Source organism: Ramlibacter tataouinensis (genome assembly GCF_027941915.1).
Taxonomy (GTDB): domain Bacteria; phylum Pseudomonadota; class Gammaproteobacteria; order Burkholderiales; family Burkholderiaceae_C; genus Ramlibacter; species Ramlibacter tataouinensis_C.
Map to the genome: position 1 here is coordinate 4,018,743 of NZ_CP116009.1, position 113,317 is coordinate 4,132,059.

The 113,317-nt window shown below is 70.2% G+C and carries 95 protein-coding genes, 7 tRNA genes and 1 pseudogene (2 of these 103 only partly in view); 65 read left to right on the plus strand and 38 right to left on the minus strand.

The features are described from left to right. The 6 genes from PE066_RS19325 to PE066_RS19350 form a co-directional block, all read right to left on the minus strand. Positions 1–663: the 5' portion of a zinc-dependent peptidase gene (locus PE066_RS19325; RefSeq protein WP_271234152.1), read on the minus strand. The gene continues 141 nt to the left of window position 1, outside the view; 663 of the gene's 804 nt are visible here — the first part of the coding sequence; the start codon lies at positions 661–663; its stop codon lies beyond the left edge, outside the window. Next, positions 663–1,430, minus strand: coding sequence for a UDP-2,3-diacylglucosamine diphosphatase (locus tag PE066_RS19330; RefSeq protein WP_271234153.1), 768 nt, complete (start codon positions 1,428–1,430; stop codon positions 663–665). Before PE066_RS19330 ends, PE066_RS19325 begins: the two co-directional genes overlap by 1 nt. 10 nt (positions 1,431–1,440) lie before the next feature. Next, positions 1,441–1,947: a peptidylprolyl isomerase gene (locus tag PE066_RS19335; RefSeq protein WP_271234154.1), complete on the minus strand. Its 507-nt coding sequence runs from the start codon at positions 1,945–1,947 to the stop codon at positions 1,441–1,443. Positions 1,948–1,960: 13 nt separating this feature from the next. Beyond that, complete coding sequence (locus tag PE066_RS19340; protein WP_440480549.1) at positions 1,961–2,539, minus strand: peptidylprolyl isomerase; 579 nt, start codon at positions 2,537–2,539, stop codon at positions 1,961–1,963. Beyond that, entirely contained in the window at positions 2,536–3,825 is a 1,290-nt protein-coding gene (locus PE066_RS19345) for a L,D-transpeptidase family protein (protein ID WP_271234155.1), read from the minus strand. The genes PE066_RS19340 and PE066_RS19345 overlap by 4 nt, the downstream gene beginning before the upstream one ends. A gap of 66 nt (positions 3,826–3,891) precedes the next feature. Continuing rightward, positions 3,892–4,935: a nuclear transport factor 2 family protein gene (locus PE066_RS19350; RefSeq protein ID WP_271234156.1), complete on the minus strand. Its 1,044-nt coding sequence runs from the start codon at positions 4,933–4,935 to the stop codon at positions 3,892–3,894. Positions 4,936–5,089: 154 nt separating this feature from the next. On the opposite strand from PE066_RS19350, the gene cysS reads away from it, so the two are divergent. The 6 genes from cysS (at position 5,090) to PE066_RS19380 (ending at position 10,785) form a co-directional block, all read left to right on the plus strand. Beyond that, the gene (gene cysS / locus PE066_RS19355) at positions 5,090–6,466 is read left to right on the plus strand and encodes a cysteine--tRNA ligase (RefSeq protein WP_271234157.1); all 1,377 of its coding nucleotides are present in this window, start codon (positions 5,090–5,092) and stop codon (positions 6,464–6,466) included. Beyond that, positions 6,463–7,113, plus strand: coding sequence for a DNA-3-methyladenine glycosylase family protein (locus PE066_RS19360; protein ID WP_271234158.1), 651 nt, complete (start codon positions 6,463–6,465; stop codon positions 7,111–7,113). Before cysS ends, PE066_RS19360 begins: the two co-directional genes overlap by 4 nt. Before the next feature lie 176 nt (positions 7,114–7,289). Next, positions 7,290–8,267 (plus strand): acetyl-CoA carboxylase carboxyltransferase subunit alpha, encoded by a 978-nt coding sequence (locus PE066_RS19365; RefSeq protein ID WP_271234159.1) that lies wholly within the window; start codon positions 7,290–7,292, stop codon positions 8,265–8,267. Further along, entirely contained in the window at positions 8,230–9,228 is a 999-nt protein-coding gene (tilS, locus tag PE066_RS19370) for a tRNA lysidine(34) synthetase TilS (RefSeq protein ID WP_271234160.1), read from the plus strand. The genes PE066_RS19365 and tilS overlap by 38 nt, the downstream gene beginning before the upstream one ends. A gap of 109 nt (positions 9,229–9,337) precedes the next feature. Next, positions 9,338–10,606, plus strand: a complete 1,269-nt coding sequence (locus PE066_RS19375) for an aspartate kinase (protein ID WP_271234161.1) — start codon at positions 9,338–9,340, stop codon at positions 10,604–10,606. Positions 10,607–10,692: 86 nt separating this feature from the next. Further along, positions 10,693–10,785 (plus strand) — tRNA-Ser (locus tag PE066_RS19380). A 534-nt stretch (positions 10,786–11,319) separates the two neighbouring features. Here PE066_RS19380 and PE066_RS19385 read toward each other — a convergent pair. The 3 genes and pseudogenes from PE066_RS19385 to PE066_RS21440 all read right to left on the minus strand — a co-directional run. Next, positions 11,320–11,826: a methyltransferase domain-containing protein gene (locus tag PE066_RS19385; RefSeq protein WP_271234162.1), complete on the minus strand. Its 507-nt coding sequence runs from the start codon at positions 11,824–11,826 to the stop codon at positions 11,320–11,322. Positions 11,827–11,984: 158 nt separating this feature from the next. Continuing rightward, entirely contained in the window at positions 11,985–12,653 is a 669-nt protein-coding gene (locus PE066_RS19390) for a phage integrase central domain-containing protein (protein WP_271234163.1), read from the minus strand. Between the two features lie 3 nt (positions 12,654–12,656). Continuing rightward, a pseudogene (locus PE066_RS21440) lies at positions 12,657–12,761 on the minus strand (hypothetical protein); the annotation flags it as partial. Positions 12,762–12,835: 74 nt separating this feature from the next. Here PE066_RS21440 and PE066_RS19395 point away from each other — a divergent pair. The 4 genes from PE066_RS19395 (at position 12,836) to PE066_RS19410 (ending at position 18,491) form a co-directional block, all read left to right on the plus strand. Beyond that, positions 12,836–14,170 (plus strand): aspartate aminotransferase family protein, encoded by a 1,335-nt coding sequence (locus PE066_RS19395; RefSeq protein WP_271234164.1) that lies wholly within the window; start codon positions 12,836–12,838, stop codon positions 14,168–14,170. A gap of 25 nt (positions 14,171–14,195) precedes the next feature. Further along, a complete protein-coding gene (locus tag PE066_RS19400) occupies positions 14,196–15,176 on the plus strand; it encodes a TAXI family TRAP transporter solute-binding subunit (RefSeq protein WP_271234165.1) in 981 nt (326 codons plus the stop codon). Positions 15,177–15,276: 100 nt separating this feature from the next. Then, on the plus strand, positions 15,277–17,853 hold the full coding sequence (locus PE066_RS19405; RefSeq protein ID WP_271234166.1) for a TRAP transporter permease: 2,577 nt from the start codon (positions 15,277–15,279) through the stop codon (positions 17,851–17,853). Then, entirely contained in the window at positions 17,850–18,491 is a 642-nt protein-coding gene (locus PE066_RS19410) for an aspartate/glutamate racemase family protein (RefSeq protein ID WP_271234167.1), read from the plus strand. The genes PE066_RS19405 and PE066_RS19410 overlap by 4 nt, the downstream gene beginning before the upstream one ends. A gap of 123 nt (positions 18,492–18,614) precedes the next feature. Here the strand turns inward: PE066_RS19410 and PE066_RS19415 are convergent, their stop codons facing one another. The 3 genes from PE066_RS19415 to PE066_RS19425 are packed head-to-tail and all read right to left on the minus strand — an operon-like array spanning position 18,615 to position 21,110. After that, positions 18,615–19,034: an RNA-binding S4 domain-containing protein gene (locus PE066_RS19415; protein WP_271234168.1), complete on the minus strand. Its 420-nt coding sequence runs from the start codon at positions 19,032–19,034 to the stop codon at positions 18,615–18,617. Further along, positions 19,015–20,439 carry a sensor histidine kinase gene (locus PE066_RS19420; RefSeq protein WP_271234169.1) on the minus strand — a complete coding sequence of 475 codons (1,425 nt, stop codon included), beginning with the start codon at positions 20,437–20,439 and terminating at the stop codon, positions 19,015–19,017. Before PE066_RS19420 ends, PE066_RS19415 begins: the two co-directional genes overlap by 20 nt. Continuing rightward, positions 20,436–21,110 (minus strand): response regulator transcription factor, encoded by a 675-nt coding sequence (locus PE066_RS19425; protein ID WP_271234170.1) that lies wholly within the window; start codon positions 21,108–21,110, stop codon positions 20,436–20,438. The genes PE066_RS19420 and PE066_RS19425 overlap by 4 nt, the downstream gene beginning before the upstream one ends. A 125-nt stretch (positions 21,111–21,235) precedes the next feature. Between PE066_RS19425 and PE066_RS19430 the strand changes: the two genes are divergently transcribed. From PE066_RS19430 to PE066_RS19475, 10 genes are all read left to right on the plus strand, one after another. Then, complete coding sequence (locus tag PE066_RS19430; protein WP_271234171.1) at positions 21,236–22,195, plus strand: tripartite tricarboxylate transporter substrate binding protein; 960 nt, start codon at positions 21,236–21,238, stop codon at positions 22,193–22,195. Between the two features lie 86 nt (positions 22,196–22,281). Beyond that, a complete protein-coding gene (locus tag PE066_RS19435; RefSeq protein WP_271234172.1) occupies positions 22,282–22,791 on the plus strand; it encodes a tripartite tricarboxylate transporter TctB family protein in 510 nt (169 codons plus the stop codon). After that, positions 22,791–24,287, plus strand: coding sequence for a tripartite tricarboxylate transporter permease (locus PE066_RS19440; protein ID WP_271236620.1), 1,497 nt, complete (start codon positions 22,791–22,793; stop codon positions 24,285–24,287). Before PE066_RS19435 ends, PE066_RS19440 begins: the two co-directional genes overlap by 1 nt. 38 nt (positions 24,288–24,325) lie before the next feature. Continuing rightward, positions 24,326–25,801 carry a sigma-54 interaction domain-containing protein gene (locus PE066_RS19445; RefSeq protein WP_271234173.1) on the plus strand — a complete coding sequence of 492 codons (1,476 nt, stop codon included), beginning with the start codon at positions 24,326–24,328 and terminating at the stop codon, positions 25,799–25,801. 150 nt (positions 25,802–25,951) lie between these two features. Then, positions 25,952–27,151 (plus strand): substrate-binding domain-containing protein, encoded by a 1,200-nt coding sequence (locus tag PE066_RS19450; protein ID WP_271234174.1) that lies wholly within the window; start codon positions 25,952–25,954, stop codon positions 27,149–27,151. A gap of 123 nt (positions 27,152–27,274) precedes the next feature. Next, positions 27,275–28,045: an ABC transporter ATP-binding protein gene (locus PE066_RS19455; protein WP_271234175.1), complete on the plus strand. Its 771-nt coding sequence runs from the start codon at positions 27,275–27,277 to the stop codon at positions 28,043–28,045. Beyond that, positions 28,042–28,767: an ABC transporter ATP-binding protein gene (locus tag PE066_RS19460; RefSeq protein ID WP_271234176.1), complete on the plus strand. Its 726-nt coding sequence runs from the start codon at positions 28,042–28,044 to the stop codon at positions 28,765–28,767. Before PE066_RS19455 ends, PE066_RS19460 begins: the two co-directional genes overlap by 4 nt. After that, positions 28,764–29,744: a branched-chain amino acid ABC transporter permease gene (locus PE066_RS19465; protein ID WP_271234177.1), complete on the plus strand. Its 981-nt coding sequence runs from the start codon at positions 28,764–28,766 to the stop codon at positions 29,742–29,744. The genes PE066_RS19460 and PE066_RS19465 overlap by 4 nt, the downstream gene beginning before the upstream one ends. Positions 29,745–29,760: 16 nt before the next feature. Further along, on the plus strand, positions 29,761–30,879 hold the full coding sequence (locus tag PE066_RS19470) for a branched-chain amino acid ABC transporter permease (protein WP_271234178.1): 1,119 nt from the start codon (positions 29,761–29,763) through the stop codon (positions 30,877–30,879). 27 nt (positions 30,880–30,906) lie between these two features. Then, positions 30,907–31,803 (plus strand): alpha/beta fold hydrolase, encoded by an 897-nt coding sequence (locus PE066_RS19475; protein ID WP_271234179.1) that lies wholly within the window; start codon positions 30,907–30,909, stop codon positions 31,801–31,803. Positions 31,804–31,920: 117 nt separating this feature from the next. Here the strand turns inward: PE066_RS19475 and hemH are convergent, their stop codons facing one another. Further along, positions 31,921–32,967, minus strand: a complete 1,047-nt coding sequence (gene hemH, locus PE066_RS19480) for a ferrochelatase (RefSeq protein ID WP_271234180.1) — start codon at positions 32,965–32,967, stop codon at positions 31,921–31,923. A gap of 18 nt (positions 32,968–32,985) precedes the next feature. On the opposite strand from hemH, the gene PE066_RS19485 reads away from it, so the two are divergent. Next, on the plus strand, positions 32,986–33,678 hold the full coding sequence (locus PE066_RS19485; RefSeq protein ID WP_271234181.1) for an HAD family hydrolase: 693 nt from the start codon (positions 32,986–32,988) through the stop codon (positions 33,676–33,678). Positions 33,679–33,739: 61 nt separating this feature from the next. Here the strand turns inward: PE066_RS19485 and hpnE are convergent, their stop codons facing one another. The 3 genes from hpnE to hpnC are packed head-to-tail and all read right to left on the minus strand — an operon-like array spanning position 33,740 to position 36,721. After that, positions 33,740–35,011 (minus strand): hydroxysqualene dehydroxylase HpnE, encoded by a 1,272-nt coding sequence (hpnE, locus tag PE066_RS19490; RefSeq protein WP_271236621.1) that lies wholly within the window; start codon positions 35,009–35,011, stop codon positions 33,740–33,742. Between the two features lie 11 nt (positions 35,012–35,022). Next, a complete protein-coding gene (hpnD, locus tag PE066_RS19495) occupies positions 35,023–35,862 on the minus strand; it encodes a presqualene diphosphate synthase HpnD (RefSeq protein WP_271234182.1) in 840 nt (279 codons plus the stop codon). Positions 35,863–35,872: 10 nt separating this feature from the next. Then, positions 35,873–36,721: a squalene synthase HpnC gene (gene hpnC, locus PE066_RS19500; RefSeq protein WP_271234183.1), complete on the minus strand. Its 849-nt coding sequence runs from the start codon at positions 36,719–36,721 to the stop codon at positions 35,873–35,875. Positions 36,722–36,813: 92 nt separating this feature from the next. Here hpnC and PE066_RS19505 point away from each other — a divergent pair, with 92 nt between their 5' ends. The 12 genes from PE066_RS19505 (at position 36,814) to PE066_RS19560 (ending at position 49,876) form a co-directional block, all read left to right on the plus strand. Then, the gene (locus PE066_RS19505; protein WP_271234184.1) at positions 36,814–37,983 is read left to right on the plus strand and encodes an efflux RND transporter periplasmic adaptor subunit; all 1,170 of its coding nucleotides are present in this window, start codon (positions 36,814–36,816) and stop codon (positions 37,981–37,983) included. 8 nt (positions 37,984–37,991) lie between these two features. Further along, positions 37,992–41,165: an efflux RND transporter permease subunit gene (locus PE066_RS19510; RefSeq protein WP_271234185.1), complete on the plus strand. Its 3,174-nt coding sequence runs from the start codon at positions 37,992–37,994 to the stop codon at positions 41,163–41,165. 77 nt (positions 41,166–41,242) lie between these two features. Beyond that, positions 41,243–41,329: transfer RNA gene (locus PE066_RS19515), tRNA-Leu, on the plus strand. 28 nt (positions 41,330–41,357) lie between these two features. Then, complete coding sequence (gene tig / locus PE066_RS19520; protein ID WP_271234186.1) at positions 41,358–42,668, plus strand: trigger factor; 1,311 nt, start codon at positions 41,358–41,360, stop codon at positions 42,666–42,668. Positions 42,669–42,788: 120 nt separating this feature from the next. After that, complete coding sequence (gene clpP / locus PE066_RS19525; RefSeq protein ID WP_271234187.1) at positions 42,789–43,397, plus strand: ATP-dependent Clp endopeptidase proteolytic subunit ClpP; 609 nt, start codon at positions 42,789–42,791, stop codon at positions 43,395–43,397. 132 nt (positions 43,398–43,529) lie between these two features. Beyond that, positions 43,530–44,795, plus strand: a complete 1,266-nt coding sequence (gene clpX / locus PE066_RS19530) for an ATP-dependent Clp protease ATP-binding subunit ClpX (protein ID WP_271234188.1) — start codon at positions 43,530–43,532, stop codon at positions 44,793–44,795. A gap of 209 nt (positions 44,796–45,004) precedes the next feature. Next, positions 45,005–47,440 carry an endopeptidase La gene (lon, locus tag PE066_RS19535; RefSeq protein ID WP_271234189.1) on the plus strand — a complete coding sequence of 812 codons (2,436 nt, stop codon included), beginning with the start codon at positions 45,005–45,007 and terminating at the stop codon, positions 47,438–47,440. 62 nt (positions 47,441–47,502) lie between these two features. Beyond that, positions 47,503–47,578: transfer RNA gene (locus PE066_RS19540), tRNA-Gly, on the plus strand. Between the two features lie 58 nt (positions 47,579–47,636). Beyond that, positions 47,637–47,710 (plus strand) — tRNA-Cys (locus PE066_RS19545). 67 nt (positions 47,711–47,777) lie between these two features. Next, positions 47,778–47,869: transfer RNA gene (locus tag PE066_RS19550), tRNA-Leu, on the plus strand. 54 nt (positions 47,870–47,923) lie between these two features. Continuing rightward, positions 47,924–48,547 carry a DUF6806 family protein gene (locus tag PE066_RS19555; protein WP_271234190.1) on the plus strand — a complete coding sequence of 208 codons (624 nt, stop codon included), beginning with the start codon at positions 47,924–47,926 and terminating at the stop codon, positions 48,545–48,547. Beyond that, on the plus strand, positions 48,548–49,876 hold the full coding sequence (locus PE066_RS19560; RefSeq protein ID WP_271234191.1) for an MFS transporter: 1,329 nt from the start codon (positions 48,548–48,550) through the stop codon (positions 49,874–49,876). A 50-nt stretch (positions 49,877–49,926) separates the two neighbouring features. Here the strand turns inward: PE066_RS19560 and PE066_RS19565 are convergent, their stop codons facing one another. The 4 genes from PE066_RS19565 to PE066_RS19580 all read right to left on the minus strand — a co-directional run bounded on the left by PE066_RS19565 (position 49,927) and on the right by PE066_RS19580 (position 55,544). Next, a complete protein-coding gene (locus PE066_RS19565) occupies positions 49,927–50,916 on the minus strand; it encodes a DUF2279 domain-containing protein (protein WP_271234192.1) in 990 nt (329 codons plus the stop codon). Between the two features lie 237 nt (positions 50,917–51,153). Continuing rightward, on the minus strand, positions 51,154–52,707 hold the full coding sequence (locus tag PE066_RS19570) for a fumarate hydratase (protein ID WP_271234193.1): 1,554 nt from the start codon (positions 52,705–52,707) through the stop codon (positions 51,154–51,156). 140 nt (positions 52,708–52,847) lie between these two features. Next, positions 52,848–53,663: a hypothetical protein gene (locus tag PE066_RS19575; RefSeq protein ID WP_271234194.1), complete on the minus strand. Its 816-nt coding sequence runs from the start codon at positions 53,661–53,663 to the stop codon at positions 52,848–52,850. Positions 53,664–53,936: 273 nt separating this feature from the next. Then, the gene (locus tag PE066_RS19580) at positions 53,937–55,544 is read right to left on the minus strand and encodes a methyl-accepting chemotaxis protein (protein WP_271234195.1); all 1,608 of its coding nucleotides are present in this window, start codon (positions 55,542–55,544) and stop codon (positions 53,937–53,939) included. Between the two features lie 210 nt (positions 55,545–55,754). Between PE066_RS19580 and fumC the strand changes: the two genes are divergently transcribed. Beyond that, complete coding sequence (gene fumC, locus PE066_RS19585; RefSeq protein ID WP_271234196.1) at positions 55,755–57,143, plus strand: class II fumarate hydratase; 1,389 nt, start codon at positions 55,755–55,757, stop codon at positions 57,141–57,143. 66 nt (positions 57,144–57,209) lie between these two features. Here the strand turns inward: fumC and rpoD are convergent, their stop codons facing one another. Next, positions 57,210–59,585, minus strand: coding sequence for an RNA polymerase sigma factor RpoD (rpoD, locus tag PE066_RS19590; RefSeq protein WP_271234197.1), 2,376 nt, complete (start codon positions 59,583–59,585; stop codon positions 57,210–57,212). A 254-nt stretch (positions 59,586–59,839) separates the two neighbouring features. Continuing rightward, a complete protein-coding gene (gene dnaG, locus PE066_RS19595) occupies positions 59,840–61,690 on the minus strand; it encodes a DNA primase (RefSeq protein ID WP_271234198.1) in 1,851 nt (616 codons plus the stop codon). 89 nt (positions 61,691–61,779) lie between these two features. On the opposite strand from dnaG, the gene PE066_RS19600 reads away from it, so the two are divergent. Further along, positions 61,780–63,426 carry an acyl-CoA synthetase gene (locus PE066_RS19600; RefSeq protein ID WP_271234199.1) on the plus strand — a complete coding sequence of 549 codons (1,647 nt, stop codon included), beginning with the start codon at positions 61,780–61,782 and terminating at the stop codon, positions 63,424–63,426. Between the two features lie 18 nt (positions 63,427–63,444). Here the strand turns inward: PE066_RS19600 and PE066_RS19605 are convergent, their stop codons facing one another. The 4 genes from PE066_RS19605 to PE066_RS19620 all read right to left on the minus strand — a co-directional run bounded on the left by PE066_RS19605 (position 63,445) and on the right by PE066_RS19620 (position 68,274). Next, on the minus strand, positions 63,445–65,241 hold the full coding sequence (locus tag PE066_RS19605) for a gamma-glutamyltransferase family protein (RefSeq protein WP_271234200.1): 1,797 nt from the start codon (positions 65,239–65,241) through the stop codon (positions 63,445–63,447). A 43-nt stretch (positions 65,242–65,284) separates the two neighbouring features. Beyond that, positions 65,285–66,043, minus strand: coding sequence for a 3-hydroxyacyl-CoA dehydrogenase (locus PE066_RS19610; protein ID WP_271234201.1), 759 nt, complete (start codon positions 66,041–66,043; stop codon positions 65,285–65,287). A gap of 202 nt (positions 66,044–66,245) precedes the next feature. Then, positions 66,246–67,292, minus strand: a complete 1,047-nt coding sequence (locus PE066_RS19615) for an extracellular solute-binding protein (protein ID WP_271234202.1) — start codon at positions 67,290–67,292, stop codon at positions 66,246–66,248. Positions 67,293–67,728: 436 nt separating this feature from the next. Beyond that, the gene (locus tag PE066_RS19620; protein ID WP_271234203.1) at positions 67,729–68,274 is read right to left on the minus strand and encodes a phasin family protein; all 546 of its coding nucleotides are present in this window, start codon (positions 68,272–68,274) and stop codon (positions 67,729–67,731) included. A 218-nt stretch (positions 68,275–68,492) separates the two neighbouring features. Here PE066_RS19620 and PE066_RS19625 point away from each other — a divergent pair, with 218 nt between their 5' ends. The 7 genes from PE066_RS19625 (at position 68,493) to PE066_RS19655 (ending at position 75,589) form a co-directional block, all read left to right on the plus strand. Next, positions 68,493–69,419 carry a histone deacetylase family protein gene (locus tag PE066_RS19625; protein ID WP_271234204.1) on the plus strand — a complete coding sequence of 309 codons (927 nt, stop codon included), beginning with the start codon at positions 68,493–68,495 and terminating at the stop codon, positions 69,417–69,419. Next, entirely contained in the window at positions 69,416–69,856 is a 441-nt protein-coding gene (locus tag PE066_RS19630) for an acyl-CoA thioesterase (protein WP_271234205.1), read from the plus strand. The genes PE066_RS19625 and PE066_RS19630 overlap by 4 nt, the downstream gene beginning before the upstream one ends. A gap of 59 nt (positions 69,857–69,915) precedes the next feature. Continuing rightward, positions 69,916–70,572 (plus strand): nitroreductase, encoded by a 657-nt coding sequence (locus PE066_RS19635; protein WP_271236622.1) that lies wholly within the window; start codon positions 69,916–69,918, stop codon positions 70,570–70,572. Positions 70,573–70,670: 98 nt separating this feature from the next. Further along, positions 70,671–72,080, plus strand: a complete 1,410-nt coding sequence (locus PE066_RS19640; RefSeq protein ID WP_271234206.1) for a sodium:proton antiporter — start codon at positions 70,671–70,673, stop codon at positions 72,078–72,080. Positions 72,081–72,084: 4 nt separating this feature from the next. Then, positions 72,085–73,065, plus strand: coding sequence for a 2-hydroxyacid dehydrogenase (locus PE066_RS19645; protein ID WP_271234207.1), 981 nt, complete (start codon positions 72,085–72,087; stop codon positions 73,063–73,065). 29 nt (positions 73,066–73,094) lie between these two features. Next, positions 73,095–74,423 carry a DNA recombination protein RmuC gene (gene rmuC, locus PE066_RS19650; RefSeq protein WP_440480550.1) on the plus strand — a complete coding sequence of 443 codons (1,329 nt, stop codon included), beginning with the start codon at positions 73,095–73,097 and terminating at the stop codon, positions 74,421–74,423. Between the two features lie 62 nt (positions 74,424–74,485). Next, complete coding sequence (locus PE066_RS19655) at positions 74,486–75,589, plus strand: MFS transporter (protein WP_271236624.1); 1,104 nt, start codon at positions 74,486–74,488, stop codon at positions 75,587–75,589. Here the strand turns inward: PE066_RS19655 and PE066_RS19660 are convergent. Further along, positions 75,577–76,440, minus strand: coding sequence for a TIGR00730 family Rossman fold protein (locus PE066_RS19660; RefSeq protein WP_271234208.1), 864 nt, complete (start codon positions 76,438–76,440; stop codon positions 75,577–75,579). The genes PE066_RS19655 and PE066_RS19660 overlap by 13 nt on opposite strands. A gap of 65 nt (positions 76,441–76,505) precedes the next feature. On the opposite strand from PE066_RS19660, the gene PE066_RS19665 reads away from it, so the two are divergent. Continuing rightward, on the plus strand, positions 76,506–77,162 hold the full coding sequence (locus tag PE066_RS19665; RefSeq protein WP_271234209.1) for a hypothetical protein: 657 nt from the start codon (positions 76,506–76,508) through the stop codon (positions 77,160–77,162). Here PE066_RS19665 and PE066_RS19670 read toward each other — a convergent pair. From PE066_RS19670 to efp, 3 genes are all read right to left on the minus strand, one after another. After that, a complete protein-coding gene (locus PE066_RS19670; protein WP_271234210.1) occupies positions 77,156–78,043 on the minus strand; it encodes an AEC family transporter in 888 nt (295 codons plus the stop codon). The genes PE066_RS19665 and PE066_RS19670 overlap by 7 nt on opposite strands. Continuing rightward, positions 78,044–78,844 (minus strand): heme-dependent oxidative N-demethylase subunit alpha family protein, encoded by an 801-nt coding sequence (locus PE066_RS19675; RefSeq protein ID WP_271234211.1) that lies wholly within the window; start codon positions 78,842–78,844, stop codon positions 78,044–78,046. A gap of 93 nt (positions 78,845–78,937) precedes the next feature. Further along, positions 78,938–79,492 (minus strand): elongation factor P, encoded by a 555-nt coding sequence (gene efp, locus PE066_RS19680; protein WP_271234212.1) that lies wholly within the window; start codon positions 79,490–79,492, stop codon positions 78,938–78,940. 188 nt (positions 79,493–79,680) lie between these two features. Here efp and PE066_RS19685 point away from each other — a divergent pair, with 188 nt between their 5' ends. Continuing rightward, positions 79,681–81,327, plus strand: coding sequence for a phosphoethanolamine transferase (locus PE066_RS19685; RefSeq protein ID WP_271234213.1), 1,647 nt, complete (start codon positions 79,681–79,683; stop codon positions 81,325–81,327). On the opposite strand, the gene PE066_RS19690 is transcribed toward PE066_RS19685, so the two are convergent. From PE066_RS19690 to earP, 4 genes are read right to left on the minus strand one after another with little or no spacing between them, the layout of a single operon-like run. Beyond that, positions 81,302–82,639, minus strand: a complete 1,338-nt coding sequence (locus tag PE066_RS19690; RefSeq protein ID WP_271234214.1) for a sensor histidine kinase — start codon at positions 82,637–82,639, stop codon at positions 81,302–81,304. The genes PE066_RS19685 and PE066_RS19690 overlap by 26 nt on opposite strands. Next, the gene (locus tag PE066_RS19695) at positions 82,636–83,295 is read right to left on the minus strand and encodes a response regulator (protein ID WP_271234215.1); all 660 of its coding nucleotides are present in this window, start codon (positions 83,293–83,295) and stop codon (positions 82,636–82,638) included. Before PE066_RS19695 ends, PE066_RS19690 begins: the two co-directional genes overlap by 4 nt. Continuing rightward, on the minus strand, positions 83,276–83,968 hold the full coding sequence (locus PE066_RS19700) for a phosphatase PAP2 family protein (protein WP_271234216.1): 693 nt from the start codon (positions 83,966–83,968) through the stop codon (positions 83,276–83,278). Before PE066_RS19700 ends, PE066_RS19695 begins: the two co-directional genes overlap by 20 nt. A gap of 21 nt (positions 83,969–83,989) precedes the next feature. Continuing rightward, positions 83,990–85,036 (minus strand): elongation factor P maturation arginine rhamnosyltransferase EarP, encoded by a 1,047-nt coding sequence (gene earP, locus PE066_RS19705; protein WP_271234217.1) that lies wholly within the window; start codon positions 85,034–85,036, stop codon positions 83,990–83,992. Between the two features lie 22 nt (positions 85,037–85,058). Here earP and uvrC point away from each other — a divergent pair, with 22 nt between their 5' ends. The 13 genes from uvrC (at position 85,059) to PE066_RS19770 (ending at position 102,131) form a co-directional block, all read left to right on the plus strand. Continuing rightward, complete coding sequence (uvrC, locus tag PE066_RS19710) at positions 85,059–87,113, plus strand: excinuclease ABC subunit UvrC (RefSeq protein ID WP_271234218.1); 2,055 nt, start codon at positions 85,059–85,061, stop codon at positions 87,111–87,113. Beyond that, positions 87,100–87,588 (plus strand): energy transducer TonB, encoded by a 489-nt coding sequence (locus PE066_RS19715; RefSeq protein ID WP_271234219.1) that lies wholly within the window; start codon positions 87,100–87,102, stop codon positions 87,586–87,588. The genes uvrC and PE066_RS19715 overlap by 14 nt, the downstream gene beginning before the upstream one ends. Positions 87,589–87,629: 41 nt before the next feature. Continuing rightward, entirely contained in the window at positions 87,630–88,199 is a 570-nt protein-coding gene (pgsA, locus tag PE066_RS19720) for a CDP-diacylglycerol--glycerol-3-phosphate 3-phosphatidyltransferase (RefSeq protein WP_271234220.1), read from the plus strand. Positions 88,200–88,204: 5 nt separating this feature from the next. After that, positions 88,205–89,128 (plus strand): DMT family transporter, encoded by a 924-nt coding sequence (locus tag PE066_RS19725; RefSeq protein ID WP_271234221.1) that lies wholly within the window; start codon positions 88,205–88,207, stop codon positions 89,126–89,128. A 23-nt stretch (positions 89,129–89,151) separates the two neighbouring features. Then, entirely contained in the window at positions 89,152–90,237 is a 1,086-nt protein-coding gene (locus PE066_RS19730) for a tartrate dehydrogenase (RefSeq protein WP_271234222.1), read from the plus strand. A 294-nt stretch (positions 90,238–90,531) separates the two neighbouring features. Continuing rightward, entirely contained in the window at positions 90,532–90,804 is a 273-nt protein-coding gene (locus PE066_RS19735; protein ID WP_271234223.1) for an HU family DNA-binding protein, read from the plus strand. An 18-nt stretch (positions 90,805–90,822) separates the two neighbouring features. Continuing rightward, positions 90,823–90,898: transfer RNA gene (locus tag PE066_RS19740), tRNA-Val, on the plus strand. Positions 90,899–90,969: 71 nt separating this feature from the next. Then, entirely contained in the window at positions 90,970–92,877 is a 1,908-nt protein-coding gene (locus PE066_RS19745) for a SurA N-terminal domain-containing protein (RefSeq protein ID WP_271234224.1), read from the plus strand. Positions 92,878–92,922: 45 nt separating this feature from the next. Next, positions 92,923–92,998: transfer RNA gene (locus tag PE066_RS19750), tRNA-His, on the plus strand. Between the two features lie 505 nt (positions 92,999–93,503). Next, the gene (mgtA, locus tag PE066_RS19755; protein WP_271234225.1) at positions 93,504–95,669 is read left to right on the plus strand and encodes a magnesium-translocating P-type ATPase; all 2,166 of its coding nucleotides are present in this window, start codon (positions 93,504–93,506) and stop codon (positions 95,667–95,669) included. A 9-nt stretch (positions 95,670–95,678) separates the two neighbouring features. Then, the gene (mprF, locus tag PE066_RS19760; protein WP_271234226.1) at positions 95,679–98,297 is read left to right on the plus strand and encodes a bifunctional lysylphosphatidylglycerol flippase/synthetase MprF; all 2,619 of its coding nucleotides are present in this window, start codon (positions 95,679–95,681) and stop codon (positions 98,295–98,297) included. Then, positions 98,285–99,466, plus strand: a complete 1,182-nt coding sequence (locus PE066_RS19765) for a metallophosphoesterase (RefSeq protein ID WP_271234227.1) — start codon at positions 98,285–98,287, stop codon at positions 99,464–99,466. Before mprF ends, PE066_RS19765 begins: the two co-directional genes overlap by 13 nt. Before the next feature lie 79 nt (positions 99,467–99,545). After that, positions 99,546–102,131: a cation-translocating P-type ATPase gene (locus tag PE066_RS19770; protein ID WP_271234228.1), complete on the plus strand. Its 2,586-nt coding sequence runs from the start codon at positions 99,546–99,548 to the stop codon at positions 102,129–102,131. Positions 102,132–102,168: 37 nt separating this feature from the next. Here PE066_RS19770 and PE066_RS19775 read toward each other — a convergent pair whose 3' ends face one another. Both PE066_RS19775 and PE066_RS19780 read right to left on the minus strand, forming a co-directional pair. Next, positions 102,169–102,576 carry a cytochrome c gene (locus PE066_RS19775; protein ID WP_271234229.1) on the minus strand — a complete coding sequence of 136 codons (408 nt, stop codon included), beginning with the start codon at positions 102,574–102,576 and terminating at the stop codon, positions 102,169–102,171. Positions 102,577–102,672: 96 nt separating this feature from the next. Then, complete coding sequence (locus PE066_RS19780) at positions 102,673–103,671, minus strand: zinc-dependent alcohol dehydrogenase family protein (protein ID WP_440480611.1); 999 nt, start codon at positions 103,669–103,671, stop codon at positions 102,673–102,675. A 179-nt stretch (positions 103,672–103,850) separates the two neighbouring features. Here PE066_RS19780 and PE066_RS19785 point away from each other — a divergent pair, with 179 nt between their 5' ends. Both PE066_RS19785 and PE066_RS19790 read left to right on the plus strand, forming a co-directional pair. Beyond that, positions 103,851–104,999 carry an acyl-CoA dehydrogenase family protein gene (locus tag PE066_RS19785; protein ID WP_271234230.1) on the plus strand — a complete coding sequence of 383 codons (1,149 nt, stop codon included), beginning with the start codon at positions 103,851–103,853 and terminating at the stop codon, positions 104,997–104,999. Between the two features lie 75 nt (positions 105,000–105,074). After that, complete coding sequence (locus tag PE066_RS19790; RefSeq protein WP_271234231.1) at positions 105,075–106,253, plus strand: acetyl-CoA C-acetyltransferase; 1,179 nt, start codon at positions 105,075–105,077, stop codon at positions 106,251–106,253. A gap of 34 nt (positions 106,254–106,287) precedes the next feature. Here PE066_RS19790 and PE066_RS19795 read toward each other — a convergent pair whose 3' ends face one another. After that, entirely contained in the window at positions 106,288–107,265 is a 978-nt protein-coding gene (locus tag PE066_RS19795) for an NADPH:quinone oxidoreductase family protein (protein ID WP_271234232.1), read from the minus strand. A 99-nt stretch (positions 107,266–107,364) separates the two neighbouring features. Here PE066_RS19795 and surE point away from each other — a divergent pair, with 99 nt between their 5' ends. From surE to rlmD, 6 genes are all read left to right on the plus strand, one after another. Then, the gene (surE, locus tag PE066_RS19800; RefSeq protein ID WP_271234233.1) at positions 107,365–108,129 is read left to right on the plus strand and encodes a 5'/3'-nucleotidase SurE; all 765 of its coding nucleotides are present in this window, start codon (positions 107,365–107,367) and stop codon (positions 108,127–108,129) included. Further along, positions 108,126–108,902 carry a protein-L-isoaspartate(D-aspartate) O-methyltransferase gene (locus tag PE066_RS19805; protein WP_271234234.1) on the plus strand — a complete coding sequence of 259 codons (777 nt, stop codon included), beginning with the start codon at positions 108,126–108,128 and terminating at the stop codon, positions 108,900–108,902. The genes surE and PE066_RS19805 overlap by 4 nt, the downstream gene beginning before the upstream one ends. A gap of 14 nt (positions 108,903–108,916) precedes the next feature. Beyond that, entirely contained in the window at positions 108,917–109,804 is an 888-nt protein-coding gene (locus PE066_RS19810) for a peptidoglycan DD-metalloendopeptidase family protein (protein ID WP_271234235.1), read from the plus strand. Positions 109,805–109,807: 3 nt separating this feature from the next. Then, complete coding sequence (rpoS, locus tag PE066_RS19815) at positions 109,808–110,791, plus strand: RNA polymerase sigma factor RpoS (protein WP_271234236.1); 984 nt, start codon at positions 109,808–109,810, stop codon at positions 110,789–110,791. An 81-nt stretch (positions 110,792–110,872) separates the two neighbouring features. Then, a complete protein-coding gene (locus PE066_RS19820) occupies positions 110,873–111,658 on the plus strand; it encodes a 3'-5' exonuclease (RefSeq protein ID WP_271234237.1) in 786 nt (261 codons plus the stop codon). Positions 111,659–111,696: 38 nt separating this feature from the next. Next, positions 111,697–113,088 carry a 23S rRNA (uracil(1939)-C(5))-methyltransferase RlmD gene (gene rlmD / locus PE066_RS19825; RefSeq protein WP_271234238.1) on the plus strand — a complete coding sequence of 464 codons (1,392 nt, stop codon included), beginning with the start codon at positions 111,697–111,699 and terminating at the stop codon, positions 113,086–113,088. A 115-nt stretch (positions 113,089–113,203) separates the two neighbouring features. On the opposite strand, the gene PE066_RS19830 is transcribed toward rlmD, so the two are convergent. Beyond that, a protein-coding gene (locus PE066_RS19830) for a Bax inhibitor-1/YccA family protein (protein ID WP_271234239.1) crosses the window boundary here: on the minus strand, positions 113,204–113,317 show its end. It continues 579 nt past the right edge of the window; the window shows 114 of its 693 coding nt (coding positions 580–693); its start codon lies beyond the right edge, outside the window; it ends in the stop codon at positions 113,204–113,206.

Here is a 113,317-nt window from a genome sequence, read left to right on the forward strand (position 1 = left end):
GGCGACGGCGAAGAACTCGCCCGGGTTCTCGGCCCCGTAGGGATCCAGCCAGGTCGGTTCGCCGGCGAAGCGCTCGGCGATCACGACCTGCTCGCGAAAGCGTTGGTAGGCGGCGCCCAGCACGTCCTGCCACTCGCGCCGCCGGCCGGCGGGCAGCGGCGGGCAGCCGTCCGGTTCGCCGTCGCGCATGTCGATCTTGTGGATGAACTCGTGGACGACGACGTTGTAGCCCTGCTCGGCCGAGGCGCCGGCATCCTGCACGTCGCGCCAGCTCAGCATCACCGGGCCGCGCTCCATGGCTTCGCCGGCCAGCACCTCTTCCCACTCGTGCACCACGCCGGCGTCGTCCTGCGCCGTGCGGCGGGCGACCACCTGGTCGGGGTGGACCACGATGCCGACGAAGTCGTCGTACCAGCGCAGGCCAAGGTGCAGCACCGGCAGCACGGCCTGCGCCGCCACCGCCAGCGCCAGTTCGTCGGTGATGGCCAGGCCCTGGGCGCCGTGGAACTCCTTGGCCTGCAGGAACTGCGCCGCCAGCGCGCGCAGGCGCTCGCGCTCGTCGTGCGGGCGCGCGGCCAGGAACGGGTAGGCGGCCAGCGCCTGCCGCCACAGTGGCTCGGGAATGGAGGGCGCCGCGCGGCGCCGCCGCCACCAGCCGAACATCAGGCAAGCGGCAGGCGTTGCCAGCCGCCGTCCGCCGACAGGCGCAGGGCCTGGGCGCGCGCGGGTGACGCGGCCAGGTCCCAGTCGGTCAGCACGATGCGCTGCAGGCCGTCGCCCAGGTCGTGCCGCGCGGGCTTGTGCGTATGGCCATGCACCAGCGTGTCGGCGCTGGCGGCGCGCAGCCAGGCGCGGGCTTCACCGGGATCGACGTCGGCGTAGGGCAGGCCCGAGCGCTTGCGCGCTTCGCTCTGTGCGCGCAGCTGGCTCGCGACCGCTTGCCGCTCGGCCAGCGGTCGCGCGAGAAAGTCGCGCTGCCAGTCCGGCGCGCGCACCTGGGCGCGAAAGCGCAGGTATTCGGTATCGCCGAGGCACAGCAGGTCGCCGTGGCTCAGCAGCCAGCGCCGGGGGCCGAACGACAACACCGTGGGATCGGCCAGCAGCCGCATCCCGGTGCTGTCGGCGAGCGCCTCGCCGACCAGGAAATCGCGGTTGCCGTGCAGGAAGAAGACGGGGCGGCGAGCCGCGGCATCGCGCAGGACCGCGGCGCAATCGGCGGCAAAGCCCGGCTGCCGGGCGACGTCGTCCCCCGGCCAGGCTTCGAACAGGTCGCCAAGGATGAACACCGCGTCGGCCGGCGTGGACGCCATGAAGCGCCGCCAGGCCGCGAAGGTGGCGGGTTCGCCCTCGTGCAGGTGCAGGTCGGAGATGAGGTCGGCACGGCGCCAGCCGGCGCCGGCCGCGAGTTCAGCGAAGGCGGGCAGCGCCAACGCAGCGCCGTCAGGCGACGACGGCCTTCTCGAGCACGACGTCCTGCTGCGGCACGTCGTCGTGGAAGCCCTTGCGGCCGGTCTTCACGGCCTTGATGCGATCGACCACGTCGGTGCCGGCCACCACCTTGCCGAACACCGCGTAGCCCCAGCCCTGCGGATTGGGGGCGCGGTGGTTGAGGAAGTCGTTGTCGGCCACGTTGATGAAGAACTGGGCGCTGGCCGAGTGCGGGTCGTTGGTGCGCGCCATGGCCACCGTGTAGCAGTCGTTCTTCAGGCCGTTGTTGGCCTCGTTCTGCACCGGTGCGTCGGTGGGTTTCTGGCTCATGCCGGGGGCGAAGCCGCCGCCCTGGACCATGAAGCCGTCGATCACGCGGTGGAAGATGGTGCCGTCGTAGTGGCCCTTCTTCACGTACGAGAGGAAGTTCTCGACCGTCTTCGGGGCCTTGGCCTCGTCGAGTTCGAGGGTGACGACGCCGTAGCCGGCAATGTGGAGGTCGACCTTGGGGTTGCTCATGTTTCGGATCCTTTTACTTGGCGATGGCCGCGGACTTGATGACCACGGGCGTGGCGGGTACGTTCTGGTGGCCGTTGCGGTTGCCGGTGGCGACGCCCTTGATCTTGTCGACCACGTCCATGCCGGAGACGACCTTGCCGAACACGGCATAGCCGTAGCCGTCGGGCATGGGCGCGTTCAGCCCCTTGTTGTCGACCACGTTGATGAAGAACTGCGCCGTGGCGGAGTTCGGGTTGCCGGTGCGTGCCATCGCCAGCATGCCCCGGTCGTTCTTCAGCTCGGGCCGGGTCTCCAGCGGGATGGCCGCGCGGGTGGGCTTTTGCTGCATGTCCGGCGTGAAGCCGCCGCCCTGGATCATGAAGCCGTCCATCACGCGGTGGAAGATGGTGCCGTCGTAGTGGCCGTCGCGCACGTACTGCAGGAAGTTGTCGGCCGTCTTCGGCACCTTGTCGGGATACACCTCGACGACGAAGTCGCCGGCGCTGGTGCTGAATTTCACGCGCGGGGCCTGCTGCGCCCACGAGGCGGCGGGCAGCAGCGTGGACAGGACGACGAGGCCGGCGGCGGCGCGGCGGGTCAGGGCTGGGATCAACCAATCACTCCTTCGTAGAAGATCTTCCAGTGCGGGCCCATGCGCATCCAGTACTGGCGCTTGACGGGGCCGCTGCGGGCACCCTCGGGCACCTCGCCGAAGGTTACCACCATGGTTTCCGCCGAGTCGGTCCAGCGCAGGTACGACAGGTCCTTGAGCTGCAGGCTGCGCCCGCCGACGCGGCCGAGCTCGGCGCGAAGCTGCGGCAGCCACTCGGCCAGGCCCTTGCCCTCGGACGTGAAGTCGGCCGTGTAGAACGATAGCAGGCGGTCGGTGTCGCCGCTGGACTTGGCGGCGCGCCAGGCGCTCAAGGCCTCGGTGAACGGCTTGGCCTGGGCGGGCAGGCCGGCTGGCGCCACCCACTGCAGCGACGGGGCGATCACCACCGGGGTGGTGCGGACCTCCACCGTTCGCAATAGGCGCTCGATGTCAGGGTTGGCCAGCACCACGCAGCCGTCGCTGGCCTTGGGCGCGCGCGCGAACTGGCCGGGCGGCGTGCCGTGCAGCCAGATGCCGCTGCCGGTCTTGCCGCGCCGCGTGTCGTAGGGGTTGGGGTAGTTGATCGGCAGCGCCCCGGCACCGTAGAAGTCCTTCAGCGTCTTCGGGTCCAGGTTGCTGGTGATGTAGTACACGCCCAGCGGCGTGCGCAGGTCGCCCTCGACCGCTTTCTCGATGCCCTGCTTGCCGACCGAGACGTAGTAGTCGCCCAGCAGCTTCAGGCCGGCGGCCGTGTTCTCGAAGAAGTACAGGCGCGCGCGCGAGGTGTCGATGGCGATGGCGTGCCGGCTGCGCGGCGACAGTTGCAGGAACTGCGAGGGCACCATGCCCGCCGGCGGCCGCTCCAGCAGCGCGCGCACGCGCAGCCGCGACTCCTCGCGCAGGTCCGCCAGCGGCTGGGCGGCCAGCGCACCCGCGCCTTCAGGCACGTCGCCCAGCATGCGTACCGGCCGCGCGCGCGCCGCCAGCAGGTCGCCATAGACCAGTTGCGCCAGCTGGAAGTTGGGGTGCTCGCGCACCAGCGCCTCGGCCCGGGCCAGTGCCAGCCGCGACTGCCCCTGGCCCGCCAGTCGATAAACCTCGATCAGGCGCGCCTCGGCCTGGCCGTCGCGGATCGCCGTCCTGGTGCCGGCGGGGTGCACCTTCTTGGCCTTGGATTTTGGCTTGGTGTTGGCCTTGGACTTGGGTGGCGGCGAGGCCATCGCCGGCCCGGCCAGCGCCAGGGCCAGCGCGCACAGCGCGGCGGCTCGCGCGCTGAACAGGGCCCAGTGGGGAGAGCGGAGGTTCAAGACTGCAAGTCCTGCGCCCGGCAGCGGCAGCGGCGGCGGCAGTGGCGCGGCGGCCGGCGGCCTTCCTCAGCCCACGCTCTCGCGCACGATCAGCCAGCGGTCGCCGACCTTGTGCAGCTCCAGCGTCTTCCTGCCGTTGATGTTCAGGCCGTCCGCGCTGTAGGCCTGGCGGAACTTCGCGACGGCCTTGCTGCCGTCGACATCCACGTCCAGGTCGGACACGCGCACCGCGATGCGCGAGCGCGGCACGATGCGGCTGCGGCGCTCGTCTTCCCAAGCCTTTCGCGTCTGCTTGCCGGGCGGAGCGAATTCCTTGCCGTAGGCAGCGAGGTAGGCGCCCATGTCCTTGGCCGACCAGGCCTTGGCCCAGGCCAGCACGGCGGCTTCGACGTCGCGGGCCGCCGCATCGCTGGCAGGGGCCGCGGGCGCCGGCGCCGGGCTGGCCGCCGGTGCCTTGGCAGCGGGCGCCGGCGTGGGCGCAGCGGCTGGCGCCGGGGGCGCGGCGGCCGGTGCCGGCGCCGCGGCCACCGCGGCAGGGGCAGGCGAGGGCGCCGGGGCGGCCGCCGCCGGCTTCGCACCGCGCGCAGCTGGCGCGAACAGCTCGCGGATCAGCCCCAGCTTGGGCTGCACCGCCGTGTTGCCGGCATCGAGCTGCAGAGCCTTGCTGTAGGCCTGGCTGGCCAGCTTGGCGTACACGTCGCCCAGGTTCTCGTGCGCCGTGGCATAGCTGGGATTGGTGCGGATCGCCATTTCCAGCGCGGCGCGCGCCTTGTCGAACTGGCTTTGGCCGGCATAGAGCACCGCCAGGTTGTTGTACGGCTCGGGCAGCTCCGGATAGTCCTCGGTCAGCTTGACGAAGGTGGCGATCGCATCCTGCGTCTTGCCCGACTCGGTGAGGATCACGCCCCGCAGGAAGCGCATCTGCGGATCGCGCGGCTTGGCGGCCAGGTACTGATCGGCCTTGGCCAGCGCGTCGGCCTGGCGGCCGTTGCGCAGCAACTGGTTCACGTCGGCGTAGTCGTCGGCCAGCGCCAGCACGGGCGCGGCGATCGCGGCTGCCAGGGCCAGCAGGCGCAGCGAGCGCGGGACGGAAAGGCGGGCGTGCGACATGGGAGCGTTCGGTGAGGCGCGGACCGAATCCCGCGCAGGGCCTATATACTGCGGGCCGATTGTACCGGGCACCTCGACGGCAAGAGCCGCAGGACCGGGCAGCGACCCGACCTCGCGCAGCCCCCCGCCGCGGCGCAGGTCTCCCGAACATCCCATGAGCCTGCGCATCTACAACACGCTGACGCGTGCCCTGGAGGACTTTGCTCCCCTGGAGGCCGGCCACGTGCGGATGTACGTGTGCGGCATCACCGTCTACGACCTGTGCCACGTCGGCCATGCGCGAGCCAACGTGGCCTTCGACGTGGTGCAGCGCTGGCTCCGGGCCTCGGGCCTGCGCGTGACCTTCGTGCGCAACATCACCGACATCGACGACAAGATCATCCGCCGCGCGCTGGACAACGGCGAGCCGGTGCGCAGCCTGACCGCGCGCATGATCGACGAGATGTACCGCGACTTCGATGCGCTGGGCATCGAGCGGCCGACGCACGATCCGCGCGCCACCGACTACGTGCCGCAGATGCTGGACATCGTGCGCACGCTCGAAGGCAAGGGCCTGGCCTACCGCAGCGGCGGCGACGTCAACTACGCCGTGCGGCGCTTCCCCGGCTACGGCAAGCTCTCGGGCAAGACGCTCGACGAACTGCATGCCGGCGAGCGGGTGGCGGTGGCCGACGGTAAGGACGATCCGCTGGACTTCGTGCTCTGGAAGGCCGCCAAGCCGGCCGAGCCGCAGGATGCGCAGTGGGACAGCGACTACGGCCGCGGCCGCCCGGGCTGGCACATCGAGTGCTCGGCCATGGCCTGCGCGCTGCTGGGCGAGACCTTCGACATCCACGGCGGCGGCGCCGACCTCACCTTTCCGCACCACGAGAACGAGATCGCCCAGAGCGAGGGCGCCAACGGCAAGCCGCTGGCCCGCTTCTGGATGCACAACGGCTTCGTCAACATCGACAACGAGAAGATGTCCAAGTCGCTGGGCAACTTCTTCACCATTCGCGACGTGCTGCGCAAGTTCGACGCGGAGACGGTGCGCTTCTTCATCGTGCGCGCGCACTACCGCAGCCCGCTGAACTACAGCGACGTGCACCTGGATGACGCCCGCGGCGCGCTGCGCCGCCTGTACACGGCGTTGGCCACGGTGGCGCCGGCGCCCGCGGCGGCCATCGACTGGTCGCAGCCCCATGCGGCACGCTTCAAGGCCGCCATGGACAACGACTTCGGCACGCCCGAGGCGATCGCCGTGCTGTTCGACCTGGCGGCCGAGGTCAATCGCGGCAAGTCGGCGGCGTCGGCCGGGCTGCTGAAGGCGCTGGGCGGCATCCTCGGTTTGCTGCAGGGCGACCCGCAGGCGTTCCTGCGCAGCGGCGCGGCGCTGGACGAAGCGACGATCGGGCAGCGCATCGCCGAGCGGGCCGCGGCCAAGCAGGCAAAGAATTTCGCCGAGGCCGACCGCATCCGTGCCGAACTGCTGGCCCAGGGCATCGTGCTGAAGGATTCGCCCACGGGCACCACCTGGGAGGCCGCTTCGTGACGGACGCGGTCGGCTCCCCCGTCGAATTGGCGCGCCCGGACTACTGGGCCGAGGCCTGCCGCCACCTGTCGCGCAAGGACCGGGTGCTCAAGCGCCTGATCCCGCAGTTCGGCGACGCCTGCCTGCAGTCGCGCGGAGACGCCTTCACCACGCTGGCGCGCAGCATCGTCGGCCAGCAGATCTCGGTGAAGGCGGCGCAGACCGTCTGGGACCGCTTCGCCCGGCTGCCGCGCCGCATGACGGCCGGCAACGTGCTCAAGCTCAAGGTCGACGACATGCAGGCCGCCGGCCTGTCGGCGCGCAAGATCGAGTACCTGGTCGACCTGGCGCTGCACTTCGACTCCGGCGCCATCCACGTCGATGCCTGGAACGCGATGGACGACGAGGCCATCATCGCCGAGCTGGTGGGCATCCGCGGCATCGGGCGCTGGACCGCCGAGATGTTCCTGATCTTCCACCTGATGCGGCCCAACGTGCTGCCGCTGGACGACGTCGGCCTGATCAACGGCATCAGCCGCAACTATTTTTCGGGCGACCCGGTCAGCCGCAGCGACGCGCGCGAAGTGGCGCAGGCCTGGCAGCCCTGGTGCAGCGTGGCCACTTGGTATATTTGGCGCTCGCTCGACCCGCTGCCCGTCGAATATTGAAGTGCAAGTCCACCCCGAAGCACCTTCGGCGCCTCCCCTCGAGGGGCGCCGCCAGCGGCCCGGCGAAGCCGGTTCCGCGGTGGCCCGCGAAAGGACCTGCAACCTCCGTTCGAGACGGTTGACACTCAGCGGCAACGCCGGGTGCTGACGCACCCAGATTCACAGGAGCCAACCCCTTGGCCAAAAGAACCTTCCTGGACTTCGAGCAACCCATCGCCGAACTGGAAAGCAAGATCGACGAGCTGCGCTACGTGCAGACCGAATCGGCCGTCGACATCTCCGAGGAGATCGACCAGCTCTCGCGCAAGAGCCAGCAGCTCACCAAGGACATCTACGGCCAGCTCACGCCCTGGCAGATCACCAAGATCGCGCGCCACCCCGAGCGGCCCTACACGCTCGACTACGTCGGCGAGATCTTCACCGGCTTCATCGAGCTGCACGGCGACCGCCACTTCGGCGACGACCTGTCCATCGTCGGCGGCCTGGCCCGCTTCAACGGCAACGCCTGCATGGTGATCGGCCAGCAGAAGGGGCGCGACACCAAGGAGCGCGCGGCCCGCAACTTCGGCATGAGCCGCCCGGAGGGCTACCGCAAGGCGCTGCGCCTGATGAAGACGGCCGAGAAGTTCAAGCTGCCGGTGTTCACCTTCGTCGATACGCCTGGCGCCTTCCCCGGCATCGATGCCGAGGAGCGCGGCCAGTCCGAAGCCATCGGCCGCAACATCTACGAGATGGCCCAGCTCGAGGTGCCGATCATCACCACCGTCATCGGCGAGGGCGGCTCGGGCGGCGCTTTGGCAATCTCGGTGGCCGACCAGGTGCTGATGCTGCAGTACTCGATCTATTCGGTGATCAGCCCCGAGGGCTGCGCCTCCATCCTCTGGAAGACCTCCGAGAAGGCGCAGGAGGCGGCCGACGCCATGGGCATCACGGCGCACCGGCTCAAGGCCCTGGGCCTGGTCGACAAGATCGTCAGCGAGCCGGTCGGCGGCGCGCACCGCGACCACAAGCAGATGGCCGCGTTCCTCAAGCGCGCCCTCAACGATGCCTGGCGCCAGGTGGCCGACCTCAAGGGCCGCGAGCTGCTGGACCGGCGCTACGAGCGGCTGCAAGGCTATGGCCGCTTCACGGACACCAAGGCCGACGCGCGCTGAGTCCGCGCCCGACCTCCTGCTGGCGCCGCTGCGGGCGCTGAGTCCTCCACTGCCCCTGGCGGTCGCCTACAGCGGCGGCGCCGACTCCTCGGCCCTGCTGCGCGCAGCCGTGCGCTGCTGGCCGGGCCAGGTGCAGGCGATCCACGTCCACCACGGGCTGCAGGCGGCGGCCGACACCTTCACCGCCCATTGCCGCCGCACCTGCGAAGAACTCCAGGTCGCGCTTGAGGTCCGCCACGTCGATGCCCGACACGCGCCGGGCGACAGCCCGGAGGACGCCGCTCGCCGGGCCCGCTACGCCGCGCTGGCCGATGCCGCGCGCGAGGCGAACCTGGGCTGCGTGCTGCTGGCCCAGCATGCCGACGACCAGGCCGAGACCCTGCTGCTGGCCCTGTCGCGCGGGGCCGGCCTGCCCGGGCTGGCGGCGATGCCGGCGCGCTTCGAGCGGCACGGGGTGGCGTTCCTGCGGCCCTGGCTGCAGGTGCCCGGCGCGGTGCTGCGCCAGTGGCTGGCCGGGCAGGGCGCCGGCTTCGTCGAGGACCCGAGCAACAGCGACACCGGCTACACGCGCAACCGCATCCGCCACCAGGTGCTGCCGGCACTGGAGCAGGCTTTCCCGCAGTTCCGCGAGACCTTCGCGCGCTCGGCCCGCCATGCCGCGCAGGCGCAGTCCCTGCTCGACGAGGTCGCCGCAGCCGACCTCGCCGCGATGGGCGGCGAGCCGGTGATCGCCCGCCTGCAGCCGCTCTCGCGCGGGCGGCAGGCCAACCTGCTGCGGCACTGGCTGCGCAGCGCGCACGGCGCGCTGGCCAGTGCGGCCCAGATGGACGAACTGCTGGACCAGGTGGCCGATTGCACGACGCGCGGACACCGGCTGCGGCTCAAGGTGGCCACGGGGTTCGTCGCGCGCGACGGCGCCGTGCTGCGCTTCTCGGACGAGCCCGACTTGCGAACGCGGTGAGCGCCGGCCCGGCTGAGCCAGGGCCCGGGCCCCGCTAGAATCCCGGGTTTTCCCCGAGGCTGGACCGCAGGGCTTTTCCCGGCGCCCCGGCCCTTTCGTCGCACCTTCCATGGCATTGTTCGTTCACAAGTACGGCGGCACGTCGATGGGCTCGACCGAGCGCATCCGCAACGTCGCCAAGCGGGTCGCCAAGTGGGCGCGCGCCGGCCACCAGATGGTGGTGGTGCCCAGCGCCATGAGCGGCGAGACCAACCGGCTCCTGGGCCTGGCCAAGGAGCTGGCGCCGGCCAACCCCAGCCCGGCCTACCTGCGCGAGCTGGACATGCTGGGCTCCACCGGCGAGCAGGTCTCGGTCGGGCTGCTGTCGATCGCGCTGCAGGCCGAAGGCGTGCAGGCGGTGAGCTACGCCGGCTGGCAGGTGCCGATCCGCACCAACAACGCCTACACCAAGGCACGCATCGATTCGATCGATGACCGGAAGGTGCGCGCCGACCTCGACGCCGGCAAGGTGGTGATCATCACCGGCTTCCAGGGCGTGGACGAGGGCGGCAACATCACCACCCTGGGCCGCGGCGGCAGCGACACCTCGGCGGTGGCGGTGGCGGCGGCGCTGAAGGCGGCCGAGTGCCTGATCTACACCGACGTGGACGGGGTCTACACCACCGACCCGCGCGTGGTGCCCGAGGCGCGCCGGCTGCGCAGCGTGAGCTTCGAGGAGATGCTGGAGATGGCGTCGCTCGGCTCCAAGGTGCTGCAGATCCGCTCGGTGGAATTCGCCGGCAAGTACAAGGTGCCGATGCGCGTGCTGTCGAGCTTCACGCCCTGGGACATCCCGATCGGAGAGGAAGCCAGCTCCGGCACCCTGATCACTTTCGAGGAAGACGAACAAATGGAAAAAGCCGTCGTTTCCGGCATTGCCTTCAACCGCGACGAGGCCAAGGTGTCGATCCTGGGCGTGCCCGACAAGCCCGGCATCGCCTACAACATCCTGGGCGCGGTGGCCGGCGCCAACATCGAGGTCGACGTCATCATCCAGAACATCTCCAAGGATGGCCGGACCGACTTCAGCTTCACCGTGCACCGCAACGACTACGCGCGCACGATGGACCTGCTCAAATCGCAGGTGCTGCCCAGCCTGGGCACCGACCAGCTGGAAGGCGACACCCGCATCTGCAAGGTGAGCATCGTGGGCATCGGGATGCGCAGCCACGTCGGCGTGGCCAGCAAGATGTTCCGCTCGCTGGCCGAGGAGGGCATCAACATCCAGATGATCTCCACCAGCGAGATCAAGACCTCGGTGGTGATCGACGAGAAGTACATGGAACTGGCGGTGCGCGCGCTGCACCGCGCGTTCGACCTCGACGCGCCGCCGGCTTGACGGGACGCATTCGCGGCGGCTCGCGTCCGAAAGTGCCATTGCCGAGCCGGAACAGGTGCATGCTTGGGGCATAATTGCCGCTTGCTGGAGACGTGACCGAGAGGCCGAAGGTGCTCCCCTGCTAAGGGAGTATGCGGTGTAGAGCCGCATCGAGGGTTCGAATCCCTCCGTCTCCGCCAGCAAGCAAGCATTTACGGGCCTTTCAGGCCCGTTCTGCTTTTCTACCCACCAATTCACCCACCACCGCGCGCTTGCGCCTATCCGGCTGAGCTACACGCGACTCGCGGAATGCTTCGAGGCGTATGCGCGCCTCTTCGCATTCGCGTCAAGCTTCATGAGCGGCTCCGCGGGCCTTGCGGCTGGCATCGATGACGCGCGGCAGGGATCGAAACGACCAAGCGGGGGGCGGCATACCTTGGCAGCGGCAAGCGGCGTGTCGTGTTTCAAGCGCGCTATATCGCGCGGCGGCCACCCCACCTCCACCCTACCCCCGATTTGGCTGGATGGGACCCGCCGCCCAGGCGAACACTGATCTGTTCCACGCGGGCCGGCTTGAGCAGGTGGTGGTCGAAGCCGGCCTCGCGGGCGCGGGCGATGTCGGAAGCCGACGTTTCCATCGATGACCAGCCACGCGGCAGGTACCGGGGGCCGCGCGGCATGCCTGCGTCCATCAGGCTGCCTCATATGAAAGCCGGCCGATGGGCACCGCGGCACTACATGTACTTGGCTTTGCGCAGCACGAAATAGAGGTTGGATGCAATGCCCCGCACCCCTGGCACCCGCTCCAGCGGTCGGTTTAGCCGAGCGCCGAGTCCTGCGATCAGCATGGCGGCGCGCTGGGAGCGTACATTCTTCCCCAAGGTGGGGAATATCTGGTGATAGCCTGCAGTCTCGAGGACGAAGCCCCTGCGCAGGAAACTCTCCTTAGCTCGCGCAAGACTGTAAAGGCGATTGTGGCCGCCGAAGTGGCCCAGCAGGCGGTGAAGATTCTCGGAGATCGAACCTCGGTTGGGAAGGAATGTGATGACGAACAGTCCGTCGCCCTTGAGGGTGCGCCACACCTCCATCATGCTCTCGCGTTCGAAGGCTACATGCTCGAGCACACCTCCGCTGATTACCATGTCGAAGCGTTCGTCTTCATACGGAAGCTGGAACTCGTGGGCAAGCAACGCGAAGTCAAGCTTGGCGTAGCGATGGAACAGCGAAAAATCGTCATCCATGGTGTCGGCTCCGTCGATCCTTAGATCGGGGAACATCGTGCGGAGCATGCACGAATCTGGAGCGTGGCGGCAACCCCAGTCAAGGATGCTCATCCCATTCGACACGTATGGGCCATAAAGCTCTATCGCTCTTGCTTGACGATCAAGGACAGCACTGTTTACGACGGCTGCCCCGATGTAATCGATGTATGGACTGTCCGGATGCTCTCGTACGAAATCCGCGCATAACAAACGGTAGGCGTTCCTTGCTTTTTCAATCGCTGCATTCGGTATGGGATGGACACCAACAGGTTTATGCATTGGTATATTCCTTGACTGATCGACCACTGCCAGGCGAATGAAGGGATATTCCAAGCTACGCCGGTGCGCAGAACGGTGCCGTAGGAGGGCGCCGACAAACCTCCGTGGCCAAGGCGGATGTCAAGCGCAGCAAGGCCTCGGCCCCACGGATGAGGCACGCGGCGGCGCTGGACCGGCCGCCGAACAAATTGCCATTGGAGTCGGAGTCGGCCTGACGCCATCCCGCGCCGACTGCTTGCGCTCGCAACGCCTGAAGAGATCGGCTCCAGTGCGCGGTACACCAAATCCGTGGTGATCCTGTCCACCGGCAGATCGCCTAGCGTGGGGCTCGCGTACTGCGCCAGCGTGTTCCGCCACTGCTGCCCGTGCTTCACGTTCCGCCACTCGGCCTCCTTCGCCGCGATGCACTGCGCTGCCGCTTCATCGAAGGTGATCGTGCGAGCGCCGGCCAGGGCGGCGGCGTGGCGGTCCTGATCCCGCTTTTCCTTGGGGTCGACGCCGTCCAGCAGGGCGCGCCTGTAGTCCACCGCTACGATCCGCGCGTCGGCCAACCTGCGCACGCGCGTGGACCCCAGCCCGATCGCCCTGCGCTTCTTCGTGACGGGGCTGGTGTAGCGGAAGGCCGACTCCGCCACACAAGAAGCCCGCCGCAAGGCGGGCTTCGCTTTGTGCGGCGTCTAAACTCGGCCGGACTATCGGAACCCACCTCATGGCTGCCACCCACGTCCTGCATCGCCACCTGCACCATTTGCCGCCCGTGGCCGTCTCGGCCGAAGGGGTCTGGATCACCGACCGCGAAGGCCGCCGCTACCTCGACGCCTCCGGCGGCGCCGCGGTGTCCTGCCTCGGGCATGGCCACCCCGACGTGCTGGCGGCGATGCACGCGCAGACCGACCGCATCGCCTATGCGCACACCAGCTTCTTCACCACCGACGTGGCCGAGGAGCTGGCCCGGGAACTGGTGCGCACCGGCCCGGCGGGCACCAGCCATGCGTACTTCGTCAGCGGCGGTTCGGAGGCGGTCGAGGCCGCGCTGAAGTTGGCGCGCCAGTACTTCCTCGAGATCGGCCAGCCGCAGCGCAGCCACTTCATAGCACGCCGGCAGAGTTATCACGGCAACACCCTGGGCGCGCTGGCGGTGGGCGGCAACGCCTGGCGGCGCGAGCCGTTCGCGCCGATCCTGATGCCGGCCACCCATGTCTCGCCCTGCTATCCCTACCGGGAGCTGCAGCCGGGCGAGACGCCCGAACAGTACGGCCGGCGCCTGGCGCGCGAGCTGGAGGAAGCGATCCTGCGCGTCGGCGCCGACCAGGTGATCGCCTTCATCGCCGAGACGGTCGGCGGCGCCACCGCCGGCGTGCTGACGCCGGTGCCGGGCTACTTCAAGGCCGTGCGCGAGGTCTGCGACCGCCATGGCGTGCTGCTGATCCTGGACGAGGTGATGTGCGGCATGGGCCGCACCGGCACGCTGCACGCCTGCGAGCAGGAAGGCGTGGTGCCCGACCTGATCACCATCGCCAAGGGCCTGGGTGGGGGCTACCAGCCGATCGGCGCCGTACTGGCGCAGCAGCGCATCGTCGAGGCCATGTCGCGGGGCTCGGGTTTCTTCCAGCACGGCCACACCTACCTGGGCCATCCGGTCGCTTGCGCGGCCGCGCTGGCGGTGCAACGGGTGATCGAGCGCGACGGGCTGCTGGCGCAGGTGCGCCGGCGCGGCGACTTCCTGCACGGCCTGCTGCAGGAAACCTTCGGAGCGCATCCGCACGTGGGCGACATCCGCGGCCGCGGCCTGTTCTGGGGCATCGAGCTGGTGCGCGATCGCGCCAGCAAGGCCCCGTTCGATCCCGCGCTGAAGGTGCACGCGCGGCTCAAGAAGCAGGCGATGGCGCTCGGCTTGATGGTTTACCCGATGGGCGGCACGGTGGACGGCCACTATGGTGATCACCTTTTGCTCGCGCCGCCTTTCGTCGCCAGCGAATCGGAACTGGGCTTGGTGGCGCAGCGGCTGCACGCCGCGCTCGAGGCCGTGATTTCATCCCTCTGAAAAGCAACCACAAGGAGCAATGCAAATGCGTTTGAAGACCCTGGTGCCGGCACTGGCCGGCTGCGTGGCCGTATCCGCGGCGCTGTTCAGCGCCCCTGCCGCTGCGCAGCAGAAGTTCATGACCATCGGCACGGGCGGCGTCACGGGCGTGTACTACGCCGCCGGAGGCGCCATCTGCCGCCTGGTCAACAAGGATCGCGCCAAGCACGGCATCCGCTGCTCGGTCGAATCCACCGGCGGCTCGGTGTTCAACGTCAACACCATCAAGGCCGGCGAACTCGACCTCGGCTTCGCCCAGAGCGACGTGCAGTTCAACGCCTACAAGGGCCAGGCGCAGTTCAAGGACGGCGGCGCCTACGGTGACCTGCGGGCGGTGTTCTCGGTGCACCCGGAGCCGTTCACCGTGGTGGCGCGCAAGGAAGCGAATGCCAAGACGCTCAACGACCTCAAGGGCAAGCGCTTCAACGTCGGCAATCCCGGCTCGGGCACGCGCGCCTCGATGGAGGAACTGATGGCCGCCATGGGCTGGAAGATGGGCGACTTCTCGCTGGCTTCCGAGCTCAAGGCCGACGAGCACGGCCCGGCCCTGTGCGACGGCAAGATCGACGGCTTCTTCTACGGCGTCGGCCACCCCAGCGCCAACATCCAGGACCCCACCACCACCTGCGGCGCCAAGCTGGTCTCGATCACCGGCCCGGCCGTCGACAAGCTGATCGCCGACAAGCCCTACTACGCCAAGGCGACCATCCCGGGCGGCCTGTACCCGAACAACCCCGACGGGGCGCAGACCTACGGCGTGCTGGCCACCGTGGTGTCGTCCACCAAGTCGTCGCCGGAAACGGTCTACCAGGTGGTCAAGGCCGTGTTCGACAACTTCGAGGAATTCAAGAAGCTGCACCCGGCGCTGGCGCACCTGAAGCCCGAGAACATGGCCAAGGACGGCCTGTCGGCGCCGCTGCACGAGGGTGCGGCACGCTACTACCGCGAGAAGGGCTGGATCAAGTAAGGTCCGCGACCCGCGCGAACAAGGGCGAAGCGGGCTTCGCCCTTTTTTAATGGTGCGCCGGCAGCGCGCACCCGCTTCGATCACGAGGAGAACGACAGGAATGGCCACCGACATCGAGAAAGCGCCGCAGGCCCTGCAGGAATTGGTGGCGGAGTCCGACACCGGCGCGCGCAAGCCGGGCGGCATCACCGCCATGGTCATTACCGGCACGGCGCTGGCCTGGGCGGTGTTCCAGTACTGGTACGCCTCACCGCTGCCCTTCGCGATCGGCTGGGGCGTGCTGAACGACACCGAGGCGCGCGCCATCCACCTGGCCTTCGCGATGTTCCTGGCCTTCCTGGCCTGGCCCGCCGGCCGCCGTTCGCCGCGCAACCGGGTGCCGCTGCTCGACTGGCTGCTGGCGCTGGCCGGCGCCTTCGCTGGCGCCTACCTGCTGCTGTTCTACGCCCAGCTCGCCACCCGGCCGGGGCAGCCCAACCTGATGGACGTGGTCACGGCCACCGTCGGCCTGGTGCTGCTGCTGGAGGCCACGCGCCGCGCGGTCGGCTGGCCCATGGCGGTGCTGGCCGCGCTGTTCATCGGCTACGCCATGGCCGGCCCTTGGATGCCCGAGGTGCTGCAGCACAAGGGCGCCTCGCTCAACCGGCTGGTCTCGCACATGTGGCTGACCACCGAGGGCGTGTACGGCATCGCCCTGGGCGTGTCCACCAGCGCGATCTTCGTCTACGTGCTGTTCGGCGCGCTGCTCGACCGCGCCGGCGGCGGCAACTACATGATGCAGGTCAGCTTCGCGGCGCTGGGCCACATGCGCGGCGGCCCGGCCAAGGTCGCCGTGGTGTCCTCGGCGCTCAACGGGATGATCTCCGGCTCCTCGGTGTCCAACGTGGTGTCGGGCGGCATCTTCACCATCCCGCTGATGAAGAAGTCCGGCTACGGCGGCGTCAAGGCCGGCGCCATCGAGACCATGAGCTCGGTCAACGGCCAGATCATGCCGCCGGTGATGGGGGCGGCGGCCTTCCTGATGGTCGAGTACGTGGGCATTCCCTACTCGGAGATCGTCAAGCACGCGGCCCTGCCGGCCGTGCTGTCCTACATCGGCCTGTTCTACATCGTCCACCTCGAGGCGCTGAAGATGGGCATGAACCCGCTGGTGCGGCGCGCGCCGCGCCCGGTGCGCGACAAGCTGCTGCGCACCGGCATCGGTCTGTCGGGCAGCATCATCGTGGTGGCTGCGATCTACTACGCCATGGTCGCCATCCAGTCGCTGCTGGGCGCCGCCGCGACCTGGGGCGTGGCGCTGCTAATGGCGGCGCTGTACCTGTATGCCATCCGCGAGGCGGCGCGCTGCCCCGACCTGCCGGAGGACATCGACGTCGACAACCCGACGCCGCTGGACACCTGGCCGACGGTGCGTGCCGGCCTGCACTACCTGATCCCGATCGGCACCCTGATCTGGTGCCTGATGGTCGAGGAGATGTCGCCCTCGCTGTCGGCGTTCTGGGCCATCACCGTGCTGATCGCACTGATGGTGACGCAGCGGCCGCTGGTCCGGCTGCTGCGCCGCCAGTCCGCCGCCGGCACCTGGCTGACCGGCTGGCACGACGTGACGGGCGGCTTCCACGACGGCGCCCGCAACATGATCGGCATCGGCATCGCCACCGCCACCGCCGGCATCATCGTCGGCGGCATCACGCTCACCGGCCTGGGCCTGCGCATGACCGAGTTCGTGGACTTCGTCTCGCAGGGCAACGTGTTCGTGATGCTGCTGTTCATCGCCTTCGTCTGCCTGGTGCTGGGGCTGGGGGTGCCGACCACGGCCAACTACGTGCTGGTCGCCACGCTGATGGCGCCGGTGGTGGTGGAGCTGGGCGCGCAGAGCGGCCTGGTGATCCCGCTGATCGCGGTGCACCTGTTCGTCTTCTATTACGGGATCATGGGCGACATCACGCCGCCGGTGGGGCTGGCCACCTTCGCCGCGGCGGCCATCTCGGGTGAGGACGCCATCGAGACCGGCATCCAGGGGGCGCTGTACGCACTGCGCACGGTGATCCTGCCCTTCATCTGGATCTTCAACCCGCAACTGCTGCTGATCGACGTCAATGGCTGGTGGGAACTGCTCGTCGTGGTGGTCGCCTGCACCGTGGCCATGCTGGTGTTCGCGGCCATCACCATGAACTGGTTCCGGGTGCGCAGCCGCTGGTGGGAGAACCTGCTGCTGGTGCTGGCGGTGGTGCTGCTGTTCCGGCCCGATTTCTTCATGGACCGGATCACGCCCGAGTTCCGCGATGTGCCCGCCGGCCAGGTGTTCGACGTGGCGCGTGGCCTGCCCGAAGGCGGCCGGCTCGTGATGGAGATCAAGGGCACCACGCTGGAAGGCGACGACGTCACCAAGACGGTCGCGCTGCGGCTGGGCGCAGCCGGCGCCGACGGGCGCAAGCGGCTGGCCGATGCCGGCGTGCAGATGGCGCCGCTCGGGCAAGAGGTGCAGATCGGCGCGGTGCGCTTCGGTTCGGCGGCGCGCAAGGCCGGGGTCGAACAGGGTTGGGACGTGTCGGCGGTGAAGGTCCCGGTGGATCGGCCGACGCCGCACTGGTTCTACCTGCCGGGCTTCCTGCTGATCGCCCTCGTGTGGTTCGTCCAGGGCGTGCGCCAGCCCGCGCGCGTGCAGCCGGCATGACGAGGATTGCACTGATCCACGCGCTGGCGCACTCGGTGGCGCCGATCAACGACGCCATGGCGCAGCACTGGCCGCAGGCGCTGCGCATGAACCTGCTGGACGACAGCCTGTCGGCCGACCTGGCGCGGGCGGGGTCGCTCGACGCCGCGATGCACGATCGCTTCCAGCGCCTGGCCGCCTATGCGCTGGACTGCGGCAGCGACGCCATCCTGTTCACCTGCTCGGCCTTCGGCCCCTGCATCGAGGCCGTGGCGCGCGCGCACCCGCGGGTGCCGGTGCTCAAGCCGAACGAGGCCATGGTGGCCGAGGCGGCGGCCCTGGGCGGCCGCCTCGGGCTGGTGGCCAGCTTCGCGCCCACGCTGGCTTCGATGCCGCCCGAGTTCCCGCCGCAACTGGACTTGCGCATCCGGCTGGCTGAGGGCGCACTGGCCGCGCTGGATGCGGGCGAGGGCACCCGCCACGACCAGCTCGTGGCCGCGGCCGCGCGCCAGCTGGTCGATGAGGGCTGCACGGCGATCGCGCTGGCGCAGTTCAGCCTGGCCCGGGCGCGGGAGACCGTTGCTGCCGCCTGCGGCGTGCCGGTGCTGACCACCGTGCACAGCGCGGTGGCGGAGCTGCGGCGGCGCCTGGAGGAGTAGGGCAGGCCATTGGGTGTCATCCCGGCGAACGCCGGGATCCACCTCCAGATGCCGGCATCCGCGAGCGCGGTGTTCCGGCGCCTGGTGATGGATGGCGGATCAAGTCCGCAATGACAAGGCTCGTCACTCCTCGTCGTCGATCGAGGCGCTCCAGCGGTCGCCCCAGCCCCGGCGCGCCTCCTCCAAGTCGCGCCGGCCGCGCTTGGTGGGCCGCCCCTGCTCGATCGACAGCGCCGGCTCGCGCGCGAAGCGCCGCTGCTGCGCGGCTTCCTCGCGAGCCTTCAGGCTCTCCGCCGTTTCCTCATAGAGCTGCTGCGCCACCGGCGCCGGCCCGCGCAGGCCCGACAGCCCCCGGACCACCACCGTGCGCGTGATGCCTTCGCGCCGCAGCGCCACCGTGTCGCCCACCTTCACCTCGCGCGACGGCTTGGCTTCCTGCCCGTTGACCGCGATGCGCCCCTTGCCGATCTCCTCGGCGGCCAGCGAGCGCGTCTTGTAGAAGCGCGCGCACCACAGCCACTTGTCAATCCTCAGCCTGTCCATCGGTTTCCATTGTGGCAAGCGGCAGCCGGACCGTGGCATCCAGTCCTTCCACGTGCCGGTGCCGCTCGCGGTTGTCCAGCACGAGGTTTCCGCCCAGCGCATGCGCGATCTCCTGGCAGATCAGCAGGCCCAGGCCCGAGCCGCTGCGGCCGTCGCCGGCGGCGAACGGCTGGAACAGGCGCTCGCGCAGCTCGGCGGCGATGCCCGGGCCGCTGTCGCTGATGGTCAGGGCCAGCCAGCCGCCGTCGACGACCAGGCGCACCGCCAGCCGCCCGCCGCGCGGCCCGTGGCGGATCGCGTTGTGCAGCAGGTTGCGGGTGAGTTCGCGCAGCATCCATTCGTGCGCCCGCATCGGCGCCGGCCGCGTGTCGATCTCGAAATCCAGGTCCTGCTCGGCCATCAGGGGCGAGAGCTCCAGCGCCACGGCGCGGGCCACCTCGGCCAGGTCGGTGACCTGTGCGTCCGCCTGCTGGCGCAACTGCTCCACCTTGGCCAGCGACAGCATCTGGTTGGCCAGTTGCGTGGCGCGGTCCACCGTGGCGCCGATTTCCTGCAGCGCGGGACGCGGTTCCACGTCGCCGCGCAGGGCCGACTGCACCTGGGTCTTGAGCACCGCCAGCGGCGTGCGCAGCTGGTGGGCGGTGTCGCGCACGAAGCGCTTCTGGTTGTCCAGCAGGCGGGCCAGCCGCGCCATCACCTGGTTGGTCGCGTCGACCAGCGGCAGCAGCTCGCGCGGCGCGTCCGGCGCCTGGATCGGGGTCAGGTCGTTCTCCGGCCGCGCCTGCAGCTCGCTGGACAGGCGCCGCACCGGCCGGGTGCCGCGCTGCACCACCACGATCACCACCCCGGCGATCACCGCCACCAGCAGCGCCTGCCGCCACAGCGTGTCCAGCAGCACCTGCCGCGCCAGCGACCGCCGCAGCTCCAGCGTCTCGGCCACCTGCACCACGGCCATGCCGCGGCCGTCGTCGCTGGCGACCGGCTGCAGCAGCACGGCCACCCGCACGTCCTCGTCGCGAAAGCGCGCATCGTAGAAATCGACCAGGGCCGCGTAGGGCGGCTGCTGCGGCAGCCGGCCGCGCCAGAACGGCAGCTCCTCGAAGCCCGAGACCAGCTCGCCGCGCAGGTCCGACACGCGATAGAACAGCCGGCTGCGGGTGTCGGCCTCGAACGCCTCCAGCGCCGAGTAGGGCACCGTGGCGCGCAGTCGGGCCTGCTCGTCGTAGCCGTCCACGTCGAGCTGCTCGCCGATCACCTTGGCCGACGCCAGCAGGGTCCGGTCATAGGCGGTGTTGGCGGCGCGCAGGGCCTGGCGGTACAGGCTGACGCCGTTGAGCGCGATCAGCGCCAGCACCGGCAGCAGGATGCCCAGCAGCAGGTAGCGGCGCAGCGACAGCGGCCTCATCCGGCCTTCACCAGGTAGCCCAGGCCGCGCAGCGTCATCAGCCGCGCGCCGGTGCCGGCCAGCTTCTTGCGCAGCCGGTAGGCGACCACTTCGATCGCCTCGTACTGGACGTCGGGCTCGCCCGGAAAGACCAGCTCGAACAGCCGCTCCTTGGCCACCGCGTGGCCAGGCCGGGCGAACAGGGCCTGCAGCAGGGCGGATTCGCGCGGGGTCAGCTCCAGCACCGAACCGTCGAGGTAGAAGGCGCCCTCGCCACGGTCGAGCCGCAGCCGCCCGAGCTGCACGTCGGCGGCGCCGTCCGCGGATGCCGGCGAACGGCGGCGCGCCAGGGCACGCAGCCGCGCCTCCAGCTCATCCAGGTCGAAGGGCTTGGGCAGGTAGTCGTCGGCGCCGGCGTTCAGCCCCAGCACGCGGTCGCCCACCGTGCCGCGCGCGGTCAGCAGCAGCACCGGGGTGGCGATCCCCTCGCGGCGCGCCTGCTCCAGCACCTGCAGGCCGTCGCGTCCCGGCAACGTCAGGTCCAGCACCACCACGTCGGGGCCGAACGCCCTCCAGGCGGCCAATGCCGCGTTGCCGTCGGCACAGCCCTGCACCTGCAGGCCACGGCGGCCGAGCGAGCGCTCCAGCGCCGTGCGCATGGAGACATCGTCCTCGACCAGCAGCAGCTTCATGGGAGGCGCAGCGTAGCAGCGGCCGGGCTCGGTAGTTCCCCCAATGCCGCGGACAGCCGTTTGACAGGCAGGCGGCGGATCATCCGCGGGTTCCCCTCCCGAACGTCGACACAAGGAGACCTGACATGCGTCGCGACACCTTCCTCAAGTCCCTGGCCGCGCTGGCCGCCGCCGGCGCCCTGCCGCTGTCGGCCCGCGCCGCGGCCAACGTCAAGATGATGATCCCGGCCAACCCCGGCGGCGGCTGGGACAGCACCGGCCGCGCGCTCGGCAAGGCGCTGCTGGACGCCAAGGTGGCCGACAACGTCAGCTTCGAGAACAAGGGCGGCGCCGCCGGCGCGCTGGGCCTGGCCCAGTTCGTCAATTCCAGCAAGGGCGACCCGAACGCGCTGATGGTGATGGGCGCCGTGATGCTGGGCGGCATCATCACCGGCAAGCCGCCGGTGAGCCTGTCGCAGGCCACGCCGATCGCCCGCCTGACCAGCGAGTACAACGTGTTCGTGCTGCCGGCCAACTCGCCCTTCAAGACCATGGCCGACGTGGTGGCCCAGCTCAAGAAGGACCCGGGCAGCGTCAAGTGGGGCGGCGGCTCGCGCGGCTCCACCGAGCACATCGCGGCGGCCATGCTGGCGCGCGCCGTCGGCGTCGATCCCTCCAAGATCAACTACGTGGCCTTCCGCGGGGGCGGCGAGGCCACCGCCGCCATCCTGGGCGGCAACGTCACGGTGGGCGGCAGCGGCTACAGCGAGTTCGCCGAGTACATCCAGGCCGGCAAGATGAAGCCGATCGCCGTCACGTCCGGGACGCGCCTGAAGGGCATCAACGTGCCCACGCTCAAGGAGCAGGGCATCGACGTCGAGATCGGCAACTGGCGTGGCGTCTATGGCGCGCCGGGGCTGACCCCGGCGCAGCGCAAGGCCACCACCGACATGGTGCTGGCGGCGCTCAAGACCAAGTCCTGGGCCGAGGCGCTGGAGAAGAACAACTGGACGCCGGCGGTGCTCAGCGGCGCGGCGTTCGAGAAGTTCGTCGACGACGAGTTCGCCAGCCTGCGCGCCACGATGGTGAAGTCGGGCATGGTCTGAAGCGGCGGTCGCCCGCAAGGAAGACGCCCGGCCGCGAGCCGGGCGTTTTTGCGCGGCGTGCCGCGGCGAAGCCGGGGAACAGACAGATGGAAGCAAACACGGGCAAGGGCTGGCAGGTGGCGGTCGGCGCCGGCGTGCTGCTGCTGGGCATCGCGCTCGGCGTGGGCGCGCTGCAGGTGCCCTCGGCCGCCGGCTATGGCGGGGTGGGGCCGAACTTCCTGCCCTGGCTGGTGGCGGTCGGGCTGGCGATCTGCGGCGCGATGATCCTGCGCGAGGCGCTCACCGGGGGCTTTCGCGACCGGGACGAGCCGGACGGCTCGGCGGATGCCTGGTGGCCGGGCCTGGCCTGGATCTCGGCCGGCCTGCTGGCCAACGCCGCGCTGATCACCCGCATCGGCTTCATCGGCGGCTGCACGCTGTGCTACCTGCTGGCGGTGCAGGGCCTGCGCCGGGCGGCCGGCCAGGCCGCCGCCCGCCCGGCCTCGCTGCTGGCCGACCTGGCGACCGGCCTGCTGATCGCCGCGCCCGTCTATTGGCTGTTCACGCAGTTCCTGGGCATCAGCCTGCCCGGACTCACCGATACGGGCTGGCTGTGATCGACATCTTCAACGCCCTGCTGCAGGGCTTTGCCACCGCCATCTCGCCGGCCAACCTGCTGTGGGCGCTGGTTGGCTGCGCGCTCGGCACGGCGGTCGGCGTGCTGCCGGGCATCGGCCCCGCGGTGGCGGTGGCGATGCTGCTGCCGATCACCGGCAAGGTGGAGATCACCGCCTCGATGATCTTCTTCGCCGGCATCTACTACGGCGCGATGTACGGCGGCTCGACCACCTCGATCCTGCTCAACACGCCGGGCGAGACCGCCACGCTGGTGACGGCGATGGAGGGCAACCGCATGGCCAAGAGCGGCCGCGCCGGCGCGGCGCTCGCCACCGCGGCGATCGGCTCGTTCGTCGCCGGCACCATCGCCACGGTGGTGGTGACGCTGTTCGCGCCGGCGGTCGCCGAGTTCGCCGTCAAGCTGGGGCCGCCGGAGTACTTCATGCTGATGGTGCTGGCCTTCACCACCGTCAGCGCCGTGCTGGGCAAGAGCACGCTGCGCGGCATGACGGCGCTGCTGCTGGGCCTGGCGATCGGCTGCATCGGGCTGGACCAGATCTCCGGCCAGCCGCGCTACACGCTGGGCGTGGCGGAGCTGCTGGATGGCATCGAGATCGTGCTGGTGGCGGTGGGCCTGTTCGCCGTGGCCGAGGTGATGTACGCCGCCATGTACGAGGGCCGCTCGCCCCAGCAGCGCAACACCATGAGCCGGGTGCACATGACGGGGCGCGACTGGAAGCGCTCGATCCCGGCCTGGCTGCGCGGCACGGCCATCGGCACGCCGTTCGGCTGCATCCCGGCGGGCGGCACCGAGATCCCGACCTTCCTGAGCTATGCCACCGAGAAGAAGCTGGCCAAGGGCGAGAACCTGGCCGAGTTCGGCGGCAAGGGCGCGATCGAGGGCGTGGCCGGCCCGGAAGCGGCCAACAACGCCACCGTGACGGCCGCCCTGATTCCGCTGCTGACGCTGGGCATCCCGACGTCCAACACCACCGCCATCCTGCTGGGCGCGTTCCAGAACTACGGCATCCAGCCCGGGCCGCAGCTGTTCACCAGTTCGGCGGCACTGGTGTGGGCGCTGATCGCCTCGCTCTACATCGGCAACCTGATGCTGCTGGTGCTGAACCTGCCGATGGTGGGCCTGTGGGTGAAGCTGCTGAAGATCCCCAAGCCGCAGCTGTATGCCGGCATCCTGATCTTCGCCACGGTCGGGGCCTACGGCATGCGCCAGAGCGCGTTCGACCTGGTGCTGCTGTACGGCATCGGCCTGCTGGGCGTGGTCATGCGGCGCTTCGACTTCCCGACCGCGCCGGTGGTGGTCGGCATGATCCTGGGGCCGCTGGCCGAGGCCCAGTTGCGCAACGCGGTGTCGATCGGCGAGGGCAGCTTCGCGGTGTTCGTGCAGCGGCCGATGTCGCTGGCGCTGGTGATCGTCGTGGTTGCCGTGCTGGTGCTGCCGCGCCTGTTGCGCCGCACGGGCGTCAGGGGCGGTTGAGCGCCGCCGGCGTTGCCGCCGGCGCTACCATCGACCGCATGCACGACGACAGCCTGCCCCTCGACGGCCAGCGCATCCTGGAGCTGGCGGCGCGGTCGATGTTCGACCTGTTCGCCAATGCCAGCGAAGGCATGCTGCTGGTGGACCGCGACGAGCGCGTGGTCTGGATCAACGAGCAGTACAAGCGCTTCCTGCCGGCGCTGGGCTACGAGCGGGTGGAGGACTTCCTCGGCCACCCGGTGTCGGAGGTGGTGCACAACACCCTGATGGACCGGGTGATCCGCACCGGCAAGCCGATCCTGATCGACCTGCTGTCCAACCGTGCCGGCACCTTCGTGGTCAGCCGCATCCCGCTGCGCGACGAGGCCGGGCAGGTGATCGGCGCACTGGGCATCGTGCTGTTCGACCACCCCGAGACGACGCTGCAGCCGCTGATCCAGAAGTTCGCCCACCTGCAGCGCGACCTGGACGACGTCCGGCGCGAACTGGCGACCCAGCGGCGCACCAAGTACACGCTGGCCAGCTTCCTCGGCTCCAGCCCGGCCGCGGTGGAGGTCAAGCGGCAGGCGCGCCGTGCCGCCGGTTCCTCCAGCCCGGTGCTGCTGCTGGGCGAGACCGGCACCGGCAAGGAGCTGCTGGCCCATGCCATCCACGCGGGTTCCGGCCGTGCCAAGGGCCCCTTCGTCAGCGTCAACATCGCCGCCGTGCCCGATACCCTGCTGGAGGCGGAGTTCTTCGGCGTCGCGCCGGGCGCCTACACCGGCGCCGACCGCAAGGGCCGCGACGGCAAGTTCAAGCTGGCCGATGGCGGCACGCTGTTCCTGGACGAGATCGGCGACATGCCGCCCAGCCTGCAGCCCAAGCTGTTGCGCGCGCTGCAGGAGGGCGAGATCGAGCCGCTGGGCTCCAACAAGGTGGTGCCCTTCGATGCCCGCGTGATCGCGGCCACCTCGCGCGACCTGGGCGCGCTGGTGCGCGAAGGCCGGTTCCGCGAGGACCTGTACTACCGGCTCAACGTGTTGCCGATCCGGGTGCCGCCGCTGCGCGAGCGGCGCAGCGACGTGCCGGCGCTGGTCGAGGCGCTGGGCGAGGACATGGCGCTGCGCAACGGCACGCCGCCGCCGGAGCTCAGCGCCGAGGCGGTGGCGCTGCTGGCCGCGCAGTCCTGGCCCGGCAACATCCGCGAACTGCGCAACGTGCTGGAGCAGGCCGCCATGCGCAGCGAGTCGCAGCGCATCGAGGCGGCGCACCTGGAGCAGGTGCTGCGCGATGCCGGCGTGGAGAGCATCGCCCTGCCGCCGGTCACGCCCGTGCCTGGGCTGCCGGTGTCGCACGATGGCGGCCGCCTGCGGCCCCTGGCCGATCAGGTGGCGGAGGTCGAGCGCGCCGCCATTGCGGCGGCCCTGGCGTCAACCGGCGGCAACAAGCTGGCGGCGGCCCGGCTGTTGGGCATCTCGCGCGCCAAGCTGTATGAGCGCCTGGGGGTGGTGTCTGATAACAAGGCAGTTGCCTGATTTGAAGACAATGATTTGTCTGACTATCAGCCAAGTTGGCGCATCATGATCCCGAAAGAAGGGCTGAAGCACTTCGTTTCGCTGGCACGGGATGTGCAAGCAGCGCTGTCGGGTTCCCATTCCACTTCTTCCCCCGCAGGAGACAAACGCATGCAACGTCGCACCCTGGTCGCGCTCGCCGCGCTGGCCGCCACCACCCTGTCCGCGCCCATCGCCCTGGCCCAGGCCGGCGGCGACATCAAGATCGCCCACGTGTACAGCCGCACCGGCCCGCTGGAGGCCTACGGCAAGCAGACCCAGGCCGGCCTGCTGATGGGCCTGGAGTACGCCACCCAGGGCAGCATGGCCGTCAACGGCCGCAAGATCACCGTGCTCGAGAAGGACGACCAGGGCAAGCCCGACCTGGGCAAGTCGCTGCTGGCCACCGCCTACTCCGACGACAAGGTCGACCTGGCCGTCGGCCCGACCTCGTCGGGCGTCGCCCTGGCCATGCTGCCGGTGGCCGAGGAGTACAAGAAGATCCTGCTGGTCGAGCCGGCCGTGGCCGACGCCATCACCGGCGAGAAGTGGAACAAGTACATCTTCCGCACCGGCCGCAACAGCTCGCAGGACGCGATCTCCAACGCCGTGGCGGTCGACCAGGACAACGTGTCCATCGCCATGCTGGCGCAGGACTACGCCTTCGGCCGCGACGGCGTGAAGGCCTTCAAGGACGCGCTGAAGAAGGCCAAGATCGTCCATGAGGAGTACCTGCCCCCGACCACGACCGACTTCACCGCCGGCATCCAGCGCCTGGTGGACGGCCTCAAGGACAAGCCGGGCCGCAAGATCATCGCCGTGGTCTGGGCCGGCGGCACGCCGCCGTTCAACGCCCTGGCCGACGCCGACCTGAAGAAGCGCTTCAACATCGAGGTCGGCACCGGCGGCAACATCCTGCCCGCGATGGCCGCCTACAAGCGCTTCCCCGGCATGGAAGGCGCCACCTACTACTACTACGGCATCCCCAAGAACGCTGCCAACGACTGGATGGTGGCCGAGCACCAGAAGCGCTTCAACAGCCCGCCCGACTTCTTCACCGCCGGCGGCTTCTCCGCCGCGATGGCGATCGTGACCGCGCTGAAGAAGACCGGCGGCGACACGGCGACCAACAAGCTGATCACCGCGATGGAAGGCATGAGCTTCGACACGCCCAAGGGCCCGATGACCTTCCGCAAGGAAGACCACCAGGCCATGCAGTCGATGTACCACTTCAAGATCAAGGTCGATCCGGCCGTGGCCTGGGGCATCCCGGAGCTGGTGCGCGAGATCAAGCCGGCAGACATGCAGGTCCCGATCCGCAACAAGCCCTGACGCCGCCGCGGCTCGGCCGGGCTGGCCCCGCCGAGCCGCCTGTCCCAGGCCGAGCGGGCCTCTTCACGCGATGGATGCCCGCCGCCGGCGGGCGGGCCGCGCACACTCTGCACCAGCCACACCATGAGCCTTCTCGCGACCCGCGACCTGACCGTGCGCTTCGGCGGCCACGTGGCGGTCAACAGCGTCACCTGCTCGTTCGAGCCCGGCACCCTGACCGCCATCGTCGGCCCCAATGGCGCCGGCAAGACGACCTACTTCAACCTGATCTCGGGCCAGCTCCGGCCGACCCAGGGGACGGTCACGCTGGGCGGGCGCGACCTCACCGGCGCCAGCGCGTCGCAGCGCACCCGCGCCGGCCTCGGCCGTGCCTTCCAGCTCACCAACCTGTTCCCGCGCCTTTCGGTGCTGGAGAACGTGCGGCTGGCGGTGCAGGCCACGCGCGAGGGCCGGCACCGCCGCGGGCTGAACCTGTGGAGCGTGTGGAGCGACCACGCGGCGCTGACGCAGCGCGCCGACGCGATCCTGGAATCGATCGCGCTCAAGGACAAGGAGCACGAGCTGGTGGCCAACCTGCCGCACGGCGACCAGCGCAAGCTGGAGGTGGCGCTGCTGATGGCGCTGGAGCCGCAGGTGTTCATGTTCGACGAGCCCACGGCCGGCATGAACGCGGCCGAGGCGCCGGTGATCCTGGACCTGATCCGCCGCCTGAAGGCCGACAAGACAAAGACCATCCTGCTGGTGGAGCACAAGATGGACGTGGTGCGCGAACTGGCCGACCGGATCATCGTGCTGCACAACGGCTCGCTGGTGGCCGACGGCGAACCGGCCGAAGTCATCGCCTCGCCGGTCGTGCAGGAAGCGTACCTGGGTGTCAGCAAGGAGGCGGCATGAGCGACAACCTGCTCACGCTGGAAGGCGTCCACACCCACATCGGCGCGTACCACATCCTGCACGGCGTCGACCTGGCCGTGCCGCGCGGCCAGCTCACCATGCTGCTGGGGCGCAACGGCGCCGGCAAGACCACCACGCTGCGCACGATCATGGGCTTGTGGAAGGCCTCGGCCGGCCGGATCACGCTGGGCGGCCGCGACATCACCGCGCTGCCGACGCCGCAGATCGCCGGCCTGGGCGTCGCCTACGTGCCCGAGAACATGGGCATCTTCGCCGACCTGACGGTGCGCGAGAACATGCTGCTGGCCGCGCGCGGCGCCAAGACCGCCGCCCAGATCGATGAGGCCCGCCTGCAGTGGATCTTCACCCTGTTCCCGGCGGTCGAGAAGTTCTGGAACCACCCGGCCGGCAAGCTCTCGGGCGGGCAGAAGCAGATGCTCGCCGTGTCGCGCGCCATCGTCGAGCCGCGCGAGCTGCTGGTGATCGACGAGCCCAGCAAGGGGCTGGCGCCGGCCATCATCAACAACATGATCGACGCCTTCGGCCAGCTCAAGGCCAGCGGCGTCACCATCCTGCTGGTCGAGCAGAACTTCAACTTCGCCCGGCGGCTGGGCGACACGGTCGCGGTGATGGACAACGGACGCGTCGTCCATGCGGGCCGCATGCAGGCCCTGGCCGACGACGAGGAACTGCAGCATTCCCTGCTGGGGCTGGCGCTATGAACAAGCTCGATTTCGACTGGAAGCCGCTGGTGCTGGTGCCGCTGCTGGCGCTGCTGGTGCTGCCCTTCATCGGCTCGTCGTCCACCTGGGTCACGCTCACGGTGGCCGGGCTGGCGATGGGCATGATCATCTTCATCATCGCCTCCGGCCTGACGCTGGTGTTCGGCCTGATGGACGTGCTGAACTTCGGCCACGGCGTGTTCATCGCGCTGGGCGCCTTCGTCGCCACCAGCGTGCTGGGCGCGATGGCCGACTACACGGCTTCCGGCAGCCTGTGGACCAACCTGCTGGCGATCCTGCCGGCCATGGTGGTCGCCATGCTGGTGGCCGCGGCGGTGGGGCTGGCCTTCGAGCGCTTCATCGTGCGGCCGGTGTACGGCAACCACCTCAAGCAGATCCTGATCACCATGGGCGGGATGATCATCGGCGAGGAGCTGATCAAGGTGATCTGGGGCCCGCTGCAGATCCCGCTGCCGCTGCCCGAGGCGCTGCGAGGCTCCTATTACCTGGGCGACGCGGCCGTCCAGAAGTACCGCCTGCTGGCCGTGGTCGTCGGCCTGCTGGTGTTCGCGATGCTGCTGTGGACGCTGACCCGCACCAAGATCGGCCTGCTGATCCGCGCCGGCGTGCAGGACCGCGAGATGGTCGAGTCGCTCGGCTACCGCATCAGCGTCCTGTTCGTGGGCGTGTTCGTGGTCGGCAGCGCGCTGGCCGGCCTGGGCGGCGTGATGTGGGGCCTGTACCAGCAGAACGTGATCCCGCAGATGGGCGCCCAGGTCAACGTGCTGATCTTCATCGTGCTGATCATCGGCGGGCTGGGCTCGACCACCGGTGCGCTGATCGGCGCGCTGCTGGTCGGCCTGATGGCCAACTACACCGGCTTCCTGGTGCCCAAGGCGGCGCTGTTCTCCAACATCGTCCTGATGATGGCCATCCTGCTGTGGCGGCCCCAGGGCGTCTACGCGCTGAGCCGGTGAAGGCGGGAGCCCCGACATGCTGAACCGACTGCTCTCCCACGACCTGCCGCGCAGCCGCGTGCTGGCGGTGCTGCTGGTCGCCATCGTGCTGGCGCTGGCGCTCACGCCTTTCCTGGTGCCCGGCGTCAAGGCGCTGAACGTGGCCGCCAAGGTGCTGGTGTTCATCGTGCTGGTGGCCAGCTTCGACCTGCTGCTGGGCTACACCGGCATCGTCAGCTTCGCCCACACCATGTTCTTCGGCATCGGCGCCTACGGGGTGGCGATCGCGCTGACCCGCATGGGACCCAGCTGGACGGCGCTGGCGGTCGGCATTGCCTGCGCGCTGGCCATGTCGTTCGTCCTGGCGCTCGCGATCGGGTTGTTCTCGCTGCGGGTGCGCGCGATCTTCTTCTCCATGATCACGCTGGCCTTTGCCGCCGCTTTCCAGACGCTGGCCTCGCAGCTGTCGGAGTTCACCGGCGGCGAGGACGGGCTGACCTTCAAGGTGCCGCCGCAACTGCAGCCCAGCTTCGAGCTGTCGTCCACGCCGCTGTTCGGGGTCGACCTCGACGGCCGCCTGCTGGCCTATTACCTGCTGTTCGTCGTCGCCGTGGTGCTGGTGCTGGCCATGCTGCGCATCGTCAACTCGCCGTTCGGCCGCGTCACGCAGGCGATCCGCGAGAACGAGTTCCGCGCCGAGGCCATCGGCTACCGGGTCGTGGTGTACCGCACCACCTCCGCCATCCTGTCGGCGCTGTTCGCCACCCTGGCCGGCGCCATGCTGGCGATCTGGCTGCGCTACAACGGACCGGACACCTCGCTGTCCTTCGAGATCATGCTGGACGTGCTGCTGATCGTGGTGATCGGCGGCATGGGCACGATCTATGGCGCCGTGATCGGCTCGGCCCTGTTCGTGGTGGCCCAGAGCTACCTGCAGGACCTGCTGCGGCTGGCCAGCGAGGCGACGTCGGGGCTGCCGTGGCTGTCGGCGCTGCTGTCGCCGGACCGCTGGCTGCTCTGGCTGGGCCTGCTGTTCGTGTTGTCGGTCTACTACTTCCCGACCGGCATCGTGGGCAAGCTGCGCTCGATCAAGCCCCGGCCGCCCCAGCCGCGGCCGCCGGCCGGGCAGGTGCGCCAGAGCGCCGCGCTCAAGTAACCCCGTCTGCACGAAAGGCGTCGCGCCATGGGCCCGAGCTCGAACTACGTCACCTGCGCCGGCCGCGAGATCCACTTCATGGAGTGGGGCCCGCAACACCGCAGCACCGTCATCGCCTGGCACGGCCTGGCGCGCACCGGCCGCGACATGGACGAACTGGCGGAGCACCTGGCGGCGCGCTATCGCGTGATCTGCCCCGACACGCTGGGCCGCGGCTACTCGCAATGGAGCCCGCAGCCGCAATCCGAGTACACGCTGGCGTTCTATGCGCAACTGGCGGCCGACCTGTTCGACCGGCTGGGCATCGCCGCCGCCCACTGGGTCGGCACCTCGATGGGCGGCGCCATCGGCACGGTCTGCGCCGGCGGGCTGCTGCAGCCGCAGCTCAAGGGCCGCATCCGCAGCCTGGTGCTGAACGACAACGCGCCGCGGCTGGCGCCGGCGGCGCTGGAGCGCATCAAGGCCTACGCCGGCAGCCCGCCGGCCTTCGACACCATGGCCGAGCTGGAGGCGTTCTTCCGGCAGGTCTACAAGCCCTACGGCTGGCTGAGCGACGCCCAGTGGCGCCGCCTGACCGAGACCTCCACCCGGCGCCTGCCCGACGGGCGGGTGACGCCGCACTACGACCCGTCCATGGTGCGGCAGTTCATCGACCACCCGAACGACTACGAGACCTGGGCGCACTACGACGCCATCGAGGCGCCGGTGCTGTGCCTGCGCGGCGCCGCATCCGACCTGGTGCTGCCCGATGCGGTCGAGGAAATGCAGCGCCGGGGCCCGGGTGCGCGCGGCCGCCTGCGCGTGGTGGAAATCGCCGGCTGCGGCCACGCGCCCGCGCTGAACGTGCCCGAGCAGCTCGACCTGGTGGCCGGGTTCATCGACGAAGCCGAGCGGGCGGCATCGGCGCAGCTGACGGCGGCGTAGCGGTCGCGCGCGCCGCCATCCTGCGCGCAGGCGGAGGATCCAGCGCAACGCGCCTGCGGCGCTCAGGCGCCGCGCTGCGAGGATTCCCGCCTTCGCGGGAACGACAAAAGAATCGGGCTAAGCCGCCTGCGTCGGCCAGCCGGCCAGGTTCCGCGCCGCGATCTCCCCCAGCGCGCGGGTCCACGCCGGTTCGGCATTGACGCAGGGGATGTAGTGGAAGGCCTTGCCGCCCGCGCCGAGGAAGGCGTGGCGGCCTTCCTGCGCGATCTCCTCCAGCGTCTCCAGGCAGTCGGCGACGAAGCCGGGGCAGGCCACGTCGACCCGCTCCACGCCCTGGCGGCCGAGGGCGCGCAGGGTCGGTTCGGTGTAGGGCTCCAGCCACTTGGCGCGGCCGAAGCGGGACTGGAAGCTCAGGGTCCAGGCGGCCGGGGCCAGCCCGAGGCGGCCGGCCAGCAGCCGGGCCGTCGCCTCGCATTCGGCCCGGTAGGGGTCGCCCAGGCGGACCGTGCGCTCGGGCACGCCATGGAAGCTCATGACGAAGTGGCCGGGCCGGCCGTGCTCGCGCCAGTAGGCCTCGACGCGCGCGGCCAGCGCGTCGATGTAGCCGCGGTCATCGAAGAACCGGGTGACGAACCGGATTTCGGGCACGTGGCGGGTGCGCGCGGACCAGGCGCCGACCGCATCCAGCACGCTGGCGGTGGTGGTGCCCGAGTACTGCGGGTAGGCGCACAGCACCAGGATGCGGCCGGCCCCTTCGGCCTTGAGCGCGTCCAGTTGCGCTGCGATCGACGGGCGCCCGTAGCGCATCGCATGCCGCACCTTGACCCGGTGCCCGGCTTCGCCCAGCCAGCCTTGCAGCAGCTTGGCCTGGCGCTCGGTCCACACCTGCAGCGGCGAGCCCTCGTTGCTCCAGATGCTGGCGTACTTGGCCGCCGACTTGGCCGGCCGCAGCGGCAGCACCACCCCGTACAGCAGGGGCAGCCAGGCCGCGCGCGGAATCTCGACGACGCGCGGGTCGGACAGGAACTCGCGCAGGTAGCTTCGCACCGCCGCCGCCGTGGGCTGCTCCGGCGTGCCCAGGTTGCAGAGCAGCACCCCGGTGCCGGTGGCGTGTCCGCCCGCGAGGACCGGCGGCTCGCTGCGAAATCGCGATGAAAAGGCCATGCGGTTATTCTCGCCTGCATGCTGGACTCCCCAAGGGTCAAGGCGATCAGCCTGGACCTCGATGACACCCTTTGGCCGATCTGGCCCACGATCGAGCGCGCCGAGCGGGTGCTGCACCAGTGGCTGGTGAACCACGCCCCGATGGCCGCGGCGCTGTTCTCCAACCCGGGCGCGCTGGCCGAGATCCGCCAGCACCTGGCGGAGCAGCGGCCGGAGCTGCGCCACGACCTCAGCACGCTGCGGCGAGAGTCGATCCGGCTGGCGCTGTACCGCGCCGGCGAGGATCCGCTGCTGGCCGACGCCGCCTTCAACGCCTTCTTCGAGGCGCGCCAGCAGGTGGAACTGTTCGAGGACGTGATGCCGGCGCTGCAGGCGCTGTCGCAGCGCTATCCGCTGGTGAGCCTGTCCAACGGCAACGCCGACCTGCAGCGCATCGGGCTGGCCGGCTACTTCCGGGCCACGGTGACGGCGCGCGAGTTCGGCGTCGGCAAGCCCGACCCGCGCATCTTCCACGCGGCCGCCGGCGCCGTGGACGTGTTGCCGCACGACGTGCTGCACGTGGGCGACGACGCCACGCTGGACGTGGTGGGCGCGCTCAATGCCGGCATGCAGGCGGTCTGGGTCAACCGGGTGGACAACCTGTGGCCGCACGAGCAGCAGCCCCACGCCACGGTCCGGACGCTGGCGCAGTTGTGCGAATTGCTGGATTAAGAGCCGGCTACCGGGCCCGCTTTGCGCCGCCCAACGGCCATCGTGGCGGATCGGGAGGCGATCAGCGGCCTGCCTCCGGCGTGAGCTGCGCCACCGCCTCCAGCGCCGAGCGCACCGCGCCTTCCAGCGTGGCCGGGTAGGGCCCCTGCACGTAGTCGCCGCAGGCCAGCAGGCCGGGCGCGATGGCGATGGGCGGGCGCCGCAGCGCCGGCACGCAGGCGAAGGTGGCGCGCTTTTCCACCACGGTCCGTAGCGGCTGCACGCGCCAGCCCAGGGCCAGCGCCTGCTTCAACACCGCTTGCTCGACCGTGCGCGCATCGCCCTGGCTGGCGCTCGCCACGAAGGCCAGCACGCCCGCAGGCCCGCCCAGCAGCGAGCGGTCGAACACGAACTGCGCCGGCCCGTCGGACAAAGCCAGCATCGGCAGCGGCAGGCGCGGCCCGCCGCCGGCGTACACCGTGGCGATCGGCTCGTGCGCGAGGGCGCCGGCCGCCGTCAGCCAGTCGGCCGGCGCGCCGCAGCCGGCGACCAGGCGAGCGGCCTCCCACGCCGGGCAGGCCAGCAGCACGGCATCGAATGCCTCGCCATCGACCTGCCAGGCGCCGGCTTGCGGCTGCAGGGACTGCACGCGCGCGCCCAGGCGCAGGTCGGCGCCCTGCGCCGCCAGCCAGCGGGCCGCGGCGTCCGGAAACACCTGGCCCAGGTCGCCGCGCGGAATCAGCAGGCTGGAAGCGCCCCAGCCCTCCTGGCGGGGGCCGAACAGGCCGTCGCGCAGCACGCGCAGGAACACGGCGGCGCTGGCGCGGGCGGCGGTCAGGTTGAGTGCCGCCACGCACAGCGGCTCGACCAGGTCGCGCAGCACGTTGGGGCTCAGGCCCAGGCACAGGCGCTCGACGGTCCAGTGGTCCGGGCACTCGAAGCCGCGCAGGCGCCAGCGGGCCGCGTGCGCGAGCAGCGAGAGCTTGTCGGCGACCGACCAGCCGCGCGCGCGCAGGATGCCCCACAAGGCGTCGAACGGTGCGGGCCAGTCCGGCAGCTTCAAACCGTTGCCGTCCGGCCGCAGGAGCGTCAGCGGCAGGCTTTGCAGCACCTGCGCCGGCTGCACGCCCACCTGCCGCATCAGCGCCAGGCAGTCGCGGTAGGCACCGATCAGGATGTGCTGGCCGTTGTCCAGCGTCGCGCTGCCGCCGCCCGGCAGCTCCACCGGCAGGCTGCGGGCGCGCCCGCCCCATTGGCGGGTGGCCTCGAGCAGCGTGACGGCATGGCCGGCGCGGGTGGCGGCCACGGCGGCGGCCAGGCCCGCCCATCCGCCGCCGACGATGGCCAGCCGGATCGAGGGGGCGCTCACATCCGGCCCAGCGCCTGCACCTTCCAGGCCAGCCAGAGCTTGCGGATCGGCGTCAGGCTGGTGCGCTGGTGCAGGACGCGGAAGCCGTCGGCCTCGATCTCGCGCAGCAGGGTGCGGTAGATGCTGGCCATCATCAGGCCCGGCTTCTGGCTGCGGCGGTCCGCCGCGGGCAACAGCGCCAGCGCCTCGTCGTACAGCCGGTTCGCGCGCTCGGCCTGGAAGCGCATCAGCGCGGTGAAGCGGTCCGAGTACTGGCGCTTGCTGATCTCGTGCGCCTTGACCTCGAACTGCTGCAGCTCGTTCACCGGCAGGTAGATCCGGCCGCGCAGCGCGTCCTCGCCGACGTCGCGGATGATGTTGGTGAGCTGGAAGGCCAGTCCCAGCCGGTGGGCGTAGGCAGTGGTGGCGGGGTCCTGCTGGCCGAAGATGCGCGCCGCCACCTCGCCGACGACGCCGGCCACCAGGTGGCAGTAGCGCTCCAGCGCCGGGAAGTCCAGGTAGCGGGTCTGCTGCAGGTCCATGCGGCAGCCTTCGATCACGGCCTGCAGGTGGTGCTGCTCGATGCCGAACTCCGCGGCCAGCGGCATCAGCGCGCGCAGTGCCGGGTGTTGCGGATTGCCGGCGAAGGCGCGCGCCACTTCGTCCTGCCACCAGGCCAGCTTGGCCTGGGCCACGCTGGGGTCGTGCACGTCGTCGACGACGTCGTCCACTTCGCGGCAGAAGGCATAGAAGGCGGTGATCGCCGCGCGGCGCGGCCGGGGCAGGAACAGGAAGGCGTAGTAGAAGCTGCTGCCCGATGCTGCCGCCTTCTCCTGGACGTATTGATCGGGGGTCATGCGCCGATTGTCACATCCGCACCATGCGCGCCGCGATCAGCGGCAGGTCGAGCGGGCGCAGCTTGGGGCGGTGGAGGAAGGTGTCGAAGCCCAGGGCTTCGATCCGGTCGAGGATCCGCAGGCCGCCCTGCACGACGCCGCGCAGCTCCCAGCCGGCGCGGCCGGGCACCCGGTGCACCAGCGGCGCGCCCTCCAGCATCAGGCCGCGGGCCCACGCGCATTCGTCGCGCACCAGGGCCTGCCTGTGCCCCGGGTCCGAGTCGGCCGGCGCCAGCGGATCGACGCCGTGCGCCCGGCAGTCGTCTTCGGGGAGGTAGCGGCGGCCGCGTGCGAGGTCCTGGCCGATGTCCTGCCAGAAGTTGATCAGCTGCAGCGCCGTGCAGATCGCATCGGACCGGGCCAGCGAAGCCGCGTCCTCGACCTGGTACAGGTGCAACATCAGGCGGCCGACCGGGTTGGCGGAGCGGCGGCAGTAGTCCAGCAATTCGGCCCGATCGCGATAGCCGGCGCCGTCGCGGGTCCGGGCCACGTCCTGCTCGAAGGCGCTGAGCAGATCCTGGAGCAAGGGCAGGGGAAGCCGCCAGTCGCGGAGGGCACCGGCCAGGGGGCCGAAGACCTGCGGCCAGCGCGCGGAGGGACCGCCGGCAGTCGCCGCCGCCGCCAGGTCGGCCCGGTACTCGGCCAGGGCGGCCAGCCGCTGGGCTGGGCTGGCGCTGCCCTCGTCCGCCAGGTCGTCTGCGGTGCGGGCGAACCAGTAGATCGCGGCCACCACCGGCCGCAGCCGCGGCGGGCACAGCCAGGAGGCGACGGGGAAGTTCTCGTAGTGGTCGACGGACCTTGCGGATGGGTTGGCGGTCACGGGCCGAGATTCTCGCCTTGACAGCGCCCGGGGCTCGCCATTAGATTACTAACCGGTCAGTCAGTAACCTTTCCCGTTCCTTCTTTCCCCCCATGAATCAGCCTTCCGCATTCCCCTGGCGGCTCGCTTCGCTGGTCCTGGCCACCGCGCTGGCGGCCTGCTCCAAGCCGCAACCCGCGCCCGAACCGGTGCGATCGGTCAAGGTCCTGACGGTGGGCACCAGCGCCCTCGCGTCGTCGCACGAGTACGCCGGCGAGGTGCGGCCGCGAGTGGAGTCGCGCCTGGGCTTCCGCGTGGCCGGCAAGATCGTCCAGCGCCACGCGGAACTGGGCCAGCGCGTGCGGTCCGGCCAGGTGCTGGCGCAGCTGGACGCCCAGGATTACCGGCTGGCCGCCGATGCGGCGCGCGCCCAGGTGGCCGCGGCCGCCACCCAGCGCGACCTGGCCGCCGCCGACTTCAAGCGCTTCGCCGCGCTGAAGGACCAGAACTTCATCAGCGGCGCCGAGCTGCAGCGGCGCGAGGCGTCGCTCAAGGCGGCCCAGGCGCAACTGGACCAGGCCCAGGCGCAACTCGCCGGGCAGGCCAACCAGGCGGGCTACACCCGCCTGTCGGCCGACGCCGACGGCGTCATCACCGGCATCGAGGCCGAACCGGGCCAGGTGGTCAATGCCGGCTCGCCGGTGGTGCGCATCGCCCGCGACGGCCCGCGCGACGTGGTGTTCTCGGTGCCCGAGGACAAGGTGGCCCGCACCCGGCCCGGCTCGCCGGTGGCGGTGCGGCTGTGGGCCGGCGGCGAGGTGGTGCAGGGCGAGGTGCGCGAAGTGGCGGCCAGCGCCGACCCGGTCACGCGCACCTACTCCGTCAAGGTGTCGCTGCCCGCCGGGGCCCAGCCGCCGCTTGGATCGACCGCCTACGTGTCGCCGCAGGCGCCGGGCACGGCCGGCACCCCCGTGATCAAGCTGCCCACCAGCGCGCTGCGCCAGGAGGGGCAGGGCAGCGCCGTCTGGGTGCTGGACCGCGCCAGCATGACGGTGCGCTCGCAGCCGGTGCAGATCGCCACGGCGGACGGCAACGAGGCCGTGATCGCGGGCGGCCTGCAGCCCGGCATGCTGGTCGTTTCGGCCGGCGTGCACGTGCTGGCGCCGGGGCAGAAGGTGCGCATCTACGAGGAGCGCACCGCCACGGCGGGAGCGGCCCGGCCGGCGCCGGCGCAACCGGCGGTCGCGGCGACCGCCGCCGTGCAGCCGGTGGCTGCGCGATGAGGGCGCCCATGGACGGCGAAGGCGGCGAGCGGCCGCGCTTCAACCTGTCGAAGTGGGCGCTGGAGCATCCGGCGCTGACGCGCTACCTGATGGTGGCCCTGCTGGTGCTGGGCTTCGCCGCCTACTTCCAGCTCGGGCAGGACGAGGACCCGCCCTTCACCTTCCGCGCCATGGTGGTGCGCACCTACTGGCCGGGCGCCACCGCGCAGCAGGTGGCCGAGCAGGTCACCGACAAGATCGAGCGCACGCTGCAGGAGGTGCCGTATGCCGACATCATCCGCAGCTACTCCAAGCCGGGCGAGTCGCAGATCATCTTCCAGATCAAGGACTCGTCCCGCCCGTCCGAGGTCGCCCAGGTCTGGTACACGGTGCGCAAGAAGGTCGGCGACATGCGCTTGACCCTGCCGCAGGGCGTCCAGGGGCCGTTCTTCAACGACGAGTTCGGCGACGTCTATGGCGTGATCTATGCGCTGCAGGCCGAACCGGGCTTCAGCTACGCCGAGCTCAAGACCTTCGCCGACGAGGTGCGCCAGCAGCTGCTGCGGGTGCCCGACGTCGCCAAGGTGGAACTGTTCGGCGTGCAGGACGAGAAGCTCTACGTCGAGGTCTCGCAGAAGCGCCTGGCCCAGCTCGGGCTGGACCTGAACCAGGTGCTGCAGCAGCTGGGCCAGCAAAACGCGGTGGAATCGGCCGGCGCGGTGCAGACGCCGCTGGACGTGGTGCAGGTGCGCGTGGGCGGCCAGTTCCAGGCGGTGGAGCAGCTGGCGGCCATGCCGATCCGCGGCAGCTCGGGCAATCAGCTGCGGCTGGGCGACATCGCCGAGATCCGGCGCGCCTACGTCGATCCGCCGGTGATCAAGGTGCGCCACGACGGCCACGAGGTGATCGCCCTGGGCGTGTCGATGGCCAAGGGCGGCGACATCATCCGGCTGGGCGACGCGCTGCGCGCGGCCTTCCACCGCATCGAGGATGGCCTGCCGGCCGGCATCCGGCTGGTGCAGGTACAGGACCAGCCGAGGGCGGTGGCGAGCTCGGTCAACGAGTTCGTCAAGGTGCTGGTCGAGGCGGTGGTGATCGTGCTGGCCGTCAGCTTCGTCAGCCTGGGCCTGCACAAGCGGCCGGACGCGCCGGCGCTGCCGATGTGGAAGCGCTGGTACGTGGACATGCGCCCCGGCCTGGTGGTGGGCATCACCATCCCGCTGGTGCTGGCGGTGACCTTCCTGGCGATGCAGTACTGGGGCATCGGCCTGCACAAGATCTCGCTGGGCTCGCTGATCATCGCGCTCGGCTTGCTGGTGGACGACGCCATCATTGCGGTCGAGATGATGGTGCGCAAGATGGAGGAGGGCTACGACAAGGTCCGCGCCGCCACCTTCGCCTACGAGGTCACGGCCATGCCGATGCTGACCGGCACGCTGATCACAGCCGCCGGCTTCCTGCCGATCGGTCTGGCCAGATCGACCGTCGGCGAATACACGTTCGCGATCTTCGCGGTGACCGCCATTGCCCTGGTGCTGAGCTGGCTGGTGTCGGTGTACTTCGTGCCCTACCTGGGCACGCTGCTGCTCAAGGCCAAGCCGGTGTCGGCCGAGCACCACGAGCACTTCGACACGCCGTTCTACCGGACTTTCCGGCGCACGGTGGACTGGTGCGTGGAGCACCGCTGGACCACCATCGTCGCGACGCTGGCGGTGTTCGCGCTCGGCATCGCCGGCATGGGCAAGGTGCAGCAGCAGTTCTTTCCCGACTCCAGCCGGCCGGAGGTGCTGGTGGCGCTGTGGTCGCCCGAGGGCACCTCGTTCACGGCCAACGAGGACGTGGCCCGGCGGGTCGAGGCGCGCCTGCTGCGCGAGCCGGGCGTCACCGGCGTCAGCGCCTGGATCGGCTCGGGCGTGCCGCGCTTCTACCTGCCGCTGGACCAGGTGTTCCCGCAGACCAACGTGTCGCAGCTGATCGTGATGCCGCAGGACCTGCGCACGCGCGAGGCCCTGCGGGTGCGGCTGCCGGCGCTGCTGGCCGAGGAGTTCCCCGAGGTGCGCGGCCGCGTGACCCTGTTGCCCAACGGACCGCCGGTGCCCTACCCGGTGATGTTCCGGGTGGTCGGGCCCGACCCGGCGCAGCTGCGCGCGCATGCCGACGAAGTCAAGGTCCTGATGCGGGCCAGCCCCAACATGCGCGGCGTCAACGACAACTGGAACGAGCCGGTCAAGGTGCTGCGGCTGGAGGTGGACCAGGCCAAGGCGCGCGCGCTGGGCGTGACCAGCCAGTCGATCGCCCAGGCCGCGCGCACCATCCTGGCCGGCACCCCGGTCGGCCAGTACCGCGAGGGCGACAAGCTGATCGACATCGTGCTGCGCCAGCCGCTGGACGAGCGCGACGCCATCACCGACCTGGGCAACGCCTACCTGCCGACGGCATCCGGCAAGGCCATCCCGCTGGTGCAGATCGCCCGGCCGGTGTTCACCTGGGAGCCCGGGGTGATGTGGCGCGAGAACCGCAGCTACGCCATCACGGTGCAGGGCGACGTGGTGGAAGGCCTGCAGGGCGCGACCGTCACCGATGAACTGCTGCCCAAGCTGCGCGAGCTCGAGGCGAAATGGACGCCCGGCTACCACATCCAGGTGGCCGGTGCGGTGGAGGAGAGCGCCAAGGGCTCCTCCTCGATCGCGGTCGGCGTGCCGGTGATGCTGTTCATCACCTTCACCCTGCTGATGCTGCAGCTGCAAAGCTTCAGCCGCGCGCTGCTGGTGTTCCTGACCGGGCCGCTGGGCATCGCCGGGGTGGCCGCGGCCCTGCTGCTGCTGGACCGGCCGTTCGGTTTCGTCGCGCTGCTGGGCGTGATCGCGCTGATGGGGATGATCCAGCGCAACTCGGTGATCCTGGTCGACCAGATCGAGCAGGACTGCGCCCGCGGCGTGCCTACCTGGAATGCCATCGTCGAGTCCGCCGTGCGGCGGCTGCGGCCGATCGTGCTGACGGCGGCGGCGGCCGTACTGGCCATGATCCCGCTCTCGCGCTCGGTGTTCTGGGGACCGATGGCGGTGGCGATCATGGGCGGGCTGATCGTCGCCACCGTGCTGACGCTGCTGGCGCTGCCGGCGATGTACGCCGCCTGGTTCCGCGTGCGCCGGCCCGATGCCGCCACGGCTGAGCAGGCGCCGGCCAAGCCCTTGCCGGCGTAAGCATTAAAATCGCAAGTTGACCGAATTCGGGCGGGCGGCCGGTGTTCCAATCCGGCCGCCCGCCCTGCTTTTGGACTGCGCGGGTGGCGAAATTGGTAGACGCACCAGGTTTAGGTCCTGACGCCTTCACGGGCGTGTCGGTTCGAGTCCGACCCCGCGCACCACACCCGACCCATCGAAGAGAGAACCACCATGGCCGTGAACGTTGAAACCCTGGACAAGCTCGAGCGCAAGATCACGCTGACGCTGCCTGCCGATGCGATCAAGTCGGAAGTCGATTCGCGCCTCAAGCGCCTGGCACGCACCGTCAAGATGGACGGCTTCCGGCCCGGCAAGGTGCCGATCAACGTGGTGGCCCAGCGGTACGGCTACTCGGTGCACTTCGAGGTGATGAACGACAAGGTCGGCGAGGCGTTCGCCCAGGCCGCCAACGAGGCCAAGCTGCGCGTGGCCGGGCAGCCCAAGATCACCGAGAAGGAAGAAGCGCCCGAAGGGCAGCTGGCCTTCGACGCCGTGTTCGAGGTGTTCCCCGAGGTCAAGATCGGCGACCTGGCGACGGCCGAGGTCGAGAAGCTGTCGGCCGAGGTCAGCGACGAAGCGATCGACAAGACCCTGGACATCCTGCGCAAGCAGCGCCGCACCTTCGCCCAGCGCGCCCAGGATGCCGGCGCCCAGGACGGCGACCGCGTGACGGTGGACTTCGAGGGCAAGATCGACGGCGAGCCGTTCCAGGGCGGCAAGGCCGCCGACTTCCAGTTCCTGGTGGGCGAAGGCCAGATGCTCAAGGAATTCGAGGACGCCGTGCGCGGCATGAAGTCGGGCGAGAGCAAGACCTTCCCGCTGGCCTTCCCCGAGGACTACCACGGCAAGGACGTGGCCGGCAAGACCGCCGACTTCATGGTGACGGTCAAGAAGATCGAGGCCGCGAAGCTGCCGGAAGTCAACGAGGAACTGGCCAAGTCGCTGGGCATTGCCGAAGGCACGGTCGAGGCCCTGCGCGCCGACATCAAGAAGAACCTGGAGCGCGAAGTCAAGTTCCGCCTGCTGTCGCGCAACAAGCAGGCCGTGATGGACGCGCTGGTGGCCAAGGCCGAGCTGGACCTGCCCAAGAGCAGCGTGCAAGCCGAGGTGGACCGCATGGTCGAGGGCGCCCGCGCCGACCTGAAGCAGCGCGGCGTGAAGGACGCCGACAAGGCCCCGATCCCCGACGAGCTGTTCCGCCCGCAGGCCGAGCGCCGCGTGCGCCTGGGCCTGGTGGTGGCCGAGCTGGTGCGCGCCAACGAGCTGCAGGCCAAGCCGGAGCAGATCCGCGCGCACGTCGAGGAACTGGCCGCCAGCTACGAGAAGCCGGCCGAGGTGGTGCGCTGGTACTACGGCGACAACCGCCGCCTGGCCGAGGTCGAGGCCGTGGTGATCGAGAACAACGTCACGCAGTACGTGCTCGGCAAGGCCCAGGTCAAGGACAAGCAGGTCTCGTTCGACGAGCTGATGGGGCAGGGCTGACCGCCCGCCGGTGCGCCGGACGATGGGGCCCCGCCGGACTTGCAGTCCGGGGCGCGGGCCCCATCTGCGTTTTTGGCTACAGTAAGAGCCGCACTTCGAAAGCGAAAGCCCCTATTTCCCATGAGCGCACTTGATACCCAGGCCCTCGGCATGATTCCGATGGTCATCGAGCAGTCCGGCCGCGGCGAACGCTCCTACGACATCTACTCGCGACTGCTCAAGGAGCGCGTGGTGTTCCTCGTGGGCCCGGTGAACGACCAGACCGCGAACCTGGTGGTCGCGCAGCTGCTGTTCCTGGAGAGCGAGAACCCGGACAAGGACATCTCGTTCTACATCAACTCCCCGGGCGGCAGCGTGAGCGCCGGCATGGCGATCTACGACACCATGAACTTCATCAAGCCCGACGTCTCGACGCTGTGCACCGGCATGGCGGCCAGCATGGGCGCCTTCCTGCTGTCGGCAGGCGCCAAGGGCAAGCGGTTCTCGCTGCCGCACTCCAAGGTCATGATCCACCAGCCGCTGGGCGGCATGCAGGGCCAGGCCAGCGACATCGAGATCCATGCGCGCGACATCCTCAAGACCCGCGCGCTGCTCAACAAGATCCTGGCGGAGAACACCGGTCAGCCGCTGGAGCGCATCGAGCGCGACACCGAGCGCGACTATTTCCTGTCGGCCGACGAGGCCAAGGACTACGGCCTGGTCGACCAGGTCATCGCCAAGCGGCCCTGAGGGCGCCCGGCGGCCGGGGAGCGGGAGGCATTTCGCACTTGGCAACCGGGTGTCGGCGCTCTCCAGTCCCCGAGCTCGAGGCTCAGCCCCTTCCCCTTATCATTGAACTTCCAGCCGCCGACGAACCCAGCCATGGCCGACAAAAAAGGCTCATCCAGCGAAAAGACCCTCTACTGCTCGTTCTGCGGCAAGAGCCAGCACGAGGTCAAGAAGCTCATCGCCGGGCCCTCGGTGTTCATCTGCGACGAGTGCATCGACCTGTGCAACGAGATCATCCGCGACGAACTGCCCGCGGGTGAAGAGCAGCGCGAGGCGCGCGGCGACCTGCCGACGCCGGCCGAGATCAAGTCCAACCTCGACAACTACGTCATCGGCCAGGAGGCCGCCAAGCGGTCGCTGTCGGTCGCGGTCTACAACCACTACAAGCGGCTGCGCCACAAGGACAAGGCCAAGAAGGACGATGTCGAGCTCACCAAGAGCAACATCCTGCTGATCGGCCCCACCGGCAGCGGCAAGACGCTGCTGGCGCAGACGCTGGCACGCATGCTGGACGTGCCGTTCGTGATGGCCGACGCCACCACGCTGACCGAGGCCGGCTACGTGGGCGAGGACGTCGAGAACATCATCCAGAAGCTGCTGCAGAGCTGCAACTACGAGGTCGAGCGGGCCCAGCGCGGCATCGTGTACATCGACGAGATCGACAAGATCTCGCGCAAGTCGGACAACCCCAGCATCACGCGGGACGTCTCGGGCGAGGGCGTGCAGCAGGCCCTGCTCAAGCTGATCGAGGGCACCATGGCCAGCGTGCCGCCGCAGGGCGGACGCAAGCATCCCAACCAGGACTTCCTGCAGATCGACACCACCAACATCCTGTTCATCTGCGGCGGCGCCTTCGCCGGCCTGGAGAAGGTGATCGAACAGCGCACCGAAGGCTCGGGCATCGGCTTCGGCGCCGCGGTCAAGAGCAAGCGCGAGCGCAGCCTGACCGACATGTTCCGCGAGGTCGAGCCGGAAGACCTGATCAAGTTCGGACTGATCCCCGAGCTGGTCGGCCGCATGCCGGTGGTGGCCACGCTGGCCGAGCTCTCGGAAGACGCGCTGATCCAGATCCTGACCGAGCCGAAGAACGCGCTGGTCAAGCAGTACGCCAAGCTGCTGGGCATGGAAGGTGTGGACCTCGAGATCCGCCCCAGCGCGCTGCGCGCGATCGCCCGCAAGGCGCTAGCGCGCAAGACCGGTGCCCGCGGCCTGCGCTCGATCCTGGAGCAGTCGCTGATCGACACCATGTTCGACCTGCCCAACACGGCCAACGTCGACAAGGTGGTGGTGGACGAGTCCACCATCGAAGAGAACAAGCCGCCGCTGCTGGTGTACCGCGAGGCGGCGCGCAAGGCCTGAAGCCGGGCGCTTGCCGGCCTTGCGGCGCATGCGGTCCGGCGGCACCGGGCCGCTTCCATCGGGCTCGCAGGTCCGCCGCTGCGGCAAGGCCGTGTGGTCAATTGCCGTCAGCCGGGCCCGTCATTCGTCCCTGCGAGCCCCCACTCGCCGCCGACGGGTTGAAAATAGGCGCTGGCCGCCCAACTGCGGCTGGACAACCAAGGATCCTCATGTCCGGACACATTCCCCTTCCCGCCACCCCCCTCGAGCTGCCGCTGTTGCCGCTGCGCGACGTGGTGGTGTTTCCCCACATGGTGATCCCGCTGTTCGTCGGCCGGCCCAAGAGCATCAAGGCGCTCGAGGCGGCGATGGAGGCGGAGCGCCGCATCATGCTGGTGGCGCAGAAGGCGGCCGCCAAGGACGAGCCCTCGGTCAACGACATGTTCGAGGTCGGCTGCATCTCCACCATCCTGCAGATGCTCAAGCTGCCCGACGGCACCGTGAAGGTGCTGGTCGAGGGCCAGCAGCGGGCCCAGGTGGACCAGATCGTCGAAGGCGAGCAGCACTTCGTCGCCACCGTCACCCCGGTCGATGGCAGCGGCCAGGCCGGCAAGTCCAGCGAGGTCGAGGCGCTGCGCCGCGCCGTGATGCAGCAGTTCGACCAGTACGTGAAGCTGAACAAGAAGATTCCGCCGGAGATCCTCACCTCGATCTCCAGCATCGACGATGCCGGCCGCCTGGCCGACACCATCGCGGCCCACCTGCCGCTGAAGCTGGACAGCAAGCAGGTCGTGCTGGACCTGTCCGACGTCAAGGGCCGGCTGGAGAACCTGTACGAGCAGATCGAGCGCGAGGTCGACATCCTCAACGTCGACAAGAAGATCCGCTCGCGCGTCAAGCGCCAGATGGAGAAGAACCAGCGCGACTTCTACCTGAACGAGCAGGTCAAGGCGATCCAGAAGGAGCTGGGCGAGGGCGAAGAGGGCGCCGACATCGAGGAGATCGAAAAGAAGATCAAGGCGGCCAAGATGCCCAAGGACGCCCTCAAGAAGGCCGAGGGCGAGCTCAAGAAGCTCAAGCTGATGTCGCCGATGTCGGCCGAGGCGACCGTGGTGCGCAACTACATCGACGTGCTGGTCGGCCTGCCCTGGAGCAAGCGCACCAAGATCAGGCACAACCTCGGCCACGCCGAGGACGTCCTCAACGAGGACCACTACGGCCTGGAGAAGGTCAAGGACCGCATCCTCGAGTACCTCGCGGTGCAGCAGCGCGTGGACAAGGTCAAGGCGCCTATCCTGTGCCTGGTCGGCCCGCCCGGCGTCGGCAAGACCTCGCTCGGACAGTCGATCGCCAAGGCCACCGGCCGCAAGTACGTGCGCATGGCGCTGGGCGGCATGCGCGACGAGGCCGAGATCCGCGGCCACCGCCGCACCTACATCGGCGCGCTGCCCGGCAAGGTCCTGCAGTCGCTGTCCAAGGTCGGCACGCGCAACCCGCTGTTCCTGCTGGACGAGATCGACAAGCTGGGCACCGACTTCCGCGGCGATCCCTCCAGCGCGCTGCTGGAGGTGCTGGATCCCGAGCAGAACCACACCTTCAGCGACCACTACGTCGAGGTCGACTTCGACCTGTCCGACGTTATGTTCGTGGCGACCTCCAACTCCATGAACATCCCGCCGGCGCTGCTGGACCGGATGGAGGTGATCCGCCTGTCGGGCTACACCGAGGACGAGAAGACCAACATCGCCATCAAGTACCTGCTGCCCAAGCAGATGAAGAACAACGGCGTCAAGGACAACGAACTCGAGGTCACCGAAGACGCCATCCGCGACATCGTGCGCTACTACACGCGCGAGGCCGGCGTGCGCTCGCTCGAGCGCGAGCTGTCCAAGATCTGCCGCAAGGTGGTCAAGGGCCTGCAGTTGAAGAAGATGACGCCCCAGGTGCGCGTCACGGCGGAGAACCTGAACGACTTCCTGGGCGTTCGCAAGCACACCTATGGCCGTGCCGAGCAGCAGAACCAGGTCGGCCAGGTGGTCGGACTGGCCTGGACGGAGGTCGGCGGCGACCTGCTCACCATCGAGGCCGCGCTCATGCCCGGCAAGGGCAACGTCCTGCGCACGGGCTCGCTGGGCGACGTGATGAAGGAGTCGGTGGAAGCCGCGCGCACCGTGGTGCGCAGCCGGGCCCGCCGCCTGGGCGTCAGCGACGAGGTGTTCGAAAAGAAGGACCTGCACATCCACGTGCCCGATGGCGCCACGCCCAAGGACGGCCCGAGCGCGGGTGCCGCAATGACGACTGCGCTGGTCTCGGCGCTGACCGGCATCCCGGTGCGCGCCGACGTCGCCATGACCGGCGAGATCACGCTGCGCGGCGAGGTCACTGCGATCGGCGGCCTCAAGGAGAAGCTGCTCGCCGCGCTGCGCGGCGGCATCAGGACCGTGCTGATCCCGGAGGAGAACGCCAAGGACCTGCAGGAGATCCCCGAGAACGTGAAGAACGGCCTGGAGATCGTGCCGGTCAAGTGGATCGACAAGGTGCTGGAAGTCGCGCTGGAGCGCCAGCCCACGCCGCTGTCGGAAGACGATGCGCGCGTGGCCGCGGCGCCGCTGCCGGCGGCCAAGGGCGATGGCAAGCCTGCGGCGCCGGCGTCGGTGAAGCACTGAGCGAAAATATTTCGATCGCACTTGCTGCAACGCTGAAAATTGCCCTATACTTGAGGGCTTACGCGGGAGTAGCTCAGTTGGTAGAGCGCAACCTTGCCAAGGTTGAGGTCGAGAGTTCGAGACTCTTCTCCCGCTCCAGTCAACGTAGAAAGGGAAGCGCCTCGCTTCCCTTTTTCTTGGCAACATGGCATCCAGCGGCGCGGTAGCAAAGCGGTTATGCAGCGGATTGCAAATCCGCCCAGGCCGGTTCGACTCCGGCCCGCGCCTCCAGTCCCAGCAGCTCCGGTCAACCGGGGCTGCTTTTTTTTTGGCGTACAGTGGCCGCGTGGTCTGCGCCGCCTCGATGGTGAAATCGGTAGACACAGCGGACTTAAAATCCGCCGCTCGCTGCAAGGCGGCGTACCGGTTCGAGTCCGGTTCGAGGCACCAATCCCCAATGTCGGAGCCCCCGACCGCAGGCGCCGGCGCACAGGCAGGACCCAGATGGCCCACTACGACAACGCCCCTTTCGAGATCCACGTGCACGGCGACGTGCCGCTGCGCGCGGACGTCACCTACGAGCAGCTGCAGGAGGCGCTCAAGCCCCTGTGGAAGTACGCGGGCGCCAAGTCGCTTGCCGACGGCGCCGAAAGTGCCTACGAGGAGGAGCCGGGCATCCGCTTCGATGCGCACGAGCACCTGCTGACCCTGTGCTGGACCGTCGGCGGCGACCAGGACTTCCGCCAGTCGCTCGACGAGATGTGCATGAGCCTGAACGAGCTGGCCGAGCAGGGCGCCGCCATCGAGGTGAGCTTCTACGACGCCGAGTTCGACGAGGACGAGGAGCCGCCCGAGGCCGAGGCGCGCGACGACTTCCTGATGCTGTTCGTCGGCCCGACGCCGGCGGCCATCATGCAAGTGCAGCGCGACCTGCTGGTGGAAGACGTGGTCGGCCTGATGGAACGCCACTTCGACAGCCAGGAGCTGGGCGGCGTGGTGGCCGAGATCGACCGCCTGTTCTCCGAGCGCTTCGACGCGCTGGTCAACTCGCTCGAGATCGGCAAGCCGCCGCGCGGCAGCGGCGGTGGCGGCCACGGCGGGGGTCGCCGGCCGCGGCACCTGCACTGAATGGTCGCGCACGACGCCCTGAACCCCGGCGTGCGCAAGCGCGAGGTGTTCGGCTGGGCGATGTACGACTTCGCCAACTCGGGCTACACCACGGTGGTCATCACCGCGGTGTTCGCGGCCTACTTCGTCGGTGGCATCGCCGGCAAGGCGCCGTGGGCCACGTTCGCCTGGACGGCGGCGCTGAGCGTGTCGTACGCGATCGTGATGCTCACCATGCCCAGCCTCGGTGCGTGGGCCGACCTGCGTGCCGCCAAGAAGCGGCTGCTGGTGCTGGTGACAGCGGGTTGCGTGGTCAGTACCGCTGCCCTGTCTTTGGCCGGCCCCGGTTCGGTGGCGCTGGCGATGCTGCTGATCATCGTCTCCAACACCTTCTATAGCTACGGCGAATCGCTGACCGGAGCCTTCCTGCCGGAGCTGGCGCGGCCCGAGGCCATGGGCCGGGTCAGCGGCTGGGGCTGGGGCTTCGGCTACTTCGGCGGCATGCTGGCCCTCGGCATCTGCCTGGCCTATGTGCTGTGGGCGCAGAAGCAAGGCATCGCAGCCGATCACTTCGTGCCGGTCACCATGCTGCTGACGGCGGCCCTCTACGGCGCGGCTTCGCTGGTCACCTTCCGCCTGCTGCGCGAACGCGCCCAGCCCAGTGCGCAGGCGCTTCAGCAGGGCGGAGTGCGCGCGTCGCTGCGGCAGTTGCACGCGACGTTCCGGCAGGCGCGGCGTTTCCGCGACTTCATGTGGCTGCTGGCTTGCCTGGTGTGCTACCAGGGCGGGGTGGCGGTGGCGATCACGCTGGCGGCGATCTATGCCGAACAGGTGATCGGCTTTCGCCAGCAGGAAACCATGGTGCTGATCTTCGTGCTCAACCTGGCCGCGGCCGGCGGCGCCCTCGCCTGGGGCTACCTGCAGGACCGCATCGGCCACAAGCCGGCGCTGGCGCTGACGCTGGTGGGCTGGGTTGCCACCTGCGTGATCGCGGCGGTGACCACCACCAAGGGCGGCTTCTGGTGGGCCGCAGCCATCGCCGGCCTGTGCATGGGATCGAGCCAGTCGTCCGGCCGCGCGATGGTGGGCATGTTCGCGCCGCGCCGGCAGGCGGCCGAGTTCTTCGGCCTGTGGTCCTTCGCCGTGCGCCTGGCCAGCATCATCGGGCCCCTGAGCTACGGCGCCATCACCTGGGCCACCGGCGGCAACCAGCGCACCGCCATCCTGTCCACCAGCGTGCTGTTCCTGGCCGGGCTGGTGCTGCTGCTGAAGGTCGACGTGCAGCGCGGCCGCCGAGCGGCACTGCAGGCGCAGGATGAAGCGCCGTCCGGGGAACTGGCGCCCGCCTGAACGGACTCCACCAGGCCTTCCCTGTGGGTCGCCCCCCGTGCAGAGCGGGCTCAGTCGATGCGGTGCCGGACGTAGCCGGCGGCGGGAAACTGCACCAGTTCGAACGCCAGGTCTGCACCGCGCTGGAACGGCGTGGTTCCGTGCCGGCCGCCGTAGAAGCCGTCGGCCAGCAGGCGCGAGAGGTTGAGGCTGACGCCGACGTAGGCGTCCCTGCGGCGCTCGCCGCCCGGCGTGAACCGGGCCTGGTAGCCGATGCCGACCTCCAGGTAGCGCAGGACCGGATGGCGACGAAGCGATTCGAAGCCATCCGCCTTGGCCATCAGCAGGTAACGCTGGCCGGCGTAGTCGCCGAAAGGATCGAAGCGCGACCCGGTGGAGCGCCGGTAGCCGAAGCGGAAGTCGAACTTCGCGTCCAGTTCCGGCTGATCTTCCATCAGCACGCCCAGGCCGGCTCCGGCGATGTTCATCAGCGCATCTTCCCCGCTGAACCGCCATTTGCGCGAGAAGCCGTCCAGCACCTCGATGCCGGTGAAGATGCCGATGGTGGTCCAGGCCGCCAGCCGCACCGACTCGTCGGCGCCGTTGCCGGCGGCCCGGAAGGCCCGGGAGAGCAGGCGCACGCTGGCGTAGTTGGTGAACATGTGACCGAGCTTGTCCGTGCCGCCGTAGTCCGTTCCCCGGCCGAACCAGCCTTCACCGCGGGTCTTGAAGCCGCCGCCAAAGCCCTGGTCCCACCACTTGGCATGCCCATAGGCCAGGAAGGCCGCACTGCTGGCGCCGATGATCAGGGCGTTGCGCTGGTCCAGGTCGAAGCCTGAACGCTCCAGATACGCGAACGGCCCCGCCGCTTTGCCCGGCAGGCTGTCTTCGTCGGCCGCTGCGACCGAGCGCCCCGCGATGGCTTCTCCCGGGGCAGGCGCGGCGTCGGGCACCTGGGCATTCGAGGTCGCCGGATAACTCGCCAGCACGCAGCTCGCCGCGATGAGCGCCAGGCGGACTACGATCGCTTGATCGGCTGGACGACGGTGGATGGAGGGCATGGGCTCGGTCGCCCAATGTATGGCTTGCGCCGCACCCTGGAGGCGCACTCAATGCTGATGAGTGGACCTTCTTGCGATTGGTTGCCGGTCGCTCACCGGTCCGGTTGCCGGATCTGCGCGGCCGCGCGCGAACGCGGTGCCCGGGCGGGGCGAAGGAATCTCGACCTCACACGCCCGGGGCGCAAGACCCAGGGGGCTGCGGATGCGGCCCGCTGCGTGCCGCGAGCCGCCGGCCGCTCAGGCCGCCGCTACCGGGATGCTCTTGAATTCGCCCGTGGCAATGCGCCGGCTCCACTCGGCCGGGCCGGTGACGTGGGCGCTGGTGCCGCCGGCGTCGACGGCCACGGTCACCGGCATGTCGACCACCTCGAACTCGTAGATGGCTTCCATGCCCAGGTCCTCGAAGCCGACCACGCGGGCCTTCTTGATGGCCTTGGACACCAGGTAGGCGGCACCGCCCACCGCCATCAGGTACGCGGACTTGTGCTTCTGGATGGCCTGGATCGCTTCCGGCCCGCGCTCGGCCTTGCCGATCATGGCGATCAGGCCGGTCTTCTCGAGCATCATCCCGGTGAACTTGTCCATGCGGGTCGCCGTCGTGGGGCCGGCCGGGCCCACGGCCTCTTCGCGCACCGGATCGACCGGGCCGACGTAGTAGATCACGCGGTTGGTGAAGTCCACCGGCAGGGGCTCGCCCTTGGCCAGCAGGTCCTGGATGCGCTTGTGCGCGGCGTCGCGGCCGGTGAGCATCTTGCCGTTCAGCAGCAGGGTGTCGCCGGGCTTCCAGCTCGCGACCTCTTCACGCGTGAGCGTGTCGAGGTTGACGCGCCGGCTCTTGCCGGTGTCGGGCATCCAGTCGACCTTGGGCCACAGGTCCAGGCTGGGTGGATCCAGGTAGACCGGGCCGGAGCCGTCCAGCACGAAGTGCGCGTGGCGGGTGGCGGCGCAGTTGGGAATCATGGCGACCGGCTTGCTGGCCGCGTGCGTCGGATACAGCTTGATCTTGACGTCCAGCACGGTGGTCAGGCCGCCCAGGCCCTGCGCACCGATGCCGAGCGCATTGACCTTCTCGTACAGCTCCAGCCGCAGCTCCTCGACCTGGGTCAGCTTCTCGCCCTTGGCGGCCTTGGCCTGGAGCTGGTACATGTCCAGGTCGTCCATCAGGCTTTCCTTGGCCATCAGCGCCGCCTTCTCGGCCGTGCCGCCGATGCCGATGCCCAGCATGCCGGGCGGGCACCAGCCGGCGCCCATGGTAGGCACGGTCTTGAGCACCCAGTCGACCAGCGAGTCGCTCGGGTTGAGCATCGCCAGCTTGCTCTTGTTCTCGCTGCCGCCGCCCTTGGCCGCCACGGTCACATCGACGGTGTTGCCGGGCACGATCTCGGTGAAGATCACCGCCGGCGTGTTGTCCTTCGTGTTCTTGCGCGCGAACAGCGGATCGGCCACCACGCTGGCGCGCAGCGTGTTGTCCGGGTGGTTGTAGCCACGCCGCACGCCTTCGTTGACCGCGTCCTCCAGGCTGCCGCTGAAGCCTTCGAAGCGCACGTCCATGCCGACCTTGAGGAACACGTTGACGATGCCGGTGTCCTGGCAGATCGGCCGGTGGCCGGTCGCGCTCATCTTGCTGTTGGTCAGGATCTGCGCGATCGCGTCCTTGGCCGCCGGGCTCTGCTCGCGCTCGTACGCGCGAGCCAGGTGGGCAATGTAGTCGCTCGGGTGGTAGTAGCTGATGTACTGCAGCGCCGCCGCGATGGATTCGATCAGGTCGGCTTGCTGGATGGTGGTCGGCATGGTCTTGGGACGGTGATGCAGGGCTTACCCGCATTATCCCAAACGCAGCTGAGCCCCCATGGGCGCCAGCCCGTGTCCTGTTTCGCGGCGCGCCGGGCGCACGGTGCGCACGATCCAGGCGGCGCCTGACGGGAACTTCCCTAGTGCTTGGCGGCCATCGGCGCGGAGGCCTTGGCAGCCGGGCCGTCGGCCTGCAGCGTGATGGCGTTGGACGCCAGGTTGCCCAGGCTCATGTACTTCTGGACGATCTCCAGTTGCCCGCGCGCGTCCCGCTTGAGTACGTAGAGCCCGGTTTCGCTCACCGCACCGCCGCGCAGCATCTCCGAACCGGCGGCGAACAGGTCCGGATGGTTGCGGATCGTGTTCTCGTGGGCCGTGATCACCGTGTTGGTGCCAGGCTTGATGGGTACTGTGGTGAGCAGCGCCTGCAGGCCATCGCGGAAGGCGGCCTCGTTGGTCGTGTTAGTCACGGGTGTATGGATCAGGCTGTGGCTGACGACGTCGATGCGGGCAAAGGCCAGTTGCGCCATCTGGCGGGCCCGGCAGATCGGGGAACTCACCACCGTGCCCACCGGAATGCGTGCAGCCTCGAGGATCTTGCCCACCATCCGGGCCTCGGCCTCGCCGCGGGGTGTCAGGCACACGGCGTCCTTGTAGAACTGCTGCGAGGCATCCTCGCCGCTCATGGCCTCCCAGACGTCGAACGCGATCACCGAGTCCCATTTCTGCCGCTCCGGATGCCGGAAGTAGAGGATGAACCCCCCTTCACGCAGCGCTTGCGCGACTTCGAACAAGGATTTGGAGGAAGCTGGCGTGCGGGGTGCCCCGGCGTCGGCGCTGGAAGCGAGCAGGCCCTGCTCCCGGTTCTCCAGCGACCGCTGCAAGCCGAGAACAACCAGCAGGGAGATGCAGATGCCTCCCAGAAAGGCGATGAAAAGACTGAATCCCCTCGACATGAAACCCTCCTGTGTTGGGAGGGGAGTGTACGGTTCAGCTGCCGACGTGCACAGGGCCGTCTTTCTGTTGTTGCATCGGGTTGATGCTGACGCCGATGGCGCCGGCCTTCCAGCACCCGACCAGGCTGGAACGGGAAGAAGCCGACGATCCGCTGGTTCTTCTCGAGGACCGGGACATGGACGTCCTCGCGCACTTCGGCAACCGCGCGCCCCGTCGCAGCGATGAACGGGTTCGGCTTGTGCGGCAGCGGGCGGGTGCGCGCTGCCGCACCGTCAGTGGCTGCTGGCCAGCCGGGCCAGGGTGCCGGCAGCGGGCGGTGCACGGCGGCTGTCCACCGCCGACAGGGACGAGGCCCCGCTGTCCTCGGTGCTCGAGTAGATGCCGCAGCCCAGGACGACGCGGTCCACCACCTCGACATAGACCGACTTGGGTTCGATCCGCCCCGTGCGGGGGTTGAGGATCTTGAAGTCGGTCCAGCCCGATCCATGCTGGCGCGCCAGGTTCAGGATGTCGTGGCCGTACAGCCGGCCGTCGGCGTCGCGCAGGTCCACGCCGGAGGTGCCGACCAGGCTCAGGTCGGGCGCGTAGGCGAGCCGCTTGCCGTCGGCCAGGTCCAGCGCAAAGATGTAGTACTCGCCCCTGACGAAACGGCCGCGGTGGTCGTTGAAGTCGGCGCAGGCGCGCTGGGCCCCCAACTTTCGCAGGTGCGCCACCGCTTCCTTGACCATGGACACGACCTTGCCGCGCTCGGCACCCCGGTCCAGCTTGAAGCGGCTGACCACGTCCAGCAGCTGGGCGGCCTCGTGCTCGAACGATGCCGCGGCGGCACTGGCTTCCTCCACCAGGGTGGCGTTCTGCTGGTTGGCCGAATCGATCTGCACCACGGCCTGGTTGATCGCCTCCACGCCCGCGCGCTGCTCGGCCGAGGCCATGGCGATGCCGGCGATCACGTCGCTGACGTCCTTGACGCAGCCGACCACGTCCATCAGGGTGCCTTCGGCGGCACCGACCATCCTGCGGCCCTGTTCCACGCTGCCGACCGAGTCGGCGATCAGGCCCTTGATCTCCTTGGCGGCGGCCGCGCTGCGCTGGGCCAGGTTGCGCACCTCGGTGGCCACCACGGCAAAACCGCGGCCCTGTTCGCCGGCGCGCGCCGCCTCCACCGCCGCATTGAGCGCCAGGATGTTGGTCTGGAAGGCAATGCCTTCCACCGTGGACAGGATGTCGCCGACGCGGCGCGCGCTCTCGTCGATCTGGCGCATGGTGGCCGCCAGTTGCTGCATCTGGGTCGCGGCCTTGCCGGCCACCTCGCGGGCCCCGGTGGCCAGTTCGCTGGCGCGGGAGCAGTCGCTGGCGTTCTGCTGCGCGCTGGCCGCCAGCTCCTCCATCCCCGAGGCCGTCTGCTCCAGCGAAGCGGCCTGGGCCTGGGTGCGTTGCGCGAGGTGATGGTTGCCCTCGGCGATGTCGCGCGCCGACAGCACGATGCCCTCGGCGCTGGCGCGCACCTGGCGCACGATCTCGGCCAGCCGGTCGTTCATCTTCAGGATGGCCGCCCAGAGCTGGGACGAGTCGTTGTTGGTGGAGTCCTCGCCCATGCTCTCGCGGCTGTTGACCAGCTCGCCGGCGGACACCCGCTCGGTCATGCGGATCAGGCGGCTGACGCCGGACGTCATGTAGGCGTAGACGGAAGCCTGCATGTAGAGGCCGGCGAGAGCGAACAGGGTGGCCAGCGGCAGCAGGACGCCGGAGGGTCCGCCCAGGGCCGCCGCCAGCCCGAGCAGCACGGCGACGACGAACAGGCCGCCGGCCAGTGCAAAGCCGACCAGGAAGCTCACGCGCTTGAGCACGCTGAACGCGGGTGTCAACAACCACTTCGGCATCGGAGCCTCCTCGTCCGTGGCGCCGCCGACCAGCTGGCGGCGCACTGCGGAGCCATCTTATGCCGGTGCCGGCGGACTCATCAAGGCGGTTGGCCCCGAGGATCGAACCGGCGGTGCTGCCCGGCTGCCCGTCGGCGACGCAGGGCGCAAGGACGGTCCACGAGCTGCGGCCCTATGCTACGGTGCACCTGTAACCGGAGCGACAACGGCATGAACCAGCGCACCGAACGCGACACCTTCGGTCCCATCGAGGTCCCGGCGGACCGGCTGTGGGGCGCCCAGACGCAGCGCTCGCTGCAGAACTTCGCCATCTCCGGCGAGCGCCAGCCGCGCGAGATCATCCGGGCGCTGGTGCAGGTCAAGCGCGCCTGCGCGATCGTCAACCGCGAGCTGGGGCTGCTGGACGAGCGCAAGGCGGCCGCTATCGTGGCCGCGGCCGACGAAGTGCTGGCCGGCGGCCACGAGGCCGAGTTCCCGCTGGTGGTCTGGCAAACCGGCTCCGGTACCCAGACCAACATGAACGTCAACGAGGTGCTGGCCAATCGCGCCAGCGAGTTGCTGGGCGGGCCGCGCGGCGACGGCCGGCTGGTGCACCCGAACGACGAGGTCAATCGCAGCCAGTCGTCCAACGATGTGTTCCCGACCGCGATGCACGTGGCGGCGACGGAGGCCCTGCGCAACCGCTTGCTGCCGGCCCTGGTGCGGCTGCAGGCCACGCTGCAAGGCAAGAGCGAGGCCTTCGCCGGTATCGTCAAGATCGGCCGCACGCACCTGCAGGACGCGACGCCGCTGACGCTGGGCCAGGAGTTCTCCGGCTACGTGGCCCAGTTGCAGCAGGCAGGCCGGCACGTGGAGGCGTCGCTGCCGCACCTGTGCGAACTGGCGCTGGGGGGTACCGCGGTGGGCACCGGGCTGAACGCCCCGGCCGGCTATGCCGACAAGGTTGCGCAGGAGCTGGCGCGCCTGACCGGCTTGCCCTTCGTCAGCGCGCCCAACAAGTTCGAGGTCATGGCGGCGGCCGACGCGCTGGTGCACGCGCACGGCGCGCTCAAGGGCCTGGCGGCCAGCCTGATGAAGATCGCCAACGACGTGCGCTGGCTGGCCAGCGGCCCGCGCAGCGGCATCGGCGAACTGTCGATCCCGGAGAACGAACCGGGTTCGTCGATCATGCCCGGCAAGGTCAACCCGACCCAGAGCGAAGCCGTCACCATGCTGTGCTGCCAGGTGTTCGGCAACGACGTGGCGATCAACGTCGGCGGCGCCTCGGGCAACTTCGAGCTGAACGTGTTCCGGCCGATGATCGCGCACAACTTCCTGCAGAGCGTGCGCCTGCTGGCCGACGGCATGGACAGCTTCAACGACCACTGCGCCGTGGGCATCGAGCCCAACCGCGAGCGCATCGCGGAGCTGGTGGGCCGCTCGCTGATGCTGGTCACGGCCCTCAACCCGCACATCGGCTACGACAAGGCCGCGCAGATCGCCAAGAAGGCGCACCAGGAAGGCAGGACGCTGCGCGAGGCGGCGATCGCCAGCGGCCATGTGACCGCCGAGCAGTTCGACCGGTGGGTGCGGCCGGAGGACATGGTCGGGCCCCAATGAAAACGCGCCCGGGAAGGGCGCGCCAAAAGGACAAGGGGCCGCGCGGCCCCTTGCCTGCTTCTTCGCTTACAGCGTGTCGATGAACGACCGCAGCTTGTCCGACCGGCTCGGGTGCTTGAGCTTGCGCAGCGCCTTGGCCTCGATCTGGCGGATGCGCTCGCGCGTGACGTCGAACTGCTTGCCAACTTCCTCCAGCGTGTGGTCGGTGCTCATCTCGATGCCGAAGCGCATGCGCAGCACCTTGGCCTCGCGCGGGGTGAGCGAGTCCAGGATGTCCTTGACCACGTCGCGCAGGCCGGCCTGCATCGCGGCCTCGATCGGGGCCGTGTTGCCGGTGTCCTCGATGAAGTCGCCCAGGTGCGAATCGTCGTCGTCGCCGATCGGCGTCTCCATGGAGATCGGCTCCTTGGCGATCTTCATGATCTTGCGGATCTTGTCCTCGGGGATCTCCATCTTGGACGCCAGGATGCCGGCGTCCGGCTCGAAGCCGAACTCCTGCAGGTGCTGGCGCGAGATGCGGTTCATCTTGTTGATGGTCTCGATCATGTGCACCGGGATGCGGATGGTGCGCGCCTGGTCGGCGATCGAGCGCGTGATCGCCTGGCGGATCCACCACGTGGCGTACGTCGAGAACTTGTAGCCGCGACGGTATTCGAACTTGTCGACCGCCTTCATCAGGCCGATGTTGCCTTCCTGGATCAGGTCCAGGAACTGCAGGCCGCGGTTGGTGTACTTCTTGGCGATGGAGATCACCAGCCGCAGGTTGGCCTCGATCATCTCCTTCTTGGCCTCGCGCGAGCTGGCCTCGCCCTCGTTCATGCGGCGGTTGATCTCCTTGAGCTCGGTCAGCGGCACCACGACCTGGGACTGCACGTCCATCAGTTTCTGCTGGAGTTCCTGCACCGGCGGGATGTTGCGGGCCAGCACGGTGCTCCAGGGCTTGCCGGCGGCGGCCTGCTTCTCCACCCACTTGAGGTTCAGCAGGTTGGGCGGGAACTCCTTGATGAAGGTTTCCTGCGGCATGCCGCACTTGTCGACGATGATGCGGCGCAGCTCGCGCTCCTTCCTGCGCACGTCGTCGACCTGGGCGCGCACCATGTCGCACAGCTTCTCGATGGTCTTGGCCGTGAAGCGGATGGTCATCAGCTCATCGGACAGGGCGTGCTGCGCCTTCATGTACGCCGGAGTGCCGTAGCCCTCCTTGTCGTACACCTTGTGCACCTTCTCGAACAGGCCCGCGATGCGGTCGAAGCGCTCGAGCGCCTGCGACTTGAGCTCCTCGAGCTTCTTGGTCAGCGCCTTGGAGCCGCCGTTGCCGTCATCGTCGTCGTCGGCGTCGAACTCATCGAAGTCCTCCTCGGCCACGTAGTCGTCGGCCTCGTTGGGGTCGGAGAAGCCGTCCACCACGGTGGAGATGACGACCTTGCCCTCGCGGATCTCCGTGGCCATCTCCAGGATGGCAGCAATGGTGGCCGGAGAGGCGGAGATCGCCTCCATCATGGCCTGCAGGCCGGCCTCGATGCGCTTGGCAATCTCGATCTCGCCCTCGCGCGTGAGCAGCTCCACCGTGCCCATTTCGCGCATGTACATGCGCACCGGGTCGGTGGTGCGGCCGAATTCGCTGTCCACGGTGGACAGGGCGGCTTCGGCCTCCTCCTCGGCTTCTTCCACGGTCGCCGCGGTCGGCGTCGTGTTGTTCAGCAGGAGCATCTCGGCGTCCGGCGTCTGCTCGTACACCGCCACGCCCAGGTCGTTGAGCATCGTGACCACGACTTCCAGCGTCTCGGCGTCCACCAGCTTCTCGGGCAGGTGGTCGGTGATCTCGCCGTGGGTGAGGTAGCCGCGCGTCTTGCCCAGCGTGATCAGCGTCTTCAGGCGCTGGCGGCGCTTGGTCATCTCCTCTTCGGACAGGACGGTCTCGTCCAGGCCGAATTCCTTCATCAAGGCCCGTTCCTTGGCCTTGCTGATCTTCATGCGCAGCGGCTTGACCTTCTCGGGCGTCTCGGCCGCCGCTGCCGGTTCCTCGGCGAATTCGGCCTCGATGTCGGACAGGTCCGCGTCGTCGCCCTCGGGCTTCTCGGCGGACTTGGGCTTGCGGCCCCGCTTGGCTCCGGTGGCGGCCTTGGCCGGCGCGGCGGCCGCCTTCGGCGGGCGACCGGGCTTCTTCTTCACCGGCTCCTCGGCGGCCACCGCGGCCTTGGTCTTCTTCAACTCGTCCTTGGCGGCGGCTTTCTCGGTCTTGGCGCTGGTGGGGGTCTTGGTACTGCTGGACACGGGCTTGGCTTTCGTGGGGGACTGCTTCGCGGCCGCCTTGGCCGGCGGCGCCGGCGACTTGACGACCTTCAGCGCCGCCTTGGCGGGCGGCGAAGCGGGTTTGACCGGTTTTTTCGCGCCGGGTTTCGCTGGCGGCTTGGCGAGCTTCGCGGACTTGGATGCGGGCATGGACACCTCAGGACGTCACGATAAGGATGCGCCACAAACTACCCGGCGCGGGCGACAGGCCGCCACGCGGGCGCGGTCGGCCATGGCTGGGCAAGATGGGTGGGCGAACATTTGGAATGCAGTCCTTGCGGTGTGATGGCGCTGTCGTGATCGCATCGGATGCACGGTCGGCCGGGCCCGGAGGTGCTGCTGTCGCTCTTGCCGCTAGCAAACCCTAAATTATACCGCCGCAGCCGGATTTCAAGCCCGCAATTTCAAGACCGCAAACGCCGCTTGGCGGCCAGCAGTTGCTGCTGCTGGCGGCTGAGCTCGAGCAGGCGCGCGACCCGCTCCGGGTTGGATTGCGGCAGGCGGTTGGCCTCTTCGATGGCGCCGGCCACCAGGTCGAGGTGGATCTCCAGCATCGACAGCCGCAGGTCGGCTTCGGTGGTGTCGATGTCCTCGACCACCCGGCTGATCGGCTGGCTTTCGTCGTAGGCCATGAGCCGCTCGGCGAGGCCGGCGAATTCCAGTCCCTGCAGCCCGGCCTGCAACGCGGCCCACGGTTGGCCGCCGTGCTCGTGGCTGCCGGCGTCGAGCCAGCAGAACAGGTCGCCCAGCGGCGCCTGCAGGCGGCACAGCACTTCGTGGTCGTGCTGGGTGAGCCCTTCCCAGGCGCGGGAGTGGCGCAGCACCAGCCGCGCGATGGTCTCGGCGTACTGGACCGACTTGGGCTTGACCGGCTGGCGGCGGCCGGCGCCGATGGCCTGCGGCTCGCGCTCGCGGCGCCGGGCCGGGGCGCCCGAGCCCGGCAGCCGCCACAGTTGCGCCAGCTCGTGCGGGCCAACCTGCGAGCGCTCGGCGATGGCGGCGAACAACTGGCGCTTGAGCGCGCCGTCGGGCAGGGCGGCCCACAGCGGCTGCGCCATCGTGAGCATGCGCGAGCGGCCTTCGGCGGTGGACAGGTCGCAGTCCTCGGCGGTCGCCTCCAGCAGGAAGACGCTGAGCGGCACCGCCTGGCGCACGTAGCGCAGGAACTCGTCCTGGCCATGCGCCCGCACGAAGCTGTCCGGGTCGTGCTCGGGCGGCAGGAACAGGAACTTGACGCTGCGCGTGTCGCTGGCGTGGGGCAGGGCGGACTCCAGCGCGCGGCGGGCGGCCCGGCGCCCGGCGGCATCGCCGTCGAAGCTGAACACCACGCTGTCGGTGAAGCGGAACAGCTTCTGCACGTGCTCGGGCGTGCAGGCCGTGCCCAGCGTCGCCACGGCATGGGGAAAGCCGAGCTGGGCCAGCGCCACCACATCCATGTAGCCCTCGGTCACCAGCACATAGCCGGCCTCGCGCACCGCATGGCGGGCCTCGTACAGGCCGTACAGCTCGCGGCCCTTGCTGAACACCGGCGTTTCGGGCGAGTTCAGGTACTTGGGCTTCTCGTCCCCCAGGACCCGGCCGCCGAAGCCGATGCACTCGCCCTTGACGTTGCGGATCGGGAACATGATCCGGTCGCGGAAGCGGTCGTAGCGGCGGCCCTGCCCGCCGGCCGGATCGGCCTCGTCCTCGCCCACGATCACCAGCCCGCTCTCGGCCAGCAGGGGGTCGTCGTAGTCGGGAAAGACGCTGGCCAGGCTGCGCCAGCCCTGGGGCGCGTAGCCGAGCCCGAAGTGGCGCGCGATCTCGCCCGACAGGCCGCGCCGCTTGAGGTACTCGATGGCGCGCGGCGAGCCCTTCAGGTGCTTGCGCCAGGCGCTGCCGGCCTTTTCCAGCACCTCGCCGAGGGTGGCCTGCTTGCGCCGCATCTCGGCCGCCTGCTCGCGGTCCTGCGGCGAGCGGTCGTCCTCGGGAACCTGCAGGCCGTACTGGCCCGCCAGGTCCTTGACCGCCTCCACGAAACCCATGCCGGCGTGCTCCATCAGGAAGCCGATGGCGCTGCCGTGCTGGCCGCAGCCGAAGCAGTGGTAGAACTGCTTGGTCGGGCTGACCGTGAACGAGGGGGTCTTTTCCGAGTGGAAGGGGCACAGGCCCTGGAAGTTGGCGCCGGCCTTTTTCAGTTGGACATGGCGGCCGACGATCTCGACCACGTCGGCGCGGGCCAGCAACTCCTGGATGAACGACTGGGGAATGGCCATCGAGCCCGGTATTCTTACCCAATGCCGCCTCGCGCCCCCTGCGCGTACGCTCGCGAGACGCCCGATTCCCGAACAACAGGAGCCCCTCCATGCCCAGCATCTTCGACCAGGCCCTTCCGCGCAACGCGGCGAACTTCACGCCCATCACGCCGCTGTCGTTCCTCGAGCGGACCGCTGAGGTGTATCCCGACCGGCTCGCGATCGTGCACGGCGGGCTGCGCCGCACCTGGTCGGAAGTGCACAGCCGCTGCCGGCAACTGGCTTCGGCGCTGGCGCGGCGCGGCATCGGCCGCGGCGACACGGTGTCGGCGATGCTGCCCAACACGCCGCCCATGGTGGAAGCGCATTTCGGCATCCCCATGGCCGGCGCGGTGCTCAACGCGCTGAACACGCGGCTCGACCCCGAGACCGTCGCCTTCATGCTGGACCACGGCGAGGCCAAGGCGGTGATCGTCGATCCCGAGTTCGCGCCGGTGATGAAGAAGGCGCTGGCGCTGCGCCAGCGGACCACGCCGCTGCTGGTGATCGACGTGGAGGACCCGCTGTACGCCGGCCCGGTGGAGCGCATCGGCGAGATCGGCTACGACGCCTTCGTGGCCCAGGGCGACGCAGCGGACCCCTGGCAGATGCCGGCCGACGAGTGGGACGCGATCGCGCTGAACTACACCAGCGGCACCACCGGCAACCCCAAGGGCGTCGTCTACCACCATCGCGGCGCCGCCACCAACGCGGTGTCCAACATCCTCGAGTGGGACATGCCCAAGCACGCGGTCTACCTGTGGACGCTGCCCATGTTCCACTGCAACGGCTGGTGCTTTCCCTGGACGGTGGCGGCGCGCGCCGGCGTCAACGTCTGCCTGCGGCGGGTGGAGGCCAAGGCCATCATCGAGGCGATCAAGGAGCATGGCGTGACGCACTACTGCGGCGCGCCGATCGTGCAGGGCATGCTGGTGAACGCGCCGGAAGAGATGAAGAAGGGGCTGCCGCGCGGCGTCAAGGCGATGGTGGCGGGCGCCGCGCCGCCGGCTTCCATGATCGAGGGCATGGAGCGCATGGGTTTCGACCTCACCCACGTGTACGGCCTGACCGAGGTGTACGGACCGGCCACCGTGTGCCCCAAGCACGAGGCGTGGGAAGAGCTCGACATCGGCGAGCGGGCCCGGCTGAACGCCCGGCAGGGCGTGCGCTACCACCTGCAGCAGGGCGCGATGGTGATGGATCCCGAGACGATGCAGCCGGTGCCGTGGGACGGCGAGACCATGGGCGAGATCATGTTCCGCGGCAACATCACCATGAAGGGCTACCTGAAGAACCCCGCCGCGACCCAGGAGGCCTTCGCAGGCGGCTGGTTCCACACGGGTGACCTGGCGGTGCAGTACCCGGACGGCTACATCAAGATCAAGGACCGCAGCAAGGACATCATCATCTCGGGCGGCGAGAACATCTCCTCGATCGAGGTGGAGGACGTGCTGTACCGCCACCCGGACGTGCTGGCCGCCGCGGTGGTGGCCCGGGCCGACCCGAAGTGGGGCGAGACGCCCTGCGCCTTCGTCGAGCTCAAGCCCGGCGCGACCACCAGGCCGGAGGACATCGTTGCCCATTGCCGCAAGCACCTGGCGGGCTTCAAGGTGCCCCGCGCGGTGGTGTTCGGCGAACTGCCCAAGACCTCGACCGGCAAGATCCAGAAGTTCGAGCTGCGCAAGCAGGCCGGCTCGGCGGCGGCGATCGACGTCTGATCGCCGCCCGGCCCGGCTTCAGTCGCCCATCACGATGCCTTCGCGGCGCGGATCGGCGCCGCCGAACCAGAAGCGCTGGCCGTGCGCCTGGCCGTGCGTCAGCGCCTGCAGGCCGCTGGGCATGGCCTGCTCGCGCACTTCGGCGCCGCGCGCGCGCAGCGCCTCCACCGTCGCGGGCGGGAAGCGCTTTTCCTCCAGGAAGGTCGGCCCGTTCAGCGAGCCGAAGTTCGGCAGGTTGATCGCCTGCTGCGGCGTCATGCCCCAGTCGAGCACGCCGTACAGCGTCTTGGCCGTGTAGTGGATGATCAGCGCGCCGCCGGGGCTGCCGGCGCTAGCGACCAGTTGTCCGCTGGACTTGTCGAACACCAGGGTCGGCGCCATCGACGAGCGCGGGCGCTTGCCCGGCTCCACGCGGTTGGCGATCGGCTGCCCCTTGGCGTCGGCCGGTGCGAAGCTGAAGTCGGTCAGTTCGTTGTTCAGCAGGAAGCCCTTGACCATCTGGCGCGAGCCGAACTGGGCCTCGATGGTGGTGGTCATGGCGATCGCGTTCCCCTGCGCATCGACGATGCTGATGTGCGAGGTGCCGTATTCCGGCTGCGCCGCCATCGGCGCGTAGCCGCTGCGCACGGCGCCGGGCGTGCCGGGTTGCGCGACCTTCATGCTTTGCGGGCCGATCAGGCGGGCGCGCTGGGCCAGGTAGGCCGGGTCCAGCAGCGACATCCAGCTGCCGGCCGGCGGCTGCACGAAGTCGGGGTCGGCCACGTACTGCCCGCGGTCGGCGAAGGCCAGGCGCGAAGCCTCGTTGTACAGGTAGAGCCAGTCGGCGCCGGGCAGGCCGTTGTCCAGCGGCAGCGAAGCGGCGTTCGTGTGGACAAGGATGCCCAGGATCTGGCCGACGGCGATCGCCCCAGAACTGGGCGGAGGGAAGCCGCAGACGCGGTAGTCCTTGCCGCGCGCCTGGTGGTCATGGCATAGCGGCGCGCGCTTTTTCGGCTGGTAGGAGGCCAGGTCGGCCAGGGTCATGCTGCCGGGGTTGGTCGGGTGGCTGCGGACCTTGTCGACGATGGCTTGCGCCACCTCGCCGCGGTGCAGCGCATCCGATCCTTCGCGGGCGATGCGCCGCAGGACAACGGCCAGCTCGGGGTTGCGCAGGGTGAAGCCGACCTCGCGCGGTTGCCCGTCGGGGCCGAAGAAATAGGCGGCCGCGGCCGGGTCCTTCTTCAGGTGCGCGTCGTCCTTGGCCATGGAATTCAGGCGCGGGCTGACCTGGAAGCCGCCCTCGGCCAGCGCGATCGCCGGCTGGAACAGCGTGGCCCAGGGCAGTTTGCCGTGCTCCTTGTGCGCCAGCTCCAGCATCCGCACGGTACCCGGCACGCCCACGGAGCGGCCCCCGGCGACCGCGTCGTTGAAGGGCATCGGCTTGCCATCGGCGGCCAGGAACAGCTTTTCGCCGGCGCCGGCCGGCGCGGTTTCGCGCCCGTCGTAGGCCTCGACCCGCTGGCCGTCGAAATGCAGCAGGAAGGCGCCGCCGCCGATGCCGCTGGATTGGGGCTCGACCAGGGTCAGCACCATCTGCACCGCGATCGCCGCATCGACGGCGGAGCCGCCCGCCTTGAGCACCTGGTAGCCGGCGTCGGTGGCCAGCGGATTGGCGGCCGCGACGGCGAACTTCTGCGTCGCCCAGCCGGGCTTCTCGGTGTAGCCCGAGGCGGCCTCGGGCAGCAGGGGCCGCTGGTAGCGGAAGTCGGAGGAGGGGGCGCTGGCGCAGCCTGCGAGGACGGCGGCCAGCGCCAGGGCGCTGAGCGGTGCTTTCATGGGGTCTCCTTTCCCGGGGCCCCATGCTAGCGGCAGGTGCCGGTCAGCGGGGCGCCAGGCGGATGGCGCCGTCGAGCCGGATCACCTCGCCATTGAGCATGTCGTTCTCGAAGATGTGCTTGGCCAGCCTGGCGTAGTCCTGCGGCGTGCCCAGGCGGGAGGGGAAGGGCACGCTGGCGGCCAGCGCGTCCTGCACTTCCTTGGGCATGCCGAACAGCATGGGCGTGCCGAAGATGCCGGGGGCGATGGTCATGTTGCGGATGCCGTTGCGCGCCAGGTCGCGGGCGATCGGCAGGGTCATGCCGACCACGCCGCCCTTGGACGCACTGTAGGCGGCCTGGCCGATCTGGCCGTCGTAGGCGGCCACCGAGGCGGTGGAGATCATGCAGCCGCGCTCGCCGGTGGGCTCGGGGTCGTTCTTGGCCATGGCTTCGGCCGCCAGCCGGATCATGTTGAACGACCCGACCAGGTTGACCATGATGGTCTTGGTGTAGACGGCCAGGCTGTGGGCGCCACTCTTGCCCACGGTCTTCTCGGCCGGGGCGATGCCGGCGCAGTTGACCAGGCCCATCAGCTTGCCCATGGACAGCGCCTGGGCCACCACCGCCTGGCCGTCGGCTTCCTGGCTGACGTCGCACTTGACGAAGGCGCCGCCGATCTCCTTGGCGACGGCTTCGCCTTTCTCGACCTGCATGTCGGCGATGACGACCTTGCCGCCCTCGGCCGCCAGCATGCGCGCAGTGCCTTCGCCGAGGCCGGAAGCGCCGCCGGTGACGATGAAGACCTTGCCCTTGATGTCCATGGAATGCTCCTGATTGAGTTGACGTGCACGTCAATTATCGCGGACGAAAAAGGGGCCGCTGAAGGGCCCCTCGAATCGGGTGAATGTTGTCCGGCGACTTCGTGGGTCCCCGCGCTGCAAGATGGTGGGGCCGGCGCGCATGCGTGGACCCCGCTTTCGCGGGAATGCCCTCGCGCCCGCCGCTGCGTGGCGGGAAGCGAGATCACTTGAACCCGGCGCGGTCGAGCATTTGCTGGACCTTGACCTGGTTGGCGCCGACAGCGGCCAGCGGGATGGTCTCGGCCTTGAAGTCGCCGCCGCCGCTCATCGCCTCGAGCGCGGGATTGCTGACCTTCACGCCCTTGGCGGTGGGCCACTCGTTGTTGCCGTTGGCGAAATGGTTCTGCGCCTCGGGGCTGGCCAGGTATTCCAGGAACTTGACCGCCGCGTCGGTGTTCTTCGAGTTCTTCGCCACCGCTCCGCCGGCGATGTTCAGGTGCGTGCCCCAGGTCTGCTGGTTGGGGAACACCACCGCCACCTTTTCCATCACCGCGCGGTCCTCGGGCTTGGCCGAGCGCATCAGGCGCGCGACGTAGTAGCTGTTGCTGACGGCGACCTGGCATTCGCCGGCGGCGACGGCCTTGATCTGGTCGGTGTCGCCGCCCTTGGGATCGCGCGCCAGGTTGTCCTTGAGGCCGCGGATCCAGTCCTGGGCCTTGGCCTCGCCCAGGTGCTCGGTGATGGCGCCGAACAGCGACAGGTTGTAGGGGTGCGAGCCGGAGCGGATGCAGATCCTGCCCTTGTTCTTCGCGTCGGCCAGTTCCTCGTAGGTGTCCACGTCCTGGCGCTGCACCTTGTTCTTGTCGTACACCACGACCCGGGCGCGGGTGGAGAAGCCGAACCAGGGCGTTCCTTCGGCCGTCGGCTTGCCGCGGTACTGGGCGGGGATCGCCTCCTCCAGCGCCTTGGACTTGACCGGCTTGAACAGGCCCTCGACTTCGCCCTTGTACAGGCGGGCGGCGTCGACCAGCAGGATCACGTCGGCCGGAGACGCCGCGCCCTCGGCCTTGAGGCGGGCCATGATGCCGGCATCGTCGGAATCCACCCGGTTGATCTTGATCCCGGTGGCCTTGGTGAAGTTGCCGTACAGCGCCTCGTCGGTGGGGTAGTGGCGCGCCGAGTACAGGTTCAGGACCTGCTCTTGCGCGAAGGACGGGGTGGCAAGGCAGGCCAGCGCAGCGGCGGCGGCGACGAGGGCTTTATGGCTCATGCGGAGACTCCGGCGAGAAGAAAGGTTGAGGAACGCGGACGCGCAGATCATAGATCAAACGCGAATCATTCTCAATCGCGAAATCAAAGCCCATGTTTGATCTGGCGCAAAGAAGTCTTGGCAGGGCCGGGCCGCAGGACGCATGGGAAACGGCTCAGCGGCAGTTGGAGCGACTCAGCAACGAGCCCGCCGCCTCGTGGTCGAGCCGGGAAAGCCGCCAGCGGCTGGGGCCGGGCTTCGCCGCCCCGGCCGGGCACAAAAAAACCCCAGCCTTGCGGCTGGGGTTAAGGATCCCTGTACCTGAAAGGTATCGAAAGGACCCGAGGAGACAACCTGAAGAACTCCCGGTCGACGAGAGTCGACGGATAGATGCTCCGCGACGCGTAGAGTTCCTGCCCGATGCAGCTGCGGGCCGGAACCCGGATTTCAAGGCCGCTCAGCGCTTGGCGCGGCTGCCGGTCTTGGTGGCGTTCACGGCCGTGTTGGCCACGGCGTTGAAGTTGGCCTCGGCCACTTCGGTGGCCTGCTTGACGGCCTTCTGCACGGATTCCAGCGCGTTGTTGCCGGCGGCGACGGCGCTCTTGAAGACGGCCACGGCAGTCTCGGAACCGGCCGGGGCGTTCTTGGCGGCGTTGTCGACCACGCTCATGAACTTCTTCTGGGCGTCGCTGGCCTGGGTTTCGAAGGCCTTGCCGAACTCGGCGCCGGTGCCGGCGGCGATGTCGTACAGGTGGCGGCTGTAGGCGGCGCTCTTCTCGGCCAGGGGCTGGAACAGGCTGGCCTGCAGGGCCAGCAGCTCCTGCGCGTCCTTGACGTTCAGGGCGGTCTGGGCGGTGCCCGCGGCTTCCACGAGCGCGGCCTTGGACGCGGTCATGTTCAGCTCGACGAGTTTCTCCACCCCTTCGAAGGCCTTGGCGGTCAGGCCGAAGAGGGTTTCGACGGAGGCCTTCTGGGAGGCCAGGACTTGTTCAGCGGTCAGCATTGCAATTTCTCCAAAAGTTGGACGGGCAGGACAGCGGATGTGCTGCCATGCCGGGCCGGAGCCTTGATGTTGCAGTGCAGCATGAACGGAATTTTAGGGATGGCGGGACCGATTGCAAGGCCTTTTTGCTGCGATGCAACAAAATAGAACTGCCCACCTAGAGCGATCGGCTGGCCGGCTCAGGTAGCCGAGGCCCGCCCGCTGTCGACAATGCCCGCATGCAGGTCTTCCACGCCAGCCAGTTCGTGCTGCCGCTGCCGACGGGGCACCGGTTTCCCATGGCCAAGTACCAGTTGCTGCGCGAGCGGCTGGAAGCCGAGCTGCCCGGCGTCCGGTTCATGCCGGCGCCGCCGGCGAGCGATGGCGAACTGGCGCTGGCCCATGCACCGGCCTACATCCAGGCGATCAGCGGGGGCACGGTGGAGCCCGCCATCCTGCGCGAGATCGGCTTTCCCTGGAGCCCGGCCATGGCCGAGCGGGCCCGCCGCTCGGTCGGAGCCACGATCGGGGCATGCCGCGTCGCCTTCCGGGAGGGGGTTGCCGGCCAGATCGCCGGTGGCACGCACCACGCCGATGCCGCGCGCGGCGGCGGCTTCTGCGTCTTCAACGACGCCGCGGTGGCGGCCCGGCTGATGCAGGCCGAACAGGCGCGCAGCGGCGGCCGCCTGCGCGTGGCCATCGTCGATCTCGACGTGCACCAGGGCAACGGCACGGCCCGCATCTTCCGCGGCGACGACAGCGTGTTCACGCTCTCGCTGCACGGCGGGCGCAACTTCCCGTTCCGCAAGGAACCGTCGGACCTGGACGTGGACCTGCCCGATGGCTGCGGCGATGACGCCTACCTGCAGGCGCTGGAAGGCGCGCTGGCCGAACTGGACCGCCGCTTCGATGCCGGCCTGGTGATCTACCTGGCCGGCGCCGATCCGCACGAGGGCGATCGGCTGGGCCGGCTCAAGCTGACGTGGGACGGCCTCGAAGCGCGCGACCGCCGCGTGTTCGACTGGGCCTGGGAGCGGGGCCTGCCGCTCGCCTTCGCCATGGCCGGCGGCTACGGGCGCCGGCTGGAAGACACCGTGCAGGCGCAGGTCAACACCTTCCGGGTGGCGATGCAGTACTGGACCCGCTGGCAGAATCGCCCGCGATGAGCGACAGCCCCAAGCCCCAGCCGGAGCCGCGCAGCGCCTACCGGGCGTTCCGCACGATCAGCACGCGATGGATGGACAACGACGTGTACGGCCACGTCAACAACGTCGTCTACTACAGCTGGTTCGACACCGCGGTGAACGCGCACCTGGTCGAGCGCGGCGTGCTCGACATCCACGATGGCGCGACCATCGGCCTGGTGATCGAGACCCAGTGCAACTACTTCGCTCCGCTCGCCTTTCCGCAATCGGTGGACGCCGGGGTGCGGGTGGCGCGCCTGGGCACGTCCAGCGTGCGCTACGAAGTGGGGCTGTTCGCCGGCGGCGACGACCTGACCGCGGCCAAGGGCCACTTCGTCCATGTCTATGTCGATCGCGCCACGCGCCGGCCGGTCGCACTGCCGGCCGCCCTGCGCGCCGAACTCGAGAAGCTGCAGTGAGCCGGGTCCGCACCGCGGTGCCGGATCCCGGCAGCGTGCACGCCGCGATCGACAGCCGGATGTCGGTTCGCGCCTTCCTGCCGGCTCCAGTTCCGCGCGAGACGCTCGAAAGCGTGCTCGCACTGGCGAGCCGGGCGCCCTCGGGCACCAACACCCAGCCCTGGAAGGTGTACGTGCTGCAGGGCGCCAGCCGCGACCAGCTGGTGCGCCAGGTCTGCGCCGCGCACGACGCGATCTACGCCGACCCCGCGCTGGCCGCCGAGTACCGCGAGGCCTACGACTACTACCCTCGGCAGTGGGTGCCACCCTACATCGACCGGCGGCGCGAGAACGGCTGGAGCCTGTATGGCCTGCTGGGCATCGCGCGCGGCGAGAAGGACCGGATGCATGCGCAGCACCAGCGCAACTTCCGCTTCTTCGACGCCCCGGTCGGCCTGATGTTCACGATCGACCGCATCCTCGGCCGCGGCTCGCTGCTGGACTACGGCATGTTCCTGCAGAACCTGATGGTGGCGGCACGCGCCCACGGCCTGCATACCTGCCCGCAGGCGGCCTGGAACGGTTTCGCCCGCATCGTGCTGCCGCACATCGGCGCCGGCGAACACGAGATGCTGGTGTGCGGCATGTCGCTCGGCTACGCCGACGAGGACGCGCCGGTGAACGGCTTCGAGACGCCGCGCGAGCCGCCGCAGGCCTTCACCCGCTGGCTCGAATAGGTCCGACACTGGTGCACCGCGGCCGGCGGGCAGCGGCGCATTGGTATGCTCGCCGCCAGCCGGCCGCTCCAGCGGCCGCCGTTCCCGGAGGAGACTTCATGACGATCGCGCGCCCCCTTGGCGTGGCCCTGGCGCTGCTCGCGCCGCAACTGGCCATGGCGGCCGATTTCGACGGCCGCCAGCTCACCCCGCTGTGGGGCGTTCCGTTTGCCGGCGTGCTGCTGTCGATCGCGCTGATGCCGCTGCTGGCACCGCAGTTCTGGCACCACCACTTCGGCAAGGTCACCGCCGCCTGGGCGCTGGCCTTCCTGGTGCCGTTCGCCGTCGTGTTCGGGCCGGGCGTCGCCGGCGCGGCCTTCGTGCATGCCGCGCTGGCCGAGTACATCCCGTTCGTGATCCTGCTGACGGCGCTGTTCACGGTGTCCGGCGGCATCTACATCCGCGGCAACCTGCGCGGCCGGCCGGGGCTGAACACCGCGATCCTGGCGATCGGCGCGGTGCTGGCCAGCTTCATGGGCACCACCGGCGCGTCGATGCTGCTGATCCGGCCGCTGATCCGCGCCAACGACAACCGCCGGCACCGGGCGCACGTGGTGGTGTTCTTCATCTTCATCGTCTCCAACGCCGGCGGCTCGCTCACGCCGCTGGGCGATCCGCCGCTGTTCCTGGGGTTCCTCAAGGGCGTGGACTTCTTCTGGACGGTGAGCCACATCTTCCCGGAGACGCTGTTCCTGGTCGCCGTCTTGCTCGCGCTGTTCTACGCGCTGGACAGCTGGTACTACCGCCGCCACGGGGAGATCAAGCCGGTCGATCCGACGCCGGAGACGCGCGGCATCGGGTTCGATGGCGCGCGCAACTTCTGGCTGCTGGGGGCGGTGGTCGCCCTGGTGCTGCTGTCCGGGCTGTGGAAGTCGCCGGTCGTGTTCGACATCGCCGGCACCGAAGTCGGCCTGCCCGGCATCGTGCGCGACCTCGGCCTGATCGCCGTGACCCTGGTCTCGCTGTCGGTCACCCCAGCCACCGTGCACGCGGACAACCAGTTCGCCTGGGCGCCGATGCAGGAGGTCGCCAAGCTGTTCGCCGGCATCTTCCTGACCATCATCCCGGTGATCGCCATGCTGCGCGCCGGCGTCGACGGGCCGTTCGGCGCCGTGATCGCGGCCGTGACCCGCCCCGACGGCTCGCCCGACCCGGCCATGTACTTCTGGGCCTCGGGCGTGCTCAGCTCCTTCCTGGACAATGCCCCGACCTACCTGGTGTTCTTCAATACCGCCGGCGGCGATCCGCAGGTGCTGATGACCACCCTGGCGCCGACCCTGGCGGCGATCTCCGCCGGCTCGGTCTTCATGGGCGCCAACACCTACATCGGCAACGCGCCCAACCTGATGGTCAAGGCGATTGCCGAGGACCGCGGCGTGGACATGCCGAGCTTCTTCGGCTACATGGCCTGGTCCGCGGGTATCCTGCTGCCGCTGTTCGCCGTCATGACCTTCATCTGGTTCCGCTGATCCCATGAGCAAGCCCGCCATCCTCGTCGCCCGCGCCATCTTTCCCCAGGTCATCGAGAAGCTGCAGCAGCACTTCGAGGTCGAGCACAACCAGGCCGACGCCAGCTGGAGCCGCGAAGAGCTCATCGCCCGCCTGCAGGGCAAGGTGGGCGTGTTCACCACCGGCAGCGAGCGCATCGATGCCGCCCTGCTGGCGGCCTGCCCGCAACTGAAGATCTGCGCCAACATGGCGGTGGGCTTCAACAACTTCGACCTGGCCGCCATGACGGCCGCCGGGGTGCTGGGCACCAACGCGCCGGACGTGCTGACCGAGACCACGGCCGATTTCGGCTTCGCGCTGCTGATGGCCACCGCCCGCCGGATGACCGAGAGCGAGCATTTCCTGCGTGCCGGCCAGTGGACCAAGTGGTCCTACGACCTGTTCGCGGGCGCCGAGGTGCACGGCAGCACGCTGGCCATCCTGGGCATGGGCCGCATCGGCCAGGGCATCGCCCGGCGCGGCGCGCACGGCTTCGGCATGAAGGTGCTCTACCACAACCGCTCCCGGCTGGCGCCGCAGCTCGAGGCCGAATGCAAGGCCCGCTACGTCGGCAAGGACGAACTGCTGCGCGAGGCCGACCACCTGGTGCTGGTGCTGCCGTACACCGCCGAATCGCACCACGCGATCGGCGCGGCCGAGATCGCGCAGATGAAGCCGACCGCGACGCTGGTCAACATCGCACGCGGCGGCATCGTCGACGACGCGGCGCTGGCGCAGGCCCTGCGCGAGCGCCGCATCGCCGCCGCCGGCCTGGACGTGTTCGAGGGCGAGCCCAAGGTCCATCCCGACCTGCTCACGGTGCCGAACGTGGTGCTGACGCCGCACATCGCCAGTGCCACCATCCCGACCCGCATGGCCATGGCCAACCTGGCGGCCGACAACCTGCTCGGATTCCTGTTGCAGCGCAAGCCGCTGACGCCGCTCAATCCCGAGGTGCTCGCCTGAGCGACCCGCAAGCCTGGCTGCTGGCAGGGGTGGCGTTGGCCGCGGCGGCGGGGCTGCTGGCCCTGGTGCTGCTGGCCATCCTGCTGGCGCGCAAGCCCGCCACCGACAACCTGCGTGCCGAATTGCTGGCGGCTAGCGAGCGGCTGGAGCGCGAGCTGCGGCGCGAGGTCAGCGAATCCGGCCGCGGCGCGCGCCAGGAGCTGACCCAGACGATGGCGACGTTCCAGCGCGCCCTGCTGGAGCAGGCCTCGCAGGCCACCCGCACCCAGAACAGCCAGATCGATGCCTTCGCCCAGCAGCTCACGCTGCTGCAGAAGACGGTGGCCGACACCCTGGGGACCCAGCTGCAGGGCCTGAGCGAATCGAATGCCCGCCGGCTGGCCGAAGTGCGCAGCACGCTCGAAGTCCAGCTCGCGCAACTGCAGCAGGCCAATGCGGCGCGGCTCGACGAGATGCGGCGCACCGTCGACGAGAAGCTGCAGGCCACGCTGGAGACGCGCCTGGGCGAGAGCTTCCGCCAGGTCGCCGAGCGGCTGGAGCAGGTGCACAAGGGCCTGGGCGAGATGCAGGTGCTGGCCCAGGGCGTGGGCGACCTGCAGCGGGTGCTGGCCAACGTGAAGGCGCGCGGCGTGTTCGGCGAGGTCCAGCTCGAGGCGCTGCTGGAACAGGTGCTGACGCCCGAGCAGTACGCGCGCCAGGTCGAGACCCGACCGCACAGCAAGCAGCGGGTCGATTTCGCGGTGAAGCTGCCGGGCCGCGCCGGCGAGGGCGCGCCGGTGTGGCTGCCGATCGACGCCAAGTTCCCGCGCGAGGACTACGAGCGCCTGCTGGAAGCGGCCGACCGCGCCGATGCGGCCGGCGTCGACAGCGCGGGCCGCGCGCTGGAGCAGCGCATCCGGCAGGAAGCCAAGTCGATCTGCGAATACTACCTGTGTCCGCCGCACACCACCGACTTCGCCATCCTGTTCCTGCCGGTGGAAAGCCTGTACGCGGAGGTGCTGCGCCGCCCGGGCCTGATGGACCAGATCCAGCGCGACCACCGCGTGACCCTGGCCGGCCCGACCACGCTGCTGGCGCTGCTCAACAGCCTGCACATGGGCTTTCGCACCCTGGCCCTGGAACGCCAGGCCTCCGAGGTGTGGAAGGTGCTGGGCGCCGTGAAGACCGAGTTCGAGCGCTACGGCACCTGGGTCGATCGCATCCGCGAGCAGGTGCGCAAGGCCTCCGAGACGCTGGACGATGCCCAGGTGCGCACGCGCCAGATGCGCCGGGCGCTCAAGGCGGTCGAAGCGCTGCCCGAGGAGCAGGCCCAGGCCGTGCTGCCGGCGCCCGCGGGGCAGGGCGGCGAAACGGTGTGAGCGGCGGCCTCAGTCCCGAACTGCTGCGCCTGATCGCCGGGCAGGTGTTCCTGCACGCCTGCATGGCCGGCATGCGCATGGCGGCGCCGCTGATGGCGCTGCGTTCGGGCTACAGCGAGGCGGCGGTCGGCGTGCTGCTGGCCCTGTTTGCGCTGACGCCGATGCTGCTGGCCCTGCCTGCGGGCCGCTACGCGGATCGCCACGGCCTGCGCCGGCCCTTTGCCTGGTCGGTGCTGGCCGCGTCGCTGGGCGGCAGCCTGGCGGTGGCCTTCCCGGTGTTCCCGGTTCTGTGCCTGTCGGCGCTGATGACGGGCGGCGCCGCCGGTGCGGCCTCGATCGCGCTGCAGCGGCACGTGGGTCGTGCCGCCGGCGGCGCGACCCAGCTGCGCCAGGTGTTCTCCTGGCTGGCGATCGGGCCGGCGTTCTCCAACTTCCTCGGGCCATTCGCCGCCGGCCTGGCGATCGACCATGCCGGCTTCCGGCTGGCCTTCCTGCTGCTGGCGGTGCTGCCGCTGGCCAGCTGGTTCTGGGTGCGGCGGGCGCGCGAGCTGCCGCCGGTCCATGCCCCGGCCGGCGAACGCGAAGGCACGGCCTGGGATCTGCTGCGCGAGCCCGGATTCCGCCGCCTGCTGCTGGTGAACTGGGTGTTGTCCTCGTGCTGGGACGTGCACACCTTCGTGGTGCCGGTGCTGGGTTACGAGCGCGGCCTGTCGGCTTCGGTGATCGGCACCCTGCTCGGCGCCTTCGCCATCGCCGCCGTCGCGGTGCGGGTGCTGATGCCGGTCGTGGCCGCCTACCTGAAGGAGTGGGCGGTGATCACGGCGGCGATGGCGGCGACCGCGCTGCTGTTCACCGTCTATCCGCTGCTGGCATCGCCGCTGTCGATGGGGCTGTGCTCGGTGTTGCTGGGCGTGGCCCTGGGGACGGTGCAGCCGATGATCATGAGCATGCTGCACCAGATCACGCCGGAACACCGCCACGGGCAGGCGGTGGGTTTGCGGCTGATGGCGATCAACGCCAGCAGCGTCAGCATGCCGATCCTGTTCGGCGCTGCCGGCACCGTGATCGGAATCTCGGGGGTGTTCTGGGCGGTCGCCGGCGTGGTCGCGGCCGGCACCCGCCTGTCATTGCGGCTCGGCCGCGAGCCGGCCGGTCAGAGCCGGTAGAAGCGCTTGATGATGTCCCAGGCGCCTTGCGCATCGTCGGCGTACTGGAGCAGCTCCAGGTCGGCCGGTGCGATCACCCCTTCCTCGACCAGCACCTCGAAGTCGACCAGCCGTTTCCAGTAGTCCGGCCCGAACAGAACGATCGGCACCTGGTGCGACTTGCGCGTCTGCACCAGGGTGATCACCTCGAACAGCTCGTCCAGCGTGCCGAAGCCGCCCGGGAACGCCACCAGCGCCTTGGCCCGCATCATGAAGTGCATCTTGCGCAGGGCGAAGTAGTGGAACTTGAACGACAGCTCCGGCGTGACGAAGGGGTTGGGCGCCTCCTCCATCGGCAGCGCGATCGACAGGCCCACGCTGCTGCCGCCGGCCTCCCAGGCGCCGCGATTGGCCGCCTGCATGATCCCCGGGCCACCCCCGGTGCAGATGAACAGGCGCTCGCCCGGCTCGCGCGCGGCGCTGAATTGCGCGACCAGCTTGCCGAAGGCGCGCGCCTCCTCGTAGTAGCGCGCGTTGCGCGCCAGCGCCCGGGCGCGGCGGATCACTGCCTCGTCGCCGCCGGCCTCGGCCGCGGCGAGCAGGGCCGCCGCTTCCTCTTCGCTGCGAAAGCGCGCGCTGCCGAACACGACGACGGTGTTCTCGATCCCATGCGCCTGCTGCTCCAGGTCGGGCTTGAGCAGCTCCAGCTGGAAGCGGATGCCGCGGGTCTCGCGGCGCAGCAGGAACTCGGGGTCGGCAAAGGCCAGCCGACTGGCCTCGGGATCCAGCGGCAGGCCGGCGTCGGAGTGCGCCTTGAGGGTGGCCCAGGCGTCGGCGAGCCGCCCGTCGTGGATGTTGCGGGTGGAAGACATCGACCGATTTTCGCGGCAAAACCCGTGGGGTATCCTCTCGCGCCAGAACAACAGAGGGGACAACCGTGGGGGAGCCGCTGTTCCATGTCGTGCTGGAAGGCCGCAAGCTCGGCCCGTACGACCGCCGCACCGTGGTCGGCATGCGCATCAAGAAGGCGCTGTCGAGCGATCACGTGCTGATCGACACCACGGGGCAGCAGCTCACAGTGGCCGACCTGATCGGCCGCCCTCCCGCCTCCCGCGACTACGGACCCAGTCGCACCAGCGGCTTCTCGGTGGTGCAGGCCACCTACGCCGCCAGCCTGGTCGCCGTGCAGGGCCGCGGCCTGGCCATCCCCGCCTTCAGGGGCGAGGTCGAGGCGCGCGTGCAGTCGAAGGTGCTGCGGATCGCCGGCCGCTTCCGCCGGGGCCTGGACTGGAAGGAGGATCGCGTCAAGCTGCCGCTCAAGGACATCGTGCATGCCGGCGCCAGCGGCAGCGAAGTCGAGCTCGGCCTGTGGGTGGACGGACGGCCACCCCAGCGCATTCGACTGGAGCTGTTCACGCCGGGGGCCGCGACCGAGTTCCTGCAATGGCTGCCCGATGCCGCTCCCTGGCCGGCCGGCGGCAAGCCCGCGCCGCGGGCCGGCCTGCGTGGACAGCTCCTGTGGGCCTCGATGGGCGGCGTCGCCGTCGTGGCGCTGGTCCTGGCCGGCCTGGTGCTGGGCCGCGGCTTCTACTGACCCGGCAGCGCGATCGCCAGCCCCAGCGGCACGAACAGCAGCGCCAGCGCGTTGCCCAGCAGGATCATCGCCGCCACCCGCTCCGGCTCCTGGCCGTAGCGCTCGGCCAGCAGGAACTGCATCACGGCCGGCGGCAGGGCGCCGAACAGGATCAACTGCGCCCGTGCCGGGCCCGTGAGCTCCAGCGCCCAGGCCAGGGGCACGGCCAGCGCCAGGCCGACCAGCGGACGCGCAAACGCGCCCAGCAAGCCGCGCGGGATGTCCTGCGGCTGCAGCGCGGTCAGGCGCACCCCCAGCGCGAACAGCATCAGCGGCAGCGTCGCCTCGCCCATCAGGCGCATGCCCGTCATCAGCATCTCGGGCGGGCGGATGCCGCTGGCCGCGCTGGCGAAGCCGAGCGCCGCCGCGATCATCAGCGGCGACAGCAGCAGGTCGCGCGTGCGGGCATCGGCGCTGGTGATGCGCGCGCCCAGCGAGAAGTGCAGCACGTTGCTGACCGAGAACAATGCGACGGCCGCGCCGAAGTGCTCCGGCCCGAACGCCAGCAGCGCCAGCGGCAGGCCCATGTTGCCGCAGTTGTTGAACATCACCACCGGCACCAGGCTGCGCGGCCCGGTGTGCGTCAGCCGCGCGAGGAGCCAGGCGACCGCGCCGCAGGCCAGGATCAGCAGCGCGCCGGCCGCGAGCAGGCGCTCGTGCTCCTGCAGCCGGAAGTCCTTGCCGGCCAGGGCGGTGTACACCAGCAGCGGCGTCATCACGTCCAGCACGATGCGGTTGAAGGCGCGCAGGTCCGGCTGGCGGCGCCGGGCGTAGCCGAAGCCGATGGCGACGATCAGGAACACCGGAACGATCACCTGCGCGATGCGCAGCAGCAACTCCATTCAGGCGGCTTTCCGGGCCAGCCAGCGCAGCAGCGGCTCGCGCGCGGGCGCCAGCCCCTTGTAGGCCAGCACCGCCTCGCTCATGGAGCCGAGTGCGGCATGCAGGCGTGCCGCCTTGTCCGTGCCGTCGATCGCCTCGGCCAGCGGTTGCAGCATCACCCGGATGGTGAACACCGCCTGGCGCGTGCCCTGGCCGACCGGAAAGAAGGTCTGGCGCTCGACCCGCAGCCAGCAGCCGCGGACGAAGGCCTGCTCGTCCTCGCCCGAGGGCCAGGGCGCGCGCGGCTGCCGGCGCGGGTGCTGGTCGTGGCGCGGCGACGGACTGATCGTCCAGACGAAGCGCTCCCAGCGCTCGCCGGACGTGGCCAGCGCCACCAGCGAAGGGCCGGCGCCGAGGAGGGCGGCGTTGTCGGCCACCGGCGCATGCACCGCCGCGAAGTCCAGCCCCAGCTTGTCTTCGGGCGCCCAGTGGGACGGCACGCAGACGCACAGCCAGGGCAGGGTGCCGTCGGCGCCATCGAGCACGGTGAAGTCTTCCTCGAAGGCCAGTTCCAGGCGATGGGGGTCGAAGGCGTCCAGCCCGTCGATCCGGCCTTGCTGCGCGATGGCGGCCAGGGCCGGCCCCGGATCGAAGCCGGCGGCGCTATGGCGCGAGGCGCCGGCCTCGTGGACCTTGCGCTTTTCCGCGAACAGCGCCGAACCCGGCGCCAGCGGCGTCAGGTGCCGCGCGCCCGGCATGAGCCGGCGCAGCCCCGGCTGCATGCGGAAGGGGGCGGTGATCAGCCCGAAGTCGAAGTCCACGGCAGGATTGGAAATCGGATTAGGCCCGTTGTGCAGGGTGCCAGGAAACGAAAAAAAGGCTCCTTGCGGAGCCTTCCATCGGGAATGCGGTGGTCAGACGCGGCGGCGGTACTCGCCGGTGCGCGTGTCGATCTCGACCTTGTCGCCCTGGGCCACGAAGATCGGCACGCCGATCTCGAAGCCGGTGGCGATCTTGGCCGGCTTGAGCACCTTGCCCGAGGTGTCGCCCTTGACGGCCGGCTCGGTCCAGGTGATCTCGCGCTCGACGCTGGTGGGCAGTTCCACCGAAATCGCCTTGCCTTCGTAGAACACCACTTCGGCGGTCATCCCGTCCTCGAGGTAGTTGAGCGCGTCGCCCATGTTCTCGGCCTCGACCTCGTACTGGTTGTACTCGCCATCCATCCACACGTACATCGGGTCGGCGAAGTACGAGTAGCTGCAGTCCTTCTTGTCCAGCACGATCTGGTCCATCTTGTCGTCCGCCTTGAAGACGACTTCCGTGCCCTGGTTGGACAGCAGGCTCTTGAGCTTCATGCGCACGGTGGCGGCGTTGCGGCCGCCGCGGGCGTACTCGGTCTTGAGCACGACCCAGGGGGCGCCGTTCTGCATGATCACGTTGCCGGCGCGGATTTCTTGAGCGATTTTCATGGGGGTTCGGTGGCGAAGTAGGCCGCGGGGCGCCCGCGTGGCGGGTGCGAAGGGGCGGCGGTGGGCACGAGGCGCCAGCCAGGCAGGCTGCTCGCGCAAAACCATGGGATTTTACTTGCTTTTGTTCGGCTGCCTGCGGCCTGGCCGCGTTAAGTCGCCCTTAAGCCGGCCGCCCGGATGCTCGGCCGATGCGATGGAGAACGAGGCCGGCGCTGCACACCGAGACTTTGGTGCTGCTGGCCGCCCTGTACCTGCTGGCCGCCTGCAATGGCCCGTTCTGGCGCGCGGCGCTGGCCGGCCGCGAGCTGTCGAGCCCGGCCACCTGGGGCTTCGCGCTGGCACTGTTCGGCGCGCTGGCGGCCCTGTACGTCGGCCTGGCCTGCCTGGTGGCCACGCGCCGCACGGTGCGGCCGCTGCTGGCTGCGCTGCTGCTGCTGGGCGCGACGCTGTCTTTCTACATCGATCGCTACGCCGTCTACTTCGACCGGAACATGCTGCGCAACGTGCTGGCCACCCAGTGGGGCGAGGCGCGCGAGCTGCTGGGGCCGGGGTTGCTGGGTCACCTGTTGCTGTGGGGCGTGCTGCCGGCCGCGCTGCTGTGGTGGCCCCGGCTGCTGCCGCGCCGGCCCCTGCGGGCGCTGGCGGTGCGCTCGGCCTGGATCGCCGGCGCCGCCGTGGTGGTGGTGGCCAGCCTGGCGCCGGTGTTCGCCGATTTCGCCTCGGTGATGCGCAACCACAAGGAAGTGCGGCACCTGCTCACGCCGGGCAACGTGCTGGCTGCCGCCGCCGGCCAGGCCTGGGGCCGCGCCGCCCGGCCGCCCGGTCCGCTGCAGCCGGTGGGCGCCGACGCCCGCCTGGAGCCCGGCCCGCCGGGGCGGCGTCCGGCGCTGTTCGTGCTGGTGGTGGGCGAGACCGCACGCGCCGCCAACTTCTCGCTCGACGGCTATGGGCGCGACACCAACCCGGAGCTGGCCCGGCGCGACATCGTCAACTTCAGCCACGCGACCGCCTGCGGCACCTCGACCGAGGTGTCGCTGCCCTGCATGTTCTCGGTGTACGGCCGTGCCGGCTACGACGAGGCCGCCATCCTGTCGCACGAGTCGCTGCTGCACGTGCTGAACCGCGCCGGCATCCAGGTGCTGTGGCGCGACAACCAGTCCGGCTGCAAGGGCGTGTGCGACGGCCTGCCGGTCCAGCAGCTCGACCGGGCCGGCGTGGAGCGCGTGTGCCCGGAGGGCCCCTGCTTCGACGAGGTCCTGCTGCACGGGCTGGACCAGGTGGCGGCCGATGCGCACGGCAACCTGTTCGTGGTGCTGCACCAACTGGGCAGCCACGGGCCTTCGTACTACCGCCGCTACCCGGCGGCGTTCCGCCGCTTCACCCCGGCCTGCGAACAGGACGAGCTGCGCCGCTGCAGCCGCGAGGAGATCGTGAACGCGTACGACAACTCGCTGCTGTACACCGACCACTTCCTGGCGCGGGTGATCGACTTCCTGCAGGCGCGACAGGACCGCTTCGACACCGCCATGCTGTACGTGTCGGACCACGGCGAGTCGCTGGGCGAGGCGGGCCTGTACCTGCACGGCGTGCCGTACGCGATCGCGCCGAGCGAGCAGACCCGGGTGCCGATGCTGGCGTGGCTGTCGCCGGGGTTCGCCCGCTCGGCCCGGCTCGACCTGGGCTGCCTGCGCGGGCGGGCCGGCGAGCCGGTCTCGCACGACCACCTGTTCCACTCGCTGCTGGGCGTGCTGGACGTGGCAACTTCGGCCTACCAGCCGGAGCGCGACCTGTTCCGGCCCTGCCGAACGCTCAAGACGGCGGAAATCGCACCCTGACGCACAGCCCACCGCCGGGTGCATCGGCCAGCGCCACGTCGGCGTGGTGGCTGTCGGCCACCGCGCGCACGATGGCCAGCCCCAGGCCGGTGCCGACGCCTTGCTGGCCGGCACCCCGGTAGAAGCGGTCGAACACCCGTTCGCGCTCGGCGATGGGGATGCCATGCCCGGTGTCGCACACCTCCAGGCAGGGGCGCCCCTGCGGCGCGTCCGTCCGCACGTCCACCCGGCCGCCCTGCGGCGTGTGGCGCAGGGCGTTGTCCACCAGGTTGTCCAGCAGGCTGGCGAGCTGGGCGGCATCGCCCTGCACGACGGGCGCGCCGGCGACTTCGGCGCCGAGGTCGATGCCGGCCGCGTCCGCCCGGGCCGAGAAGCGGGCCACCGCCTCGCGCACCAGCTCGCCCAGCACCACCGGTCCCGGCTGCAGGGCCGGCGCCTCCGGTCCCAGGCGCGAGAGCTGCAGCAACTGCGCCACCATGTGCTGGGCCCGGTCGATGCCGGCGCCGAGCTCGGCCAGCGCGATCCGGCGCTGGCCGGCATCGGCGGCGCGCTCGAGCAGCTGCAGCTGCAGCCGCAGCGCGGCGATCGGCGTGCGCAGCTCGTGCGCGGCATCGGCCACGAAGTGGCGCTGGACCGACAGGGCGCTGCCCAGCCGCACCATCAGGTCGTTGACGGCGCTCACCAGCGGGTGCAGCTCGCGCGGGTGGCCCCGCAGCTCGATCGGATGCAGCGCCTCGACGCTGAGCGCCGCCACGTCCTGTGCCGCCGCCGACAAGGGCGCCAGCCCGCGCCGCAGCGCCAGCGCCAGCAGCAGCGCGATCAGCGCCAGCAGGCCGGCGGTGGGCAGTACCAGCCCCGAGGCCGTTTCCCGCGCCAGCACGCGCCGCTCGCTGGCCAGTTGGGCGGCCTGCACGATGCGGTCGTGCAGCACGACGGTGTACAGGTGCCAGGGCTGGCCATCGGCCATCACCTGGCTGATGCCGCTGCGCGACAGGAAGGGCAGGTGCACCGCCGGGTCCGAGCTGTGCAGCAGCCGGCCTTCGAGGCTCCAGACGGCGGTGACGAATTCGAAGCGGCCGTACTCCTCGAACGCCCGCGGCAAGGCCTGCGCCAGTTGCGCCGGGCCGGCCGGCGAGCCGGCCCCGGCGTGGTGGGCGACGGCCAGCGCGACCTGCTTGAGGTTGTCCTCGAACACCTCGTCCATCTCGTTGGCCAGCACCCACCAGGAACCGCCGATCAGCAGGGCGGCGCCGAGCGCGAGCGCGCCCATCACCCAGGCCAGCAGGTTGCGGTGGATGGAAGGGCCGGTCATGGTGGACTGACCTTGTAGCCCACGCCGCGCACGTTGCGGATGGTGGCCGGGCCCAGCTTGCGGCGCAGGTGGTGCAGGTGGACCTCGATGGCGTTGCTGCCGATGGCGTCCTGCCAGCCATACACCGCTTCCTCGAGCTGCTCGCGCGAGAGCACGGCGCCCGGGCGCTGCATCAGCGCCTCGAGCAGGGCGAACTCGCGCGCCGACAGGTCCACCGGCGCGCCGGCCAGCCGGACCTCGCGCCGCACCGGGTCGAGCAGCAGCGACCCGCAGGCCAGCTGCGGCAGGGCGGCGCCGGCGTGCCGGCGCAGCAGCGCGCGGACGCGGGCCACCAGCTCGTCGAGGTCGAACGGCTTGAGCACGTAGTCGTCGGCGCCGGCGTTCAGGCCCTCGATGCGGTCGGGCACGGCGTCGCGCGCGGTGACCACCAGCACCGGCAGCCGCTGGCCGCGCGCGCGCAGCTCGCGCAGCACGGCCATGCCGTCCTTGCCGGGCAGGCCCAGGTCCAGCACCGCCACGTCGTACACGCCGGTGTCTAGGGCGAGCTGCGCCGCGCGGCCGTCCTGCACCCAGTCGACGGCGAAGCCCGCGCCGCCCAGCCCCTGCTGCATGGCGCGGCCGATCATGGCGTCGTCTTCAGCCAGCAGCAGGCGCATCGTCTTCCTGCGGCGGCAAGGCCGCGCTGAAGGCCCAGGCCCAGGTCCAGCAGATCCAGGCGGTCCAGAGCGTGTGGCTGGCGAAATGGGCGCCGCGCAGCTGCTGGGCCAGGCCGATGGCCGCGCCGGCCACGAGCGCCGCGACCAGCCAGCCGCGCGCCACGCCCGGCCGCCAGTCGCGGAACGCGAACCAGCCCGCCACCCACGCGAAGCCGGCCGACGCGTGGCCGGCCGGAAAGCAGTGGCCGGGTCCGCCGTCGGCCTGCAGCCAGGCCCAATGGGAGACGTGGCGGGCCATGCCGCCGAACTCCTGCAGGTCCCAGGGGCAGCTGCTCAGGCTGCCTTGCTTGAGGGCGCTCACCAGCAGCATCCCGCCGAGGGTGGCGGCCAGCAGCCAGGCCCGCCGCGCGGGAGCCAGGGCGCGCAGCACGCCCAGGGGCCAGCGCAGGCCCACGGCGAGCCAGACGACCAGGCCCCAGGCCAGCGCACGGGCGCCCTGGTGCAGCACGCCTTCCAGCAGCCAGTGGTTGCGCAGCGCAAAGCCGCTCGGTCCGCCCATCCAGCGCGCCAGCAGCGCGTCGGCGGTGCTGGCGTCCCAGGCCATGAGCAGCAGCAAGCCGGCGAGGACGGCCAGCGACTCGGGCAAGCGGCGGAAGGGAGAACGCAGGAACATGGGAGCGGGCGCCGGGCAGGCTCATCCCCTAACGGCAAAGCGCATCAGTTCGCTGACGAGGTCGGGCAGGGCGAGCAGTCGCCGGCGCGCCTGTTGCACCGCGGGCCGCCAGCCGTCGATATCGATCGCGGGCAAGGGCTGTTGCGGCCGGTTCCAGCCGGCGTGGAAGGCGCGCAGGCTGGGTGGCGCGCCCAGCCAGTCGAGGAAGGCGTCGAGCTTGGCGAGATGCGCATCGTCGTGCTGCGGATAGATGTTCCAGACCAGGGGCTGGCCGGCCCACAGCGCACGCACCAGCGAATCCTCGCCGCGCACCAGGTTCAGGTCGCAGGCCCACAGCAGCTCGTCGAAGCTCGACTGCGGCATCAGCGGCAGCCCGTCCAGCACCAGCGAGCCGACGCGCGAGTGGCCGGCCAGCCACTGCCGCACCGCCGCGTCGGCCCGGCCGGCCGTCACCAGCAGGCGGGTCGGCTGCGCGGAGCGCGCCAGGGCGTCGAGCAGGGCGTGCAATCCGGGCGGCTCGTAGCAGAACAGGCTCAGCAGCCGCTCGCCCCGCCAGTCGATGCCGCGCGCGCGCAGCCAGGCCTGGCGGTCGAAGGCGGCCTGCCGCTCGGGCAGGTCGGGCTCGCGCACCAGCCCGCCGGTGGCGGCGCTGAAGCCCGGGTGGAAGAAGTGCTTGGTCAGACCCCGGCCCGGGCCGCTCAGCACGGGCGAGGGCAGGCCGTGGCAGCGCTCGACCCAGGCCTCGGCCGACAGGTATTCCAGGTTGATCCAGGCCGGCTGGCGACCGGTGGCGCGCGTGCGCTCGGCGATCGCCGCGACGAAGGCCGGCTCCAGCTCGCAGGCGAAGGCTTCGACCACGACGTCGCCCGGTCGTGCCGTGCGGCACTCCGCCCAGGGCAGCACCTGCACGCGGGGGTGGCCGTCCGGCGCCATCCAGGCCAGCGCGCTGGCGTCGTCCACCCACAGGCGCACGGCCTCGCCGCGCTCGGCGAGGCCGGACGCGACCCGCCAGCACACGCCGATGTCGCCGTGGTTGTCGATGACCTTGCAGAAGATGTCCCAGTACATGCCGCACGGATAATAAGCAGCGATGTCCGCCGTGCATTCCGACCAACTGCTGGCCGAAGTGGCCGCGCTGCCGCAACTGCCCGGCGTGTACCGCTACTTCGACGCCGCCGGCGGCGTGCTCTACGTGGGCAAGGCGCGCAACCTGAAGAAGCGGGTCTCCAGCTACTTCCAGAAGAACCACGGGGGCACGCGCATCGGCCACATGGTCTCGAAGATCGTGCGCATGGAGACCACCGTGGTGCGCTCCGAGGCCGAGGCGCTGCTGCTCGAGAACAACCTGATCAAGGCGCTCGACCCGAAGTACAACATCCTGTTCCGGGACGACAAGAGCTACCCCTACCTGAAGATCCAGGGCGCGCCCGACAAGGCGGGGCTCGACGCCGAAGGCGCCGGCCCGGCCGGGCCGCGGGCCGAGGTCTTCCCGAGGGTGGCCTACTACCGCGGCGCGGTGGACCGCAAGCACCGCTACTTCGGGCCCTATCCCAGCGCCTGGGCGGTCAAGGAATCGATCCAGCTGCTGCAGAAGGTGTTCCGCCTGCGCACCTGCGAGGACACGGTGTTCGCCAACCGCACCCGGCCCTGCCTGCTCTACCAGATCAAGCGCTGCTCGGCGCCCTGCGTGAACCTGGTCTCGCCGCAGGACTACCGGCAGGACGTGCGCAACGCCGAGGCCTTCCTGCGCGGCGAGACCCAGGCGGTGCTGTCTCAGCTCGAGGCGCGCATGCTGCAGCACGCCGAGAAGCTCGAATTCGAGCAGGCGGCCGAGCTGCGCAACCAGATGTCGGCCCTGTCCAAGGTGCTGCACCAGCAATCGGTGGACACCGGCTCGGACAAGGACGCCGACATCCTGGCGGTCAAGGTGCACGGCGGCAAGGCCTGCGTGAACCTGGCCATGGTGCGCGGCGGCCGGCATCTGGGCGACCGGCCGTACTTCCCCTCGCACGTCGAGGACGCGGCCGCCCTGCAGGATTTCGACGACGCCGAGGACGCCGCGCCGGCGCAGCCGGTGGAGGTGCAGGTGCTGGAGGCCTTCATCGCGCAGCACTACATCGGCGTGCCGGTGCCGCCGGCGCTGATCACCAGCGTGCCGGTCAGCCGCACGCTGGTCGAGGCGCTGTCGGTCCAGTCGGGCGTCAGGATCAGCGCCGTGCACCAGCCGCGCGAGCAGCGCCGCCTGTGGCTGGAGATGGCGCAGAAGAACGCCGACATCCAGCTGGCCCGGCTGCTGGCCGAGGAGGGCTCGCAGCAGGCGCGCACCCGCGCGCTGGTCGAGTCGCTGCAGCTCGAGCCCGACGACCTGGACGCCTTGCGCATCGAGTGCTTCGACATCTCGCACACCGCCGGCGAGGCCACCCAGGCTTCCTGCGTGGTGTTCCAGCAGCACCGCATGCAGAACAGCGAGTACCGCCGCTACAACATCGAGGGCATCACGCCCGGCGACGACTACGCCGCGATGCGGCAGGTGCTCACGCGCCGCTATGCCCGGCTGGCGGAGGCCGGGCGTGATTCGCCGGAGGCCGCGCCGCCCGCCATGGACGAGCCGGATCCGAATGGCGAGCCCGCGCAGGAGCCGCCGTCGGACGAGGGGCCGCGCGCGAAGAAGCCGTCGTCGCGTGGCGGCGCCTCGCGCTTGCCCGACCTGGTGCTGGTCGATGGCGGGCGCGGGCAGGTCAGCATGGCGCGCGAGGTGTTCGCCGAACTGGGGCTCGACCTGTCGGTCATCGTCGGCGTGGAGAAGGGCGAGGGGCGCCGCGTCGGGCTGGAGGAGCTGGTGTTCGCCGATGGCCGGCCCAAGGTGTACCTGGGCAAGGACTCCGCGGCGCTGATGCTGGTCGCCCAGATCCGCGACGAGGCGCATCGCTTCGCCATCACCGGCATGCGGGCGCGCCGCGCCAAGGTGCGCGTGGGCGGCAGCCGGCTGGAGGAGATCCCCGGGATCGGCGCCCGGAAGCGGGCGCGCCTGCTGCAACGCTTCGGCGGCATCCGTGGCGTAGCATCGGCCGGTGTCGACGACATCGCGGCCGTCGAAGGCATCGGACGCGAACTGGCCGAGGAGATCTACCGTGCGCTTCACTAGGCATCTGGCCCTGGCGGCTGCCGCACTGCTGGCCGCCTGCGCGGCGCCGGGGCCCGGGCCCCTTCCCGCCAGCGTCGGCACCCGCGGTGCACAGCCGGCCACCGTGGCGGGCGCCCAGGTGCCGCGCACCCATTCGGGCCCGGCCCGGTCGTGGGGCGAGTACAAGCTGCGCGTGGCCCAGCGCATCATGGCCACCAGCTCCGGCGAGACCTTCGGCGGCGAGCTGCCGGATCCGCTGCGCTCCATCCCGGTGCTGCAGATCCACCTGAACCGCGACGGCTCGATCCGCAACATCGCGGTGCTGCGCGTGCCGGGCCAGTCGCCGCAGACGCTGGACATGGCGATCCGGGCGATCCGGCGCGCCGCCCCGTTCGAGCCGGTGGGCCACCTGCCGCAGCCCTGGCAGTTCAGCGAAACCTTTCTCTACAACGACGACCTGAAGTTCCAGTTGCGCACGCTGGTCGAAGCGCAGTGACCGTGGGGGAGCGCCCGGGGCGCCATGACAGAATCGCGCCCATGTTCTTCACGGTACCCACGATCCTGACCTGGACGCGCATCGTCGCCATTCCGCTGATCGTCGGGGTCTTCTATCTGAAGATGCCGCCCGAGCCGCTGCAGAACCTGGTGGCCACGGCGATGTTCATCGTGTTCGCGTTCACCGACTGGCTGGATGGCTACCTGGCCCGCCGCCTGAAGCAGACCTCCGCGTTCGGCGCCTTCCTCGACCCGGTGGCCGACAAGTTCCTGGTCTGCGCGTCGCTGCTGGTGCTGGTGCACCTGGGGCGGGCCGACGTCTTCGTCGCCCTCATCATCATCGGCCGCGAGATCGCCATCTCGGCGCTGCGCGAATGGATGGCGCAGATCGGCGCGTCGCGCAGCGTGGCGGTGCACATGCTGGGCAAGGTCAAGACCACCGTGCAGATGGTGGCCATCCCCTTCCTGCTGTACGACGGCCGGCTGTTCGGGGTGATCGACACCGGCCTGTGGGGCCACTGGCTGATCTGGATCGCGGCCATCCTCACCGTCTGGTCGATGGTCTATTACCTGCGCAAGGCGCTGCCGGAAATCCGCCAGCGAGTGAAGTAATCCCCATGAACGAGATGGACCGGCAGGACCTGCTGGTGCGGGCCATGCCCGCCGTGTTCGTGCTGATCTGGAGCACGGGTTTCATCGTGGCGCGCTACGGCATGCCGCATGCGCCGCCGCTGAAGTTCCTGGCGGTGCGCTACGCGCTGTCGGTGGCCTGCTTCCTGGCCTGGGCGTTCGCGGCCCGTGCCGCCTGGCCGAAGAACCGCTCGCAGGCGATGCACCTGGCCGTGACCGGCATCTTCATGCACGCCGGCTACCTGGGCGGCGTCTGGGCGGCCGTCAAGGACGGCATGGGCGCCGGGCTGTCGGCGCTGCTGGTCGGCCTGCAGCCGGTACTGACCGCGATCTGGGTATCCGGACGCGGCGGCCAGGTGGGCCGCCGCCAGTGGCTGGGCCTGGCGCTGGGCCTGGCCGGCCTGCTGCTGGTGGTCTGGCAGAAGCTGGGCATGGGCGAGGTGCATGCGCGCAACCTGCTGTACGCGCTGGTCGCGCTGCTGTCGATCACCGCCGGCACGCTGTACCAGAAGCGCTTCGTGCAGCCCTGCGACGTGCGCACGGCCAACCTGGTGCAGCTGGCGGCCGCGCTGGTCGTGACGCTGCCGCTGGCGCTGCTCGAAGCCGAGGCCATGCGCTGGACCACGGCCGAGGGCGGCCTCAACATGGAACTGGCGGGCGCGATGGCCTGGTCGGTGCTGGGGCTCACGCTGGGCGGCAGCTCGCTGCTGTACCTGCTGATCCAGCGCGGGGCGGCCACCACCGTCAGCAGCCTGATGTACCTGGTGCCGCCGACCACCGCGCTGATGGCGTGGGTGCTGTTCGGCGAGCCGATCACCGCCATCATCGTCACCGGCGTCGCGCTCACCGCGGTCGGTGTCAGCCTGGTGGTGCGGGCCCCCGCGCCGCTGCCCGCGCCGGCGCGACAATGAGCGAATCGAAGCGAGAGGAAACCATGAGCAGGAAACGGATCGCCGTGATTGCCGGCGACGGCATCGGCAAGGAAGTCATGCCCGAGGGCGTGCGCGTGATGGAGGCCGCGGCCGGCAAGTTCGGCATCGACCTGCAGTTCGACCATTTCGATTTCTCGTGCTGGGAATACTGCGAGAAGCACGGCAAGTACCTGCCGGACGACTGGAAGGACGCCATCGGCGGCCATGACGCCATCTTCTTCGGCGCCGTCGGCTGGCCCGAGAAGATCGCCGACCACACCTCGCTGTGGCAGTCGCTGCTGCTGTTCCGGCGCGAATTCGACCAGTACGTCAACCTGCGGCCCGCGCGCCTGATGCCCGGCATCACGGCGCCGGTGGTGCGCAAGGACGGATCTCCGCGCGAGCCGGGTGAGATCGACATGTACATCGTGCGCGAGAACACCGAGGGCGAGTACTCCAGCATCGGCGGGCGCATGTATGCCGGCACCGAGCGCGAAATCGTCATGCAGGAGACGGTGATGTCGCGCATCGGCGTCGACCGCGTGCTGAAGTTCGCCTTCGAGCTGGCGCAGTCGCGGCCGAATAAGCACCTGACCAGCGCCACCAAGTCCAACGGCATCGCCATCACCATGCCGTACTGGGACGAGCGCGTGGCCGAGATGGCCCAGGCCTACCCGCAGGTGCGGCTGGACAAGTTCCACATCGACATCCTCACCGCGCACTTCGTGCAGCGGCCCGATTTCTTCGACGTGGTGGTGGCCAGCAACCTGTTCGGCGACATCCTCAGCGACCTCGGCCCGGCCTGCACCGGCACCATCGGCATCGCGCCCTCGGCCAACCTGAACCCGGACCGTCGTTTCCCCTCGCTGTTCGAGCCGGTGCACGGCTCGGCGCCGGACATCGCCGGCCGCGGCATCGCCAATCCGATCGGCCAGATCTGGTGCGGCGCGATGATGCTGGAGTTCCTCGGCCACAAGGACGCGCACGATGCGGTGCTGCGCGCCATCGAGCAGGTGCTCGATCCGAAGTCGGGCGCGCCGCGCACGCCGGACATCGGCGGCAACGCCGGCACGTCCGACCTGGGGCGCGCGATCGCATCGGCGCTCTGAATCCCCGTTCTGGATTCCAGATCGACCTGCGCGGCAAAGTGGGCGGTCGCTGACGCTCTGCACCGGCGCGGTGCGCGCTTGCGCAGCGCGGCAAGCTTCGCTGCGCTGTTGTAAACCTGTCAGCCTTATTGACAGGGTGGGGTGCCGTGGCTCTAATCGGCCACAGTGGTCCACGGCCGCGACAGAAGTCTCCCTCTTCCTGGCAAAGGCACCGCGACGGCGAGCCGCAGGAGACGGGAGACATGATTTTTTGAGGGACACCTGTCCAACACCAACTCTCCAAGAGGGGCACCTGTGAACAAAACCGAACTGATCGAGCACATCGCGAAACACGCCGACATCTCCAAGGCAGCGGCCACGCGTGCGCTGGAGTCGATGATCGGCGCCGTCAAGACGACGCTCAAGAAGGGCGGCGCCGTGTCGCTGGTGGGATTCGGCACCTTTGCCGTCGGCAAGCGCGCCGCCCGCAGCGGCCGCAATCCGCGCACCGGCGCGCAGATTAAAATCAAGGCTGCCAAGGTGCCCAAGTTCCGTCCGGGCAAGGCGCTCAAGGATGCGCTCAACTGACCGGATAGCCTCAAGGTGGGGTGCTTAGCTCAGCTGGTAGAGCGGCGCCCTTACAAGGCGTAGGTCGGCGGTTCGAACCCGTCAGCACCCACCAACCCCGAGAAGGCGAACGGATGTTCGCCTTTTGTTTTTCAACGGCACCCGCACATTTGTCGAGAGTCGCGCATGTTTGAATTCGTCCGCAAGCACACCAGGATCATGCAGGTGCTTCTGTTCCTGCTGATCGTGCCGTCGTTCGTGCTGTTCGGCCTGGAGGGCTACAACAGCTACCAGGAGCGCGGCGCGGCGGTGGCGAAGGTGGACGGGCGCGAGATCTCGCAGTCCGACTGGGACAACGCCCACCGCGAGCGCGTGGACCGCCTGCGCCAGCAGATGCCCACGCTCGACGCCAAGCTGATGGACAGCCCGCAGGCGCGCTACGCCACGCTCGAGGAGATGGTGCGCGACCGCGTGCTGACCGCCGCCGCGCATAAGGGCCGGCTCATCGCCAGCGACCAGCGCCTCGCGCGCGAACTGCATTCCAACGAGGTGATCGCCTCGCTGCGCGGCCCCGACGGCAAGCTGGACATGGAGGCCTACAAGCAGCTGCTGGGCCGCCAGGGGATGTCGCCGCAGATGTTCGAGGAATCGGTGCGCCAGGAGATCGGCCAGCGCCAGGTGCTGGCCGGCGTGGCCGCGACCGGGCTGTCGACCCCGGCGCAGGCCGGCGTGTCGCTCGACGCCTTCTTCCAGCAGCGCGAGATCCAGGTCGGCCGCTTCGACCCGGCCGACTACCTGTCCAAGGTCAACCCGACCCCGGCCGACCTGGAGGCCTGGTACAAGGAGCACGCCCGGCAGTTCCAGCTGCCCGAGCAGGCCGGCATCGAATACGTGGTGCTGGACCAGCAGGCCCTGATGAAGGACATGCCGATCAACGAGCAGGACCTGCGCACCTACTACGAGCAGAACGCGCCGCGGCTGGAGGAGCGCCGCGCCAGCCACATCCTGATCGCCGTGCCCAAGGGCGCGCCGGCCGAGCAGAAGGACAAGGCCCGCGCGCAGGCGCAGCAACTGCTGGAGCAGGCGCGCAAGAACCCCGACAGCTTCGCCGAGCTGGCCAGGAAGAACTCGCAGGATCCGGGTTCCGCCGCGAACGGCGGCGACCTCGACTTCTTCGCCCGCGGCGCCATGACCAAGCCGTTCGAGGATGCGGTGTTTGCGTTCAAGAAGGGCCAGGTCAGCGACCTGGTGGAAACCGAATTCGGCTTCCACATCATCAAGCTCACCGACATCAAGGGCCGCAGCTTCGAGCAGATGCGGCCCGAGCTGGAAGCCGAGATGCGCAAGCAGCAGGCCCAGCGCCGGTTCGCCGAGAGTGCCGACAGCTTCTCCAATGCGGTGTACGAGGCGGCCGACGGCTTCAAGTCGGTGGCCGAGCGCTTCAAGCTGGAGGTCAAGACGGCCACCGTGCAGCGCACGCCCGCGCCCGGCGCTGCCGGCGTGCTGGCCAGCCCCCGGCTGCTGGAGACCGTGTTCGCCCCCGAGAGCATCGAGAAGAAGCGCAACACCGAAGCGGTGGAGATCGCGCCCGGTACGCTGGCTTCGGCCCGCATCGTCCAGTACAGCCCGGCGCGCACGCGCCCGCTGGCCGAGGTGCAGGACGAGGTGCGCAAGCGCGTGGTGGCGACCCGCGCCGCGGAGATGGCGAAGAAGGACGGCCAGGAGAAGCTGGCCGCCTGGAAGGCTGATCCGGCGGCGGCCAGGCTGTCGGACAAGCTCGTGGTGTCGCGCGAGGATCCGGCGCGCCAGCCGCAGCAGGTGGTCGAGTCCGCGCTGCAGGCCGATGCCGGCGCGCTGCCTTCCTTCGTCGGTGCCGACCTGGGCGAGCAGGGCTTCGCCGTCGTCAAGGTCAGCCGCATCGTGCCGCGCGGCGAGGTGCCCGCGGCCGCCGCCCAGCAGCGGCAGGCGCTCTACAGCCGGATGTGGACCAGCGCCGAGGCGCTGGCCTACTACCAGTTGCTCAAGGACCGCTTCAAGGCACAGATCCTGGTGCCGCAGCCGGCCGTCGAAAGCACCGAGTCGGCGACGCGCTGAGGAGGCCGCGCCACTGCGCGGCTATAATCTCGCTCTCTCTCTACGGTGGCTGTAGCTCAGTTGGTAGAGTCCCAGATTGTGATTCTGGTCGTCGTGGGTTCGAGTCCCATCAGCCACCCCATTCAAGCCCAAGGTACTGATCGCCTTGGGCTTTTTTGTTTCCCCTTCGGGATCGACTGCTGCCTTGCTGCGCGAGAGGTCGTGCGGCAGGGGCCTAAACGTCGCTGACCCGAGGTCGGGCGGCTGGTGGGGGCGGCCGGCGGCGTCGATCCGCGCGACTGCGCGAGCGTCCGAGGCACCTGAACGCCCCGAGACCCTCCAAACTACGGAATTCCGGCAGTGGGCGATCGCAGCCGCCCGAAGGAGCACGGATGAGGCCTTGGCACAGCCGTTTAGGGATCGCAGGCCGCGTCGGGCCCGGCCGGGGAGCGCCGTTGAGAAGGCGCGCGAGCTGCCCTTCTGGAATGGCGCGCTGGACCGGCTGTGGGCCGAGCTGGATACGAGCGACCGCGGGCCGACTGAAGCGGCCGCCGGCGCCCGGCTCGCGGCCTATGGGGAGAACGTGCTGCGCACGGAGCCACGGCGCGCCCTGGCCCTGGAGTACCTGGCCCACCGGATCGCAGCTCGTGCCCGGCGACATCGTGCGGCTGAGCGCTGGCGACCTGGTCCCGGCCGACGGCCGTCTCGTCGAAGCCCGGGATTTCTTCGTGCGGCAGTCGGCCCTCACGGGCGAATCCTTTCCGGTGGAAAAGCACGCCGCCGACCTGGAAGCCGCGGCGCTCGAAGCGGCCGACGTCACCAACGCCGCGTTCATGGGTTCGTCGGTGGTGAGCGGAAGTGCCACCCTGCTGGTCTGCCGCACCGGGCCGGACACCCTGCTCGGCAGCATCGCCGACAGCCTGCGCGAGCCCGCCGGGCCCACCGCCTTCGAGCGCGGCACGCGCCAGTTCGGGCTGCTCATCCTGCGGATGACCTTCGCCCTGGTGCTGTTCATCGTCTTCGTGCACCTGCTGGCCGAGCGGCCGCTGCACCAGACGTTCCTGTTCGCCGTCGCGCTGGCCGTCGGCCTCACGCCGGAGCTGCTGCCGATGATCGTCTCGGTGACGCTGGCCCGCGGGGCGCTGCGCATGGCGGCCAGGAAGGTGGTCAAGCGCCTCGCGTCGATCGAGAACATGGGCAGCATGGACGTGCTGTGCACCGACAAGACGGGGACGCTGACGGAGGCGGCGATCCGCCTGGAGCGGCATGTCGACGCGCAGGGCCGCGAGAGCCGGCGCGTGCTGGAGCTGGCCTACCTCAACAGCGCGTTCGAGTCGGGCCTGCGCAGCCCGCTGGACGATGCGATCCTGGCGCAGCGCGGGGTCGACCTGACCAATTGGACCAAGGTCGATGAAGTCCCTTTCGGGTTCGAGCGCCGGCGGGTGTCGGTGCTGGCCGAGCGCGCCGGCCAGCGGCTGCTGGTGGTCAAGGGCGCACCCGAAGACATGCTGCGGCTGTGCGCCGCCGCGGAGGAGGCTGCCCCGGATGGATCGCCCGCGGTCCGGCCGATGGATGAGGCTGCGCGGCAGCAAGCGGCGGCCTCGTTCGAAGCCTTGAGCCGGCAGGGCTTTCGCGTGCTGGCGATCGCCTGGCGCGCGGTGCCTGCCGACCACGCGCACGCGGTAGTCGGCGACGAGGCGAGCCTGGTGCTTTGCGGCTTCGCGGTCTTCCTCGATCCGCCCAAGGCGGATGCGGCCGCCGCGATCGGCAAGCTCCGGCACAGCCACGTGCACGTGAAGGTGCTGACCGGCGACAACGAGTGGGTGACGCGCCACGTCTGCGAGCAGGTCGGCCTGCCGGTGAAGGAACTGCTCACCGGCGCGCAGATCGAGCAGCTCGACGATGCCGCCCTGGCGGTGCGGGCGCAGCGTGCCGACGCCTTCTGCCGGGTGTCCCCGGCGCAGAAGAGCCGCATCCTGGGCGCGCTGCGCCGCCGCGGCCACGTGGTCGGCTTCCTCGGCGACGGGGTCAACGACGCGCCTTCGCTGCACGAGGCCGACGTGGGCATCTCCGTGGATTCCGCCGTGGACGTGGCCAAGGACGCGGCCGACATGATCCTGGTCGAGCACGACGTGGGCGTGCTGCACGACGGGGTGGTCGAGGGGCGCCGCACCTTCGCCAACGTGATGAAGTACGTGATGATGGCCACCAGCTCGAACTTCGGCAACATGTTCAGCATGGCGGGCGCCTCCCTGATCCTCCCGTTCCTGCCGATGCTGCCGGTGCAGATCCTGCTGAACAACCTGCTGTACGACGCGTCGGAAATCCCGATCCCGCTCGACGCCGTCGATCCCGAGGAAGTGCGGCGTCCGCACGACTGGGACCCGGACTTCATCCGCCGCTTCATGCTGACGCTCGGGCCGGTCAGCTCGGTGTTCGACTTCGCCATGTTCTGGGTGCTGCTGTCGGTGTTCCATGCCGATGCGGTGCTGTTCCGCACCGGCTGGTTCATCGAGTCCGTGGCGACGCAGGTGCTCGTGATCTTCGTGATCCGCACGCGGGCTGCGCCCTGGCGCAGCCCGCCCGCAGCCGGGCTGGTGGCGACGGCGCTGGCCGTCGTCGGCCTGGCCGTGCTGCTGCCGTTCACCCCGGTGGCCGCGCCGCTGGGCTTCACGGCACCGCCGGCGCAACTGCTGCTGGCGGTGGCGGCGCTGGCCCTGGCCTACCTGGCCTGTGCCGAAGCCGCCAAGCGCTGGTTCTACCGTTCGCGCCACGCCGTGCCGCGGCATCGCCGCAGCCCTGGGCGCGCGTGAGGTCCGCCGATGTCCGATGCGCTGGTCGCGCCCCGCGTGCTCCTGGGCAAGGCGGCCCCTCTCGTGGGCGTGGCCGTCTTCGGCCTCGCGCTGTGGGTGTTGCAGGACTGGCTGCGCCAGCAGCACTACCAGGAGCTGCTGCGGGCGTTGGCGGGCCTGCGCGACACCGCGCTGTGGCAGGCGGTCGCGCTCACCGTCGCTGCCTACCTGGTGCTGACCGGCTACGACCTGCTGGCCATGCGGTTCATCGGCCGCCGCGTGCCGAGCGGGTCGGTCGCGACAACCGCCTTCGTGGCCAATGCATTGGGCAACAGCTTCGGCGACACGCTGTTCACCGGGGCCGCGGTGCGCTTCTGGACCTACACCGCAGCAGGCCTGTCGGCTCCCGAGATCGGCCGGGTGGTGCTGTTCTGCAGCCTGGGTTTCTGGCTCGGCTTCCTGCTGGTCGGTGGGGTCGCCTTCATCGCGGACCCGGTCGCACTGCCCCCGGCGCTGCAGGGGGCGGGCCAGACGAGCCGGCCGCTGGGGGTGGCCTTCCTGGCCCTGCTGGCCTGCTACGTCGGGCTGGCCCTGCTGCAGGCGGCCCGCGGCCGACCGCTCGCATGGCGCGGGCTGCGCGTCGGACTCCCTTCGCCCGCGCTCACGCTGGGACAGGTGGCCGTCGCCGCGCTGGACCTTTGTCTCATGGCCGCGGTGTTCTACGTGCTGCTGCCGCCGTCCGCTGGCATCGGCCTGGCGCGCTGCATCGCGGTCTTCCTGGTCGCCCTGGTGGCGGGCAACGTGAGCCTCGTGCCGGGCGGACTCGGCGTGTTCGAGTCGGCCGTCGTCCTGCTCCTGGGCGAGCGCGTGCCCGCGAGCGAGCTCGCCGCGGCGCTGCTGGTCTTTCGCGGGCTGTACTACATCGCGCCGCTGCTGGCCGCGGCTTCCCTGCTGGCGCTGCGCGCGGGCGCGCCGCTGGTGCCCCGGATTGGCGAGCGGTCGGTGGCCGCCGCCCGGCCGGTGCTGGCGATGACGCCGGCGGTCATGGCCGCTGCGGTGTTCGCTGCCGGCGCGCTGCTGCTGTTCTCCGGCGCCACGCCCGCCGTCAGCGGCCGGATCGAAGTCCTGGGCGGCGTGCTGGCACTGCCGCTGATCGAGGCCTCGCACCTCCTGGCCAGCCTGGCTGGGGCGGCGCTGCTGCTGCTGGCGCGTGGGCTGCAGCGCCGCCTCGATGCCGCCTGGCTGCTCGCCCTGCTGGTGCTCGCCGCCGCCGCGGTGCTGTCCCTGGCCAAGGGCTGGGACTACGAGGAGGCGATCATCCTCGGGCTGGTGGCCGCGGCCCTGCTGGCGTCGCGCGGGCAGTTCCATCGGCGGTCGTCGTTGCTGGCGGAGCCGTTCACCGCACCCTGGACCGCGGCCGTGGCCATCGTGCTCGGGGCCTCGGCCTTCCTGGTCCAGTTCGCCAACCGCCATGCCCTGCACGCGGGGCTGCCGTGGTGGGCGTTCGCCTTGCAGGCGGAGGCACCGCGTTCGCTGCGCGCCATGGTCGGCGCCACGTCGCTGGTGGCCCTGTTCGGGCTGTACCGGCTGCTGCGGCCGGGGCGGCCCGCGACTCCGTCGCCCTCCGCTGAGGACATCGAGCGGGCACGGCCGCTCGTCGAGCGCTCGCCGCGAACCTATGCCAACCTGGTGCTGCGGGGCGACAAGGCGGTGCTGTTCAGCGCCGCGCAGGATGCCTTCCTCATGTACGGACGCCGGGGCCGCAGCTGGGTGGCCATGGGCGACCCGGTGGGAAGCCCCGCTGGGGCGCGCGAGCTGCGCTGGCGCTTCCGGGACCTCTGCGACCGCTACGACGGCTGGTGCGTGTTCTTCGAGGTCGGCGCCCAGCAGCGCGGCGAGTACGCGGAGCTGGGCCTGGGCCTGACGCCGCTGGGCGAGCAGGCGCGGGTGGAGCTGGCCCGTTTCGACCTGGCGCTGCCTCGGCACGCCGGCCTGCGCCAGGCCCGCGCCCGGCTGCTGCGGCGCGGCTACCGCTTCGAGCTGGTGCCGCGCGAATCAGTGGCCCTCGTCGCGCCGGCCCTCGCCCGGGTGTCGGACGCATGGCTGGCGGCCAAGGCCACGCACGAGAAGGGCTTCTCCAATGCGTCGTTCGACGTCGGCTACCTGGCGCAGTTTCCCGTGGCGGTGGTGCGCGGGGAGCACGGGATCGTGGCCTTCGCGAACGTGTGGCGCGGAGCCGGCCGGCACGAGTTGTCGGTCGACCTGATGCGGCACCTGCCCACCGCGCCGAACGGCACGATGGACTTCCTGTTCACCGAGCTGATGCTCTGGGGGCGCGCGCAGGGTTACCGCTGGTTCGACTTCGGCATGGCGCCGCTCGCCGGTGCCCATGCGCAGCGCGAGGCGCCCGTGTGGGGGCGCCTCGCCACCCTGCTGTACCAGCAGGGCGAGCCCTTCTACAACTTCGAGGGCCTGCGCCGCTACAAGGCCAAGTTCGATCCGGTATGGAGCCCGCTCTACCTGGCTTCGCCCGGCGGCGTCGCGCTGCCGGCGATCCTGGTCGATGTCACTGCACTGATGGCCGGCAGCCTGGCCGGCATCGTGTCCAGGCGCGGCCCGCGTGCCGCCCCGGCAGCATGCCGCGCCTGACGCGTTTCGTGCTGGTGCTGACGGCCATCGTGGGCGGCCTTTACGCCTACGTCAGCGGGCGGCTGGCCGACTCCCCGGGCCTGCGGCTCGTGCTGTTCGTGCCGTTCCTGATGGTCTGGCTGGTGCCGGTCGTGTACTGGGGCGGCGAGCGCGACACCGTGCACCCGGCCGACGACTGGCTGCACGCCGCGAGCTACCTGTGCATGGGCTGGCTGAACTTCCTGGTGCTGCTGACGCTGCTTCGTGACGCGCTGCTGGTCGCCGCGCGCGTTCTCGATGCGCCTGCCATGCTGTCGTTCTGGCGGGACGAGGGGCGGTGGGTGGTGCTGGCGGGCTCCGTCCTGGCGCTGGTCGCCGGCGTGCTCTTCGCGTTCCGGGGCCCGCACCTGCGGCAGGTCCGGATCGCCATCGAAGGCCTGCAGCCGGCGCTGGAGGGCTTGCGCATCGTGCAGATCAGCGACCTGCACGTCGGCCCGACCATCGGCGAGCGCTACGTGCGCCGGGTGGTCGAGATGGCCAACGCGGCCGCCGCCGACCTCGTGGTCCTGACGGGCGACATCGTCGATGGCCCGCCCGCCCGGCTGGCGCGCCACGTCGCGCCGCTGGGCAGGCTCGCCGCCCGCGAACAGGTGCTGTTCGTGCTCGGCAACCACGACTGCTATTCCGGTGCGCGCCGCTGGATCGCGCACTTCCAGGGCCTCGGCATGCGGGTGTTGCTCAACGAATACGTCACCCTCGAGCGCGGCGGCGCCCGCATCGTGTTCGGCGGTGTCGTGGATCCGGCGCTGCAGGCGTTCGAGCCGGGCCAGGTGCCGCGTCCGGACCTGGCCGCGGCTCCCCAGGCTGGCCCCGCGCTGCGCATCCTGCTGGCGCACAACCCGGCCATCGCCGTGCGGGCGCAGGCGGCCGGCTTCGACCTGCAGCTGTCGGGCCACACCCACGCCGGTCAGTTCTTCCCCTGGACGCTGGCGGTGCGGCTGGTGCACGGCCCGCACGTGGCCGGGCTGTCGCGGCAAGGGCCGATGTGGGTCTACGTCAGTGCCGGCACGGGCACCTGGGGCCCGCCCGTGCGTTTCGGCTCGGAGCCCGAGCTGACGGTGCTGACGCTGGTCGCGTCCCGGCAGGCCGAGGCGCCGGCTGTGCTTGCCGCACGCCGCCGGACTGCCTAGATTCGCCGAACCCTCGAGAAGGAGCGTCGGCCACGCCTGCCGTCACGCAATGGCGTGCCGGCAGCAAGCCCTCTTCCCCATGGCCCAGCCATCGAACGCGAGCGGGCCGGCAGGGCTCACCACCGCACAGGCGCGGGCGCGGCTGTTGCGCCAGGGTCCGAACGAGGTCGAGGCGCCGCGCCGCCGGCTGGCCTGGCTCGCCGAGGTGGGCACCGAGCCGATGTTCCTGCTGCTGCTGGCGGCGGCCGGGCTCTACCTGCTCATCGGCGAGCCGGCCGACGGCCTGCTGCTCGCCTTCTTCGCCTGCATGACCGTCGGGCTGGTGCTCTGGCAGCGCCGGCGCAGCGACCGGGCCCTGGCCAGCCTGCGCTCGCTCGCCGCACCGCTGGCCCGCGTGCTGCGCGACGGGCAGGTCAGCCGGGTGCCGGCAGTGGAACTGGTGCCGGGCGACTGGATCCTGCTGGCCGAAGGCGACCGCATACCGGCCGACGCCGAACTGGTCGACTCCGTCGGGCTGGCGGTGGACGAGTCGCTGCTCACCGGGGAGGCGCTGCCGGTGGGCAAGCGTGCGGCGCGCGAGCCGGCCGCGGAGCCTGGAGTCCCCGGCGGCGACGACACGCCGTTCGTCTTTGCCGGCACCCTGGCGGTCGCCGGCCACGGCACGGCCCGCGTGCTGGCGACCGGCCGCGCGACGCAGATCGGCCGCATCGGGCGCTCGCTGGCCGGCATCGATCGGGCCGCGACGCCGCTGCAGCGGCATCTGCGCCGGGTGGTGCGGGTCCTCGCGCTCGCGGCGCTCGCGGCCAGCGCGTCGATCGCGCTCTGGTCCGGCTTGCGCGGTGGCGGCTGGCTGCAGGGCGCGCTGCAGGCGATCACGGTCGCGATGGCGCTGCTGCCGGACGAACTGCCCATGATCCTGACCGTCTTCCTGGCCCTGGGCGCCTGGCGGCTGGCGCGGCAGCAGGTACTGGCGCGCAGCCTCGGCATGGTGGAGGCGCTGGGCGCCATTCGCGTGCTGTGCGTCGACAAGACGGGCACGCTCACGGAGAACCGGATGCGCCTGCGGCGGCTCGTCACGCCCACGGCCGACGTGGACGTGCTGCGCGAGGGGCCGCTGCCGGAGGAGGTCCATGAGCTTCTCGAGTACGCCATGCTGGCTTCGCGGCGCGCGGCGGTCGACCCGATTGATGCGGCCATCCTGGCCCGCGGCGATGCCGCGCCTGCGTTCGGCGACCACCTGCATCCCGACTGGCGCCTGCTGCAGGAATATCCCGTCACCCCGGAATTGCTGGCCATGTCGCAGGCCTGGGTCGGCGCCGGCGGCCACCCCGAAGTGGCCGCCAAGGGCGCGCCCGAAGCCGTGGCGGACCTGTGCCACCTCGACGCACCGGCGGCGGCCGCGCTGCTGGACCGTGCCGCCGCCCTCGCCGGCGCAGGGCTGCGGGTCCTCGCCGTCGCCCGCGGAAGCGCCGGCGCCGGCACGCCGGCCCCCTGCCAGCACGACTACGCGTTCACGCCGCTCGGGCTGGTGGCGTTCGAGGACCCGCTGCGGGCCGGCGCCGCAGTGGCCGTCGCGCAGGCCCGCGCCGCCGGCGTCGCCGTGGCGATGATCACCGGCGACCATGCGGCCACGGCACTGGCCATCGCCCGCCAGGCCGGCATCGAGACCGCGGCCGGGGTGCTCACCGGCGAGCAGATCGACGCGCTGGACGAGACCCAGCTGGGCCAGGCGGTCGCTCGCGTGCGGGTGTTCGCGCGGGTGCTGCCGCAGCACAAGCTCAGGCTGGTGCGGGCCTTCCAGGCCGGCGCGAACTGCGTCGCCATGACCGGCGACGGCGTGAACGACGCGCCGGCCCTGAAGGCCGCCGACGTCGGCATCGCGATGGGACGGCGCGGCGCCGACGTCGCGCGCGAAGCGGCCGGGCTGGTGCTGATGGAGGAGGACATGGGTGCGATCGTGCGCGGCATCGGCCTGGGCCGCCGCATCTTCGACAACATGCGCCGGGCGTCCATCTACGTGACCGCGATCCACGTGCCGATCGCCGGCCTGGCGCTGCTGCCGGTGCTGCTGGGCCTGCCGGCCGTGCTGCTGCCGGCCCACGTGGTGCTGGCGCACCTGGTCATCGAGCCGGCCTGCTCGTTCGCGTTCGAAGGCGCGCCGCCGGCGACCGACACCCTGACCCGGCCGCCGCGCGACGGGAGCGAGATGCTGCTGGGCTGGGCCGCGATCGGGCAGGGCGCCGTCCAGGGCGCATGGCTGCTGCTGGGGGTCGCGCTCGCGTGGCTGCTCGGCTGGCGCCTCGAAGCCGGCGCCGACCAGGCCCGCTCGGTCGTCGTCATCGCCCTGACCGCGGGCAACCTGATGCTGGTCTGGGTCGCGGCCGGCCAGCCCGGGGCGCTCTCCAGTCGGCCGTCCGGGGCGGTGCTGGCGGTGGCGGCGCTGGTGGTTGCCGTGCTCGCGCTCGCGCTGTCGCTGCCGCCGCTCGGCCGGCTGCTGCACGTGACCATGCCCAGTGTCCCCGGCGTGCTGATCGCGTTGGTGGCGGCCGGGCTGGGCGTCGCCGCGGGCGCGACATTCGGCCGGCGCGGTCGACGGCCGGCGCGCCCCGCCAGGCCTGCGCCGGGGCAAACGCTGGACCGCCCGGATTCCGGCAGCTCCCCCTGAAGCCCAAGGGCACGTCGCGCCAGCAGGGCTCCTGCGCTCAGCGCTGCTGCGCGACGCCTTGCGTCACCGGAAAACGGTAGATCGTGTCGTTCAGGTGCCGGGCCACGGCGTCGATGTCCTCCTCGCTCCAGCCCAGGCGCGCCTCGCCCTGCCAGTGACGGACCTGCTCGCGCAGGGAGTTCCAGTCGCGGGCGAGCCGTTTTGCCCGCCAGTGCATCTGCTCGGAATGGCAGGCGCCGCAGTGGTTCTCGTAGAGCAGCGCGCCGCGCGTGGCCGGCAGCGCCTGGGCGTGCGCGGCGCTGCCGGGAAACGCCGGCAGCGCCGCGAGCAGCAAGGCCAGCGCGCGCCGGGTCAACACCTGGCGGGCAACCCGCCGCCGCGCGCTGGCGGCGATGCCGATCGGCCTCCAGCGCGGCTCGGAGTCGGGCAACGGCAGCTTGTTCATCGGGGACCTCTCGGTTGTCGGTTGGCCATGGGGGCCGGTGCAAAACCAATTTAGGGAGGGCCGCTGCGCGCGCACTTGATCCGCCGCAAGTGGGGTTCAGGGCACCAGCACGGCGGCGCCGTCCAGGCGGCCTTCGCGCAGGGCCTGCAGGGCCGAGTTGGCGTCCGGCAACGCGAACGGCTGGGCGTGCGCCTGCAGTTCCAACTCGGCGGCCAGCCGCATGAATTCCTCGCCGTCGGCCCGGGTGAGGTTGGCGACCGAACGCAGCACGCGTTCGCCCCACAGCAGCGCGTAGGGGAAGGACGGGATGTCGCTCATGTGGATGCCGGCGCAGACCACGGTGCCGCCCTTGCGCACGGCGCGCAGCGCGCGGGGGACCAGGTCGCCGGCCGGCGCGAACAGCAGGGCGGCATCGAGCGGTTCGGGCGGCAACTCGTCCGAGCCGCCGGCCCAGCAGGCGCCCAGCGAGCGGGCGAAGGCCTGGGTGCGGTCGTCATCGGCCCGCGTGAAGGCGTACACCCGCTGGCCCCTGGCGACGGCGAGCTGGCACAGGAGGTGGGCGGCCGCGCCGAAGCCGTACAGCCCGAGTCGACGGACCCCGCTTCCGGCCATGCGCCAGGCCCGGTGGCCGATCAGGCCGGCACACAGCAGCGGCGCCGCGCGCAGGTCGTCGTAGCGCTCGGGCAGGGCCAGGCAGAAGCGCTCGTCGGCCGCTGCGTAGTCGGCGAAGCCGCCGTCGCGGTCCCAGCCGGTGAACACCGGGCGATCGCACAGGTTCTCGCGTGCCTCGCCGCAGAAGGCGCAGGCGCCGCAGCTGCCGCCGAGCCAGGGCACGCCGACGCGCTGGCCGGGTTCGAAACGCTGCGCCGCGCTGCCCCGTGCGATCACCCGGCCGACGATTTCGTGGCCGGGTACAACCCCGGTGCCGTGCGGCGGCAGGTCGCCATCGACCAGGTGCAGGTCGGTGCGGCAGACGCCGCAGGCCAGCACCTGCAGCAGCACGTCGTGCGGGCCCGGCTGCGGCACGGCACGCTCGACCGCGACCAGGCGGCGGCCGGCGGGGTCGGCCGCCATGGCGCGCATGGCGGTGGGCAGCATGGCCCCATGCTAGGCGCGGTGCGCCTTTCCCCGCAAGCCGAGGCGGGGGCTACACGCGGCTTGCAATGACGCGTGCGGCGCCGGCGCAGCCGGGCTGGCGTGCTCCACAATTCGCGGCTGCACCGGGCAGCCCCTTCGCTCTTCCAGGGCTGCCGATCTTTCGCGAGGAGACAACCATGCCCATCCAGTTCCGCCGCTCCTGGAGCGACCCCGACCTCGAGCTGTACCGCGATACCGTGGTGCGCTTCATCGAGGAGCACATGGTCCCCGCTGACGAGGCCGCCCGCAAGCGCGGGCACGTGGGCCATGAGCTGTGGCGCCAGGCCGGCCAGACCGGGCTGCTGTGCACCGACATTCCGCACGAGTGGGGCGGCGCCGGCGGCGACTTCCGCCACGAAGCCGTGTTCCACGAGGAGATGGCGCGCCGAAGCCTGTCGGGCATGAACACCGCGGTGCATTCCATCGTCGCCCATTACCTGCTCAACCACGGCACCGATGACCAGAAGCGCCGCTACCTGCCGCGGCTGGCCAGCGGCGAACTGGTGGGCGCCATCGCCATGACCGAACCGGGCGCCGGCTCCGACCTGCAAGGCGTGCGCACGCGCGCCGAGCGCGACGGCGAGGGCTGGCGCCTGAACGGCTCCAAGACCTTCATCACCAACGGCTTCCTGGCCGGCGTGGTGCTGGTGGTGGCCAAGACCGATCCCAGCCAGGGCGCGCGCGGCACCTCGATCCTGATCGTCGATACGCAGGACTGCGCCGGCTTTCGCGTCGGCCGCGTGCTCGACAAGGTCGGCATGAAGGCGCAGGACACCTCGGAGCTGTTCTTCGACGACGTCCGCCTGGGGCCCGACCAGCTGCTGGGCGGCCGCGAAGGCCAGGGCTTCTTCCAGCTGATGGCCGACCTGCCGTACGAGCGGCTGATCATCGGCGTGTCGGCGCTGGCCGCCATGGAGGGCGCCTACGAAGCGACGCTGGCTTACGTGCGCGAGCGCAAGGCCTTCGGCCAGGCCATCGCGCAATTCCAGAACACGCGCTTCAAGCTGGCCGAGATCGCCACCGAGATCCAGGTCGGCCGCGCCTTCATCGACCGCTGCGTGGAAGACCTGCTGGCGGGCCAGCTGGACACCGCCACGGCGTCGATGGCCAAGCTGTGGGGCTCGGAGGCACAGGGCCGCGTGGTCGATGCCTGCCTGCAGCTGTTCGGCGGCTACGGCTACATGAACGAGTACATGATCGGCCGCATGTACGCCGACGCGCGCATCCAGCGCATCTACGGCGGCACCAGCGAGATCATGAAGGAAGTGATCGCGCGGGCGCTCTAAGGTCGCCGCCGCCGGCTGGCAGAATCGTTCCGAGTTCCATCTTCTTGCATCGATCCAACAGAGGAGAGTCCCCCCATGTCCGAAGCCTTCATCGTCGCCGCCGTCCGCACCGCCGGGGGCCGCCGCGGCGGCCGCCTGTCCGGCTGGCACCCGGTGGACCTGGCCGCCCAGGTGATCGACGCCCTGGTCGCGCGTGCCGACGCCGATCCGGCGCTGGTTGAGGACGTGTTCATGGGCTGCGTCAGCCAGGTCGGCGAGCAGTCCACCAACGTGGCGCGCAACGCCGTGCTGGCCTCGCGCCTGCCCGAGACGGTGCCGGGCACCTCGATCGACCGCCAGTGCGGCTCCTCGCAGCAGGCGGTGCACTTCGCCGCCCAGGCCGTGATGTCGGGCGTGCAGGACATCGTGATCGCCGCCGGCGTCGAGTCCATGACCCGGGTGCCGATGTTCAGCACCACGCAGCTGGCGCAGAAGGCCGGCATGGGCTTCTACCAGAGCCCGGCCATCAACCAGCGCTACGACAACGTGGTGTTCAGCCAGTTCATGGGCGCCGAGATGATCGCGAAGAAGCACGGCCTGTCCAAGGACGAGCTGGACCGGTTCGCGCTGCTGAGCCACCAGCGCGCGGCCGCGGCCAGCCAGGCCGGCGCCTTCCAGGACGAGATCGTGCCGTTGGAGGTGCGCAATGCGCAAGGGCAGGGCACCGGCGAGATGCACACGGTGGACGAGGGCATCCGCTTCGACGCCACGCTCGAGGGCATCCAGTCGGTCAAGCTGCTGCAGGAAGGCGGCGTGATCACCGCGGCCAACGCCAGCCAGATCTGCGACGGCGCCACCGCCGTGCTGGTGGTCAACGAGCGCGGCCTCAAGGCCCTGAACGCCAGGCCGCTGGCACGCATCCACCACATGACCGTGATGGGTGGCGATCCGGTGATCATGCTGGAAGCGCCGCTCCCGGCCACCGAGCGCGCGCTCAAGAAGGCCGGCATGAAGATCGGCGACATCGACCTGTACGAGGTCAACGAGGCCTTCGCCTCGGTGCCGCTGGCCTGGCTGAAGGCGCTCGACGCGGACCCGGATCGCCTGAACGTGCACGGCGGCGCCATCGCGCTGGGGCATCCGCTGGGCGCCTCCGGCACCAAGCTGATGTCCACGCTGGTGCATGCCCTGCACCGCAGCGGCAAGCGCTACGGCCTGCAGACCATGTGCGAAGGCGGCGGCATGGCCAACGTGACCATCGTCGAGCGGCTCTGAGCGGCCGCGCGGGCCCGCCGCAAGCGCGCGGGCCTCAGTCGTTCACCAGCACCAGCTTGCCCTTGACCGCGCGCGAAGCCATGTGCGCGTAGGCGGCCTTGAGTTCCGCCATGGGCATCGTGCGGTCGATCACCGGCTTGACCTTGCCCTGCGCGTACCACTGGGCCAGCTGCTGCAGCATCGCGGCATTGGCCTGCGGTTCGCGCCGCGCGTAGTCGCCCCAGAACACGCCGACGATGGAGGCGCCCTTGAGCAGCGGCAGGTTCAGCGGCAGCGACGGAATCGGTCCCGAGGCGAAGCCCACCACCAGGTAGCGGCCGCGCCAGCCGATCGAGCGGAAGGCGGGTTCGGCGAAGTCGCCGCCCACCGGGTCGTACACCACGTCCGGGCCCTTGCCGCCGGTCGCTTCCTTGATCGCATCGCGCAGGTTGCCCTGGCTGTAGTTGATCGCGGCATCGGCGCCGATCGAGCGGCACAGCTCGCACTTCTCGTCGGTGGACGCCGCGGCGATCACGCGCGCGCCGGCGGCCTTGGCGATCTGGATCGCCGCCGTGCCCACGCCGCCGGCGGCGCCGAGCACCAGCACGGTCTCGCCGGCCTTCAGTTGCGCGCGGTCCAGCAGCGCATGGTGCGAGGTCGCGTAGGTCATGATGAACGCGGCCGCGTCCACCGCCGGGAAGCCGGCCGGCAGCGGCAGGCACAGCGCCGCCGGTGCCAGCGTGTGGCTGGCGAATCCGCCCGTGCCCGACAGGCAGGCGACCGGCTGGCCCACCTGGAAATCGGTCACGCCATCGCCCACCGCTTCCACGACGCCGGCGTACTCGGAGCCGGGAACGAAGGGCGGCGGCGGCTTGTGCTGGTACTTGCCCTGGACGATCAGCAGGTCGGGGTAGTTCAGGCTGGCGGCCTGGATGCGCAGCAGCAGCTGGCCCGCGCCGGGCTGCGGGGTCGGCAGCTCCTTCCATTGCAGCGCATCGACACCGACCGGGTCCTCGCAAAGCCAGGCTTGCATGGCGTTCTCCTTCGAAAGCGCGCAATGATAGGCAGCCGCGCGGTCGCCGATGTCCCAGCGGCGACCCCAGCCCTACAATGGTTGCAGCCGCAGTACCGCATGAAGATCCTCCTGTCCAACGACGACGGCTACCAGGCGCCCGGCCTGGTTGCCCTGCACGCCGCGATCCGCGACCTGGCCGAGGTCGAGGTGGTCGCCCCCGAGCACAACAACAGCGCCAAGTCCAACGCCCTGACGCTGCACGCGCCGCTGTACGTGCAGGAGGCCGCCAACGGCTTTCGCTACGTGAACGGCACGCCGGCCGACTGCGTGCACATCGCGCTGACCGGCATGCTCGGCTACCGGCCCGACCTGGTGGTCAGCGGCATCAACAACGGCGCCAACATGGGCGACGACACGATCTACTCCGGCACCGTGGGCGCCGCCATGGAGGGCTACCTGTTCGGCATCCCGGCGATCGCCTTCTCGCAGGTGGAAAAGGGCTGGGGCCACCTCGATGCCGCCGCGCAGAAGGCGCGCGAGCTGGTGCAGCGCGTGCTGGCCGAGGGCCTGGACGCGCCGCGCCCGTTCCTGCTCAACGTGAACATCCCCAACCGCGCCGCCGCCGAGCTGGGGCCGTTCGAGGTCTGCCGGCTGGGGCGCCGCCATGCGGCCGAGAAGGTGATCTCGCAGCCCAGCCCGCATGGCCTGACCATGTACTGGATCGGTGGCGCCGGCCTGCCCAGGGACAGCGCCGAGGGCACCGACTTCCATGCCACCGCGAACGGGCGCATCTCGGTGACGCCGCTGCAGGTCGACCTGACCGAGCATGCCGCGCTGCGCGACTGGTCGGACCGCGTCGGCCGCTTCGCGGGTCCGGGATGAACCGCCGTCCGGGCTTTCCCGCGCGGCTGGACGGCTTGGCGCAACAGGGCCCCGCGCCCGCGCCGCGGACCCCTCCCGCGGCCCGGGTGGCGGCGCCGGTGGCGCAGCGGCCTGCGGGCGTGGGCCTCGACTCGCAGGCGATCCGCGCGCGCATGGTCACGCGGCTCGCTGCCGCCGGCATCGCCGATGCGCGCGTGCTGGCCGCCATGGGCCGGATCGAACGGCACCGGTTCGTCGACAGCGCGCTGGGCAACCAGGCGTACGAGGACACCAGCCTGCCGATCGGCCTGGGCCAGACGATCTCCAAGCCAAGCGTGGTGGCGCGCATGGTGGAGTTGCTGCTGGGCGCGCTGCCGGCCGGCGGCCGCCTGGGGCGGGTGCTGGAGATCGGCACCGGCTGCGGCTACCAGGCCGCGGTGCTGGGCGAGGTGGCCAGCGAGGTCTACAGCATCGAGCGCCTGCGCGGCCTGCATGAGAAGGCGCGCGAGAACCTGCGGCCGTTCCGCCTGCCCAACGTGCACCTGCTGTTCGGCGACGGCATGCAGGGTTTTGCCAAGGGCGCGCCGTACGCGGGCATCATCGCCGCCGCCGGCGGCGATGCCGTGCCGCAAGCCTGGATCGACCAGCTGGCGGTGGGCGGGCGCATCATCGCGCCCACCGTCATGCCCGACCGCCGCCAGGCCCTGGTGGTGCTGGAGAGGACGCCGCGCGAAGTGCGCCGCAGCGTCCTTGAGGGCGTCCACTTTGTCCCCCTAAAATCCGGCATCGCTTGAAGGAACAACACAAGATGAAGGGCATGTCCGCGCGCGCCACCCGGGCCGCCGTGCTGGTGGTGGCGGCTCTCGTGCTGGCCGGCTGCGGTTCGCGCACGCGCGCACCGGCACCGGTGGAGGATCGCAGCGCAGGCGTGCGCACGGCGCCGGCGACGGCCGGGGTGACCGTCACCCCGATCGAGCCTGCCAAGACCCTGCCCGGCGCCGAGAACGCCGGCAAGCCCGGGTACTACACGGTCCGCCAGGGCGACACGCTGATCCGCATCGGCCTGGAGAGCGGGCAGAACTGGCGCGACATCGTGCGCTGGAACAACCTCGACAACCCCAACGTCATCGAAGTGGGCCAGGTGCTGCGCGTCGCGCCGCCCGAGACGGCCGTTGCCCGCCCGGTGCCGCCCCCTGCCGTGCTGCCGGCGCCCGGCGCCTCGCAACCCGCGCAGGGTGGCTCGCCAGCTGCCACGGCGCCGCGCGGCACCGTCACCACCGCCGCACCCGGGCCGGCCGCGCAGCCGCCGGTGCCGGCCGAGGAAGAAGTCGCCTGGGGCTGGCCGGCGCCGGGCAACAGCACGGTGATCGCCACCTTCGACGAAGTGCGCAACAAGGGCCTGGACATCGGCGGCCGCGCCGGCGATCCGGTGCTGGCGGCGGCCGATGGCCGGGTGGTGTATGCCGGTGCCGGCCTGCGCGGCTACGGCAACCTGATCATCCTCAAGCACAACAACACCTACCTGACCGCCTACGCCCACAACCAGGCGCTGCTGGTCAAGGAAGACCAGAACGTGCGCAAGGGCCAGAAGATCGCCGAGATGGGCTCGAGCGACACCGACCGGGTGAAGCTGCACTTCGAGATCCGCCGGCAAGGCAAGCCGATCGATCCCGCGAACCTGCTGCCGCCGAGGTAAGCCATGCGCCGGCGCGACGGAAAGGGCGAAGTCCCCGATCCGGGCGCGAAGCAGCGCAGTGCGCCCTCCCGGCAGGCGCCCGCCGCCGACGATCCTGCGCCGGGGCTGGACTTGCGCCCCGATCTGGCCGGCGAGTCCAGCGACACGCTGACGCTCTACCTGCGCGACGTGCGCCGCACCGAGCTGTTCACCGCGCAGCAGGAGTACGACACGGCGGTGCGCGCGCAAGCCGGCGACTTCCACGCGCGCCAGTCCATGATCGAGCACAACCTGCGGCTGGTGGTCAGCATCGCCAAGGGCTACCTGGGGCGCGGCGTGCCGCTGTCGGACCTGATCGAGGAAGGCAACCTGGGCCTGATGCATGCCATCGGCAAGTTCGAGCCGCAGCGGGGTTTCCGTTTCTCCACCTACGCGACCTGGTGGATCCGGCAGTCGGTCGAGCGCGCCGTCATGAACCAGGGCCGCACGATCCGCTTGCCGGTGCACGTGGTGCGCGAGTTGCAGCAGGTGCTGCGGGCGCGCCGGATGCTGGAGAGCGATCCGGCATTCCAGGCGGCGCGCCGCGGCGACGGCGTGCGGGTGGAGGACGTCGCCGCGCTGGTGGGCCGCGAGGTGCAGGAGGTGGCCCACCTGCTGGCGATGGCGGAGGCGCCGCGCTCGCTCGATGCGGCGCTGGACCGCTCGGACGAGGACCACACGCTGGCCGATTCGCTGGCCGACGATGCCGCGGTCGATCCCACCGGTGCCGCGCAGGAGCGCGAGGTCGAGCGGCTGCTCGCGACCTGGATCGAGACGCTGTCGCAGCGCGAGCAGGAAGTGCTGGAGGGCCGCTTCGGCCTGAAGGACCGCGACCCCGAGACGCTGGAGGTGCTGAGCGACCGCCTGGGCCTCACGCGCGAGCGCGTGCGCCAGATCCAGAACGAGGCCCTGCTCAAGCTCAGGCGCCAGCTCAACCGCGATGGCATCGACCGCTCGGCGCTGTTCTGAGCACCGGCGGATGAACCCTCCCCCATCGAGGGAGGGCAGGATGGGGGTTCCTGAGGATGAGGGCACTGATACAGTGCCCTCATGAGTTGGCCTGTTCTTGTCTTCGATGTCGAATCCATTCCCGATGTGGCGGGGCTGCGCCTGCTGCGCGACGCCCCCGCCGAGCACACCGACGCCCAGGTCTGGGACGCCTGGTGCCAGGAGCGCAAGGACAAGGGCCAGAGCGACTTCGCGCCGCTGCACCTGCAGCGCGTGCTGGTGATCAGTTGCGTGTTCCGCAGCGGCGAGGGGCTGCGCGTGCATTCCTTCGTCGATCGCGACGGCGCCAGCGAAGGCCGCGTGATCCAGAACTTCTTCAGCAGCATCGACAAGCACGTGCCGCAATTGGTGAGCTGGAACGGCGGCGGCTTCGACCTGCCGGTGCTGCACTGGCGCGGCCTGCAGCACGGGGTGGTCGCCGACAAGTACTGGGACCTGGGCGAGGACGACCGCGAGTTCAAGTGGAACAACTACATCAGCCGCTACCACCTGCGCCACATGGACCTGATGGACCTGCTGGCGATGTACCAGCCGCGCGCCAATGCGCCGATGGACGCCATGGCCAAGCTGTGCGGCTTTCCCGGCAAGCTGGGCATGGACGGCAGCCAGGTCTATCAGGCGTACCTTGACGGCAAGCTGGAGGAGATCCGCCGCTACTGCGAGACCGACGTGATGAACACCTACCTGCTGTACTGCCGCTACCAGAAGATGCGCGGCGGCCTCAGCGAGGCCGAGTACGGGCAGGAGATCGCGCTGGTCAAGGACAGCCTCGGGACGCTCGCGGACACCGAACCGCACTGGCGCGAGTACCTGCAGGCCTGGGCCTGAGCGCCGGCCGCCGCCCGGCGGCCTGAGACAATCGGGGGATGACAGCAGACAACGACGGCGCTTCCGCTGCCTTGCCGGAAGGCTGGCTGGCGGTGGATGCGCTGGATCTCGAGGCGCGCGGCGTGGCCCACCGCGCCGACGGCAAGGTGGTGTTCATCGAGGGCGCACTGCCTTTCGAGCAGGTCAGCGCCGCCATCGGCCGCCGCAAGAACAACTGGGAGCAGGGCCAGCTCACCGCCATCCATCGTGAATCGTCGCAGCGGGTGCGGCCGCGCTGCCCCCATTTCGGCCTGCACGAGGGCGCCTGCGGCGGCTGCAAGATGCAGCACCTGCACCCGGGCGCGCAGGTGGCCATCAAGCAGCGCGTGCTGGAAGACGACCTCTTGCACCTGGCCAAGGTCCGGCCCGAACGGGTGCTGCGGCCGATCGAGGGCCCGGCCTGGAACTACCGCTGGCGGGCGCGCTTCTCGGTGCGACACGTGCGCAAGAAGGGCACGGTGCTGGTGGGGTTCCACGAGCGCAAGAGCCGCTACGTGGCCGACATCCGCGAGTGCCATGTGGTGCCGGTCCATGTGAGCGACCTGCTGCTGCCGCTGCGCGCATTGATCGGGTCCATGGAGGCGATCGAGACCTGCCCGCAGATCGAGCTGGCCTGCGGCGACGACGTCACCGCCCTGGTGCTGCGGCACCTGGAGCCGCTCAGCGAAGGCGACCTGGCCAAGCTGCGGGCGTTCGCGCAAGCGCACCCCGGCGTCCAATGGTGGCTGCAGCCGAAGGGCCCGGACAGCGTCCGCCTGCTCGATGAGGGCGGCCCGCCGCTTTCCTACACGCTGCCGGAGTTCGGCATCGCCATGCCGTTCCGGCCGACGGACTTCACCCAGGTCAACCCGCACATCAATCGGGTGCTGGTGTCCACCGCCCTGGGGCTGCTGGACGTGCAACCGCAGGAGCGGGTGATCGACTGGTTCTGCGGGCTGGGCAACTTCACGCTGCCGCTGGCCACCCGCGCACGCGAGGTGCTGGGCCTCGAGGGCAGCGAGGCGCTGGTGGCGCGCTCGCGCGAGAACCTGGCGCTCAACGCCGCCCGGCGGCCGCTGGCGCCCACGCAGTTCGCGGCCCGCAACCTGTTCGAGATGATGCCGCAGCAACTGGTGGCCGACGGCGTCGCCCACAAGTGGCTGGTGGACCCGCCGCGCGAGGGCGCCTTCGCGCTGGCCAAGGCGCTGGCCGACCTGCACCAGCAGCCGGAACTCGCCGCAGGCTGGACGGCGCCGCGGCGCATCGTCTATGTCAGCTGCAACCCGGCCACGCTGGCGCGCGATGCCGGCCTGCTGGTGCACCAGGCCGGCTATCGCTGCAGCGCCGCCGGGGTGGTCAACATGTTCCCGCACACCGCGCACGTCGAGAGCATGGCGGTGTTCGACCGCTAGCAGCGGGGGAGGGCGGTTCCTTCCGCACCTGCAAGGCAAAGGCGGGCGAACAGAGGCCGCCCGGCAAAACGAAAGGGGCCCGCGGGGGCCCTTTCCGTCTTTGCGTCGAGTCCGTCTAGTCGGAGCTGCCGCCCAGCCCGAACAGCACCAGCAGGCTCTGGAAGACGTTGTAGATGCTCAGGTACACGCCCAAAGTGGCGGTGATGTAGTTGGTCTCCTCGCCGTCGCG

Bases quoted from the DNA above. Each gene is read 5' to 3' on its own strand.
- PE066_RS19775 (WP_271234229.1), bottom strand. From the start codon at position 102,576: ATGAACAAGCTGCCGTTGCCCGACTCCGAGCCGCGCTGGAGGCCGATC.
- PE066_RS19425 (WP_271234170.1), bottom strand. From the start codon at position 21,110: ATGAAGCTGCTGCTGGTCGAGGACGATGTCTCCATGCGCACGGCGCTG.
- PE066_RS19635 (WP_271236622.1), top strand. From the start codon at position 69,916: ATGTCGGTTCGCGCCTTCCTGCCGGCTCCAGTTCCGCGCGAGACGCTC.
- PE066_RS19810 (WP_271234235.1), top strand. From the start codon at position 108,917: ATGAAGGGCATGTCCGCGCGCGCCACCCGGGCCGCCGTGCTGGTGGTG.
- PE066_RS19460 (WP_271234176.1), top strand. From the start codon at position 28,042: ATGAGCGACAACCTGCTCACGCTGGAAGGCGTCCACACCCACATCGGC.
- PE066_RS19430 (WP_271234171.1), top strand. From the start codon at position 21,236: ATGCGTCGCGACACCTTCCTCAAGTCCCTGGCCGCGCTGGCCGCCGCC.
- PE066_RS19445 (WP_271234173.1), top strand. From the start codon at position 24,326: ATGCACGACGACAGCCTGCCCCTCGACGGCCAGCGCATCCTGGAGCTG.
- PE066_RS19725 (WP_271234221.1), top strand. From the start codon at position 88,205: ATGAACGAGATGGACCGGCAGGACCTGCTGGTGCGGGCCATGCCCGCC.
- PE066_RS19565 (WP_271234192.1), bottom strand. From the start codon at position 50,916: ATGCCCTCCATCCACCGTCGTCCAGCCGATCAAGCGATCGTAGTCCGC.
- PE066_RS19630 (WP_271234205.1), top strand. From the start codon at position 69,416: ATGAGCGACAGCCCCAAGCCCCAGCCGGAGCCGCGCAGCGCCTACCGG.
- cysS (WP_271234157.1), top strand. From the start codon at position 5,090: ATGAGCCTGCGCATCTACAACACGCTGACGCGTGCCCTGGAGGACTTT.
- PE066_RS19660 (WP_271234208.1), bottom strand. From the start codon at position 76,440: ATGTCTTCCACCCGCAACATCCACGACGGGCGGCTCGCCGACGCCTGG.
- PE066_RS19685 (WP_271234213.1), top strand. From the start codon at position 79,681: ATGCGATGGAGAACGAGGCCGGCGCTGCACACCGAGACTTTGGTGCTG.
- PE066_RS19655 (WP_271236624.1), top strand. From the start codon at position 74,486: ATGGCCGGCATGCGCATGGCGGCGCCGCTGATGGCGCTGCGTTCGGGC.
- PE066_RS19770 (WP_271234228.1), top strand. From the start codon at position 99,546: ATGGCCCAGCCATCGAACGCGAGCGGGCCGGCAGGGCTCACCACCGCA.
- PE066_RS19730 (WP_271234222.1), top strand. From the start codon at position 89,152: ATGAGCAGGAAACGGATCGCCGTGATTGCCGGCGACGGCATCGGCAAG.
- PE066_RS19510 (WP_271234185.1), top strand. From the start codon at position 37,992: ATGGACGGCGAAGGCGGCGAGCGGCCGCGCTTCAACCTGTCGAAGTGG.
- dnaG (WP_271234198.1), bottom strand. From the start codon at position 61,690: ATGGCCATTCCCCAGTCGTTCATCCAGGAGTTGCTGGCCCGCGCCGAC.
- PE066_RS19790 (WP_271234231.1), top strand. From the start codon at position 105,075: ATGTCCGAAGCCTTCATCGTCGCCGCCGTCCGCACCGCCGGGGGCCGC.
- PE066_RS19820 (WP_271234237.1), top strand. From the start codon at position 110,873: ATGAGTTGGCCTGTTCTTGTCTTCGATGTCGAATCCATTCCCGATGTG.
- PE066_RS19765 (WP_271234227.1), top strand. From the start codon at position 98,285: ATGCCGCGCCTGACGCGTTTCGTGCTGGTGCTGACGGCCATCGTGGGC.
- PE066_RS19580 (WP_271234195.1), bottom strand. From the start codon at position 55,544: ATGCCGAAGTGGTTGTTGACACCCGCGTTCAGCGTGCTCAAGCGCGTG.
- rpoD (WP_271234197.1), bottom strand. From the start codon at position 59,585: ATGCCCGCATCCAAGTCCGCGAAGCTCGCCAAGCCGCCAGCGAAACCC.
- PE066_RS19505 (WP_271234184.1), top strand. From the start codon at position 36,814: ATGAATCAGCCTTCCGCATTCCCCTGGCGGCTCGCTTCGCTGGTCCTG.
- PE066_RS19600 (WP_271234199.1), top strand. From the start codon at position 61,780: ATGCCCAGCATCTTCGACCAGGCCCTTCCGCGCAACGCGGCGAACTTC.
- surE (WP_271234233.1), top strand. From the start codon at position 107,365: ATGAAGATCCTCCTGTCCAACGACGACGGCTACCAGGCGCCCGGCCTG.
- PE066_RS19375 (WP_271234161.1), top strand. From the start codon at position 9,338: ATGGCATTGTTCGTTCACAAGTACGGCGGCACGTCGATGGGCTCGACC.
- efp (WP_271234212.1), bottom strand. From the start codon at position 79,492: ATGAAAATCGCTCAAGAAATCCGCGCCGGCAACGTGATCATGCAGAAC.
- clpP (WP_271234187.1), top strand. From the start codon at position 42,789: ATGAGCGCACTTGATACCCAGGCCCTCGGCATGATTCCGATGGTCATC.
- PE066_RS19455 (WP_271234175.1), top strand. From the start codon at position 27,275: ATGAGCCTTCTCGCGACCCGCGACCTGACCGTGCGCTTCGGCGGCCAC.
- PE066_RS19385 (WP_271234162.1), bottom strand. From the start codon at position 11,826: ATGGATGACGATTTTTCGCTGTTCCATCGCTACGCCAAGCTTGACTTC.
- PE066_RS19435 (WP_271234172.1), top strand. From the start codon at position 22,282: ATGGAAGCAAACACGGGCAAGGGCTGGCAGGTGGCGGTCGGCGCCGGC.
- PE066_RS19670 (WP_271234210.1), bottom strand. From the start codon at position 78,043: ATGGAGTTGCTGCTGCGCATCGCGCAGGTGATCGTTCCGGTGTTCCTG.
- PE066_RS19475 (WP_271234179.1), top strand. From the start codon at position 30,907: ATGGGCCCGAGCTCGAACTACGTCACCTGCGCCGGCCGCGAGATCCAC.
- PE066_RS19335 (WP_271234154.1), bottom strand. From the start codon at position 1,947: ATGAGCAACCCCAAGGTCGACCTCCACATTGCCGGCTACGGCGTCGTC.
- PE066_RS19405 (WP_271234166.1), top strand. From the start codon at position 15,277: ATGGCCACCGACATCGAGAAAGCGCCGCAGGCCCTGCAGGAATTGGTG.
- PE066_RS19575 (WP_271234194.1), bottom strand. From the start codon at position 53,663: ATGTCGAGGGGATTCAGTCTTTTCATCGCCTTTCTGGGAGGCATCTGC.
- fumC (WP_271234196.1), top strand. From the start codon at position 55,755: ATGAACCAGCGCACCGAACGCGACACCTTCGGTCCCATCGAGGTCCCG.
- PE066_RS19645 (WP_271234207.1), top strand. From the start codon at position 72,085: ATGAGCAAGCCCGCCATCCTCGTCGCCCGCGCCATCTTTCCCCAGGTC.
- PE066_RS19395 (WP_271234164.1), top strand. From the start codon at position 12,836: ATGGCTGCCACCCACGTCCTGCATCGCCACCTGCACCATTTGCCGCCC.
- clpX (WP_271234188.1), top strand. From the start codon at position 43,530: ATGGCCGACAAAAAAGGCTCATCCAGCGAAAAGACCCTCTACTGCTCG.
- PE066_RS19625 (WP_271234204.1), top strand. From the start codon at position 68,493: ATGCAGGTCTTCCACGCCAGCCAGTTCGTGCTGCCGCTGCCGACGGGG.
- PE066_RS19555 (WP_271234190.1), top strand. From the start codon at position 47,924: ATGGCCCACTACGACAACGCCCCTTTCGAGATCCACGTGCACGGCGAC.
- pgsA (WP_271234220.1), top strand. From the start codon at position 87,630: ATGTTCTTCACGGTACCCACGATCCTGACCTGGACGCGCATCGTCGCC.
- PE066_RS19605 (WP_271234200.1), bottom strand. From the start codon at position 65,241: ATGAAAGCACCGCTCAGCGCCCTGGCGCTGGCCGCCGTCCTCGCAGGC.
- rlmD (WP_271234238.1), top strand. From the start codon at position 111,697: ATGACAGCAGACAACGACGGCGCTTCCGCTGCCTTGCCGGAAGGCTGG.
- PE066_RS19610 (WP_271234201.1), bottom strand. From the start codon at position 66,043: ATGGACATCAAGGGCAAGGTCTTCATCGTCACCGGCGGCGCTTCCGGC.
- PE066_RS19690 (WP_271234214.1), bottom strand. From the start codon at position 82,639: ATGACCGGCCCTTCCATCCACCGCAACCTGCTGGCCTGGGTGATGGGC.
- PE066_RS19350 (WP_271234156.1), bottom strand. From the start codon at position 4,935: ATGTCGCACGCCCGCCTTTCCGTCCCGCGCTCGCTGCGCCTGCTGGCC.
- PE066_RS19695 (WP_271234215.1), bottom strand. From the start codon at position 83,295: ATGCGCCTGCTGCTGGCTGAAGACGACGCCATGATCGGCCGCGCCATG.
- earP (WP_271234217.1), bottom strand. From the start codon at position 85,036: ATGTACTGGGACATCTTCTGCAAGGTCATCGACAACCACGGCGACATC.
- PE066_RS19795 (WP_271234232.1), bottom strand. From the start codon at position 107,265: ATGCAAGCCTGGCTTTGCGAGGACCCGGTCGGTGTCGATGCGCTGCAA.
- PE066_RS19485 (WP_271234181.1), top strand. From the start codon at position 32,986: ATGCTGGACTCCCCAAGGGTCAAGGCGATCAGCCTGGACCTCGATGAC.
- PE066_RS19620 (WP_271234203.1), bottom strand. From the start codon at position 68,274: ATGCTGACCGCTGAACAAGTCCTGGCCTCCCAGAAGGCCTCCGTCGAA.
- PE066_RS19415 (WP_271234168.1), bottom strand. From the start codon at position 19,034: ATGGACAGGCTGAGGATTGACAAGTGGCTGTGGTGCGCGCGCTTCTAC.
- PE066_RS19410 (WP_271234167.1), top strand. From the start codon at position 17,850: ATGACGAGGATTGCACTGATCCACGCGCTGGCGCACTCGGTGGCGCCG.
- tilS (WP_271234160.1), top strand. From the start codon at position 8,230: ATGGCCGCTTCACGGACACCAAGGCCGACGCGCGCTGAGTCCGCGCCC.
- PE066_RS19420 (WP_271234169.1), bottom strand. From the start codon at position 20,439: ATGAGGCCGCTGTCGCTGCGCCGCTACCTGCTGCTGGGCATCCTGCTG.
- PE066_RS19450 (WP_271234174.1), top strand. From the start codon at position 25,952: ATGCAACGTCGCACCCTGGTCGCGCTCGCCGCGCTGGCCGCCACCACC.
- PE066_RS19805 (WP_271234234.1), top strand. From the start codon at position 108,126: ATGAACCGCCGTCCGGGCTTTCCCGCGCGGCTGGACGGCTTGGCGCAA.
- uvrC (WP_271234218.1), top strand. From the start codon at position 85,059: ATGTCCGCCGTGCATTCCGACCAACTGCTGGCCGAAGTGGCCGCGCTG.
- hpnD (WP_271234182.1), bottom strand. From the start codon at position 35,862: ATGACCCCCGATCAATACGTCCAGGAGAAGGCGGCAGCATCGGGCAGC.
- PE066_RS19700 (WP_271234216.1), bottom strand. From the start codon at position 83,968: ATGTTCCTGCGTTCTCCCTTCCGCCGCTTGCCCGAGTCGCTGGCCGTC.
- hemH (WP_271234180.1), bottom strand. From the start codon at position 32,967: ATGGCCTTTTCATCGCGATTTCGCAGCGAGCCGCCGGTCCTCGCGGGC.
- PE066_RS19570 (WP_271234193.1), bottom strand. From the start codon at position 52,707: ATGCCGACCACCATCCAGCAAGCCGACCTGATCGAATCCATCGCGGCG.
- tig (WP_271234186.1), top strand. From the start codon at position 41,358: ATGGCCGTGAACGTTGAAACCCTGGACAAGCTCGAGCGCAAGATCACG.
- mprF (WP_271234226.1), top strand. From the start codon at position 95,679: ATGTCCGATGCGCTGGTCGCGCCCCGCGTGCTCCTGGGCAAGGCGGCC.
- PE066_RS19615 (WP_271234202.1), bottom strand. From the start codon at position 67,292: ATGAGCCATAAAGCCCTCGTCGCCGCCGCCGCTGCGCTGGCCTGCCTT.
- lon (WP_271234189.1), top strand. From the start codon at position 45,005: ATGTCCGGACACATTCCCCTTCCCGCCACCCCCCTCGAGCTGCCGCTG.
- rpoS (WP_271234236.1), top strand. From the start codon at position 109,808: ATGCGCCGGCGCGACGGAAAGGGCGAAGTCCCCGATCCGGGCGCGAAG.
- PE066_RS19470 (WP_271234178.1), top strand. From the start codon at position 29,761: ATGCTGAACCGACTGCTCTCCCACGACCTGCCGCGCAGCCGCGTGCTG.
- PE066_RS19465 (WP_271234177.1), top strand. From the start codon at position 28,764: ATGAACAAGCTCGATTTCGACTGGAAGCCGCTGGTGCTGGTGCCGCTG.
- PE066_RS19640 (WP_271234206.1), top strand. From the start codon at position 70,671: ATGACGATCGCGCGCCCCCTTGGCGTGGCCCTGGCGCTGCTCGCGCCG.
- PE066_RS19785 (WP_271234230.1), top strand. From the start codon at position 103,851: ATGCCCATCCAGTTCCGCCGCTCCTGGAGCGACCCCGACCTCGAGCTG.
- PE066_RS19400 (WP_271234165.1), top strand. From the start codon at position 14,196: ATGCGTTTGAAGACCCTGGTGCCGGCACTGGCCGGCTGCGTGGCCGTA.
- PE066_RS19560 (WP_271234191.1), top strand. From the start codon at position 48,548: ATGGTCGCGCACGACGCCCTGAACCCCGGCGTGCGCAAGCGCGAGGTG.
- PE066_RS19745 (WP_271234224.1), top strand. From the start codon at position 90,970: ATGTTTGAATTCGTCCGCAAGCACACCAGGATCATGCAGGTGCTTCTG.